Origin of the sequence: Pleomorphomonas koreensis DSM 23070 (assembly GCF_000425185.1) — a bacterium.
GTDB classification, from domain to species: domain Bacteria; phylum Pseudomonadota; class Alphaproteobacteria; order Rhizobiales; family Pleomorphomonadaceae; genus Pleomorphomonas; species Pleomorphomonas koreensis.
The window spans coordinates 1-106,809 of sequence record NZ_AULH01000017.1 but is presented as its reverse complement, the minus strand read 5'-3'; the positions used below and the strand labels follow the sequence as shown (position 1 = coordinate 106,809).

Annotated in this window: 125 protein-coding genes, 2 tRNA genes and 1 pseudogene; 67 read left to right on the top strand and 61 right to left on the bottom strand. The window is 63.7% G+C overall.

Going from position 1 to position 106,809, the window contains the following annotated elements:
• The 6 genes and pseudogenes from H512_RS0115395 to H512_RS25895 all read right to left on the bottom strand — a co-directional run.
• A pseudogene (locus tag H512_RS0115395) lies at positions 1 to 2,595 on the bottom strand (hypothetical protein); the annotation flags it as partial.
• Between the two features lie 36 nt (positions 2,596 to 2,631).
• Positions 2,632 to 4,704 (bottom strand): phage tail protein, encoded by a 2,073-nt coding sequence (locus H512_RS0115390; RefSeq protein WP_026784205.1) that lies wholly within the window; start codon positions 4,702 to 4,704, stop codon positions 2,632 to 2,634.
• A 1-nt stretch (position 4,705) separates the two neighbouring features.
• Complete coding sequence (locus H512_RS0115385; protein WP_026784204.1) at positions 4,706 to 5,095, bottom strand: DUF6950 family protein; 390 nt, start codon at positions 5,093 to 5,095, stop codon at positions 4,706 to 4,708.
• Positions 5,096 to 5,099: 4 nt separating this feature from the next.
• The gene (locus H512_RS0115380; RefSeq protein ID WP_026784203.1) at positions 5,100 to 5,672 is read right to left on the bottom strand and encodes a hypothetical protein; all 573 of its coding nucleotides are present in this window, start codon (positions 5,670 to 5,672) and stop codon (positions 5,100 to 5,102) included.
• On the bottom strand, positions 5,672 to 6,388 hold the full coding sequence (locus H512_RS0115375) for a hypothetical protein (protein WP_026784202.1): 717 nt from the start codon (positions 6,386 to 6,388) through the stop codon (positions 5,672 to 5,674). The genes H512_RS0115380 and H512_RS0115375 overlap by 1 nt, the downstream gene beginning before the upstream one ends.
• Positions 6,381 to 8,993 (bottom strand): phage tail length tape measure family protein, encoded by a 2,613-nt coding sequence (locus H512_RS25895; RefSeq protein WP_026784201.1) that lies wholly within the window; start codon positions 8,991 to 8,993, stop codon positions 6,381 to 6,383. Before H512_RS25895 ends, H512_RS0115375 begins: the two co-directional genes overlap by 8 nt.
• Before the next feature lie 170 nt (positions 8,994 to 9,163).
• Here H512_RS25895 and H512_RS27030 point away from each other — a divergent pair, with 170 nt between their 5' ends.
• Entirely contained in the window at positions 9,164 to 9,481 is a 318-nt protein-coding gene (locus tag H512_RS27030; RefSeq protein WP_156899515.1) for a hypothetical protein, read from the top strand.
• A gap of 139 nt (positions 9,482 to 9,620) precedes the next feature.
• On the opposite strand, the gene H512_RS0115360 is transcribed toward H512_RS27030, so the two are convergent.
• The 30 genes from H512_RS0115360 to H512_RS0115220 form a co-directional block, all read right to left on the bottom strand.
• Positions 9,621 to 9,995, bottom strand: a complete 375-nt coding sequence (locus H512_RS0115360) for a gene transfer agent family protein (RefSeq protein WP_026784200.1) — start codon at positions 9,993 to 9,995, stop codon at positions 9,621 to 9,623.
• Positions 9,995 to 10,453, bottom strand: a complete 459-nt coding sequence (locus H512_RS25890; RefSeq protein ID WP_053239930.1) for a phage tail tube protein — start codon at positions 10,451 to 10,453, stop codon at positions 9,995 to 9,997. Before H512_RS25890 ends, H512_RS0115360 begins: the two co-directional genes overlap by 1 nt.
• A 10-nt stretch (positions 10,454 to 10,463) precedes the next feature.
• Positions 10,464 to 10,880, bottom strand: a complete 417-nt coding sequence (locus H512_RS0115350; protein ID WP_026784199.1) for a DUF3168 domain-containing protein — start codon at positions 10,878 to 10,880, stop codon at positions 10,464 to 10,466.
• Positions 10,877 to 11,344 (bottom strand): HK97-gp10 family putative phage morphogenesis protein, encoded by a 468-nt coding sequence (locus tag H512_RS0115345; protein ID WP_026784198.1) that lies wholly within the window; start codon positions 11,342 to 11,344, stop codon positions 10,877 to 10,879. Before H512_RS0115345 ends, H512_RS0115350 begins: the two co-directional genes overlap by 4 nt.
• Positions 11,322 to 11,492 (bottom strand): hypothetical protein, encoded by a 171-nt coding sequence (locus H512_RS27025; protein ID WP_156899514.1) that lies wholly within the window; start codon positions 11,490 to 11,492, stop codon positions 11,322 to 11,324. Before H512_RS27025 ends, H512_RS0115345 begins: the two co-directional genes overlap by 23 nt.
• Complete coding sequence (locus H512_RS0115335) at positions 11,492 to 11,836, bottom strand: head-tail adaptor protein (protein ID WP_036792021.1); 345 nt, start codon at positions 11,834 to 11,836, stop codon at positions 11,492 to 11,494. Before H512_RS0115335 ends, H512_RS27025 begins: the two co-directional genes overlap by 1 nt.
• A complete protein-coding gene (locus H512_RS25885; RefSeq protein ID WP_026784196.1) occupies positions 11,833 to 12,417 on the bottom strand; it encodes a head-tail connector protein in 585 nt (194 codons plus the stop codon). Before H512_RS25885 ends, H512_RS0115335 begins: the two co-directional genes overlap by 4 nt.
• A 6-nt stretch (positions 12,418 to 12,423) precedes the next feature.
• Positions 12,424 to 12,792 carry a hypothetical protein gene (locus H512_RS0115325; RefSeq protein ID WP_026784195.1) on the bottom strand — a complete coding sequence of 123 codons (369 nt, stop codon included), beginning with the start codon at positions 12,790 to 12,792 and terminating at the stop codon, positions 12,424 to 12,426.
• Positions 12,793 to 12,859: 67 nt separating this feature from the next.
• Positions 12,860 to 13,084, bottom strand: a complete 225-nt coding sequence (locus tag H512_RS0115320; RefSeq protein WP_026784194.1) for a hypothetical protein — start codon at positions 13,082 to 13,084, stop codon at positions 12,860 to 12,862.
• A 59-nt stretch (positions 13,085 to 13,143) separates the two neighbouring features.
• Positions 13,144 to 14,460, bottom strand: a complete 1,317-nt coding sequence (locus H512_RS24305) for a phage major capsid protein (protein WP_084798525.1) — start codon at positions 14,458 to 14,460, stop codon at positions 13,144 to 13,146.
• Positions 14,461 to 14,477: 17 nt separating this feature from the next.
• A complete protein-coding gene (locus H512_RS0115310; protein WP_026784193.1) occupies positions 14,478 to 15,209 on the bottom strand; it encodes an HK97 family phage prohead protease in 732 nt (243 codons plus the stop codon).
• Positions 15,206 to 16,486: a phage portal protein gene (locus H512_RS24300; protein WP_156899513.1), complete on the bottom strand. Its 1,281-nt coding sequence runs from the start codon at positions 16,484 to 16,486 to the stop codon at positions 15,206 to 15,208. Before H512_RS24300 ends, H512_RS0115310 begins: the two co-directional genes overlap by 4 nt.
• A 6-nt stretch (positions 16,487 to 16,492) precedes the next feature.
• Positions 16,493 to 18,199, bottom strand: coding sequence for a terminase large subunit (locus H512_RS25880; protein ID WP_084798523.1), 1,707 nt, complete (start codon positions 18,197 to 18,199; stop codon positions 16,493 to 16,495).
• A complete protein-coding gene (locus H512_RS0115295; protein WP_026784192.1) occupies positions 18,138 to 18,710 on the bottom strand; it encodes a phage terminase small subunit P27 family in 573 nt (190 codons plus the stop codon). Before H512_RS0115295 ends, H512_RS25880 begins: the two co-directional genes overlap by 62 nt.
• A 178-nt stretch (positions 18,711 to 18,888) precedes the next feature.
• Positions 18,889 to 19,248: an HNH endonuclease gene (locus H512_RS24290; RefSeq protein ID WP_245585427.1), complete on the bottom strand. Its 360-nt coding sequence runs from the start codon at positions 19,246 to 19,248 to the stop codon at positions 18,889 to 18,891.
• A 169-nt stretch (positions 19,249 to 19,417) separates the two neighbouring features.
• Entirely contained in the window at positions 19,418 to 20,017 is a 600-nt protein-coding gene (nusG, locus tag H512_RS0115285) for a transcription termination/antitermination protein NusG (RefSeq protein WP_026784190.1), read from the bottom strand.
• On the bottom strand, positions 20,014 to 21,123 hold the full coding sequence (locus tag H512_RS0115280) for a helix-turn-helix domain-containing protein (protein WP_026784189.1): 1,110 nt from the start codon (positions 21,121 to 21,123) through the stop codon (positions 20,014 to 20,016). The genes nusG and H512_RS0115280 overlap by 4 nt, the downstream gene beginning before the upstream one ends.
• Positions 21,120 to 21,422 (bottom strand): hypothetical protein, encoded by a 303-nt coding sequence (locus H512_RS0115275; RefSeq protein WP_156899512.1) that lies wholly within the window; start codon positions 21,420 to 21,422, stop codon positions 21,120 to 21,122. Before H512_RS0115275 ends, H512_RS0115280 begins: the two co-directional genes overlap by 4 nt.
• Complete coding sequence (locus tag H512_RS27020; RefSeq protein ID WP_156899511.1) at positions 21,415 to 21,609, bottom strand: hypothetical protein; 195 nt, start codon at positions 21,607 to 21,609, stop codon at positions 21,415 to 21,417. Before H512_RS27020 ends, H512_RS0115275 begins: the two co-directional genes overlap by 8 nt.
• Positions 21,606 to 22,490, bottom strand: a complete 885-nt coding sequence (locus tag H512_RS0115270; RefSeq protein WP_026784187.1) for a DNA adenine methylase — start codon at positions 22,488 to 22,490, stop codon at positions 21,606 to 21,608. Before H512_RS0115270 ends, H512_RS27020 begins: the two co-directional genes overlap by 4 nt.
• Positions 22,487 to 24,601 carry a DNA cytosine methyltransferase gene (locus H512_RS0115265; protein WP_026784186.1) on the bottom strand — a complete coding sequence of 705 codons (2,115 nt, stop codon included), beginning with the start codon at positions 24,599 to 24,601 and terminating at the stop codon, positions 22,487 to 22,489. Before H512_RS0115265 ends, H512_RS0115270 begins: the two co-directional genes overlap by 4 nt.
• Positions 24,598 to 24,849: a hypothetical protein gene (locus tag H512_RS26430; protein WP_084798521.1), complete on the bottom strand. Its 252-nt coding sequence runs from the start codon at positions 24,847 to 24,849 to the stop codon at positions 24,598 to 24,600. The genes H512_RS0115265 and H512_RS26430 overlap by 4 nt, the downstream gene beginning before the upstream one ends.
• Entirely contained in the window at positions 24,846 to 26,612 is a 1,767-nt protein-coding gene (locus H512_RS25875) for an MT-A70 family methyltransferase (protein WP_053239927.1), read from the bottom strand. Before H512_RS25875 ends, H512_RS26430 begins: the two co-directional genes overlap by 4 nt.
• The gene (locus H512_RS0115255; RefSeq protein ID WP_026784185.1) at positions 26,605 to 27,150 is read right to left on the bottom strand and encodes a hypothetical protein; all 546 of its coding nucleotides are present in this window, start codon (positions 27,148 to 27,150) and stop codon (positions 26,605 to 26,607) included. Before H512_RS0115255 ends, H512_RS25875 begins: the two co-directional genes overlap by 8 nt.
• A complete protein-coding gene (locus H512_RS0115250; protein ID WP_026784184.1) occupies positions 27,147 to 27,602 on the bottom strand; it encodes a hypothetical protein in 456 nt (151 codons plus the stop codon). Before H512_RS0115250 ends, H512_RS0115255 begins: the two co-directional genes overlap by 4 nt.
• Positions 27,599 to 27,886: a hypothetical protein gene (locus H512_RS0115245; RefSeq protein ID WP_026784183.1), complete on the bottom strand. Its 288-nt coding sequence runs from the start codon at positions 27,884 to 27,886 to the stop codon at positions 27,599 to 27,601. Before H512_RS0115245 ends, H512_RS0115250 begins: the two co-directional genes overlap by 4 nt.
• A complete protein-coding gene (locus tag H512_RS0115240; protein ID WP_026784182.1) occupies positions 27,883 to 28,356 on the bottom strand; it encodes a phage regulatory CII family protein in 474 nt (157 codons plus the stop codon). The genes H512_RS0115245 and H512_RS0115240 overlap by 4 nt, the downstream gene beginning before the upstream one ends.
• A gap of 135 nt (positions 28,357 to 28,491) precedes the next feature.
• Positions 28,492 to 28,788, bottom strand: coding sequence for a hypothetical protein (locus H512_RS0115235; protein ID WP_026784181.1), 297 nt, complete (start codon positions 28,786 to 28,788; stop codon positions 28,492 to 28,494).
• A 135-nt stretch (positions 28,789 to 28,923) separates the two neighbouring features.
• Entirely contained in the window at positions 28,924 to 29,106 is a 183-nt protein-coding gene (locus H512_RS0115225; RefSeq protein ID WP_026784180.1) for a hypothetical protein, read from the bottom strand.
• The gene (locus H512_RS0115220) at positions 29,103 to 29,432 is read right to left on the bottom strand and encodes a hypothetical protein (RefSeq protein WP_026784179.1); all 330 of its coding nucleotides are present in this window, start codon (positions 29,430 to 29,432) and stop codon (positions 29,103 to 29,105) included. Before H512_RS0115220 ends, H512_RS0115225 begins: the two co-directional genes overlap by 4 nt.
• Positions 29,433 to 29,530: 98 nt before the next feature.
• On the opposite strand from H512_RS0115220, the gene H512_RS26425 reads away from it, so the two are divergent.
• Positions 29,531 to 30,217 carry an XRE family transcriptional regulator gene (locus H512_RS26425; protein WP_084798520.1) on the top strand — a complete coding sequence of 229 codons (687 nt, stop codon included), beginning with the start codon at positions 29,531 to 29,533 and terminating at the stop codon, positions 30,215 to 30,217.
• A gap of 32 nt (positions 30,218 to 30,249) precedes the next feature.
• Here the strand turns inward: H512_RS26425 and H512_RS27895 are convergent, their stop codons facing one another.
• Entirely contained in the window at positions 30,250 to 30,579 is a 330-nt protein-coding gene (locus H512_RS27895) for a superinfection immunity protein (RefSeq protein WP_036792018.1), read from the bottom strand.
• 242 nt (positions 30,580 to 30,821) lie between these two features.
• On the opposite strand from H512_RS27895, the gene H512_RS27015 reads away from it, so the two are divergent.
• From H512_RS27015 to H512_RS0115160, 12 genes are all read left to right on the top strand, one after another.
• On the top strand, positions 30,822 to 30,992 hold the full coding sequence (locus H512_RS27015) for a hypothetical protein (RefSeq protein ID WP_156899510.1): 171 nt from the start codon (positions 30,822 to 30,824) through the stop codon (positions 30,990 to 30,992).
• Positions 30,993 to 31,257: 265 nt separating this feature from the next.
• Positions 31,258 to 31,767, top strand: coding sequence for a hypothetical protein (locus H512_RS24275; protein ID WP_053239926.1), 510 nt, complete (start codon positions 31,258 to 31,260; stop codon positions 31,765 to 31,767).
• On the top strand, positions 31,764 to 31,916 hold the full coding sequence (locus tag H512_RS27010) for a hypothetical protein (protein WP_156899509.1): 153 nt from the start codon (positions 31,764 to 31,766) through the stop codon (positions 31,914 to 31,916). Before H512_RS24275 ends, H512_RS27010 begins: the two co-directional genes overlap by 4 nt.
• Before the next feature lie 8 nt (positions 31,917 to 31,924).
• Positions 31,925 to 33,043, top strand: a complete 1,119-nt coding sequence (gene dnaN, locus H512_RS0115195) for a DNA polymerase III subunit beta (protein ID WP_026784178.1) — start codon at positions 31,925 to 31,927, stop codon at positions 33,041 to 33,043.
• Positions 33,044 to 33,045: 2 nt separating this feature from the next.
• A complete protein-coding gene (locus tag H512_RS0115190) occupies positions 33,046 to 33,327 on the top strand; it encodes a hypothetical protein (RefSeq protein ID WP_026784177.1) in 282 nt (93 codons plus the stop codon).
• Positions 33,327 to 33,824, top strand: coding sequence for a hypothetical protein (locus tag H512_RS0115185; RefSeq protein WP_026784176.1), 498 nt, complete (start codon positions 33,327 to 33,329; stop codon positions 33,822 to 33,824). The genes H512_RS0115190 and H512_RS0115185 overlap by 1 nt, the downstream gene beginning before the upstream one ends.
• Complete coding sequence (locus H512_RS0115180) at positions 33,817 to 34,299, top strand: hypothetical protein (RefSeq protein ID WP_156899508.1); 483 nt, start codon at positions 33,817 to 33,819, stop codon at positions 34,297 to 34,299. Before H512_RS0115185 ends, H512_RS0115180 begins: the two co-directional genes overlap by 8 nt.
• Positions 34,296 to 34,697: a hypothetical protein gene (locus H512_RS0115175; RefSeq protein ID WP_026784174.1), complete on the top strand. Its 402-nt coding sequence runs from the start codon at positions 34,296 to 34,298 to the stop codon at positions 34,695 to 34,697. Before H512_RS0115180 ends, H512_RS0115175 begins: the two co-directional genes overlap by 4 nt.
• Before the next feature lie 8 nt (positions 34,698 to 34,705).
• A complete protein-coding gene (locus H512_RS26415) occupies positions 34,706 to 35,080 on the top strand; it encodes a hypothetical protein (RefSeq protein WP_084798519.1) in 375 nt (124 codons plus the stop codon).
• On the top strand, positions 35,073 to 35,432 hold the full coding sequence (locus tag H512_RS0115170; RefSeq protein WP_026784173.1) for a DUF4326 domain-containing protein: 360 nt from the start codon (positions 35,073 to 35,075) through the stop codon (positions 35,430 to 35,432). Before H512_RS26415 ends, H512_RS0115170 begins: the two co-directional genes overlap by 8 nt.
• A gap of 2 nt (positions 35,433 to 35,434) precedes the next feature.
• A complete protein-coding gene (locus tag H512_RS0115165; protein ID WP_026784172.1) occupies positions 35,435 to 35,635 on the top strand; it encodes a hypothetical protein in 201 nt (66 codons plus the stop codon).
• Complete coding sequence (locus H512_RS0115160) at positions 35,635 to 36,762, top strand: tyrosine-type recombinase/integrase (RefSeq protein ID WP_026784171.1); 1,128 nt, start codon at positions 35,635 to 35,637, stop codon at positions 36,760 to 36,762. The genes H512_RS0115165 and H512_RS0115160 overlap by 1 nt, the downstream gene beginning before the upstream one ends.
• A 35-nt stretch (positions 36,763 to 36,797) precedes the next feature.
• On the opposite strand, the gene H512_RS0115155 is transcribed toward H512_RS0115160, so the two are convergent.
• Positions 36,798 to 36,882: transfer RNA gene (locus H512_RS0115155), tRNA-Leu, on the bottom strand.
• 127 nt (positions 36,883 to 37,009) lie between these two features.
• Complete coding sequence (locus tag H512_RS24270) at positions 37,010 to 37,276, bottom strand: FliM/FliN family flagellar motor switch protein (RefSeq protein ID WP_053239925.1); 267 nt, start codon at positions 37,274 to 37,276, stop codon at positions 37,010 to 37,012.
• Between the two features lie 116 nt (positions 37,277 to 37,392).
• Here H512_RS24270 and lipB point away from each other — a divergent pair, with 116 nt between their 5' ends.
• The 5 genes from lipB to yjfF all read left to right on the top strand — a co-directional run bounded on the left by lipB (position 37,393) and on the right by yjfF (position 43,486).
• Positions 37,393 to 38,106, top strand: coding sequence for a lipoyl(octanoyl) transferase LipB (gene lipB, locus H512_RS24265; RefSeq protein WP_245585425.1), 714 nt, complete (start codon positions 37,393 to 37,395; stop codon positions 38,104 to 38,106).
• 712 nt (positions 38,107 to 38,818) lie between these two features.
• On the top strand, positions 38,819 to 39,775 hold the full coding sequence (gene ytfQ, locus H512_RS0115140) for a galactofuranose ABC transporter, galactofuranose-binding protein YtfQ (protein WP_156899507.1): 957 nt from the start codon (positions 38,819 to 38,821) through the stop codon (positions 39,773 to 39,775).
• Positions 39,776 to 39,930: 155 nt separating this feature from the next.
• On the top strand, positions 39,931 to 41,451 hold the full coding sequence (gene ytfR, locus H512_RS0115135; RefSeq protein ID WP_026784169.1) for a galactofuranose ABC transporter, ATP-binding protein YtfR: 1,521 nt from the start codon (positions 39,931 to 39,933) through the stop codon (positions 41,449 to 41,451).
• The gene (locus tag H512_RS0115130) at positions 41,448 to 42,485 is read left to right on the top strand and encodes an ABC transporter permease (protein ID WP_053239923.1); all 1,038 of its coding nucleotides are present in this window, start codon (positions 41,448 to 41,450) and stop codon (positions 42,483 to 42,485) included. Before ytfR ends, H512_RS0115130 begins: the two co-directional genes overlap by 4 nt.
• Positions 42,482 to 43,486, top strand: a complete 1,005-nt coding sequence (yjfF, locus tag H512_RS0115125; RefSeq protein ID WP_026784167.1) for a galactofuranose ABC transporter, permease protein YjfF — start codon at positions 42,482 to 42,484, stop codon at positions 43,484 to 43,486. Before H512_RS0115130 ends, yjfF begins: the two co-directional genes overlap by 4 nt.
• A 237-nt stretch (positions 43,487 to 43,723) precedes the next feature.
• On the opposite strand, the gene H512_RS0115120 is transcribed toward yjfF, so the two are convergent.
• The 3 genes from H512_RS0115120 to araC all read right to left on the bottom strand — a co-directional run bounded on the left by H512_RS0115120 (position 43,724) and on the right by araC (position 47,230).
• Positions 43,724 to 44,764, bottom strand: coding sequence for a UDP-glucose--hexose-1-phosphate uridylyltransferase (locus H512_RS0115120; RefSeq protein WP_026784166.1), 1,041 nt, complete (start codon positions 44,762 to 44,764; stop codon positions 43,724 to 43,726).
• A 112-nt stretch (positions 44,765 to 44,876) separates the two neighbouring features.
• Entirely contained in the window at positions 44,877 to 46,034 is a 1,158-nt protein-coding gene (gene galK / locus H512_RS0115115) for a galactokinase (protein WP_026784165.1), read from the bottom strand.
• 239 nt (positions 46,035 to 46,273) lie between these two features.
• A complete protein-coding gene (gene araC, locus H512_RS24260) occupies positions 46,274 to 47,230 on the bottom strand; it encodes an arabinose operon transcriptional regulator AraC (protein WP_084798518.1) in 957 nt (318 codons plus the stop codon).
• Between the two features lie 571 nt (positions 47,231 to 47,801).
• Between araC and araD the strand changes: the two genes are divergently transcribed.
• From araD to H512_RS0115080, 4 genes are all read left to right on the top strand, one after another.
• The gene (gene araD, locus H512_RS0115095) at positions 47,802 to 48,503 is read left to right on the top strand and encodes an L-ribulose-5-phosphate 4-epimerase AraD (protein WP_026784164.1); all 702 of its coding nucleotides are present in this window, start codon (positions 47,802 to 47,804) and stop codon (positions 48,501 to 48,503) included.
• 66 nt (positions 48,504 to 48,569) lie between these two features.
• Entirely contained in the window at positions 48,570 to 49,976 is a 1,407-nt protein-coding gene (locus tag H512_RS0115090) for an L-fucose/L-arabinose isomerase family protein (protein WP_026784163.1), read from the top strand.
• 195 nt (positions 49,977 to 50,171) lie between these two features.
• A complete protein-coding gene (locus H512_RS0115085) occupies positions 50,172 to 51,158 on the top strand; it encodes an aldo/keto reductase (protein WP_026784162.1) in 987 nt (328 codons plus the stop codon).
• Positions 51,159 to 51,338: 180 nt separating this feature from the next.
• Positions 51,339 to 51,432, top strand: a tRNA-Ser gene (locus H512_RS0115080).
• A 379-nt stretch (positions 51,433 to 51,811) separates the two neighbouring features.
• Here H512_RS0115080 and H512_RS0115075 read toward each other — a convergent pair.
• The 5 genes from H512_RS0115075 to H512_RS0115055 all read right to left on the bottom strand — a co-directional run bounded on the left by H512_RS0115075 (position 51,812) and on the right by H512_RS0115055 (position 60,105).
• Entirely contained in the window at positions 51,812 to 54,616 is a 2,805-nt protein-coding gene (locus H512_RS0115075; RefSeq protein WP_036792014.1) for a BPTD_3080 family restriction endonuclease, read from the bottom strand.
• 5 nt (positions 54,617 to 54,621) lie between these two features.
• The gene (locus tag H512_RS0115070) at positions 54,622 to 57,834 is read right to left on the bottom strand and encodes a site-specific DNA-methyltransferase (protein ID WP_026784160.1); all 3,213 of its coding nucleotides are present in this window, start codon (positions 57,832 to 57,834) and stop codon (positions 54,622 to 54,624) included.
• A gap of 83 nt (positions 57,835 to 57,917) precedes the next feature.
• Entirely contained in the window at positions 57,918 to 58,322 is a 405-nt protein-coding gene (locus H512_RS0115065; protein WP_036792010.1) for a hypothetical protein, read from the bottom strand.
• Positions 58,323 to 58,324: 2 nt separating this feature from the next.
• A complete protein-coding gene (locus H512_RS0115060) occupies positions 58,325 to 59,656 on the bottom strand; it encodes a recombinase family protein (protein WP_026784158.1) in 1,332 nt (443 codons plus the stop codon).
• A complete protein-coding gene (locus H512_RS0115055) occupies positions 59,653 to 60,105 on the bottom strand; it encodes a DUF2924 domain-containing protein (RefSeq protein WP_026784157.1) in 453 nt (150 codons plus the stop codon). Before H512_RS0115055 ends, H512_RS0115060 begins: the two co-directional genes overlap by 4 nt.
• A 393-nt stretch (positions 60,106 to 60,498) precedes the next feature.
• Between H512_RS0115055 and H512_RS0115050 the strand changes: the two genes are divergently transcribed.
• The 19 genes from H512_RS0115050 to H512_RS0114965 all read left to right on the top strand — a co-directional run bounded on the left by H512_RS0115050 (position 60,499) and on the right by H512_RS0114965 (position 76,008).
• Complete coding sequence (locus H512_RS0115050) at positions 60,499 to 62,748, top strand: hypothetical protein (protein ID WP_156899506.1); 2,250 nt, start codon at positions 60,499 to 60,501, stop codon at positions 62,746 to 62,748.
• A gap of 78 nt (positions 62,749 to 62,826) precedes the next feature.
• The gene (locus tag H512_RS27005; RefSeq protein ID WP_156899505.1) at positions 62,827 to 63,072 is read left to right on the top strand and encodes a hypothetical protein; all 246 of its coding nucleotides are present in this window, start codon (positions 62,827 to 62,829) and stop codon (positions 63,070 to 63,072) included.
• Between the two features lie 98 nt (positions 63,073 to 63,170).
• A complete protein-coding gene (locus tag H512_RS0115040; protein ID WP_026784155.1) occupies positions 63,171 to 63,893 on the top strand; it encodes an RNA polymerase sigma factor in 723 nt (240 codons plus the stop codon).
• A gap of 84 nt (positions 63,894 to 63,977) precedes the next feature.
• Entirely contained in the window at positions 63,978 to 64,172 is a 195-nt protein-coding gene (locus H512_RS24255) for a hypothetical protein (protein WP_036792006.1), read from the top strand.
• Positions 64,172 to 64,507 carry a hypothetical protein gene (locus H512_RS0115030; RefSeq protein ID WP_053239921.1) on the top strand — a complete coding sequence of 112 codons (336 nt, stop codon included), beginning with the start codon at positions 64,172 to 64,174 and terminating at the stop codon, positions 64,505 to 64,507. The genes H512_RS24255 and H512_RS0115030 overlap by 1 nt, the downstream gene beginning before the upstream one ends.
• Positions 64,453 to 65,382 (top strand): ATP-binding protein, encoded by a 930-nt coding sequence (locus tag H512_RS0115025; RefSeq protein ID WP_245585424.1) that lies wholly within the window; start codon positions 64,453 to 64,455, stop codon positions 65,380 to 65,382. Before H512_RS0115030 ends, H512_RS0115025 begins: the two co-directional genes overlap by 55 nt.
• 104 nt (positions 65,383 to 65,486) lie before the next feature.
• Complete coding sequence (locus H512_RS0115020) at positions 65,487 to 66,110, top strand: hypothetical protein (RefSeq protein WP_026784152.1); 624 nt, start codon at positions 65,487 to 65,489, stop codon at positions 66,108 to 66,110.
• 13 nt (positions 66,111 to 66,123) lie between these two features.
• A complete protein-coding gene (locus H512_RS0115015) occupies positions 66,124 to 67,827 on the top strand; it encodes a DEAD/DEAH box helicase (protein ID WP_026784151.1) in 1,704 nt (567 codons plus the stop codon).
• Between the two features lie 207 nt (positions 67,828 to 68,034).
• Positions 68,035 to 68,241, top strand: a complete 207-nt coding sequence (locus tag H512_RS0115010) for a DUF6511 domain-containing protein (protein ID WP_026784150.1) — start codon at positions 68,035 to 68,037, stop codon at positions 68,239 to 68,241.
• Positions 68,241 to 69,008: a hypothetical protein gene (locus tag H512_RS0115005; protein ID WP_026784149.1), complete on the top strand. Its 768-nt coding sequence runs from the start codon at positions 68,241 to 68,243 to the stop codon at positions 69,006 to 69,008. Before H512_RS0115010 ends, H512_RS0115005 begins: the two co-directional genes overlap by 1 nt.
• Positions 69,005 to 71,326 (top strand): AAA family ATPase, encoded by a 2,322-nt coding sequence (locus H512_RS0115000; RefSeq protein WP_210162705.1) that lies wholly within the window; start codon positions 69,005 to 69,007, stop codon positions 71,324 to 71,326. The genes H512_RS0115005 and H512_RS0115000 overlap by 4 nt, the downstream gene beginning before the upstream one ends.
• A gap of 338 nt (positions 71,327 to 71,664) precedes the next feature.
• Entirely contained in the window at positions 71,665 to 72,201 is a 537-nt protein-coding gene (locus tag H512_RS0114995) for a crossover junction endodeoxyribonuclease RuvC (RefSeq protein WP_026784147.1), read from the top strand.
• Positions 72,198 to 72,530 (top strand): TSCPD domain-containing protein, encoded by a 333-nt coding sequence (locus tag H512_RS24250; protein WP_053239920.1) that lies wholly within the window; start codon positions 72,198 to 72,200, stop codon positions 72,528 to 72,530. The genes H512_RS0114995 and H512_RS24250 overlap by 4 nt, the downstream gene beginning before the upstream one ends.
• A complete protein-coding gene (locus tag H512_RS0114985; protein WP_425414181.1) occupies positions 72,527 to 72,733 on the top strand; it encodes a hypothetical protein in 207 nt (68 codons plus the stop codon). Before H512_RS24250 ends, H512_RS0114985 begins: the two co-directional genes overlap by 4 nt.
• The gene (locus H512_RS26405; protein ID WP_210162704.1) at positions 72,730 to 73,248 is read left to right on the top strand and encodes a DUF6362 family protein; all 519 of its coding nucleotides are present in this window, start codon (positions 72,730 to 72,732) and stop codon (positions 73,246 to 73,248) included. Before H512_RS0114985 ends, H512_RS26405 begins: the two co-directional genes overlap by 4 nt.
• On the top strand, positions 73,245 to 73,454 hold the full coding sequence (locus tag H512_RS0114980) for a hypervirulence associated TUDOR domain-containing protein (protein WP_026784145.1): 210 nt from the start codon (positions 73,245 to 73,247) through the stop codon (positions 73,452 to 73,454). The genes H512_RS26405 and H512_RS0114980 overlap by 4 nt, the downstream gene beginning before the upstream one ends.
• The gene (locus H512_RS0114975; RefSeq protein WP_342663967.1) at positions 73,451 to 73,993 is read left to right on the top strand and encodes a DUF488 domain-containing protein; all 543 of its coding nucleotides are present in this window, start codon (positions 73,451 to 73,453) and stop codon (positions 73,991 to 73,993) included. Before H512_RS0114980 ends, H512_RS0114975 begins: the two co-directional genes overlap by 4 nt.
• Positions 73,994 to 74,386: 393 nt before the next feature.
• A complete protein-coding gene (locus tag H512_RS0114970) occupies positions 74,387 to 75,754 on the top strand; it encodes a site-specific DNA-methyltransferase (protein ID WP_026784143.1) in 1,368 nt (455 codons plus the stop codon).
• Positions 75,751 to 76,008 carry a DUF7220 family protein gene (locus tag H512_RS0114965; RefSeq protein ID WP_026784142.1) on the top strand — a complete coding sequence of 86 codons (258 nt, stop codon included), beginning with the start codon at positions 75,751 to 75,753 and terminating at the stop codon, positions 76,006 to 76,008. Before H512_RS0114970 ends, H512_RS0114965 begins: the two co-directional genes overlap by 4 nt.
• A gap of 19 nt (positions 76,009 to 76,027) precedes the next feature.
• Here the strand turns inward: H512_RS0114965 and H512_RS0114960 are convergent, their stop codons facing one another.
• Positions 76,028 to 76,657 (bottom strand): DUF3489 domain-containing protein, encoded by a 630-nt coding sequence (locus H512_RS0114960; protein WP_026784141.1) that lies wholly within the window; start codon positions 76,655 to 76,657, stop codon positions 76,028 to 76,030.
• Between the two features lie 88 nt (positions 76,658 to 76,745).
• A complete protein-coding gene (locus tag H512_RS0114955) occupies positions 76,746 to 76,958 on the bottom strand; it encodes a hypothetical protein (protein ID WP_026784140.1) in 213 nt (70 codons plus the stop codon).
• 120 nt (positions 76,959 to 77,078) lie between these two features.
• On the opposite strand from H512_RS0114955, the gene H512_RS0114950 reads away from it, so the two are divergent.
• The 8 genes from H512_RS0114950 (at position 77,079) to H512_RS0114915 (ending at position 84,837) form a co-directional block, all read left to right on the top strand.
• A complete protein-coding gene (locus H512_RS0114950) occupies positions 77,079 to 77,633 on the top strand; it encodes a hypothetical protein (protein WP_026784139.1) in 555 nt (184 codons plus the stop codon).
• Entirely contained in the window at positions 77,581 to 79,596 is a 2,016-nt protein-coding gene (locus H512_RS0114945) for a phage terminase large subunit family protein (protein ID WP_026784138.1), read from the top strand. Before H512_RS0114950 ends, H512_RS0114945 begins: the two co-directional genes overlap by 53 nt.
• A 2-nt stretch (positions 79,597 to 79,598) precedes the next feature.
• The gene (locus H512_RS0114940) at positions 79,599 to 79,808 is read left to right on the top strand and encodes a phage head-tail joining protein (RefSeq protein WP_245585423.1); all 210 of its coding nucleotides are present in this window, start codon (positions 79,599 to 79,601) and stop codon (positions 79,806 to 79,808) included.
• 55 nt (positions 79,809 to 79,863) lie between these two features.
• On the top strand, positions 79,864 to 81,369 hold the full coding sequence (locus H512_RS0114935) for a phage portal protein (protein WP_026784136.1): 1,506 nt from the start codon (positions 79,864 to 79,866) through the stop codon (positions 81,367 to 81,369).
• 10 nt (positions 81,370 to 81,379) lie between these two features.
• Positions 81,380 to 83,461, top strand: a complete 2,082-nt coding sequence (locus tag H512_RS0114930; protein WP_210162703.1) for a prohead protease/major capsid protein fusion protein — start codon at positions 81,380 to 81,382, stop codon at positions 83,459 to 83,461.
• A gap of 82 nt (positions 83,462 to 83,543) precedes the next feature.
• Positions 83,544 to 83,879, top strand: a complete 336-nt coding sequence (locus tag H512_RS0114925) for a DUF2190 family protein (protein WP_026784134.1) — start codon at positions 83,544 to 83,546, stop codon at positions 83,877 to 83,879.
• Complete coding sequence (locus H512_RS0114920; RefSeq protein WP_026784133.1) at positions 83,879 to 84,190, top strand: head-tail joining protein; 312 nt, start codon at positions 83,879 to 83,881, stop codon at positions 84,188 to 84,190. The genes H512_RS0114925 and H512_RS0114920 overlap by 1 nt, the downstream gene beginning before the upstream one ends.
• Entirely contained in the window at positions 84,187 to 84,837 is a 651-nt protein-coding gene (locus tag H512_RS0114915; RefSeq protein ID WP_026784132.1) for a DUF6441 family protein, read from the top strand. Before H512_RS0114920 ends, H512_RS0114915 begins: the two co-directional genes overlap by 4 nt.
• A gap of 3 nt (positions 84,838 to 84,840) precedes the next feature.
• Here the strand turns inward: H512_RS0114915 and H512_RS24245 are convergent, their stop codons facing one another.
• Entirely contained in the window at positions 84,841 to 85,215 is a 375-nt protein-coding gene (locus H512_RS24245; RefSeq protein WP_053239931.1) for a helix-turn-helix domain-containing protein, read from the bottom strand.
• 5 nt (positions 85,216 to 85,220) lie between these two features.
• Complete coding sequence (locus H512_RS0114905) at positions 85,221 to 85,574, bottom strand: type II toxin-antitoxin system RelE/ParE family toxin (RefSeq protein ID WP_026784131.1); 354 nt, start codon at positions 85,572 to 85,574, stop codon at positions 85,221 to 85,223.
• Positions 85,575 to 85,647: 73 nt separating this feature from the next.
• On the opposite strand from H512_RS0114905, the gene H512_RS0114900 reads away from it, so the two are divergent.
• The 4 genes from H512_RS0114900 to H512_RS26400 all read left to right on the top strand — a co-directional run bounded on the left by H512_RS0114900 (position 85,648) and on the right by H512_RS26400 (position 87,716).
• Positions 85,648 to 86,067, top strand: a complete 420-nt coding sequence (locus tag H512_RS0114900) for a hypothetical protein (RefSeq protein WP_026784130.1) — start codon at positions 85,648 to 85,650, stop codon at positions 86,065 to 86,067.
• Positions 86,068 to 86,092: 25 nt separating this feature from the next.
• Complete coding sequence (locus tag H512_RS0114895; RefSeq protein ID WP_026784129.1) at positions 86,093 to 87,037, top strand: phage tail tube protein; 945 nt, start codon at positions 86,093 to 86,095, stop codon at positions 87,035 to 87,037.
• 2 nt (positions 87,038 to 87,039) lie between these two features.
• Positions 87,040 to 87,477: a hypothetical protein gene (locus tag H512_RS0114890; RefSeq protein WP_026784128.1), complete on the top strand. Its 438-nt coding sequence runs from the start codon at positions 87,040 to 87,042 to the stop codon at positions 87,475 to 87,477.
• A gap of 80 nt (positions 87,478 to 87,557) precedes the next feature.
• A complete protein-coding gene (locus H512_RS26400) occupies positions 87,558 to 87,716 on the top strand; it encodes a DUF7697 family protein (RefSeq protein WP_169507165.1) in 159 nt (52 codons plus the stop codon).
• Positions 87,717 to 87,759: 43 nt separating this feature from the next.
• Here the strand turns inward: H512_RS26400 and H512_RS24240 are convergent, their stop codons facing one another.
• On the bottom strand, positions 87,760 to 87,960 hold the full coding sequence (locus tag H512_RS24240; protein ID WP_053239919.1) for a hypothetical protein: 201 nt from the start codon (positions 87,958 to 87,960) through the stop codon (positions 87,760 to 87,762).
• A gap of 72 nt (positions 87,961 to 88,032) precedes the next feature.
• Positions 88,033 to 88,245 (bottom strand): hypothetical protein, encoded by a 213-nt coding sequence (locus H512_RS0114875; protein ID WP_026784127.1) that lies wholly within the window; start codon positions 88,243 to 88,245, stop codon positions 88,033 to 88,035.
• A gap of 67 nt (positions 88,246 to 88,312) precedes the next feature.
• Here H512_RS0114875 and H512_RS0114870 point away from each other — a divergent pair, with 67 nt between their 5' ends.
• The 13 genes from H512_RS0114870 (at position 88,313) to H512_RS0114810 (ending at position 100,782) form a co-directional block, all read left to right on the top strand.
• A complete protein-coding gene (locus tag H512_RS0114870) occupies positions 88,313 to 90,487 on the top strand; it encodes a tape measure protein (RefSeq protein ID WP_026784126.1) in 2,175 nt (724 codons plus the stop codon).
• Between the two features lie 9 nt (positions 90,488 to 90,496).
• On the top strand, positions 90,497 to 91,123 hold the full coding sequence (locus tag H512_RS0114865) for a DUF2460 domain-containing protein (protein ID WP_026784125.1): 627 nt from the start codon (positions 90,497 to 90,499) through the stop codon (positions 91,121 to 91,123).
• Positions 91,120 to 91,467: a hypothetical protein gene (locus H512_RS0114860; protein ID WP_026784124.1), complete on the top strand. Its 348-nt coding sequence runs from the start codon at positions 91,120 to 91,122 to the stop codon at positions 91,465 to 91,467. The genes H512_RS0114865 and H512_RS0114860 overlap by 4 nt, the downstream gene beginning before the upstream one ends.
• A complete protein-coding gene (locus tag H512_RS27770; RefSeq protein ID WP_281170354.1) occupies positions 91,460 to 91,591 on the top strand; it encodes a hypothetical protein in 132 nt (43 codons plus the stop codon). The genes H512_RS0114860 and H512_RS27770 overlap by 8 nt, the downstream gene beginning before the upstream one ends.
• Before the next feature lie 4 nt (positions 91,592 to 91,595).
• Complete coding sequence (locus H512_RS0114850; protein ID WP_026784123.1) at positions 91,596 to 92,345, top strand: glycoside hydrolase family 108 protein; 750 nt, start codon at positions 91,596 to 91,598, stop codon at positions 92,343 to 92,345.
• On the top strand, positions 92,342 to 92,866 hold the full coding sequence (locus tag H512_RS0114845; RefSeq protein ID WP_026784122.1) for a 3TM-type holin: 525 nt from the start codon (positions 92,342 to 92,344) through the stop codon (positions 92,864 to 92,866). The genes H512_RS0114850 and H512_RS0114845 overlap by 4 nt, the downstream gene beginning before the upstream one ends.
• A 16-nt stretch (positions 92,867 to 92,882) precedes the next feature.
• The gene (locus tag H512_RS0114840; protein WP_026784121.1) at positions 92,883 to 93,767 is read left to right on the top strand and encodes a DUF2163 domain-containing protein; all 885 of its coding nucleotides are present in this window, start codon (positions 92,883 to 92,885) and stop codon (positions 93,765 to 93,767) included.
• Entirely contained in the window at positions 93,764 to 94,240 is a 477-nt protein-coding gene (locus H512_RS24235; RefSeq protein ID WP_053239918.1) for an NlpC/P60 family protein, read from the top strand. The genes H512_RS0114840 and H512_RS24235 overlap by 4 nt, the downstream gene beginning before the upstream one ends.
• 3 nt (positions 94,241 to 94,243) lie before the next feature.
• Entirely contained in the window at positions 94,244 to 98,221 is a 3,978-nt protein-coding gene (locus H512_RS0114830) for a baseplate multidomain protein megatron (protein WP_026784120.1), read from the top strand.
• Between the two features lie 15 nt (positions 98,222 to 98,236).
• On the top strand, positions 98,237 to 99,313 hold the full coding sequence (locus H512_RS0114825) for a DUF2793 domain-containing protein (protein WP_026784119.1): 1,077 nt from the start codon (positions 98,237 to 98,239) through the stop codon (positions 99,311 to 99,313).
• A 19-nt stretch (positions 99,314 to 99,332) separates the two neighbouring features.
• On the top strand, positions 99,333 to 99,620 hold the full coding sequence (locus tag H512_RS0114820; protein WP_026784118.1) for a DUF6127 family protein: 288 nt from the start codon (positions 99,333 to 99,335) through the stop codon (positions 99,618 to 99,620).
• A 73-nt stretch (positions 99,621 to 99,693) separates the two neighbouring features.
• Complete coding sequence (locus tag H512_RS0114815; protein ID WP_026784117.1) at positions 99,694 to 100,368, top strand: YcbK family protein; 675 nt, start codon at positions 99,694 to 99,696, stop codon at positions 100,366 to 100,368.
• 162 nt (positions 100,369 to 100,530) lie between these two features.
• A complete protein-coding gene (locus H512_RS0114810) occupies positions 100,531 to 100,782 on the top strand; it encodes a hypothetical protein (RefSeq protein WP_026784116.1) in 252 nt (83 codons plus the stop codon).
• A gap of 34 nt (positions 100,783 to 100,816) precedes the next feature.
• Here H512_RS0114810 and H512_RS0114805 read toward each other — a convergent pair whose 3' ends face one another.
• From H512_RS0114805 to H512_RS0114770, 8 genes are all read right to left on the bottom strand, one after another.
• Positions 100,817 to 101,965 carry a cation:proton antiporter domain-containing protein gene (locus H512_RS0114805; protein WP_026784115.1) on the bottom strand — a complete coding sequence of 383 codons (1,149 nt, stop codon included), beginning with the start codon at positions 101,963 to 101,965 and terminating at the stop codon, positions 100,817 to 100,819.
• A gap of 48 nt (positions 101,966 to 102,013) precedes the next feature.
• Positions 102,014 to 102,436, bottom strand: coding sequence for a thioredoxin TrxC (trxC, locus tag H512_RS0114800; protein WP_026784114.1), 423 nt, complete (start codon positions 102,434 to 102,436; stop codon positions 102,014 to 102,016).
• A 52-nt stretch (positions 102,437 to 102,488) separates the two neighbouring features.
• Complete coding sequence (locus tag H512_RS0114795; protein ID WP_026784113.1) at positions 102,489 to 103,331, bottom strand: SDH family Clp fold serine proteinase; 843 nt, start codon at positions 103,329 to 103,331, stop codon at positions 102,489 to 102,491.
• A complete protein-coding gene (locus H512_RS0114790; protein ID WP_026784112.1) occupies positions 103,322 to 104,074 on the bottom strand; it encodes a rhomboid family intramembrane serine protease in 753 nt (250 codons plus the stop codon). Before H512_RS0114790 ends, H512_RS0114795 begins: the two co-directional genes overlap by 10 nt.
• Positions 104,075 to 104,110: 36 nt before the next feature.
• On the bottom strand, positions 104,111 to 104,686 hold the full coding sequence (locus tag H512_RS0114785) for an NADH dehydrogenase ubiquinone Fe-S protein 4 (protein ID WP_026784111.1): 576 nt from the start codon (positions 104,684 to 104,686) through the stop codon (positions 104,111 to 104,113).
• The gene (locus tag H512_RS24230; protein WP_036791994.1) at positions 104,670 to 105,308 is read right to left on the bottom strand and encodes a hypothetical protein; all 639 of its coding nucleotides are present in this window, start codon (positions 105,306 to 105,308) and stop codon (positions 104,670 to 104,672) included. The genes H512_RS0114785 and H512_RS24230 overlap by 17 nt, the downstream gene beginning before the upstream one ends.
• Before the next feature lie 208 nt (positions 105,309 to 105,516).
• Positions 105,517 to 106,164, bottom strand: coding sequence for an HdeD family acid-resistance protein (locus H512_RS0114775; protein ID WP_026784110.1), 648 nt, complete (start codon positions 106,162 to 106,164; stop codon positions 105,517 to 105,519).
• A gap of 27 nt (positions 106,165 to 106,191) precedes the next feature.
• Positions 106,192 to 106,809: RNA polymerase sigma factor (locus tag H512_RS0114770; protein ID WP_026784109.1), on the bottom strand; the 618-nt coding region annotated here is incomplete at its 5' end.

Here is a 106,809-nt window from a genome sequence, read left to right as displayed (position 1 = left end):
TCTGAACAGCTGCGTATCAAGGTCAGATGCGCCGCTGCCAAACAGAAGCCTAACGCTGTCGGATAGAACTTCGAAAAGGAAAGACCGGAAGTTATTCGTGTCCCGCTTGAAGGATATGGGACACACAACAGGGAATGTCGCCGGGCTAATATACTCATCGACGTAGTGATTGCCCGATGCCTTCGGATAGATTTTGACCGAACGCCCCTGGTAAACGTTGTCCTTCATGGTGCTCTTTGGGTCCAGAATCGGAAGGGCGTCTGTCCCACCGTTACCCACCAACATTCTGCTCGTCGACTTTATGCTCTGGTTCGTTACCGAGGGCATTATGAGAATACCGACGGCGCCCGACCCCCCCGAGGAGATCGACCCTTCCAAGAAGGAAACGAAGCTCGCGGATTTCGTTGCACCGCCATCTCCGATCAATACAACGATCGAAGAGTTAGCGTCGCTCGCTCGCAATTGTGTCCCATAGAACGCCACGGCAAAAGCATAACCGATCTCGAGAACTCGGCGCATCGGTGTTGTTTCAGCGCCGGCTAGATCCGCTGGATACGAGGAGGCTCCCTGTACAATGTCATGTATGTGGCCGCCATGGACCGAAAGCGGGCCGAATGCAGGACCGGACTTGTTGCTGTCGACCCGCATCAAGCACATGTTTGCGCAGTCCCGTATCACCGGCGTGTAGATATGGTTGCCGTTCGATCGGTCCGCATTGTCCTGAACGCTGTCGACGATCTCCAACGCCGCCTCATCTTGATAGACCTTTTTCCAGTATCTGTTGCCGGAGATCGAGCTGTTGGTGTTGTAAGTAAAGGGATTCTTCCCGGTCCCAGAGATAACGCACTCGTAGTCCTCGAATGGGATTGGTTGCCAACTGGCAAAATCGCTCCCAGGCGCTTGGTTGGTCGACGCTTTTCGAGATATATACCGCCCGCCACCATACTCGACGATGTCTCCTTGGGGGTATGCTGTAGCGCTGTCCCAGGCAGCGTTCACAGCTCTGACGCGATCTCCAACGGCATATGTGGTACCCGCCAGCCATTGGGCGGGATTGGAAAAGCGCTGCCGTGCCTTGGCTTCGATTATCGTTGGAGAGTAGATCGTACTCTCTCGCATTCGGTCGATATAAATTGCGTTTCCGAACGCCCTTTCAACTCGAGCGCTGTCAAGCGTTTGATGATCGAGCTTATATTGGTAAAGCCCCCGTGTCTTATAGGCGCAGTCCAAGTTGAGCATATCTACGAGGATAGGGGCACGGTACCATGTGCTCTCTGAGCGGTCGGCTGAAGTGTCATTCGACCACATATAGGGATCGGTGAACGAGGCCGAGGCCTTCAATTTTCCGAAACAAGCGATGCGAACATAACCGATGTTCACGCTTACCATATGACCGATGACGAACGGCATTCCCAAATCGGGAATGATCAGCACACTGCCATGCGACAGCTTAGAGATTGCCTTTGTGAACGCCAGGTCGTTGGCCACCGCGTGTGCGTCATCGTCGCCCGGCACCGCTCCGCAGTCCATAATGCTAACCACATCAGAGAAGCGGTCTTTCAGGCTACGTCCCGTATAGCGATTGGTAGCGATAGCCGGGAGCTCAGCCAAAGCCTGCCCGATGATGTCTTCACCAGTTTCTGCGATTTTCTCGATGAGTTTGTCCCAGGTTTCATCGAGACGTAGCTTGAAAACCAGCGATCCGCTTTGCTTACGATAGCGGGTTCGCCCCCCGCCGGAAGTCTCGTCAATGAGGACTTCAACGACCTCCTGGTCGGCGATCGTGGAGATGGCCGCCGTTGCCGCAGCTTTCGTATCGAAGATGCGCGCCTGACCGCCGGCTTCAGCAGACGCGATGACGGTGGCGAGGGTAGTAGCCGCCGCGCCTGCGTATGTAGCGGCGTCTGTAGCCGACTGGCCTGCATTGCCAGCGGCATTTTGCGCATCCGTTTTTGCCGTTAGCGCGTCCGATTTGGCCTGAGTTGTCGCCGCCAGACGCTCCTGCATCACCGCATCATAGCTGGCGTCGGAGAGCATCCGGAACGTGTCGCCGGCAACCTTTCCCAGAACGCCCATGTCGGGCGTCAGCGCGCCTGCCGGTATGTCGCCGCCCGTCGCGGTCTTGATCGTCAGCGGGTCGCCGCCATTGAAGCTCACCGTCACCGGCGAACCGGTATTGACGCGATAGACGTCGAGCAACACCAGCGCCGTCTCTGTAACCGCGCTCGGCGTTGTCGCCTGGATTGCATTGGCCGTACCGGCGCCGACGTCGCTCGCCGGCAAAAGGCCATGCGGCAGATCGGCCACCCTCGCCCACGCACCGGCACCAGACGCCCCAACCTTCTGATAGATGCCGTTTTTCGCCGGATCGGGATCTTGCACCACCCACGCCATGCTTTTCGCATCGTGCGCAAGATCGGCATAGAGATCCGCCCGCGTCAGATAAACGAGCCCGCCCGACGAGGTGAATGTGTTGATGATTGTCTCATAGCTGGTGAGCAGCGTGCGGATATCGCTTTTCTTGGGCGTGTGCCTGCCGCTCGACGGCACGCCGTCCGTCGAGAAATCGCGATAGACAGTCCTCGCGGTCGCCATGGCTACCTCGTCAAAAGGGTGGGAATGGTCGGAAAGTTATTCGGGGTTGGTGACTGTGATCGGCCCCGTGGGGACGGCCGTTGCCGGCCGGCCGGAAACGTTGATGGCCTGCACCCAGCCGTACCAGGTACCGGCCTCGATGCCGCTCATGGTCCGGCTGTCGGCCGTGCCAGCCGGGCCATATTCGGTGGCTACCAGCGAGGCGAATGTGAAGCTCTCATCAGTGCCGAGGTAGAGCCGCGCCGCCAGATAGTTGGCACTGTTCGGCGAGGTCCAGTCGAAGGTGATCGAGTGCACGCCGCCGCTCGCCGAAACGTCCGTCGCCACGCCCGGCGGCACCACGTCGGCTATGGCCGTGAAATACTCCCAATCCGTCCAGTCGGATTTTGAGCCGACCGACCATGTCCGCAACCTTGCCTTATAGGCTTGGCCGTCGGCCAGATAGCCGGTGCGAACGCTGGTTGCGCCAGGAGCCGACATCACGCTTTGCAACGCGTCGCTGCCGTCCGCCCGCTGCCATTGCAGCTCATAGGTCAGCGTCGACGCGACGTGCGTCCAGCTACCTGTCGCAAACGCCGCCGTCTGCCCGCCGGAGACCACCTCGGCATCGACGGCCACACCGAAGCCAGTCGGCACTGGTACGCCGGAATAGACGACGTCAACGATCGGGTTGGACGGATCACCCTCGTCGGTCGCCGCGTTGAAGGCGAGATAGTTTTCGCTCCAGACGATGCCAGAGAATTCGACCGTCAGGTTGCGCAGTGAGAGCTTGACGGCGCTGGTGATCTCGATCACCGCCTCGTCGAGCTGCGGCGGGTAATGCACCCGAACGAAACGCCGAGAGCGAACACCACGAGCCGGCTCATAGTGAGCTTTCACGGTAACGCGCGGTGACCGCGAGCGTTTGAACGCCACCGTTTGCAGACGCTGCATGTGGTTGTGACTTTGCACCACCTGATTATCAACGGTCTTCGATCGCTCGGTGTCATCGCTGGAAATGTAGGGGTCGCCAACGATCGCCGCATCTTGCGTGTTGTAGACATCGGCCGGCGAGGTGTAGCGCCCTCGCATCGCCAGTACCTGCGATGATTCCGAGGCATTGGCGTCGTAGCTGACCGAAACGAGATCGGCCCCCGTCAAGCGAATATCCGGCTCGACGTAACGGCCGGGGTGAACGCCCACCAACCCATCCGGCCGCTCGTAAATGACGAGTTCGCCGGCCTGCTCGATGAGCCGACCAATCTCGACAGGATCGTTATTGGCGCGAAACCAGAGGCCGCCATGATAACGCTTCTCGGCGGTCCCACTGCGGTTGATCACCGTCTCGTCGCAGACATTGGCCGCCTCGATCCAATCCGGCATGTACATGTCGGCAAAGCTCAGCTTGCCGCCGACCGGGTGGCAAAGGTGCCAAAGCCGTTCCAAGGCGATGTTGGTCGAAAACGCCCACGTACCATCGTCATCAGGATCTTGGTTGGTGCGTGGATCGTAGAGAAGAGCGCCGTCGAGCACGCATGAGTGGATCGGCATCTGGTTTGGGTAGACGTCGAGATAATCCTGTGACGAGACGCCGCCGCAGATCATGCGAATGGTTGCCAGACCGTCGCCGCGATGCGCCGTCGTCCAGATGGTTGGAAATGCCGAGACGACATCGCCATAGGCAGTCGATGCCTTGTCGCCGATACGCGTCTGGATATTGACCGTGCTCTTGAAGTGCGCCGGTGCCACCACGTTTCCCGAACCGTCGAGGGTCACCGCCTCATCATGCAGGTAGTGCTGCACGAAGCCTTGGATGCGGTGTCCCGCTTCGACGATGACGTGATAGGCCGTGCCCGATTGCGCCTCGAGCATGGCGTAATCGCCGCCTTTCTTGGCGCGCCCCAACACGAAAGGCAGGCTCATCGCCGATTGCTTCATGTTGTAGCTGCCGTCGTCCGGCTTGGGTACCGATGGCGCGTTCTGGCTTTGCATCAGGAGGCTCGACGCCAGATAGAGCGCGCCGGCGACCGCGACATAGCCAATTCCGAGCGCAACAGCACTGGCCACGGCCGCCGACAGGCCTGCCGAAACAAGTAGAGGCGCGATCAGCCCGGCAAGGAATTGCGGCACGTCAGATCTCCCACATGGCGATGACGGGCGCCGTCACGGTGATGACGCCTGAGGTGTCGCGGACCCGCCAGCCGGTGCCGTCCCAGATCGCGCCCCATTGGCGCCGGGCAACGGCGGCGCTGCCGATCACGGCCACCACGCCAGGCGCCGGCTTGTTGATGCGGCGGCCGCCGACCACGGCCACGCAATCACCGACGACGGGGAACAGGCCACCGGCCGCGTCGATCAGCTCCCAGAAGCCGGCCTCGGTGTCGTAGGTGCCGCGAAGGTGCGCAGCGGGATCATCGAGACCTTTGGCGAGCGCCCAATCGGCCAGCATCAGACAACAGTCCGTCGTCCCCGGAGCCCATTCACGGGCGCCGTAGGCAGCAAGAAATTCTTCCAAGGTCATGTGATCACCAGTCCGGCCAGCGCACTGTTTTGTTGATGAGGCCCGCCACGCGGTCGAGGAAACGATCGGCCGGAGCACCCGGGTTGAGCACGGCCGATCGTGCCTTCTGATCGATGTCGGACAGCACGGAACCCGACGTCATGCGGCGCAATGCGAAGCGATTGACGACGGTGATCTGTAGCGTCGAGATGATCGCGGCATCCGTGGCATGATTATCCCAAACCAGATTGTCGATTTTCCCGGTAAACTGCACTTCCGGGTCGCCGTCCGGCGCCTGATCCTCGTCGAGTGCTTGCGTCAGGATCTGCATTTTCGAACCGACGATCTCGCCAGCCTGATAATCGGCCCAAGCCAGATCCATCGTCGTTTTGTCGCATCCCGAGATAACCAGCGTCAGCGAGGCGGACTCGCCGTTGATCGCCATCTCGATTTCGTCGAGCGCCTGATCGGTTAGAGACGCCGCCCGCCAGACATCGCCATTATCGTCGATATATGGCCCACTGGAACCATCCCAGAAGCGGAGCGTCAGGCTGGGGCATTCGAGCCGCACAAGGATGCGCAGGTCTTTGATGGCCATCAGACATCCGCCCCGATCGCCAGGTCGTTCCAATATTCCGTCGCCTCTACGAAGGAGACGGAAAGCTCGTCGTTGCCTTTCCAGATGGTCCCGCGCGCCAAGGCCGTATCTGTCGCCAGCCGGCACAGGCAGGTCGGCCGGTCGAACTCCAGATCGGAACCGGTTGGAATGGCGGCCCGCAACGGCGGCTCGATCGCCACGGTCCAATCTTCGCCGTCGAGATCGATAAGCCGCCCCGTCCGATAAAGCGCGTGATTGTGGGAAAACCGCACGCCCACCAGATCTTCGGCCGCCTTGACGGAATGCAGCGTCAATCGCGTGTCGCCAATGGCGACGGTGGCCGCGAGCGTGACGGCGATCGCCGATTGCAGATAGCCGGTACCGTCCGAAAAGCCGGTGCCATCGTCATGGTCGACGATGACAGGAGGTTCAAACCGGCCCGAGGCGTAAGGCGCCGTGTCGAAGCTCCACGCCGGCACCACCACATAGCCGGTGCGGCCGCCGCAATGAGCGGCGATAGCGTCGAGCGTCCGCGCCGCCGCCGTTCCACGCACCGGCACGCCGTCAAGCGTGATTTCCCAATGGCCGGCATCGGTGCGTGTCACCCGTTCGACGCCGCCGAGCGATGGGCCACCGGAACGCGTGAAGGGAACCAGCGTCGGACGGCAGGCGCGCGGGCTGAGCAGGCCGACTGGCCACTCGATGATGTCAGCCATTGCGATAATCTCCGCCGGCTTTTTGGGCTTGGTGCATGGCCAGTGTCGGCACCACGCGGGAACCGGCCATCTTCACGGAGGTGGAGACGATCCCCGGCGCCGCCGCCCTCACCTGCGCACCCGACTCCCGCTTGACGTAAGCCTGAATACGTCCGTCATCATCGACGCTGACCACGACAGGAACCGGCTGTTGCCTGGCAAGGGCGACACTGGACAGCGAAGGTGCCGTGGTCGACACATAGCCGCCATTGGCATAGCCTTTCAGACCCCGCCGCAGCGCATCGAGGGCGCGCGGGCCGCCGGCCGCACGAACCGATTGCTGGTCGAACACATACTCGCCGGCATGGACTACGCCGGCAGGCTTGTTCTTGCCGCCGGGGCCGGTGTAGCCGCCGGTATCGAAGCCCGAGAACAGCCAGCCGAGGAAGCCGCCACTCCCCTGCCCATTGGCTGAGCCGGTTAGCAGGTAATTGAGGCCGATATTCATCATGGTGTCGCCCACCTTGCCGAGGGCATCCGAAAGAGCCTCCGAAGCGTCGCGGCCCTTGATGAGATCCGAGATGAACCCCTTCATGGCATCGCGTGTGGAGTCCTTGACGTCCCGTTCCGCTTGATGGAGGTCCCCTTGCGCCTCTCGCATCCGCGCCGTTGCTGTTTCAGCCTCTGCCATCCGAGCCGCAAGCTCGGCAATCGCTTGTGCCTGTTGAGGCGTAACCTGCACGCCAAGCGCCAGGATGCGGTTGAGCATCTCCTGCTCGTAGGCGAGCGCACGCGACTTTTCTGAGGCCAGCCCGGTCACTTCCGACGTCTGCCCGAGCGCTGCTGCCTCGCGCTGTTGTTCGGCAATGAACAGCTCACCCGACTTCACCAAGTCGTCGTAAGTCTTCAGGCGCTGCTCCATCGCCTGATCGCGGCCCGGCATCGTCTGCGCCGTGTTGCTGTAAGCCGTCGATATGATGGAGCTGTCGACATTGTTGAGGCCTTGCCACCGGCCGCGCAGCTTTCCCACGTCGCCGCCCGTCTGGCGAATAAGCTCCTGAGCCAGACGATCCTGCAGTTCCGGCGAGAAGAAGTCGGTTCCCTTCAAGCCGAGCTGCTCGCGCAGGCCGCGCAGGGTCTGCCGCGTCATCTGGTATTGCCCGAGCGCCGACGCCCCCTTGCCATTGCCGTAAAGCGCCCGATTGGCCGGGTTTGCCAGCATCTGGGTTTGCAACGCGTCGATCTGGTCGAGCGTCATCAGCACGAGATTGCGGTTGCCGCCGGTCCAGCGCCCATAATCGAGCGTCTCGTTGTAACCTCGGCGGTTCGCCGTGCCTTCGGCTTGGCCGATGAGGTTGAGCAGCCCGCCAGCCGGCGAATAGGTCTCACCACCGAGGCCGGCATTCCGGCGGCCATAATAGTCGTTCAGCGCCTCATAGCCTGCGCCGCGATCGGCCAGCCGTTCGGCCGCGAAGCGATTTGCCTCCTCGTTGAGCGATTTCTGACTTGCTGCCGCTGCCTGCAGGGCCTGCCCGAGCGTTTGGGCATGCTGCGCCGCCTCGTTGTAGAGCCCCTGCGACAGCAGATCATTAAACCGCTTGGTCTCGCTGACCATCACCCGGGTGGTATCGGAAAGCTGTGTTTCGGCTTGGTTGAGCACCTGAAGCGCCCGCGCCGCGTCGCCTGCTTCCTTGGTGGAGGCCAACAGCTCTCGCGCCATGGACCGTACGGTATCGGCGGCGCCGGTATCATTGGCGATCTGCGACACCGCGTCGCGAAACGCCAATATGGCCGCGTCATCCTTGACGGAGGCTTTCAGATTGTCGGCCGCCTGCTTAAGCGCATCAAGCCCAGCCGGACCGGCCGCGCCGGGGCCGGTGAACGCCGCTGTCAGCGAGGCGATACCGGAAAGGGCGTCGCTCTGGTTGAACGCTTCGCCGATGGAGTCGACCGCGTCGTTTGCCGCCTTCGAGATGCCTTCCCGATAGATCCGGGCCTGCTCGGCCGTCATCGCGCGGACTACGTTGCGGCTTTCGCTGTCGTATTCACCGACGCTCCTGGCCGCATCGCCCCACGCTTCCTTGATCGCCTTGATGATCTCCGGCTGTTTCTTCAGCGCCTCGGTCAGCGTGTCGGTATCCTTGCCGGCAAGGAAATACTTCACCGCCGCACCGCCGGCCGCGATCAACCCGATGGTGATCAGGTTGACTGGCGAGATCATCGATACAAAGGCCGCGCCAACTCCCTTGACGGCAGCGCCAAGCCCACCGGCACCCGTGAAGATGGCGCCGAGTTGAGTTCCCTGTTGCAGCGCAATGGTGAATGGCGATCCGCCACCCTGAAGTTGGACCGCAATATCCTGAAACTGGGCCGCAATGTTGCCGGTTTGCCCGGAAAGGCTGCTTATTCCCCGCGCTGCATCAGTGGCGCCCTTGGATACCCTCGGCAGCGCCGAAGCCGCGCCGGCACCGATACCCTTCAGGTTGTCGTTGAGCTGCTTAGTGCGCCCTTCGAGCCACGCCGCATCCTTTCCGTAGGTTGTGCGCGCCTTGGCCATGTCCTTTTCAAGCTTGGTCGCACTCGCCTCGAGACGAAGCAATAGGGCCTCTACTTCGGTAGCTGGCATGCTGTATGAATCTCCAGATCGGCTTTCTAGCCAGTCAGCGATGGGGGAACGCTATGAGAGCTATTTGCGTGGCCATGGCCGCTGTACTTACGACCGGATGTGCCTCAGATTTCGAGGTCAGATCATCCGCACCGGAAGCAAGCTTTGTTGCTAGTAGAGGGGCCGATGACATGGTTTCCTGTCTGATCGGCTCATTGCAGCAGCATTACCGGGCAATATCGCCTCAGCGCTTCGTCGCTCAAACCATCGCACCTGGCGCCGAATACGACATCGTGCCAACTGACGGCTTTGTAAATGGCCACTGGATTTACACGGTCAGCGTCAAATCCAGAACCGGTGGCTCCGAGGTACGGCTGTACAAGGGTCAGATCATCCTATCCAGCATCACTGAAAGCATGATTGCCGGCATCACAGCATGCGGCGCTTCTCAAGTCGTCACATCCGGCGCCGCGTCGAGCGCAGCCGCAGCCCGCTCGAATTCGTCCTGAGTAAGGCCGCCATCAGCCTTTGCGCCGTTAGCCTCTGCCCAACCGACTGAAGCAGCCTGGAACTGCCAAAGGCTCATGGCCTCCACCTCTTGCGGGGTGAATCCCATGGCCGCGCCGGTACGATAGAATTGACCGATCTTCAGTCGGTCGTCGGGGGAGCCGTCGGCGCCGTCGTCTCCCCCTGCGATTTTCCCGGCTCTTCGTCCGGAACACCCATCAACCCAGCCTGAAGAATGGCTACCGCCGTCGGCAGGGTTTCCGCCGGCGGACGCTCATCGCAATAGGTCCGGACGAGATGCAGCGCCTCCGATGGCTTCATGCCGCCGCCGATCAGGCCGAGGCGTATTACCTCGCGCCGGTCGTCCGCCATGGGCTCGTATGCCAGCATACGGGCCAACACCCTGAAGGACGACACACCGGTCTTTTCCTCGAGCTCGCGAAGCTGGCCGATAGCGAACCGGAACTCGTGTTCTCCATCGCCGAAGTCAAGGCTGATCGACGCGTTGCGGCTCATCAGGCGGCCGCCACGTTCGATTTCACAAGCTCGCCATCGCCTTCGCCGGAAACGTTGATTTTGTACTTTTCGCCAAACCGCCCATTGAGCGTGTGTTTGACGTGCGCTGCTCCAGCATAACGGCGGATCGGAGTACCGGAGCCAGTGCCGGCGCCATCAAGATCAAAACGAATGTTCGTCGATTCGCCGCCAAAGCTGGCGCCTTCGATGAGGTCCAGCGATCCGACGGCCATGACGCCGGCAAAGGAAAATGACCACGAAAGAGAGACGACATCTCGCTCGGTCCATGCAGGCGCATCCGGATTGTCGCAATCCGGGACTGTCGTGTCGTTGGTCGACTTGTCGAGCGCCAGCTCGACCTCCGTAAAGCCGCAAACCTTTGTGAAAACCTCCGGGGTGGCGCCATCGCCGATGTAAAATGTGCCGGCCCCGAACTTCTGGGTAGTTGGCTTAGCCATGATGAACTCCTTAAGAGGCCGGGTCTATCAACGCCCGGAGTGTGATGACGCCGTGGCTGGTTTTGCCATCGACATCGGCGAAAACCTCGGAGCTGCGCACCTGCAACTCCACTAAACTCCACGCGGCGCCGAGATCTAGCTCGGCACCCTCAAGCGCGGCGACAACGGCCGCCACAAGCCGCTGGCATTCCACCTTGCCGACGGCACGCGACCAGACGTGCAAGGTCACGTAGACCTCGCATGCCTCTTCCATGCAGCCGGCGCCGTCGTCGATTTCTTGAATGGTGCCGATGGCCGTATAGGGAAAATCGACACTGTCCGGCACGGCGTCATAAATACGCATGCCCTGAATGGCCGCAGCCTGGGGGCTACCCTTCACCGCCGCCGCAATCGCGCCCTGCAACGCAAGCCCTGCCGGATCGCTCATTTGTTCACCGCTGCTTTCACGGCCTTGCCGATGGCCCGCGAAACTGCCGATTTCGCGCGCTTCTTGTTGGCGCGGAACGGGCCGTAGAAGAAGGGCTGTGCTGCTGTTCCGGGATGCTGCGTGCCGGCAAATGCGCCGCCGTTTTCATGCGGCGCGGTGCCGAACTCCACGAAGCGGGCATAAAAGGCCTTCCGGTCGCCTGCGATAATGGTGGCGGTCAGGTCGGGATCGCCCTGCCCAGCTTTCCCGCTGGCAAGGTTGGCGGAACTATCGAGTTCCACGTTGCCCATCTGGTAGCGGATGCTGTCCCGAAGGTCGCCGCTCTGCTCGGCCACCAGCCGCTTCTGGCTCTCGACGATGCCGCCGGCTTGCTTCTCTATCTCGGCACGCACCGCCTTCCTGATCTCTTTCGGGATGGCGGCGAGGATCTTCAGCGTCCGCTCACGGCTTCCGCGTCTTGCCATCTCGCTGCACCTCCTGAAACACGCCCTCGGGCGCCGCCTTCCAAGCCGCTTCGGTGGCAAGAACCTTCTGCCCGGCCTTGAACGCGACGATCACGCCCAGCTTGGCGCGAAAGTCCCAGTCGCGCAGCACTTCGACGCGGTGCGCCATCAGGTTGCCACCCCGATTTCGATGGTCATTTCGATGACGTCGACCAGCGGAATGATGGCGCGGATCGCCGCGACCGCGTCCTTGTTCGGCCCGGCCATGAACACGATCCGGTCGGCCGGGGTCACGCCCGCCGTGCCGCTGTCGCGCCGCACCGTCACCGTGCCGGCCCGCGTCGACTGCAATCGCCCGGCGGCCACGGCCTCGCGCCCGAACTCCGGCCGATATCCGGCCCACCGTTCGATCAGCGGCGCCCACGCCTGAATGGTGTTGCCATACCCATCGTCGCCGGCATTGCCATAGCGCTCGAAGCGGACGCGGGTATCGAGGCGACCGGCGGCAGTCACAGCCAAACCCGATAGGGCGTGAGCAGCGCCTCGACCGTGGTCGACATGGGGATCTCGCTCGCCGCGGCGCCCATCGACGCCGTCTCTCGATTTGCATAGAGATCGCCGACCATCAGCAGGATGGCGGCGCGGATCGGCGCCGGCACATCTTCGGCCGACGGATAGCCGGCACGGTAGCGCACGCGAACCACTTCATGATCGGCGCGGATCGCCGGCCAGCCCTTGCCGAAGGCCGGCCAAAGGCGCCAGCAAGCCCCGGCGCCGGTCAACCTGTAATCCTCCGGCGCCATCTCCTGTGGCAAGCCATTGGCGTCGTCGTAGGCCAGGCCCTCGATCTCGATCACCGGCGGATATGGAAGGGCGATGCCATATCGATAAGGCCAGCAATCCAGCCGCAACTCCAGCGTCTGCGCCATCAGCGACCGTCCAAGCCAGCCTTCCGGCCCGTCGACATGTTGCGTGGCCGCCGCGATCATGCCCTCGACGCTCGTCTGCTCGTCATCACTATCGATGCGAAGGTGCTGCTTTGCCTCTTCCCATGTGATAAGCGGCAACGGCTTCTCGATGATCGCGACGGCCATGGTCGATCAGTCCTCATCCACGAGGACGTGGAAGGTGCCGCTCTTGGCGTTGCCGCCCTGGGCAATGGCGATCTTGACGCGATCGTTCGCCACGGCCACCCGCTCCTGCACGGCGGTACCGCCGGCAGCGAACAGCGCCGCCACGCCGGCCTGCGAATGCGTCGGGGCGCGGGGATAGCGCACGGCCGAAGCGTTGACGTTGGATTCCGTCCAGATGTTTTCGCCGGTCGCCTCGGCGGTCACCGTGAAGTCGACGCCGTCGGCGAAGTCGGTCTTGACGTAGTGGACGGAATGGATCTTGCCAGACACGCGCGGCGTATAGACCGTGACCGTGCCATCGGCCGCCGTGGTGGCCGTTACCTTGTAGCGCCTCATGATGATGTCCTCTTGAGGGTGCGGCGCCGCAGCGCCTGGGGCGGGGCCTTGGCCCCTCGGTCCGCCGTCAGGCGGATTTGTTTGTCGGCTTGGGCGCGGCCTTGTTCTTCGGCGCCTTTTCGGCCTTCTCGGCAATGCCGCCAAGGTCTTCAAGCGCGCCGGGGTGCTTCTTGAGCAGCTCGGCGCCGAGGCTGTCGGATACCTCGAACTCTTCGTTGGGCCGCAGGCTGTCAGCCTTCACGGCGCTGATATGGATCTGGTCGAGCGCTTTGAGTTTCATGATCGTCTCCATTGTCTCGGCTCATGAATGGGGCGGATTGCTCCGCCCCACATGATCAGCCGAGCCGGCGGTCAGGCCGCCAGCGCGTCCGAGAAGTCGCCCTTGACGAAGGCTTCCGGTCGATAGACGGCCAGGGCCGCGCGCTCCTCGGCACGGATCGTCACCAGGTTCTTTCGGAAGTTGTCGCTATCCTCGGTCGAGATTTCGACGTTGGCGTCTTCGCGGTCGAAGATCTGCGCGCCGAGCTGGAAGGCACCGACCAGGAATTTGTCGACCGTCATGGCGGGGGTTTCCACTACAGGCAGACGCCACAGGCGCGGCTCCGAACCGCCCTGCGGATTGGCGAACAGGTACGCGCCGTCGTCGGTTTTGGTCAGCTCGATGTCCGCCCAGTCGGCCGGATGCATGGCGATGCCGTTGGCGGGATATTCGGCGAGGAACGCCTGCAGGATGGCAAGTCGGATCACGTCGATCTTGGTCATATTCCCCGCTGCCGAAGGAACGATTGGCGCCGAGTAGGCCGAGGCCTGCGTGTAGATGCCGTTGAGATCGGTACCGGTGCCGCTGCCATTGAGAAGCTGGTTCTCCTCGACGTACATCAGGCCGTAGCGCAGGCGACCGTCGATGTAGCTCTGCAACTGCGGCACGTCGTCGAGGATCTGCTTGGTCGCCAACACCCAATGGGCGATGGTGGTCACCGCCGTCGTGACGATGTCGAACTTGATATCGCTCTGCGGCTTGCTGGCACCCAACGTTTCCGACACGGTGGCGGCATTGTTGGTGAAGCCCGTTTCCTTGACGTACTGCAAGGCGTTCGAAGCAGTCCGCCCGGGCGTCAGCAGATCGCGGATCGTCATGCGGCGGGGCGGCGGGGCGATGATGCCGGGCAGCCGTTGAGGCACGATCAGATCGCCGGCAGAGCCGTCGGCGTCGGTGGTCAGCGCCGAGATGATCGCTTTCACCGGAATGCTGATGCGACCCTTGCCGCCGGCCTTGACCATGGCCTTGTAATCCTCGTGCTCGGTGACCTGCTGGCCGATCGTCTTCGCCTTGCCCGGTTCCTCGCCGCGCCGAACCAGCTTCTGTTCGATCTCGGTCAGGCGGGCCGAAATCTCGTTGTGCTTGATCAGCGCTTCGTCGGCGGTCTTCTTGGTTTCATCGGTGACCTTGCCGAGACGCTTCATCTCGGTCTCGGTGGTCTCGGCCGACTTCTTGACGTCGTCGGCGGCCTTTTTCAGCTCTAGGGCGAGCTTGGTCAACTCGGCTTCGCCGCCGCTCTTGCCTTCCGGCTCGAAGACGATGCGGCCCGAACGCAGGCCGGGAATGCCGCAGGCAAGAAAGGCCACGGAGCCGGCGGCAGCCGCCAGCCCATGATAGGAGGTTTTCATTTTGGGGTTTCCTTGGGTTAGCTTTGGAAGCTGGCAAGCGCCTCGCGCAACGCGCGGATGCCTTCGTCAGCCTGTTCGTTCGCCTTGCCCTCGGACTCGCTCCGAATGGCTTTTGCGTAGCCGACAGAGGCGATCTGAACGGCCATCGCTTTCGGAACACCTGCCTCGCGCAGGATGTCCTCGAATTCTTTGACGGGAAGTGGCTCGCCATCGCGCAGGCGCCGCGCAAACTCTTCGAGCCGACCGCTGAAGGCCGTTTTCACGCCCTCGATCCCCGCCCGGCTGTTGGCCGCGAAATTGACGGGGCTCACTTCCCACAGGTCGATTTCGTCCAGATGCGTCACGCCGCGGCGCTTTTCATCCGGGTGACTTTTGATCGTCTCGTAGCCGATCGACAGCCCGCGCAGCCGTTTTGCCTTGGCGCTGCGATAGGCTCTGAGGCCGGCTGGGTCTTCGAGATCCAACTGCCCACGAACGAACAGCCCCTTGCGGTCCTCCGCCATGTCGGTCCAGTCACCGATGGCGAAATCATCATGGCGATGGCCGAAGAACATTAGCGGCATCGTGCCGGCGGCCTTGTGCCTAGCCAGCGACGCGGCGAAAGCGCCGCGCGTGATGATGTCGCCATAAGAGTCTGGTTCGCCGCCGAACGTGCTGCCATAGCCTTCGATGACGCCTTCGGCCGAAATGTCCTTCACCTCTAGGGCGAAGCCCTTGGTGGCGAACGCGCTGGGTGCCTTGATCTTCATGGTGCGCCATCCTGATTGTCGTCGAGCGGCAGCCCGCCGTTTTGGCTGGTCGTGGTTTGCTGCCCGATCGGCACGTTTTGGGCCTGTACTGTCAGCGCATCGCCACCCGGCAGCGGCGGCATGTTTTCGAAGGCGCGCACCTCGTTTCGGGTGTAGATGCCGTTAGAAACCATGATCTGATAGAACGTGGCGCGCGCTGCGCTGTCGGTGCGCAGCAGTCCTTCGACACTGAATTCCGCAAAGATGCCTCCGCGCTCGGCAGGCGGAATAAGCGAGCGGCTGATCGCCTGCTCGACACGCTTGAGGTATGGGCGCAGCGAGAAGGTCAAAAAACCGATCATCTGCTGCTCGAGGCCGGTGCCCCAGCTGGTCGACTTCTGGGTATGGCCGATCATGAACGGCGGCACCCGGAACCAGCGGCACAGTTCTTCGACGTGGAACTGACGCGTTTCAAGGAACTGCGCGTCATCGGGGTTCATGCCAACCGGCACCGGATCCATGCCGGCTTCGGCCAGGAACACGCCGCCGGCGTTCATGCTGCCCGACAGCGGTTCGATGATGTTCTCGCGCAAATCCTTGCGCTGCGGCGCGGTAAGGATCTGCGACATCTTCAAGATGAGCGACGGACGGAACCCGTTCGCGAACATCTTGCCGGCGTGCTCCTCGGCCGCCGTCGCCGTGCCCATCGACTGCCGGGCGAACGATATCGGAGACAGCCCCACGAGCCCTCCGGTACCAAAACCGCGCACGTGAAACACTTCGTTTTCGCGCAGCACTCGCTGACCACGGGGGTCAGAGTAACGGTAGATGCGCTCGCCGTCACGGTTCCGCTCGACGTTCATCAAATCACAGCGCAGGGGCGTCAAAGCCACCAGGCGCTTGCCGATAAATTCTTTCTCGGCGTAGGCGTTGCCCCAAAGGCCGAGGCAGACCAGCACGAATTCCCAGAATTCGACGGCCGTATAATCAGCGCTCGGCGAGTCGTGCAGCAGCGCATAGAGCGGATGGTCGGTCGCCGCCGACCTGGCATTGTTCGCCCCGCGCCGGTAGGTGATGAGCGGCAACGTGGCCGCTGTCTCGGCAATTAGGCGAATACACGCCCACACCGTCGACAGCTGCATGGCCGAATCCGGCGTCACTGACTTGCCCGACGCCGTTTGATATGCCGCAGCCATCATCTTCGACAGGTTAGGGTCGGCGATATTGATGCCTCGCGTCGCCTGTATCACCTGCTTGATGCGGACACGCCACGGCAGGCGCTGGTTCAAGTCGCTCACGTCGCCTCACGCCATGATCGGGTTGCGCAGGAAGTCGTCCAAAGAGCCACCTTCACCCCCTGCTTTTGCCAGCCCCGTCGCCATGATCAGCGAAACGACAGGGTCGATTTTCTCGGCCGACTTGCGCTTGCTCGGCTTGATGTTGCCGGCGTCGTCCTGCGCATAGCGCACGTTGCCGACCGCCCAGCGCATCACCGGATGCCCGCCCGCGTCGTAGAGTCCCGAAAGCGCCATCGCCTCGAAGTCCTTCGACGGCTGAGACATCGAGTAGTAGCCCTGCCCGAAGAACTGCACCGGCAGTCCCGCATCGAGAAGAATCACGCCTGTTTCATGCCCCTGAAACAGCCGGTCGACGGCGAGGCCCTGAATGTCGTAGACCTCGGCGTCGGCGATCACCTGAGCGCGGATCGTCGGGTAGTCGATGGTGTTTCCGTCCGTCTGCATGATCGCGCCGACGGTAACCCATCGGTCGTAGGGCACCCTGTCGTCGCGCGACCGTTTCTCGATTGACGCCGCCGGCACCCATAGGCGCGGTAGGATCGTCCACCGCGTCTCGTCGCCTTCGGGTGGGAAGAGCAACACCCACGCGGTTAGATCGCTGGTCGACGACAAGTCGAGCGCGCCGAAACATTTCCGGCCGCGCATTTCCTCGGCGATGCGCAGCCACCGTTTCTTGTCCGGCGCACCGGAGTCCCATTTGTCGAGCGGTATCCAGTGCGCGGCGACGCCGACCCACTGGTTGAGGTAGTAGCGCCGGAAGTCCGCCTCGAGGCGCGGGTTTCCCCGGCTCTTGGTCCAGAGATCGCGGACGAAACGCAGCGTCGGCGATACGCCGAGGTTCGGGCTCGCCTTTCGCCAGGTTGTTTCACTTGCCGGATCGTCGTCCGGCCCCGCCGCGAACACGACAACCAGTTCGTCGGTCGCCGATATTTCGCCCGCCTGTTTGCGCAGGCACTCCCCAAACAGTTCCTCGCCGAAGTTGCCCTTCAGGCCTGCAGTCGACGCCAGAAGTGTCATCGGCTGATCGCGGCCCGACATGGAGCCGGTCAGCGTCGAGAACAGCGCACCGTCGCGCCATTCATGCACCTCGTCACCGCACAGCACCGAGGCGTTAAGGCCGTGCTTTCCTTCGGCCTTGCCGGTCAGCGGCAGGAACTTGGCGAGCAGCTCGGCGCAGAACAACGAGCCGGCCAGCGTTTGCACCTTGCGGCGCAGCACCTTCGACATCTGCACCATGCGCGTCATCTTCTCAAAAACGATGCGCGCCTGGTCTTCACTCGATGCGAAGGCATAACCCTCGCCGCCGAATTCCCCGTCGATCAACCAGAACAGGATGGCCAGAGCCGCTAGGAACTCAGTCTTGCCGTTCTTTCTGGCGATCCACAGCCAGAGCGTCCGGTAAAGCCGCGTTCCGTCCTGGAGCTTCCATCCGACGAGCAGGCGAACAGTTGCCGCCTGCCATATTGAAAGCGCGAACGGCTTGCCGCCCCAGCGGCCGACCGTGAAGACGAACCATTTCGGCCACATGCCGATGATGCGCTCGGCGAGTGCCGCATCGAACCAGGCACCTTCGACCGCCACCGACTTGTCCCACTCAAAGCCAACGAAATCGAAGCCGGCCGCGACCGCATCGATCACCCATTGCGGGCGATCAGTTGGGCAGTCCCGTTCCTCCTGCCGATCGACCGAAGCCGATGATATCGTCGTCGTCATCGATCTCCGTAGGCGCCACCGGCTCGGCCGGTTCGGCTGTCTGGTCCGGTTTGTCGGGCTTGTCCGTTCGATCGAAAAGGCCGCCGAAGCTCGGCAGCGCGTTCATGTCGCGCATGATCGCCATGCGGTAGCGCGGGTTGAGGCCGAAGCGGTCTTCGAGATCGATCATCCGCTTTTCAGCGAGCTCACGGGCTTTCACGGCCGGGTGCATGCGCACCATTTCGTCGCCGGATGTCGTCTTCACCGTTTGGGTTCGACCCTCGCGCTTGATCGTCTTCGACAGCTCGGCCCAGTCGGCGACGTGAACGCAGTAGCGGCCGAAGGCCTCGAAGTCGGTCGGCGCCATGATGTTCGATCGGATCAGATCCGGCGCGATCCGCTCCCACACCTTGCGGGCGTCCGTGAACTCCCGGCCTTTGAGCACATACGGCACGCCGGCATCTTGCACCTTTGGCGCCCGCTTCGGCGAGGCAGTCGGCGCGGTTGCTTTGCGGCGACCGGGATTGCCCATCGCCTCCTGCAATCCAGCCGGTTGTTTCCGCCGCCCCATCGCTCACCACCCAACAAAAAAATCCTGAGAATTTTGCGCCCAAAAACTCGTGACTGACCCACCGGTCCGGACGGCAAGGGGGGCGGACTTTTGATACCCCCCCCCTGCCTGCCCGCTCATGTCGCGTGAAACACATGTTTCACATGACCGGGCGGCCGAGGCGCTTGGCGAGGGCATCGAGGGCGGGCTTGCCTTCGTGCTCGGCCCGCTGCTTCGGCCCATCGTGGCAGGGCTTGCAGCAGGGAACCCACCAGTCCGTTTCCCAGAAGGTGGCGGGATAGGTCTGTTGCGGATAGAGATGATCGACGAGCGTGGCCGGCGTCACCCTGCCCTCTGCCTCGCAGTAGCCGCACAGCGGATGGGCCAGCAGGTAGCCCTTGCGTGCCTTGTCCCACCTGGTGGTGTAGCCGCGCTCGCGCGCCGAACCGCGCCGCTGATCTGCCTCACGATCCCGCTCTGCCTTGGTTCGCGAGCCGGACGGACGGAACAGCGGCGGCATGGTCGGCAAGCGCTACTCCAACGAAAAGGCGCCCACCGTTTCCGGAGAGCGCCGCCATAGAAAACCATTATGCCGAAAACGGAAGTCCCGTCGGCTGGAGTTGGGCCAGGAGTCGAAATCCGAAGATAACACTCGACCGGATCACCCAACGTGTCCTGGGAAGCAGGAACTATGCCAACCTGCGTATCATGTCAATCGGGACCACCGTTGGCGTCGCCTTGCCAAGCAGATCTACCTCGACAGTGACCCGCTTCGTTTCCTCGCTCTTGCCCTCGACGCGCTTCACCGTAGCCTTATAGCCATCGAACCATCCATGCGTCAGCATCACACGGTCACCCACCATAACCTGTTGAGCATCCACGGCAAAGTCGAAGCACCCCATATCCTCCGCTGCCATCAGGTCGGCGATCTCGTGGGATGATATCCGTACCGGCGTATCGTCCATGCAGACGATACCGGCCACGCCATCACAGCGGTGGATAAGCTCCCAATCCATCGCCTTCATCCCGACGAACAGGTAGCGAGGGAATGCCGGACGGTGCACGCGAGCGCGCTTGGAGCACTTCCCCTTCCGCTTGCGAATCGTCTTCCACACGACTTCTTGCGGCGCATAGACCATGAAGCCCCTGGCCCGCAGCCCACTGGCCGCCCTATCCTCACAGCGGGGGTTGGTGTGGATCACATACCAGTCGTAGTCGTAAACGTCGGACTGGCACGCCCTGAGAAGGGTTTCGGTGTTCACCGGGATAATCGCTGCCGCCGACTTCATCGCCCGTCTCCTTCCGTCCGCTCGCTCTCCGCAACAACGCCTTCAGGCGGCAAAACCGAAGGCATCCAGATCCGGTCCGCCCTCGATGGGGTTGGAAGGCGCATGCGCCGCGCGGCGAACCACTCCCGCCACGCGACGAACTCCGGCGAGGCGACGAGCACATAGACGAAGCTCGCCGAAGCGGTTTCCAGCGCTTGCGCCTCGGCTAGTGGTACGGCCACGCCCTGCCCTCGCTCGGCCTGTTGCGCCATGAAGCGGGCCTTGCTGGCGGATGGGCTTTGCCCTCCTGCCTTGGCATGCTCGTAGAACCGGCACCACCAGGCGCGGCCGAATGGCGATAGCGGCACCAACTCGGTCGGAGTGGTCGCCGAGGTCGAAGCATCCACCCTCTCGAAAGCCTTATCCCTCAGGTACGTCGCGGCGTTCATCAGCGTCGTGCGCTTCGCCCGTCGCTGACCGGCAACCACGGCGTCGATGGTGGCGGGTACGGCGGCGGTTTTCCTCTCAGAAGCCGAAAGCCCCTTCCATGCCGAGAATGCCCGGCTTCGGATGTCGAACCTCAGCTTTGGGTCGGCGGCAATCCACATGGCGAAGAACCGTCCGAAGCCTTCTTCGTCGTCATCGCTCGCGCGCGTCTCTCTCACCCCCTTGGGGGTTAGGGGGGAAGGTTCCTCTTCCGGTTTATTCTTCCGGTTAATAGGGGTGACTCCAGTGTCACCCCCGAGGGTGACTCCAGTGTCACCCCCGAGGGTGACAGATTGACACCCTCCCGAGGGTGACAGACTGACACCCTCCCCTTCGTCGGCATCTCCGGAATCCTTCGCTTTCGTGATGCGAACTTCCATGTTGATCCGATAGAGATTGGAGGTCTGCCGTCCGCCTTCGGCATGGCGAAACTCTTTCACCAGCAAGCCAAGTTCCTCCAACGCTGCAATGTGCCTCTGCACGCTGCGGCGGCTCTGGCAGGCCATGCCGGCAATTGTGTCGAGTGCCGGAAAACTGGCGTCCGTAGTGTGGTTGACGCAATCCGCGATGGCGACCAGCACCATCTTTTGGTAGGGATCGAGCCATTGGCTGAGCGCCCAAGCCATCGTGGCGTTGCTCATGCCGCGTCCCTCCCCGCATCGTCACTGGCCTGTGCAGCCGCGATTTTCGCCTCGCGTTCGCGCTCGAAAGTCCGTTGGGCCTCGATGTAGGCGCGGAAGCCGTCGGCATATTTCCGCACGAAGGCGAGCGTGGTGCGGGTTGCCGACTGTACGTCGAGCTGACGTTGCGCCGTCTCCGGCCGCAGTTGTCCGCGCGATACCCGGAATTCGATCCGGTTGGCTTCCGCGTCGGCCAACTGGCAATAGGCCGCGATCTGATCGTCGATCGATGGCTTGTACTTGGTGGGCGCCTCAGCCATGGTCAGCCCCTCCATCCGATAGAGCGCGATTGCCGTCGTCATCACCGGGCACGCGCTGACGAAGGGAGCGGACGGCGTCGATAAGCTCGGCATCGGTGGATTGCGGCGGCATGCCGAGCGCGTCCCAGATGGCCGCTCGGAGGGCGTGATAGCGAAGCGCCGGACGGCAGGTGAGATCGTCGGTCATTCGCCCGCCCTCCCAAATATTTCGAGCTGCTGGCGTTCGGCATCGAGGGCGCACCAACACGCCGCATTGAGCCAAAGGACTTCGGTCCTTGGCCGCGCTCCGTCGGCATAAGTTTCGAGCTCGAGGCGGTGCCAGTTCGCTAGCGCGTCGTCATAGAGTGGATGCGCGTAACCGGAGAGCACCACCATACCGGTGAGGCTGCAAAGGGTGTCCAGAAGCGCCACATGATCGGCGTCGGCCATCTCGTGGGCGTACATCCGCCAGCCGAGATCATATTTGTTGCCTTGGGCGCGGGTGGAATGGATGTAGGGCGGATCGACGTAATGCAGCGTTTCCACGCCGTCGTGCTGGCGCATGACCTCAACCGCAGGCCTGCACTCGATCACGACCGCCGCCAGACGCTCTATGAGGGCATCCATGGCCGCCGGGTAGTTTGCCCAATCTTGGGCCGGCGTCGTTCCGAAGCGGTTGCTGTTGGCGCGGAAACCGGTCGAGCGGTGCCCCTTGGCCTGGCTTGCATGGGCATTCGAGCCGAACCCCATGAAGGATCGCACAACCAGCCGCCGCGCCCGTTCCACCAGATCATCGGTAGGCTCATAGGCTTCGCGAAACTCCTGCCGGGCGAAAGGCGTCAGTCGCAGCAACTCCTGCAGTCGTCGCGCCGACGGCTCATCCCTCAGCACGCGGAACAGGCCAACAACCTCCCCATCGAGATCATTGTAGATCTCGCCATAGGCACGTGACTTGCGCACCAGCACTGAGGCCGCACCGCCGAACGGTTCGACATAGATCCGATGCGCCGGAAAATGGCCGATGATCCATGGCGCCATGCGCCACTTGCCACCATGCCAGCGGAGAACGGGACGGGATGGCGCGTTCACTCTGCCGCCTCCATGAAAAGAGGCATATCGGCCGCTTCGTAGCTCGCAGGCGCCATTACTTCGCGCGGGCGGTAGTTTGCCGCCACCAGCGCTGCCGCCTCTGTCGGGCAGACGCTGTTGCCGCACATGTAGCCTTGCTGCTCTAGCGTGAACCGGACGATGCGGCCGTGCTCGTCAATGCCGTGGTCGATGACATAGTCACGCCGGAAGCCTTGCGCGTTGAACCTCTCGCGCGGCGTCAACATGCGCATACCAATGTCTATGAGGACAAATGTCAGCCCGTCGACCTCGATCGTGACGAACTCGCCGCCATCCCAGCAACCATGCGAACGCAGAAACTCGGCAACCTGCCGCGCCCTGGCGTAATACTCCGGCCCGAATGGAGGGGCTGAGGCCAGTACCTCGGCAAGCCCGAAGCGCGGCTTGGCCGTCTCGGTGCGGCTTGGCTCGTCGACCGACGCGCCGTCGTCATCGGTGCCGTAGTAGACCGTCATCAGCGGCAGGCTGACGAGGGCATTGTGGTTGCCGCCAGCCGATATCGTGCGGGACGGTTCATCGGCACCGGCTTCGCGGCGAGAAGATCCGCGAAGCGTCAGCATGCTCGCCGCAATCAGCGTTTCGGCTGCACCATCAGCGACGAGCGTCCGCCCCGACTGGTCTGCCGGCGAATCCGGCAGGCCTGAGTTGCGCATGGTCGCCATGGCCGCTGCGATAACGGTCTGTTGCGAGCCCTTGGTTGTGACCGTAGACAAAGGCTCGTCGGCACCTCGCGCCATCGCACCCTGGCGCGGCCCGTCGTTTTGCTGGGCCATATAGGCGGCAACGAGTTGAGATTTGCCGTCCCCACCAGCGACGAGCGTCCCGCTCGGTGCATCCGCGTCGTTTGAAATCGAGTTGCCGAACTGACGAGCAATGATTGCCGAGACCAGATGCCCCGGCAGGCTGTCGCTTGCCGGAATAGTGGCCGCTGGCAGGTCAACCGACCTCGATCTAGGCTCGTCTCCGGCCTTCTCCTGCAACCGTGGGGCTAGGAAAGCGCTGACGACCTGGTTCTGATCCTTCGGGCTCGCCGTGATCGTCTGCCCCGGAAGGGTCGCCGGACGGTGGTTGCCGCCATGCTGGGCATAGGCTACGTGCGGCGCCACGATCGCATCGTCACGCACGCCCGTCATGGCCGAAAGCGGCGCATCTGATGGCCGGTCGCGGGCATCGTCACGCGCCGCAGAGGAGTGGTTGACCTTCACCATGAACGGCCTCGGCGCATCGAGCACGCGCCGTTTCACGCCTTTCGCCACGCGACCGAGGGTGTTGCGGGCAAGCGGACGTTTGGCCCGGATGCCGAATTTGGTTTTGATCTCCTCAGCCGTAGCGAAGATCGACGGACATGGCAGATTGAAGTCGATTCCCTCGGCGACGGTCACCCACGGTTTGAGCTTGCCGGCGGCGATGCGGGCAGCGTCGGCTGCATCGTTTGGGTTGCCGTGCGTCGGCTCCGGCCAGACGATTGGCTCGTCGTCGCGCCGCATGATCATGTAGAGCCGGTTGCGGATGGTGCCGGCGCCGCTTTTCCATGCGCGTCGCTGCCGCCACTCGATCTTTTTGTAGCCCAGCGCCCGCCACGCCCCGACGAACTGGTTGAAGATCTCGCCCTTGCGCGCCGGGTCTCGCTTGCCGTTCGGCAGCAACGGTCCCCAATGCTCGTATTCCTCGACATTTTCGAGGAACACCACGCGCGGGCGCTGCCACATGGGCAGGGCCTTCACCCAACCGACGATCGCCCAGCCGATGCCGCGCGTCGTCCGGTCGGCATCGCGCAGCGGCGCCGAGCCCTTGGCCTTGGAATGGTCGGTACAGTCGGGTGACATCCACAGCATGCCGATCGGCAGACCGTCGCAGAGGCCGACGGCATCGACCACGGCGACATCCTGCACTAGGTGGTGCGTGCCGGGGTGGTTGATCCGGTGCATGGCGAGCGCCATGTCGTCGTGGTTCACGGCGATATCGGGGTCACAACCAAGCGCGATGCGGATGCCCTCGGACGCCCCGCCGCCGCCGGCAAAGCTGTCAATCTTGAGTTCGCGCAGCATGCGCGGGCGAAGGGGCGCGTTCATGCTGCACCTCGAAGCAATGCACGGCGAATGTGGCCGGTCAGAACCGATACGACTTTCCAATAGAAGGCCATTGGCGCCTTGTGGGTGCGCCAGCACTTCTCTGCACGCCCACGAGCATCCATGGCGAGGTCCTGAAGAATATCGCCAAGCACTTGGCGGGTTTCGACGGGCAACGACTGAAGGCGCTTGAATGCCGGAAGGGCTAAGATCGGGTTACGGACCTCAGGGAGGTTGCTGCGATCGATCATTGCTTCGCCCTCCACGCTACGTCGTCAGGCACCCTTTCCAGCTTCTTTGCGAGATCCGGATCAGCCTCGATCTCGGCGGCAGCAGTCGCCCGCTTTTGCGCGCCGGCCTGCTTGGTCCCGCCGAGCACGACGGCGATACGTGGGAATGAGATCCCGAACACATCGAAGGCGATGCGGACCACGTGACGGCGGAGTTTCCGCTCGTCGAGCGTTTGGTAACGGCTGTCGCCGGACTTGAGTTCGGCATCGACGCCGAGGGCATCGGCGACGGCCTTGCCGAGGAGGTCGATTATCCTTCGATCGGAATCCCCAGCATTAAGGCGCGCAGGCTCGTCGCTTGCGAGACCGCCACATCCCGTCTGCGACACGACAGGCTCGCCACCGGCAGGCACATCACCCATTGGCGAGAGCGAAACCGCGTCGTCTGAGGAAGCTTCACCGATGTCAGCCGTTTCACCTTCGCGGCGATCCATTTGCGCCGAGCCTTCCGAACTTTCTGGATTTTCATCCTCACCTCCATCCGCCTCGTTGCCCCAGGCATCCCAGCCCGGCCGGCGGCGTCGGGCATTGAGTTCGATCTTGGTGAAAGTCGGGAAGTAGGCTTCGGCTATGACGTGCACATTGTCCGGTTTCACCGAGTGCTCACCGACGGGCGCAATGAAATAGCTCGGAAACTGAGTGCCCGGCGTCGGTGCCGGCGGGTTGCCTCGCTTGGCGACCAACACGATTTCATGCTCGCCGGAGAACCAATAGGCGGTCCCCCTCGCCTCGCCGACCCTTTGCTTGATCCAGACGAGATGGGTCACATACTGGAAGCCGTGGGCTTCCAATAGCTCCATGGCGAGCTTCAGGAACGGCGCGGGCACCCATCCGAAGAACATGCTGTCATCGGCGGCGAGCGACCCAACGTCACGCGCTTTCAAGGCCTCTATGTCGGAACATGGATAGTGGTTGTCCGGCGAACGATCCCGTCCGGTTTCCTCGCTATAGACCTCATATTTCCACTCGAAATCCGCGAGGATCACGCCGTATTTCTTCTTGGGCAACTCACGCTGTTTTGCGCCAAGGGTCCGTTCCTTTTCCTGCCGCTTCTCTGCCTTGGCCGCCTGCTTCTCGGCGCGCTCCTCCTTGATCACCTTCGCCAACGCTTTCGGGTTGGCATGCTCTCGGATGATCCTGGCTTGTTCGTCGGTCGGCATGGCGGCGAGAGCGCGGGCAGCAATGGCCGCCTCTGACACCCGCATCTCGCCCCGCTCGACGGCTTCCTGAAGCCCTCCGGCTTGGAGCGCCTTCACGGCGCGAGCATCGCGCACCGATCGCTCAGACACCGAAAGTCGCTCCGCCGCATCCGATTGACGGAAAACCGGCAAATTTGCCGCATTGTCAGAAGACGGCCGCCCCGGCTTCAGGTTCGCCAGATTGGCGGCCACCATCGCCCGTTGGGACTCGTTGAGGTGACGACGGTGGAGGTTCTTCGACAGCACATATTCGAGGGCTTCCGCCTCGGTGCCGGTGAACCAGGTGAAGAACTCAAACTCACCCTGCTCGATGTCGGCCGCCGTGAATGCCTGCCCGCGATATGGCAAGCCCAGCTTGGCGATATCGACGAGCGCACCGTAGCGGTTTCGGCCGTCGAGGATCTCATCGTGGTAGAGCACGACCTTTTCGCGGAGGCCGTGCGCCGAGATGTCGGCGCGCAGCGCGGCGCCGTCGTCGGCATCCAGCATGGGGAAGATGGCGGCGAAGGGATGGGGCTTAAGCATGGTCGCCCCCCATCCACGCGGCGCGACTTTCCGCGCTCAGCACATAGCCGTCGCCGTCGATGTCGAAGGTGATGACGAAGCCCAGCCGCCGCAGTTCCAGCACCGCGACCTGCACCGACTTCCGCTCGCCGCGATAGCCCAGCGCTTCCAGCCGATCGCAGATCTCGACAACTGGAACACAAGTGCAAACCGGCACTTCGGCCAGCGATCGAGCGACGATGAAATGACGGTCCGACAGCCGGCGCCCGTTCCAATAGCGCGCCGGCAGCGTGTCGCGCGACAGCTCGGCATCGGCGATCGGCTCTTCCACGAACTCCGGCGCATCCGGCAGCATGACTTCCGGCCAGGAGAAGGCGCGCCCTCCCCGGATGTCGTCGGCCGGCAATTCGCCGATGTCGCCATTCTTGAGGAGTTCCAGCGCGGCGGCTTTCACATCGTGCCGATTGAGCTTCAGGCCGCGCGCCTGCACGCCAAGCGGCACCCGCTCGCGGCATAGGCCAAGCACGGCCGATTGCTGGAGGGGAGAGAGCGGGCTCATCTCTGCACCCGCCTCTGCGGCTCACCCGCCTTGGCCAGAAGCACACTCGGCAAGGTGATGATCAGTGCTTTCATGGCCCCAACCGGTTCCAGCCGATAGCGGGCCGACACCTGTGGTACCCTGGTGGCCACCAATTCATCGGATATCGGCAACAGTAGCGTAAACCGTCCGTTCGGCCGCTTGTCCGGACTATCCTTGACAGTCATGGGCTTCAGGTTGAATGGCCCCTCACCGTCGGCGATGAGCCTCAGGCTCCCGGCATTCTCGCCGTAGCCCATGCTCACCTTCACCCGACAGCCCAGCGCGCCAATGGAGGAAACAACATCACGCGAAAGGTTGATGCGGCAGCGAGGACGAGGAGATTTTGCGACCACCATGGAAAGCATCACCGGACTGCTGCCCTTGCCGTTACCCGACGGCGGCTTGAGTTCGGTCCACTCGTTGGAAATCATGCTGCCCTCCCCTGGTCGGTTTCCTCGGCGAGCACTTCGGCGTTGCAGTCCCTGCAAAGCCAGATGCCGGCCTTTCGCGGATCGCGGCTGTCCATCGCCGCGCCGATATGGCAGCGGTAGCCGTAGGGCGCGCGCACATCGCCGCACTTGGCGCAGTGGTGGACGAACAGCGACGCCTTGCCGTGCTTTTCGAAGCTGCCGGACGGTTGCAGCGCATCGAGCCCCGTCGCAGGCATCGGCGCCGGGCGGGCGGCCTCGGACGCGTAATGAAACAGGTCGGTCACGGTTCGCGCCCTCCGACCACCTTGAGGACGGCCACACGCTGCCGGACCGCCCGCAACTTCTGCTCGGACTTTGCCGCCTTGCGGTCGATCACTTCCGCTTCACCCGGCGTTACATGCCCATCCTCCAACGCCCGCTGGATCTCCATGCCGGTCTCGCTCATGGCGAGATCCGCTTCGGCGTGCAGGCGTTGAAGATTGGCCGGCACTGCGCCGCCGCCCGAGGGATCGCCGAGGCGGCAACCGTTTGCCTCCGCCATGGCCGACGTCACCCACGGCACGCCGCATTCCGCCTCGAGGGCGAGCGCGGCCATGATGGTGATCACGTCGCCATTGCCCGGCGTCTGCCAGCGGCTCACCGTCGTATCGGACACCGAGGCGATGCGGCCGGCGCGCATCACGCCGCCGCAATCGCGTACCAGATCGCGCGTGGCGGATTTGATGGTGAGAAAGGTGACATCTGAAATCGCCATGTCGAACCCTCGGGAAATCCCCCATCGGGGAAACTGACAATGGTTCCCCGTGGCGGGAAACCGCGTGAAATGATGATGGTGTGGGCGAGCCGGACGGGCCGGCGAGTGATCAGAGCTAGAGGCGTTGCCGCCGTGTCAGTCGTCGAACCTCCTCAGAAGCGCGTCGAGGCGTCGTTCGGATTCCGGTTCGATCGGGAAGGACGCGCCGGCCTCGGTAAGGCTCACTTCGGATCGTCCGTAGGCGCCGTCCGGGAAGGACTGGAGATCCACCAGTTGACGGCGAGCAAGCCCATTGAAGGCCGCCAGCAGCACGGGGCACACCGAGCGATCCGCAACGACGTAGCCCCGCGCATCAGTCCCAGCGTGGCCGCCCACCTTGCGCAGCCACAGCAGCGCCGCGCCCTGGTCGACGGTGAGAGCTGCAGCGCTCATGACGGCGCCCCGGCGAACAACACGACAACGGAGGCGACCGCCACGCCGAGCGACACGACGAGCGCCAGCCCCGGCCGTTTGATCGGTAGTGAGACGGCGCGAACAAGCAGTTCCATGCTCCCCCTCCTCTCGCCCCTAAAAGGCGATCTCTTTCGAACCAACGCGCCACGCCCGCCTGGCGAACAGCACGACGCCGAAGCCGGCGCCGGCGACGCCGGCCGAAATGGACTGAAAAATCCCCCAGAACACGCCGCCGAAGCCGGCAACGATCAGCGCCAGAATGCCAAGCCGAACGGCCCACACTTTCAGGCGTGTCATTGCGCCGCCTCCATGAACGGCTGTTCGTCCCCCGCCGGCGCCATGTCGCCAGCGCCGGCGGGGTCGCCGTCCGGGGAGAAGTCGGACGGCTCGCCGGTGGGAGTGGCCGGCGGAATGAAGGGTTCACCAGCGGCGATCCGCGCCAGCAGATCGAGCGTCACCTCAGGGTGCCCCGCCACGGCGGCAAACCGGACGACCGGTAGCCAAGCATCCCCGGGAATGGAGCTGCGAGCCTTCCATGCGGAAACGGCCTTGGCGCTGCGGCCAATGCCGTCGGCCAAAACCGAGACTCCGAACAGCGACACGATTTCCTGATGAGAAACCATTGCACCTCTCTCTCGGTGTCGATGACTACATTTTGTAGCCATTCGCGTCAAGAGACTTTGGCCACCTTTTGTAGTGCTGCAAAATGTAGAATGGCATCATGAATAGCACCCCAGACCTCATATCGTTCGGCGAAAGACTAAGGCAGGCGCGCGAGCGGCGGTTCGGCAAAGACCGCCCTGCCGCAGATGCGGCACGGTCTCTCGGCATCAACGAGAAAACTTACGCCGCGTACGAGCGGGGTGAGCGCAGGCCTAAGCCGGAAGCCATGTGGGACATTGCCCAACGGCTGAGGGTTTCATATGGATGGCTGGCTTTCGCTAAGGGGCCGGAATCGTTCAATGCCCCAGCGGGCTCGACTGCCGTCAACGTAGAGGGTGTGGTACAGGCGGGCGCTTGGACGAAAACATTCATTTGGCCCGACAGTGAGCAATATGAAGTGTTTGTGCCCGATCATCTGGTCAAGTCCGCCTACCCGACCTATGCAGCGGAAGTGCGCGGTGAATCCATGAACAAGGCATTCCCGCATGGCAGCATCGTCATACTTGAGCGGTGTCTTGACCACATTTCGGACCTAAGTGAAAACGCGCGTTATCATGTGGAAATCTCCGGTCCTGACGGTACGGTGGAATCTACGCTAAAGACCGTCAAGCGCTCAAGCAGCGGGAAGCTTTGGCTTATTCCAGAGACGGACGACCCTTCCTTTGAGGCTGTCAGCATCGACGGAATTGCCCAACAAATCAGTTTTACCGGTAAAGTTATCTGTTCAATACGAAGTGAACGCTAAAGCGGGCTTACTCGAATACTCAGTTGCAGAAATTAATCGTCGCTTTTCCACCTGTAGTTCGTTTCTAGCGGAGACTTCTTGCGCTGACGTGTAGGTGCAGCCGGCGGCGTTCTGTTCATGGCCCTTGGCGCAAGCGAGACGGGGCCAACAGCTGAATCATAGTCACTGGAAATGGGCCGGCTTCCGGCTTGGTTTACAGCCGTCAATGCCCAGACTAGCGATAGTGCCCAACCTAGAAAAGTCCATCCAAGCAATAGGTTGAGCATAAAAATCGCCGCCAAGTTATGATGCTGACGGTGACCAGCCACAAAGGTTGGTATGAAATAAACGGCTAGGCCGATCAGGATCAGGACGAGCCCCATTTTCAAACCTCATTGCGCCAAATGCGGTCTCGGCTCGCACCATATGACCGCACCGAACCCGATTGAAGACATTGGGCGAATCTTCTGAACATTAAATATACCATAGGTAGCAATACGGGCCGATTATCGCCTGTTTTTCATCACGCACCGCCTTGAGTTGCCGCAAAGGCTACAAAATGTAGTTGACATGAAAGGCTACTATTTGTAGCGTCGCGACCGATCCTAATTGGAAAGGCAGCGCGATGAACGCGAAAACGACCCACCTAACCCGCCCCACCCTCGCCCCGCTTCGCCGCGCCCTACTCTGCTCGACGGCGATCGATGCCGTCGCCATCGGCGCCGGTATGATCGATCTCGCGAAGGCCCCCGTCTTCATCTCCAACCTATCCGGCGAAACCGCCAAGGCGGCCTAAGTCTCCTCCCAGGCGCCGCCCCCTTGAACCCATGGCGCCCAACTCGCCCGGCGGCACGATTTCGACGAGTGCCAGCAACGGCCGCCGGGCACTTTCTTCTCCCAAAAGCCTTCCGACCAGCCGCGACAGCCTCTCGGCTGATCCGAACGCTTTTGCCTAAGCGAACCCCATCCGCGCATGCCGCGCGGTTCCCGGTGGCGGCCCCACCGAACTCTGTCAGCGCCGCCGGGCCCCTTTCTCAGGTCCACGTCATTTGGAGATGGCAATGACCTCATACCCACGCGAAATGCTGAAAGCCGGCGCCGCCGTCATCTGCCGTTGCGAAGGCCCGCACGGCATCGCCATGACGCACGCCGAGATCGTCGCCGCCGTACTCGACGCCACGCTAGGCCTCAGCCAGGCCGAACTCGACGTCATCGCCGAACGGCGCAGGCAGATCGAGGTCGAGGGATGGACGGCCGAAAGTGACGATCATCATCCCAACGGTTCGTTGGAGAAAGCCGCCGCTTGCTACGCTTGGGCAGCGTCCCTTTCGGAAAGACACCGGGCTGAGTACGCAAAGCAAAGCAACCTTAAGGGCGACGAAAACGACAATCGCGTCTGGTTCAACACCGACGGATTGCGACTGCTCTGGATGTGGGCAAGACGCTGGTGGAAACCCACTACACGGCGACAAGATTTGGTCAAGTCATGCGCCTTGGGTCTGGCCGCCCTTGATCGGATCGACCGCAAGGCGGCAAAGGAAGCAAGCCCCGCACCGGAGCCGACACCATGACGCCGGCCCGCACCCTCACCGTCCGCCCCGGCTTCGTCGCCAACTTCGCCCGCCAATGGATCGCTGACGCCGCCCGCTGCGAGATGGCGTTGTGCACGCTCATCGCCTTTTGGCTCGGCTTCATCCTCACCCTCATCGCCTGTCACTGAGGCCACCCATGAAGGTCACCATTCCGCGCGATGCCGCGCACGCCGCCTTTGCCAAGGCAAGCCGTTCCATGGGCAAGAAAGCCGACGTGCCGATCCTCGGCGACGTGCTGCTATCGGCTCATAACGACACGATGACGGTGACCGCTACCGATGGCGATCGCCGCATCACCGTTGCCATGCTCGCCGAGGTACTTGACCCCGGCGAGATCTGCGTATCCGGCCGCACGATGGTCGATGCCCTGAAGAAGTGGCCGGAGGGCGAAAAGGTCACCATCGACCACCCTGTTGATGCCAACGACAGCCGGTGCGTCGTGGCCTGCGGCCGCAGCCGCATCCGCGTCAGCACCCTCCCCGCGTCAGACTTTCCGGATCTCGAATTCGGATCGACCGATATTGCTTTCGCCATGCCCGGCGCCGAACTCGCCGAGGCGCTGCAGCTCTGCATTCCGCACGTCGAGACCGACGACACCCGCTATTACCTTCGCGGCGTCGCCATCGGCGAGGACGCGCAAGGCGACCTGGTGTTCGTCGCCACCGATGGCCACACGCTGGCGCGCAAGACGACCGAGATGCCCGAAGATGGTGGCGGCTTGACGTTGCGCATCGTTCCAGTTGCCGCCGCCGAGGAGATCGCCCGCGTCGCGACCGACCGCAAGGAAGAGCCGGTCGAGATCTCGTTTTCAGAACGCGCGGTGCACGTCGACGCCGGCGACACGAACTATCTGTCGCTGCTCATCGACGGCACATTCCCGAACTATGAGGCGGTCATACCCAGGGACTTCGCCCGCTCGGCGACGGTCGCCGCCAAGGATCTGATCAAGGCGGCAGATCGCGCCGCCGTCGTGCTTCGCAGCGAAGCCAAGGGCATCCGCCTGACGATGAAGACGACGGAAATCGCCGTCACCGCCCGGCTGGCCGACGCCGAGGCGGAGAGCGCGGCCGATGCCGCATTCGATGGGCCGGAAATCACCGTCGGCGTCAACGTCGACTATCTCCGCGACTGCCTTGCCCCCTTCGTCGGCGGCCAAGCCCTCCTGTCATTTCAGGAAGTGGAGATGAGCCCGATCGTCATCACGTCGGGCGCCGACGATGGCGTGACTGTCGTCATCATGCCGCTGAAGGTGTGACCATGCAGTACGCGCTCGATCTCGCCGCCCTGCCGATCGGCGCCGTCGTCATCGCCGTCGATTGTTGGGGCGAAAGCCCGACAGCTTTCCGCGTCGTCGAGCGCGAAACCCATCACATCGTCGGCGTGACCAGCGCCGGCAAACGCGTGTTTCTCGGCGGCCCGTTGGTGACACGCATGGCGCGCCCGGATGAGGCCGCCGCTTTTGCTCCCGAAGCTCACTCGACGTCAGCAGCGCCGGCCGCATCGAAGGCGCCGGCGCCGATTCAGATGGAGATGTTTTGATGCCTAGCCAGGACCGTCTCAAGAAGGCTGCGATCATTGCCGAAACGCGCCGGCGCGAAACCGCTGAAATCGTCCGGCTGTTCGAAAGCGGCCAGAACCGGATGCAGATCTCGCGGCAGCTCGACTTGGCGCCGAGCACGGTTTCCGATCGCTTGGCGCAAGCCGGCTTTGCCAAGGGCAAGCCCGGCGTGCCATGGACCGACGCGGAAAACGCCGTGCTCGCCGAAGCGGCCGAGGATACGACCATTTTCGGCAAGGCGATCGTTGACCGTCTCCCCGGCAGAAGCGAGGCCGTCATCAACGAAAAGCTACGCGCCATGCGCTTGGCCGCAGGGCTGGTGACGGCCCGCCGCCACACCCCGCCCAAACCGATCATCCCCACCGATGCCGAGGAAGACGACTCGGCGAATTGGCCATTGCCACCCGGCGCCATGCGAGGCCTGCACGGCATCACGCTACCGCGCGTTTCCATTCTGATGGAGGCCCACCATGGGTGACCAACCGACCTCGGAAAAGTGGCTGCCGTCCAATTGGATGGACGAAATGATTCCGGCTCCGCAGCAAGATCCCAGCGCCTTCATACGCGGCCCGATCGGCGATCTCTGGCTGATCGCTCCGGTTGAAGATGAGGATGTGACCGACGAAGACGAATTTTGGCGCATGAAGCTCGCACCGGGCGACGTCATCCAATTCGATCTATGCAGGATATGGCCCTCGATCGAGGTGACCATCGGCAACGACGGAAAGATCGAGAAGCACGACCCGATCCCCGATGGTGCGACGCTGTTCTGGTACGGATGCGACTCCGACACAATTAACTACAGCCTTGAGGAACTGGTCTCGAACGTTGATTTTGAAAGACCCGATACGATCGAGGTCGACTGCTACGATTGGTCCATCAGCGCCAGTTTCCGCCTCGTCGTCGACGCCGCCGGCGCCCGCTTCGAAAAGGTCGAGGAGGCGTCGGCATGAAGACCACCATCAAGCGCACTGGCCGGCGCGCCACCATAACGATCAAGGCGGGTAAGGGCGAGGATGTACGTGGCGTCGCCGAAGCCCTCACCGGCATTCGAATTGACACCCTTCCGGCAAAGGCAGAAGACGGCGAACAGGACGATGACGGCGCCCATTGCCTGTTTTGCGACAAACAGATCAAGCCGGGCGACCTATGCCACCGCGGCGGCGGCTCGTCTGCCGGCGAGATTTCCTGCAAGGCTTGCGCCCCGACATGGGCCGATATCCGCGAACCCGGCTTTTGGTGCGACCACGAAACCGGTGAGCCCGTTCCGCCGGAGAAGGTCGAAGCCGACATCGCCGCCCATTTGGCCGCCGGCGGCAAACTCACCGACAAAATAGCAGAACCTTACTGAGGTGGATCATGGCCAAGAGAGAAGGCTTTAGCACTCACGATTTTCGCACCGAGCTGTTGAAGGTCATGCCGGGATACGCATGGATCGTTCATCGGCAGGCCTCTGATTTCAAGATGGTGGCGACCGGCACGCAGTCGAGCGGTTTCAATCGGTTGTCCACGCTAGAAGTCACGAGGTCGACAAAACGCGGATTGATCACCTACGAGGTCAAGTCGTCTGGTCCAGGGCTGCGCGCGCCGTGGTTGGGATGCGTTACTGACTCTACCCTGGCAAAGGCTTTACGTGTGCTGCAGCAGTTCTACAGGGCAGAAGCTGCACGATTTAGTCGTCACCATGAGGCATTGGAGCGAGGCCGAGAGCCAATCGGGACCAGCCATGCCTAAGCGCATCCAACGCTCCCGCGCCAAAGGCTGGCGGATGCCGGAGGGCGCCGTCTATGTCGGACGGCCTACGAGGTGGGGCAATCCATTCACGAGGCAATTGGCGATCGAGAGCGGTTATGCAGCCGAGACAAACTGGCGCCCCTTCGTCGTCGAGTGCTTTAGCGATTGGCTCGGACCCTCGCAAAGCGGGCGAGACTGGTGGCAAGGCCAACAGTCCGACAAAACCAAAGCCGCTATTCTGGACAACCTCGGTGAACTGCGAGGCAAAGACCTCGTCTGTTGGTGTCGGCTTGACCAGCCATGCCACGCCGACGTGCTCCTGAAGCTCGCCAACGAGCCGGAAAGCGTTTGACGATGTCCCGAGGCGCCGCCAACTTCCGCCAGTCCGACGTTGCCCGTTGCGTCCGCGCCGCGAAACAGGCCGGTGCTGCGGCGGTCGAGGTGCGGCCGGATGGTCATATTCTCATCGTACTGCAGCCACCACCTGGTGGATTTAAGTTCATGAGCGAAGCGCCTAAGGTCGCCGATGGCGAAGACGAGGATATCGTGCTTTGATGGACGGTATGCCGCGCCCTCACCTTCCCTACCTTCAACGCCAGACAGCCAGAGGTAAAATCGTCTGGTACGTTCGCAAGGGCGACGGGCCGCGCACACGCATCCGTGGCGAATATGGCTCGGAAGGGTTCATGGCGGCATATCGCGCGGCCGTTGCCGGGATTGAGGCGCCAGCCCCAGCCAAGCCGTCCACTTCGTCTCTGAAATGGCTGATCGGTCAGTACAAGAACAGCACCGCATGGGCGTCACTTGCTCCGGCGACTCGGCGCCAGCGGGAAAACATCTTCCTGCACGTGGAGAAGTCGGCCGGCGACAAGCCCTACAAGGCGATCTCCCGAAAGACCATCGTCGACGGTCGAGAACGCCGCAAGGATACGCCAGCGCAAGCCCGCAATTTCCTCGACGCCATGCGCGGCCTGTTTCGCTGGGCTCGCGATGCCGAGCACGTGGAGAACGACCCAACCGTTGGCGTGAAGAACCCGCCTAAGCCAAAGGGCGAAGGATTCGCGGCGTGGAATGAGACGGACGTTGCCAAGTACCGTAAGGCATGGCCGCTCGGCACCCGCGAACGCGTGTGGATGGAAGAGCTGCTCAACACCGGCCTTCGCCGAGGCGATGCCGTTCAGCTTGGTCGCCAGCACCTTCGGCGCATCCGCGTGGCACGGGAGAACGGCGATATCATCGAGGTGCGCGCTTTCGTGGTGAAGACCGAGAAATCGCAGTACGAGACCGAAGTGGTGATTCCCTTGTCGCCGGCTTTTGAGCAGGCGATCGAAGCCGGCCCATGCGGCGATCTTGTCTATATCGTCGGCGAACAGGGCAAACCTCTCACGAAGGAAAGCTTCGGCAACATGTTCCGCGAGGCATGCAACACGGCCGGCGTGAAGAAATCGGCGCATGGATTGCGCAAGCTCGCCGCCACTCGGCTGGCCAACGCCGGCTCAACTGTCGCCGAATTGGAAAGCGCCCTTGGCTGGCATGGCGGCGCCATGGCCAGCCACTACACCAAGACGGCCGATCGAGCGCGGCTTGCCATCTCAGCCCACGCGAAGCTGAGGGGAACGGGCGACGAACATCCTATCCCCTCACATCGTAAGGCGCGTCCCCTCACATCCAAAAAGACATAAAAAAGCCGGGCACTTGAATGCCCGGCTTTTTTAGATGGTGCGGTCGAGAAGACTCGAACTTCCACGTCTTGCGACACAGCGACCTCAACGCTGCGCGTCTACCAATTCCGCCACGACCGCATCGTGGTAGATGCCACCCCTTCCGGGCCGGCGCCGGGTATCTAGCAAGAGATTCTCCAGGGCACAAGAGGCCCAAAGGAAGAATTTTGCCAGCACTGGAAAAGCCCCGGAAATCCGGAAGATTCCGTCAGATCTTCGTCACGTCGTCGAGGCGGCGGTAGGAGGCCGGCCGGGTCAGCACCTCGGTGATCGACACGGTGACGCGGTCACCCTTCAGCACCACCTGTCCCTTGGCCACCGGCAGGTTGTTGGCGAGGATGTCGACATCCTCGTCGGCCGAATGGTCGAGTTCGATCACCGCGCCGCGTCCCATGCGCAAGAGCTGATGGATCGGCATGGTCTGCCCGCCGAGCACGACGGAGATCTCGACCTTGATCTTCTCCAGAGTGGCCATCGGTGCTGATCGGTCCTATCTTCCTGCCGCCGGCGAAGCGCTTCGTTGTCGCTTGCCGAGTGTTCGCGGCATAAGGTTACCGAATGGTTAACGAACGATCCGAAATCAGGACGGACATGCACGCCATCCCCGGCTCGCCGCCGGCCGAATGGCGCGTCGAGTCCGGCCTCGTCGACTACGAGCGCGCCGTCGTCTTCATGGAGGAACGTGTCGCCGCCATTTCGGAGGGCCGGGCAGCCGAGCTGGTCTGGCTGGTCGAGCACCCTCCCCTTTATACCGCGGGCACCAGTGCCGACGCCCGCGACCTCGTCGAGCCCGGCCGCTTCCCGGTCTACGCCAGCGGCCGCGGCGGGCAGTACACCTACCACGGGCCGGGCCAGCGGGTGGCCTACGTGATGCTCGACCTCGAACGCCGCCACAAGGACATCCGTGCCTTCGTGGCGGCGCTGGAACGCTGGATCATCGGCGCGCTGGCCGCCTTCAACGTGCGCGGCGAGCGCCGCGAGGACCGCGTCGGCGTCTGGGTGCGCCGGCCGGACAAGGGCGACGGCGCCGAGGACAAGATCGCCGCCATCGGCATCCGCGTCCGCCGCTGGGTGACGTTCCACGGCTTCAGCCTCAACGTCGAGCCGGATCTCGGCCATTTCGCCGGCATCGTGCCCTGCGGCATCCGGGGGCACGGCGTCACCAGCCTCGTCGACCTCGGGCTGCCGGTCGGCCTGGACGAGGCGGACGCCGCCCTGCGGGCGAGCTTCGTCGAGGTGTTCGGCCCCTGCATCAACGCCGCCGACGGCAAAGAGGACAAGACACCGGCATCCGCTGCCGGGTGACGCTCCACGGCGTCGGTCTCGACGTTGAACCGTATCCCGGCCTTTTTGCCGTCGCCGCGCCTCGTGGTGTCCGCGGCGAAACGTCACGCGCCGCATCAACCTGGAGATGTCGGCCGGCATCGGCCAGCCACCCCCGCCCCGCTGACCGGCTTCGTCGAGACGTGTCCTTGCGTCAACGCCCGCTGATGGCGAAGACGTCGGCATACCGTCTCGGGGTGATATGGACGGAAGGCGCGGCAAGTCCGGGCGGCAGTGTGGGAACGGGAACCTAATCCATCGAAAAATTCACGGTATTCCCGTGCGGTGCCAATGAAGACGCCGCCAGGTCTCCCAAGGCCGCTGCCAGGGAAAATGCACCGAACATGTTCCGGGAACACATCGCCGAACCCCGGAATAAATAGTACATTTCAAGGTTTTTCACAAGACGGAACGTTTCGAACAAACGTAGATCGATAAACACCAAATCCCGCCGCGCCGAGGCTTTTTGATGAGAATAAATCGCACAATTTTCCCCATCCACCGGGATATTATACTTTAGTATAAGAGCTTGACCCCGTCCATTCAGCAGAATCTTCTATGAAGAAGACCAATTTGTCTCTTTCGCAAAAAACCCGCCTGAGCTAAGTTTCCCTCGCCGGTGTGGAGGCCGGCTACCGGGGAGAAGAAGCCTGCCAGGCCGGTTGCTTCCGGGTACATTAATGTGGAGGAGAGCATGCGCACCTTTAAACTGCTCGCCGCGACGGCGTTCGCGACGGCCCTCACTGTTTCGTCCGCTTTTGCCCTGACCGTCGGCTTCTCGCAGATCGGTTCGGAGTCCGGCTGGCGCGCTGCCGAGACCAGCGTCACCAAGATGGAAGCGCAGAAGCGCGGCATCGACCTGAAGTTCGCCGACGCCCAGCAGAAGCAGGAAAACCAGATCAAGGCCGTTCGTTCGTTCATCGCCCAGGGCGTTGACGCGATCCTGATCGCCCCGGTGGTCGCCACCGGCTGGGATGCCGTCCTCAAGGAAGCCAAGGAAGCCAACATTCCGGTGATCCTGCTCGACCGCCAGATCGATGCGCCGGATGACCTCTACCTCACCGCCGTCACGTCCGATCAGGTCCACGAGGGCAAGGTCGCCGGCGACTGGCTGGTGAAGACGGTTGGCGACAAGCCGTGCAACATCGTCGAGCTGCAGGGCACGACCGGCTCTTCGCCGGCCATCAACCGCAAGAAGGGCTTCGAGGAAGCCATTGCCGGCCACGATAACCTGAAGATCATCCGCAGCCAGACCGGCGACTTCACCCGCACCAAGGGCAAGGAAGTGGCGGAATCGTTCCTGAAGGCCGAGAACGGCGGCAAGAACATCTGCGCCCTCTACGCCCATAACGACGACATGGCCGTCGGCGCCATCCAGGCGATCAAGGAAGCCGGCCTGCAGCCGGGCAAGGACATCCTGGTCGTCTCCATCGACGCCGTGCCGGACATCTTCCAGGCGTTCGTCGCCGGCGAAGCCAACGCCACCGTCGAGCTGACCCCCAACATGGCCGGCCCGGCCTTCGACGCCCTTGACGCCTATCTCAAGGACAAGAAGGAGCCCGCCAAGTGGATCCAGACCGAGTCCAAGCTCTACACGCCGGCTGACGATCCGCAGAAGGTCTACGACGAGAAGAAGGGCCTCGGTTACTGATACCGACCCGGAACGCCGCTTCAACCACGGGAGCGGCGTTCTCCTTCATTGCCGGGCCGCTTTTTCCGGCTGCCGGCGGGCTTGTCCCTCGGGGTGAGGCCGCCGCATCGGAGGGCGGCCCGTTTTTTTGATCTGCAATAGTTGGATCGGTCACCATGGCGAACGCTCAGCCGCTGCTATCGGTACGCGGAGTCAGCAAGGCCTTTCTCGGCGTGTCCGCGCTCGAGAACGTCGATTTCACCCTGAAGGCCGGCGAAGTGCACGCCCTTCTGGGCGAGAACGGCGCCGGCAAATCGACGCTCATCAAGATCATCACCGGTGCCTACCGCCGCGACGAGGGTGAAGTCCTGCTCGAAGGGACGCCCATTTTCCCGCGCGACGTGGTCGACGCCCAGAAGCTGGGCATCGGCACGGTCTATCAGGAGGTCAACCTCCTCACCAACCTCACCGTCGCCGAGAACCTGTTCCTGGGCCGCCAGCCCAAGCGCTTCGGCCTCACCGACGTCCGCGAGATGAACCGCCGTTCGCGCGCCATCCTCGACACCTACGGTCTCGGCATCGACGTCACCGCGCCGCTCGCCAACTTCTCGGTCGCCATCCAGCAGGTGGTCGCCATCGCCCGCGCCGTCGACATCTCCGGCAAGGTGCTGGTGCTCGACGAACCGACGGCCAGTCTCGACGCCCACGAGGTCGAGATGCTGTTCTCCGTGGTCCGGCAGCTCCGCGCCCGCGGCATGGGCATCATCTTCATCAGCCATTTCCTCGACCAGGTTTACCAGATCGCCGACACCATCACCGTGCTGCGCAACGGCCGCCTGATCGACACCGTGCCGGTGGCCGGCCTCGAACGGCTGAAGCTCGTCTCGATGATGCTCGGCCGCCAGCTCGAATCCGGCATCAAGCGCACCATCGATCCCAGCACGGCCAAGACCGAGCCGCTGGTGTCGCTGCGCCAGCTCGGCAAGCGCGGCACCGTCGATCCGATCGATCTCGACATCCGCCAGGGCGAAGTGGTCGGCGTCGCCGGCCTGCTCGGCTCCGGCCGCACCGAGATGGCGCAGCTGGTGTTCGGCATCGAGCGCGCCGACAGCGGCACCATCTCCGTCGCCGGCGCGCCGGTGGGCATGACCTCGCCGCGCAAGGCGATCGCCGAGGGCTTCGCCTTCTGTCCGGAAGACCGCAAGACCGACGGCATCGTCGGCGACCTCTCCGTGCGCGAGAACATCATCTTCGCCCTTCAGGCCCAGCGCGGCTGGATGCGTCCGCTGTCCCGCGGCGAGCAGGAGGCACTGGCCGACCGCTACATCGCCGCGCTCGACATCCGCACCTCCGACCGCGAGAAGCCGATCAAGTTCCTGTCGGGCGGCAACCAGCAGAAGGTGCTGCTCGCCCGCTGGCTGGCCACCAATCCGCGCTTCCTGATCCTCGACGAGCCGACGCGCGGCATCGACGTCGGCGCCCACGCCGAAATCATCCGCCTGATCATCGATCTCTGCGAACACGGCATGGCGCTGCTCGTCATCTCCTCCGAGCTTGGCGAACTCGTCGGCTACTCCTCGCGCATCATCGTGCTTCGCGACCGCAAGATGATCGACGAGCTGACCGGCGACCGGATTTCCACCGACCACATCATGAAAGCCATCGCTTCGCATGGCGCGACCGGGGAGGCTGCATGATGGCTGTGCCCACCATCCTTCGTGAACGGACACCCCAGCTGATCGTCCTGGCGGTGATCCTTGCGCTCAATGCGATCATCTCGCCCGGCTTCTTCTCGATCGAGATCCAGAACGGCCGGCTCTACGGCTCGCTGATCGACGTGCTCAACCGCGGCGCGCCGGTGACGCTGCTGGCCATCGGCATGACGCTGGTGATCGCCACCAAGGGCATCGACCTCTCGGTCGGCGCCGTGATGGCCATCGTCGGCGCCGTGGCGGCCTCGCTGATCACTTCCGGCTACTCGCTGCCCGCGACGCTGGCCGGCGCGCTGTTCGTCGGCCTGATCTGCGGCCTGTGGAACGGAGCGCTGGTCGCCCTGCTCGACATCCAGCCGATCATCGCCACGCTGATCCTGATGGTGGCCGGCCGCGGCATCGCCCAGCTGATCACCGCCGGCGTCATCCTGACGTTCAACGACAAGCCCGAGCTGATCTTCGTCGGCTCCGGCTCGTTCCTGACGCTGCCGATGCCGGTGATCATCTGGATCGTCATCGCCATCCTGGCCATCCTGGTGGTGCGGCGCTCGGCCCTCGGCCTGCTGATCGAGGCCATCGGCGTCAACCGCCGCGCCTCGACGCTGTCGGGCGTCAACTCGCGCGTCATCCTGCTCGCCGTCTACGCGGTGTCGGGCCTCTGCGCCGCCGTCGCCGGCGTCATCGCCGCCGCCGACATCAAGGGCGCCGACGCCAACAACGCCGGCCTGTGGCTGGAGATGGACGCCATCCTGGCGGTGGTCATCGGCGGCACATCGCTGCTTGGCGGCCGCTTCTCGCTGGTCGGTTCGCTGATGGGCGCCATGATCATCCAGTCGCTCAACACCGGCATCCTCCTGGCGGGCTTCCCGCCGGAATTCAACCTCATCATCAAGGCGGCGATCATCCTGATCATTCTGGTCGTCCAGTCGCCGGCCAGCCAGACCGCCATGGCCAACTTCCGTGCCAGCCGGCACGCCGTGGCGGTCAAGACCGAAAGCAGGGAGCACGCGGCGCGATGAAAAATTCCAAGTACCTGCCGCTGATAGCCACTTTCGTGGTCTTCGTGCTGGCCTACGTCATCTGCATCTCGGTGTTCCCGAACATGCTGTCGACGCGCGTCGCCGGTAACCTCCTGACCGACAACGCCTTCCTCGGCATCACGGCGGTCGGCATGACCTTCGTGATCCTGTCGGGCGGCATCGACCTGTCGGTCGGCTCGGTGATCGCCTTCACCGGCGTGTTCCTGTCGGTGATCCTGCGGGATACCAGCATTCATCCGCTGGTCGCCTTCGTCATGGTGCTCTGCCTCACCACCGCCTTCGGCGCGGCGATGGGCGCCACCATCTTCTTCCTCGACATGCCGCCCTTCATCGTGACGCTGGCCGGCATGTTCCTCGCCCGCGGCATCTCCTACCTGCTGACCACGGATTCGGTGCCCATCACCCATCCATTCTATTCGACCCTGCAGGAGATCTACTTCGTGATGCCCGGCGGCGGGCGGCTGACGCTGATCGCCATCGTCATGCTGGTGGTGTTCGCCGTCGGCATCGTGCTGGCCCAGCGCACCCGCTTCGGCACCTACGTCTACGCGCTCGGCGGCAACCTCACCTCCGCCCAGCTGATGGGCGTGCCGGTGGCCAAGACGACGGTCGGCATCTACGCCCTGTCGGGCTTCCTGGCCGGCCTCAGCGGCATCGTCTTCTCGCTCTACACCTCGGCCGGCTACTCACTGGCGGCCGTCGGCGTCGAGCTGGACGCCATCGCCGCCGTGGTGATCGGCGGCACGCTGTTGACGGGCGGCTACGGCTTCGTCGCCGGCACCTTCCTCGGCATCTGCATCCAGGGGCTGATCCAGACCTACATCGTGTTCGACGGTACGCTGTCGAGCTGGTGGACCAAGATCGTCATCGGCCTGTTGCTGTTCGGCTTCATCGCCCTGCAACGCGGCCTGATGTGGATGTCCGAGCGCAGCGCCCGCAACATGCGCCATGCCTCGGCCGTCCAGGCAAGCAGCGCCTGAAGCAGTTCCTCCCGGCCGGGTGGGTCATCCGGCCGGAGGCAATGCTCCGGAGTGGAGTTCTCGGGCAGATCAGGACAGGGGAAGACACGTTCCCGCCCGGAATAGCGTGAAACGACAGGGCGCTGCGGCTGTTCCACGGAACGCGGCAACGTCCTGGCCGGTGCCCTCTCCTCCCTGAATGCGGAACCGCCGCCGGATCGCTCCGGCGGCGGTTCTCGTTTTCGGGGATTTGCCCGCTCAGCGGTCGAGATAGTGCACGGTCGAGAGGTCGCGCAGCCGCTGGGCCGCCGTTTCGGGCGTCAGGTCGCGCTGCGGCGAGCCGAGCATCTCGAAGCCGACCATGAACTTCTTCACCGTCGCCGAACGCAGCAGCGGCGGATAGAAATGGGCGTGGAACTGCCATTCCTCATGCGCCTCGCCGTCGGTCGGCTTCTGATGGAAGCCCATCGAATAGGGGAAGGACGTCTCGAACAGGTTGTCGTAGCGGATGGCGATGTTGGAGAGCGCATCGGCCAGCGAGGCGCGCTCGCCGGCGGCGAACTCGTCGAAGCCGCCGATGCGGCGCTTGGGCAGCACCATGGTCTCGAACGGCCAGATCGCCCAATAAGGCACCAGCACCACGAAGTGGTCGTTCTGGTGGATGATGCGCTCGCCGAGCTTCAGCTCCTTCTCGACATAGTCGACCAGCATCGCCCGTCCCTTGTCCTTGAAGTAGGCGAGCTGACGTTCGGTCTCCTTGGCGGTCTCGTTGGGCATGTGCCGGCTCGACCAGATCTGGCCGTGCGGATGCGGTTGCGAGCAGCCCATCACCTCGCCGCGGTTCTCGAAGATCAGCACCGAGCCGATATCCGGCCGGGAGCCGAGGTCGACATACTGCTCGATCCAGGCGTCGACGACGTAGGTGATCTCCTCGACCGACATGCGCGCCAGCGTCTGGTCATGCCGCGGCGAGAAGCACAACACCCGGCAGAGGCCGGATTCACCCTCGGCGATCATCAGCCCGTCGTCGTCGCGATAGTCGGACGGCGCGTCGGGCGTCAGCGCCGCGAAGTCGTTGTCGAAGACGAAGGTGTGCTTGTAGTCCGGGTTGCGCTCGCCGTTCATGCGCAGGTTGCCGGTGCAGAGATTGCACCGCGGATCGTGCGCGACGCCGGCGACCGGCGGCAGCTTTTCCACCTGCCCCTGCCACGGCCGCTTGGCCCGGTGCGGCGACACCAGCACCCACTCCCCGGTGAGCGGGTTGAACCGGCGGTGGGGATGATCGGCGAATGTGTTCATGATTGCTCCGTCCTGGCCGGTTGGCCGGCCGCGCGGCGACCGGCCGGAACGCCCTGCGTCCCGGAAAACAAGAGGCGGAGCGGCGGCAGCGCGCGGCCGTTCCGCCGGTCGATCAGCCTTCGAGCGGCCCGACGCCCTGCTGCGGCGAGCAGGCGAAGATAGTCGATTTCAGGCCGGTGGCCGTCTCGTAGGCGACCCTGACAGCTTCCATGAAGGCGTCGGCCGCGCCGGCCTCGACCAGGCTGACCGTGCAGCCGCCAAAGCCGCCGCCGGTCATGCGCGAGCCGAACACGCCCGGCAGCTTCTGGGCGATGTCGACCAGCACGTCGACCTCCTCGCAGGAAATCTCGTAGTCATCGCGCATCGAGGCGTGCGAGGCGTTCATCAGCGCGCCACAGCGGGCGAGATCGCCGCCGGCCAGCGCGTCGGCCGCCTCCAGCACCCGCTCGTTCTCGCTGACGATGTGGCGGGCGCGGCGGTAGGTGACGTCGGAAAGCAGCGCCTTGTTGGCTTCGAGAGCGGCCGGCGTCACGTCGCGCAGCGCCCTGATCGGCCCGAGCACCGGCGCGAGCAGCCGCACGGCCTCCTCGCAGGAGGCGCGGCGCTTGTTGTACTCGCCCGAGGCCAGCTCGTGATGGACCATCGAATTGGCGATGACCAGCCGCGCGCGCGGATCGATCGGCACCGGTCGCTTGTCGAGGCTGCGGCAGTCGATCATCAGCGCGTGGTCGTGCTGGCCGTTGCAGGAAATGAACTGGTCCATGATGCCGCAGCGCATGCCGACGAACTCGTTCTCGGCCTTCTGGCAGAGCTTGGCCAACTCGACGAGATCGATGGGAAGGCCGGCGGCGGCGAGCAGACCGTAACCGATCGACACTTCCAGCGCCGCCGACGACGACAGACCCGAGCCGACCGGCACCGAGGAGGCGACCAGAATGTCGGCCCCGGTGAGTCGTTTGCCGGCTCCGGCGAGCGCTACGGCCACGCCGAACACATAATCTGTCCAGTCGCGCCTGGGCTGGGGAGCAGGATCGTCCAGATCGAACTCGGCCGTCTCGCCGATCTTGGCCGAATGGACGCGCAGGATTCTGTCGGTACGCGGCGCCACGGCGGCGCGCGTCTCGTATTCCAGCGCCGCCGGCATGATGAAGCCGTCGTTGTAATCGGTGTGCTCGCCGATCAGGTTGACGCGGCCCGGCGCCCTGACCAGAAACGGCTCGCGCCCGTAGAGTTCCCTGAATTTCGCCTTGAGCTCGTCGACGCTGAACATGCTGGCCTTCCGCCCCCTGGGGGTAATGTCCGGCCCCTCGCGAACGGCTGCCGGCTTGGATCTGTCCGCTGATGGAAACGCGCCAACCCGGCCTCCTGCCGCCGGGCGCACCATCCCCTTATAGACAGCATAAAACAGCCCGGCAAGCGCGCCCTGCTTGCGCGCCTTTGCGTATGACGGCGGCGTTCCGCCTGCTGCTCCGCGGCACAAGACGATCCGCCAGGTTTACCGGAAGTTGTCTACGGCATCCCCTGCGTCCGGCCGTGCTCGGCGCGGAAAGCCTTCGGGCTGCAGCCGGTGTAGCGGCGGAAGACGCGGCTGAAGTAGAGCGGATCCTCGTAGCCGACCTGGGCGGCGATCTGCTTCACCGGGCTCGGCGTCACCAGGAGCAGATGGCAGGCGAACTGGATCACCTGCTCCTCGCGCCATTTCAAGATCGAGCGGCCGAGCGTCTGGGTGAAGAGGTGGGCGAGCCGCGACGGCGACAAGCAAACCGCCTGGGCGATTTCCGCCACGGAAAGCGGCCGGTGCAGGTTGTCGGTGACGAACTTGCAGGCCATCAGCAGGCGCTGGTCGAAGTGCCCCGGCGGGGCGGTGGCGCGATCGTTCTTGGCACAGAGCAGGATGACCCGCTCAAGGAGGTTCATCGCCAGTTCCATGGAAAGGAGATCGGTGTTGGCCGACCAGCTGGCCACCTCGCCGAACAGCGCCTCGAGGGTCGAGAGAAGCATCTTGTCCTCGACCCGCTGCACGAAAAAGGACCCATGCACCCCGCGCCAGGACAGCCAGCCGCTCCAGAAGGCGCGCGGCTGGAAGTAGATCCAGCGGTGCCACCATTCGGAGGCTCCCGGTGCGCGCCCGTAGTCGTGGATAGCCCCCGGCGGGAACAGCACAAGATCACCCGGCTCCACCGTGAAGCGGTTCTCGCCGTCGAAGACCTCGCCGCTGCCCTTGACCGTCAGGTTGATGATCCAGCCGCGCATTCCGTCTGGCCGCTCGATGCGGAAGTCGAGCGGACCGCCGCGTTCGATCGGCGTGATGCCGGCGACAAGGCGCGTGTCGAAGTGGAAACCGGGGAACAGGGGCGCGACAAAGGGATCAGCCGTCGTCTCCCCGTCGGCCTGCAACAGCGACAAACGGCGAATGACGCTTTCGACCTGGGCCGGAGCGGAAAGAGGGGCGGCAGTATCGTCCATGTAAAAAGCTGGATTAGCCCTTTGGGGAGTGGATGGAACGCACTATAATCCCCCTGATCAAAATGAGCAATAACAGCGACTTGGATTCGATCGCCGACAAGGAGGATGACGCTGGACCTTTCGCCGGGAGGGTGAAATTCGTCCGCATCGCGGTTAACGTCTAAGTGAAACCACGTGGCGTCCTTCTCAGCGGTCTCTCGCAACGGACCCGTGTTTTCCGAACCGGAACGAGGCGATAGGATCGAAAGCCGACCAAAGCAGGCGGCCGGACGACAGCGACGCGGCGGCCGGAGAAGCCAAAGAAGAAAGCGTTCCCTGGGAGGGGTTGGTGACCAACTGCGACAAGCATGCGATCGGTCCTGATACCGATTTCGGCGGCGGCAAGGCCGGCCCGCTCGCCGGCTGCAAGCCCGTTGCGCGGGTGACCGCCCTCCCCCATCGGATGCACGGACGCCGCCCGCGGTCCGGTGCATATGCCGAGACGGACGCTCCTCGTTGAGGTATCTAGCGCTGCCGGCCGCGTCGCGACGCGCGGCCGGTGCACCGAATTCATGCTGAAGGCAGTCATCCCATGAAACTCAAGGAACTCCGCGAACAGGTCTGCGAGGCCAATCTCGAACTCGATCGCCGCAAGATCGTCGTCCACACCTGGGGCAACGTGTCCGGCATCGACCGCGAGAAGGGCTATATCGTCATCAAGCCGTCGGGCGTCTCCTATGACAAGCTGACGCCGGACAAGCTGGTGGTGGTCAACCTCGCCGACGGCAAGGTGATCGAGGGCGACCTCAATCCGTCGACCGACACCAAGACGCATCTGGTGCTCTACCGCGCCTTCCCGACCATCGGCGGCGTCACCCACACGCACTCGGCCTATGCCGTGGCCTGGGCGCAGGCGCGCAAGGAAATCCCCTGCTTCGGCACCACCCACGCCGACTACTGCCACGGCGCCGTGCCGCTGACCGCGCCGCTCACCGCCGAGGAAGTGACGGCGGACTACGAGGGCAACACCGGCGAGGCCATCGTCCGCCGCCTCGGCAACGATGACCCGCTCTCGAGGCCGATGGTGCTGGTGGCCGGCCACGGTCCGTTCACCTGGGGCAAGAACGCTCCCGACTCGGTGCTCAACGCCGTGTTCCTCGAGGAGATCGCCCGCATCGCCACCACCACGGTGATGCTGGCGCCGGGCGCCGCCCCGGTCGAGGAATACGTCTCCGAATACCACTACCAGCGCAAGCACGGCCCCGGTGCGTGGTACGGCCAGAAGAAGGCCTGACGCCCCTCCCCGGGCTTCAGGCGCAGGAAAGCAGCAAGGACAACAATTTTTCCAGGAGGCAAGGAAATGTCGCTCAAGGATATCACGCGGAAGCCGAAGATCGGTTTCCTCGGCATCATGCAGGAACTCTACGACAACACGCTGCCGAACATCACCAAGCGGCAGGAGGGCTATGCCCGCGAGGTGTCCGCCCGTCTGGCCGGCGTCGCCGACGTGCTCTTCCCCAAGGCCGCCCGCTGCCGCGAGGACATCGAGGAAGTTCTGGCCATCTTCGCCCGTGAAGCGGTCGACGGCATCATGATCGTCAACCTGACCTACGGGCCGGGCCTCCGCCTCGTCAACGCCTTCCGCGACGTGTCGGCGCCGCTGTTCCTGGCCAACATCCAGCCGGAGCCGCGCGTCACCAAGGCGTGGAACATGGATGACCTGACCTACAATCAGGGCGTCCACGGCGCGCAGGACACCGCCAACTCGCTGATCCACCTCGGCAAGCAGTTCTCGGTCTGGTCGGGCGACTGGAAGGACGACGCCTTCGTCGCCGCCTTCGAGGTGTTCGCCGCCGCCTCCCACGCCGTGGCGGTGATGAAGAAGACCAAGGTCGCCGTGTTCGGCCGCATGCCCGGCATGGGCGACATCCTGACCGACCCGCACACCTTCATGCGCGTCATCGGCCCGCAGGTCGACCACATCGGCATGGGCTCGGTGGCCGCCGAGATGGACAAGGTCAACACCCAGGACATCCAGGCCGTCATCTCCTATTGCAAGGCCAACTTCGACCTCGATCCCAAGCTGACCGAGCCGCAGCTCAACGAGGCCGCCAAGATCCAGGTCGCCATCACCAAGGTGCTGGAAGCCGGCGGCTACGACGCCTTCTCGCTCTACTTCAACGAGATCGGCCTCGACGGTCGCTTCAAGCAGACCCACATGATGGCCGCCTCCAACCTGATGGCCGACGGCTACGGCTACGCCGCCGAGGGCGACACCAACTGCGCCTCGCTGATGGTCGCCGCCCGCGCGTTGCAGGCCGACCCGCAGTTCACCGAAATGTACGCGATGGACTTCGAGCTGGACGCCGCGCTTCAGAGCCACATGGGCGAAGGCAACTGGAAGATCGCCCGCAAGGACAAGAAGCCCAAGCTGATCGACCGCTTCCTCGGCATCGGCGGCCTCGACAACCCGCCGACCGTGCTGTTCCAGGGCGAGCCTGGCCCGGCAACGCTGGTCAGCCTCGTCTCGCTCGGCGCCGACAAGTATCGCCTCGTCGTGTCGCAGGGCGAAATCCTCGACACCGAGGAGCTGCCCACCGTCGAGATGCCCTACTTCTTCTTCAAGCCGGACACCGGCGTGAAGGAATGCCTCAACGGCTGGCTGAAGAACGGCGGCACGCACCATCAGGTCCTGCACCTCGGCGACACCCGCGCCAAGTGGAAGGCCTATTGCGACCTCGTCGGCATCCAGTACGTCGAAGTCTGATCCCGCTCCTCCCAAGCGAGCGAACTGGGCCGGCGAAAGCCGGCCCTTTTGTTTTGGCGACCCCGGCGGCACGGCCGGTCATCTCCGCCGGCGATGCCCGCCATCACAAGAATCCATTTGCGCCGGCGCGGACGAACGGCATTAATCTTTCCACCGCATCAAAGCCTCACGGCTGATTTTCTAGGGAGAAGAATCATGCACTATCGTCCATTCGGTCGCCTGCCGGTCGAGGTATCGGACATCGGCTTCGGCGCCTGGCAGATCGGCGGCGCCTGGGGCGAGGTGACGGAAGCCGACGGCCGCGCCGCCCTCGAAGCGGCGCTCGAAGCCGGCGTCACCTTCATCGACACCGCCGACGTCTACGGCGACGGCCGCTCCGAGCGGATCATCGCCTCGGTGCTGAAGGAATGGAAAGGCAAGCGGCCCTTCGTCGCCACCAAGGCCGGCCGCCGCCTCAATCCGCACGTCGCCGCCGGCTATACGCCGGAAAACATCGAGGCGTTCATCGACCGCAGCCTCAAGAATCTCGACGTCGGCACGCTCGACCTCGTGCAACTCCACTGCCCGCCGACCGAGGTGCTCTACAATCCCGCCCTGTTCGACGGCCTCGAGGCGATCAAAGCCAAGGGCAAGATCAAGGACTACGGCGTGTCGGTGGAGAAGGTCGAGGAGGCGCTGAAGGCGATCGAGTTCCCCGGCGTCGTCTCCATCCAGATCATCTACAACATCTTCCGCCAGCGGCCGGCGCACCTGTTCTTCGAGGAAGCCAGGAAGCGCGGCGTCGGCATCATCGTGCGCGTGCCGCTCGCCTCGGGCCTGTTGTCGGGCAAGATCACGGCGGAGACGAAGTTCGCGTCCGACGACCACCGCCTGTTCAACCGCCACGGCGAAGCCTTCGACGTCGGCGAAACCTTCGGCGGCGTGCCCTTCGAGGTGGGATTGCAGGCGGTGGAGGAAATCCGCAAGCTGGTGCCGGCCGGCCAGAGTGTGGCCGCCTTCGCCCTGCGCTGGATCCTGATGTCCGAGGCGGTCAGCGTCGTCATCCCCGGCGCCCGCAACGCCGAGCAGGCGCGCGGCAACGCCGCCGCCTCGGACCTGCCGGCCATCTCCGCCGACGTCATGGCCGCGACGCGCGACATCTACAACCGCCTCGTGGCGCCGCACGTCCACCAGCGCTGGTGAAACGGGCGTGTAGCGCCCTGGCCCGCGGCGGAAATCCGAGCGATTTCCGCCGTTCGCGTCCGTACCGACGATTCTCTCTCGGCCCCGTGCCGGCGCCCAACCGTTCCGCGCGCGACATCTCCGAAAGCCTGTCTCACGGCTCTTGACCCAGTGCCGCAGAATCTCTAGACAACTCGCAACGGAGCTGTGGCCGAGAGGCTGAAGGCACTGGTTTGCTAAACCGGCGTACGGGCTTAAACCTGTACCGAGGGTTCGAATCCCTCCGGCTCCGCCAGTCATACCTGCTCCAATATTCTCCGTTGCCGATATTAGCGTCCGAAACGGCGCGGAATTGCGGATTTTGGAGCCGACGCTGTTGACTGTACCGTTTGTCCAAAACGCGGAATTCATTCTCTCTGGGCCGATATTCTCCAAACCTCCTGACTGCGGGAATTTGGTACGGAGTCACTACCGATTGATTTCATTGGATGATTTCGGTCGCCTTAGTCGTACTTTCCGAACGGCGACCGCATACCGAGCGAGCCTCAAATCCAAATAATTATGTCGGTGATCCCGGCACAGCTGCAAATACTTGGTTCGAAAACACCCGCATTTCAGCTGACATTGATATCGGAGAAATCAGTCCAGATATGTTTAACCGACACAGTGCGGCGTTATTGAACTACCAGTTCAGCTCCGGTGGCGCTTGTGTGCCTGGTGACAATGTCCTGCACATCGCTTGGGTTGAACGCGACATCCCAAGCCCACTGTCCGAATCCTCCGGTGCTGTTGATCGCCTTGACCCACTCATCCAGCGCGTCGCGCTTGGCCTTGTTCTGCGGGGTATCGGTTCCCTTGATCTCGAGGGCAAGCATCTTGCCGCCGGACAGCCGGACAAGGAAGTCCGGCACGTAACGGCGGCGTGACCCTGCCCACATGTACTGAATCTGGAAGCCCAGATGATCGTTCTTCACATAGGCGACAACGTTATCCCGCCCCTCGAACACATTCGCGGCGTGCCCCTCCCACGAGGAGTCGCCGACGAGGTGGCTGATGTGTGATTTGATCGCTGGGAAGCTGGGCTTGGTCGTATACCAGGTCCGCATCTGACCGGTGGTACCGATCGGATTTTCTTCATCAAAGACAGGGGTGAGGCGTTCCGTGTTCTGCTCACTCACGTGACGCATGACATGCTGAACGACGAGATCGATATTCAGCGCGATCAGGATCCGGCGACGCAGAGGATCGGCGTGGAATAGCGACGGTATCTCTAGAAGCTTGGAATTCAGAAAGCTCTCGACAATGCGCACCAAATGTGCGGCGAGGTATTCCTCGGTTCCAGAAAAGCTCTGGCGTAATTCGGCAAACCCCTTGCGGGCAGCCTGAAAGACAAGCCGTTGCAGGCGGAAGCCGTCTGGAAGGCGTTCCAGATCGATCGCGGTGACATTACCCATATCTGTTGCGCCACCCAAGGCAGGCGCCAGTTCGGCGCTGATGGGCGTTGAGGCTGGGTCAAGCACCAGTGCAGGTATCTTGTCCCACGCTATGGTCAGCTGCGGCTTCACCACGGTTTCGACGCGCAGCACGTTCGGCCACTTGATCTCGAGGTGTGCCCGATCCGGGATGACCTCAATCTGGGTGGTCGGTCTCGGAGGCGGAGGAGGATCGCCACCTTCGCCGGTTTCCGAGATGGACAGCGGAACGCCAAAAACGTTCACATACTCCGGCAGGAACAGTCCGTTCTCATCCGTATCGTAAGAAACTCTCCGGAGACCGCGGCCCACCACCTGCTCGCACAAAAGCTGTGAAGTGAACGCACGCAAACCCATGATGTGGGTGACATTCTTGGCGTCCCAGCCTTCGGACAACATCGCGACGGAGATGACGTTCTGCAGATCCTGGCCCGCCGCGTCGCGCTTGCCGACATTGTCGACGATCTCGCGCAGCAGCTCTTCCTTTTTCATACCCAGTAGCTGCTGTTTTCGCGTTTCCGGCAAGTTTGCGGCTTCGATGATGCCTTTCAGCCTGTTCTCGTAATCCTTATCAGGCGTGGCAGTTTCGCCGATTTCCGCCTTTTCCAGCACCTTGGAGTCGACACGCAAAGTCCGGTTTGGGGCGTACAGCTCCGGCCAGTGCGCATCGCCCTTATTGAAATAATTTTCGACACGGGCTGCGGTCTCCGTGCGGTTGCAGACCGTCAACATTACTGGGGGCGAACGGTGCCCGGCCTCTCGCCACTTCTTCTGAGTCTCCCGCCAGTCGGCACCGAGCAGCGTGTAGGCGTCCTGCACTAGTTTCGGCAGCGCCTCGTGCGGCTCGGCCTTCGCCCGGTTCAAATCCTCGGAGACCGATGGATCGCGGTAGATGTGATAGAGCTTTGACCGCAGCGTCCTTGCATCGGGCAAGGCATCGTCCCGCACCACGACGCGCGGCGTCTTGACCAGCCCGGCTTCAATAGCGTCGTTGAGCCCGAAATCAGAGATGATCCAGTCGAAAAGTGCCGTGTCCGTACTTTTCTTGCCGGTAGGCGCGAAGGGGGTAGCGGAAAGGTCGAAGCAGCGCTGGATGCGGCGCGTATTGTGGATGCGGTCCAGCCCCTCGATCCACCGGGTCGCCTCGTCAAGGTCGATGCCCTGTTCGGCAGCCAGCTTCTTGCTGATCTTCACCTCGGGCGGTTTGCGATAGGCGTGGTGCGCCTCGTCATTGATGACGATGATGTCCTTGTGGGCGGCGAGTTTGCCCAGCACGCGTCGGGCGAACGCCTCGTCTGACTCTCGACCCTTCTTCACGACCGAGCGTTCCTGCTCCTTCAGCGGCATCAGTGTGTGCCAGTTCTCGATCAGCACTTCGGCCTGGTTCAGCTTCCGGCGCAATGCCTCGGATGGGCAGAGGTTGAACTCGTCGTAGTAGCTGCCCTCGCTAGGCAGCAGCACCTGCAAACGTTCTTTTACCGTGAGGCCAGGCGCCACGACGAACACCGCGCGGCTGAAATCCTTGTTCCGCTTCGGATAGGTTAGCGCGTTCAGTACCTGCCAAGTGATGATCATCGCCATCACCGTTGTCTTGCCGGTGCCGGTGGCCATCTTGTTGCAGAGCCGCTCCCATGCGCCGCCATCGCCGGGGATTGCGATGCCCTGTTGGTAGGCTTCCGCTCCCTCAACCCACCATATCAGGGTCTCGATCGCTTCAAGCTGGCAGAAGTAGAACGGGTGCTGACGGGCTTGCGTGTCGTGCCAGTGTTCCAGCAGCTTGCGGGTGACGATGGTCACGCCGGGCCAGCCCGCATCGCGCCAGGCGTTGACGCGGGTGCGGATGGTGTTGACCAGATCCAGCGCCTCGGTTCGCTTGGTGTTGTTGCGCGCGTCGAATACCTCATAGCTCGCCGGGCGGCGCTCGGGTTTGATCTCAAGCTTGCCGCCCTTGCCCTCAACCCAGTGTTGAGCCGGACATTCCCATGGCTTATTGATGATCAGTGACATGGAGCTCAGTCTTCGAGCGGTATGATCTTGAGGGATTCAATCCCACGATCATCGACGATCTTCACCGCGATCCGCTTGTTGTCTCCCGCCTCGAAGGGAAGCGAGACAGTGCCGTGGAACTGCTCCAGTAAATCTTCGTCCAACTCTGACCGCACCGCCGTCTTCAATCGGTTCCAGCCACCCTTTGCATCCACCATGGGAAAGAACACCTGATGCGGCATCAGCGAACGCTGGTCGTAGTCGATGTCTAGCGACCACATGGCGATTTGCTGTTTGCCGCCCGACACCAGATCGCCCGCACGGGGATCGAAATAGTCGAAGCCGTTGACCTCAACCTCCCACATCTCGTCCTTGCGTTTACGCAGATCGACATCGGGCTGCCCCATAAGCCAGAAGGACTGGTTCGATGAGCGTGCCTTTTTTAGATCCTCCGTCAGAAGGTCGGTGTTCATCTGCGCCTTCAGCAGCGTGACGCCGGGCCAGTTCACTTCGTCGATGTCCTTGGCGGCCTCGGGGTCGAAAGTGAAGGCGCAGAACAGGACGAACTTCGGCGCCGGGCGCAGAGTTTCGGCCTCGGACAGCGCCAGCTCTACCTGCCGCTGCTCGAGGGCGGCATGTTCGGGGCCGAAGCTGACCACGACGCGCTCGCCCGTCTCGGCCAGCGATCCGCTGGCGTGCAGATAGCGCAGGCCGGGCAGCGTCTCGAACTCGGCAAAACGCAGGATCGCCCCGCCCTTGGCCCGGACGCCGGTTTTCAGAAGCTCCTCGCGCCAGAGCGCCTGGCGCGAGGTCTCGCCCGTGCGAGCGATGCTGTCGTCGGCCTCGACCGGCGGCAGGCTGTCATCGAGCGACAGAACGGTGGGCGCTGGCACCGCCTCGACCGAGAAGGGGCCGGTAATGCGCAGCTTGGATTTGTCGATGCGAGGCTTGTCATAAAGCGTTTCCTGCTCGGCGTGATCGGCGATGGACTGGTCCATGCGGCGCTGCATCGCCTGCCTTGCCTTGTGAAAAGCTTCGAAAGCACCGCGCGCGACTTTTGGCCAATCCTCTGGCCAATCAAAAGGGACCTCCCATTCATGCAGCGTCTCGCCCTTGGCGAAATTCACCAGCTTGCCCTTGCGAGTACCCTGCACGGGCTTGAGCGGCTTCGGCGGGGCGGCGGCCAGCGCAGCGTTCAGATCATTCAGCGCCGCTACAATCTTCGGGTGGTCCTCGTCGTAGATCGTGTCGATGTCGGGGTTGTTGGCAATGCTTTTCAGCGTGATGTGCGGCACGGTTTCATAGTCGAATCCGCCCTTTAGCCCTTCATGTGGATAGCGCAGCGCGTAATAGTCGAAGCTGGCAGTCATCAGCCTCTGCTTGGCCAGCGTGATGGCCACGCGGGAGGTATCGCAGGTGATCCAGCGTCGCCCCCATTTCTCGGCGACGAAGGCGGTAGTGCCCGAGCCACAGGTTGGATCGAGCACGAGATCACCGGGATCGGTGGTCATGAGGAGGCAGCGTTCGATAACGAGAGCTAGCGTCTGGACAACGTAAGTCCGCGGGTCATTGAACCCGCTGATCTGCGTGTCGAGCCAAATATTTGTGATCGGCGTGACCGGATAGTCTGCATGATAATTGACCATTCGTATGGTCTTGCCCTGCGCCATCAAGCGCCCAGTCTTCTTTAGTCTCGAAAGGCCAAGTGTCGTAGTCTTCCAGTGTGAGTTCGCAGATGGATTGAACATAGCTCCGCGCCACTCAAGTGGCTCATCGCCCGGAGACGGGCCTTCAGAGAACATCGGATAGGCTTGGAAGACACGCTGGCTGTTGGAAAGGATCTCAAGCTCGCCTTTAGCAAGCTTCCGGCGATAGCCGTTTGGCTCCTCAACCCACGAATAGTTGGTTGCGCCTTCGTTCCCTGGCACCTTCACCTGATACAGTGGCTTGTATTTTGCCTGCGTCGCATCGCGCCAATACCAGATTAAATAATCGTTTACCGTCGCAAGCGCCGCGGAACTCTGACCGCCAGTTTTCTTGAAGGGAATAAGCGCGCAAAAATTACCGACTCCAAAGACGTCATCAATAACGTTGCGCACGAGATGCACATTCTCATCCGAAATCTGCACGAACACGGACCCGCTTTCGTGCAGCAGGTCCTTGGCCAGCACCAGCCGGTCGCGCAGGTAGGTCAGGTAGGAGTGGATGCCCAGTTCCCAGGTGTCGCGGAACGCCTTGATCATCTCGGGTTCCTGCGTCAGATCGTCGTCTGACCGATCCTTGACGTCACGCTTGCCCACGAATGGCTGAAAATTCGACCCGTATTTGATCCCGTACGGCGGGTCGATGTAGATCATCTGCACTTTGCCGCCCATGCTTTCCCTGGTCAGTAGCGAGTTCATGACCAGCAGGCTGTCACCCGCGATTAGTCGGTTAGACCACCCCTTTTCGTGGTGATAGAAATCGAGCGCTTGGCGCAGCGGCAGGTTCTCGAACGGGGCGACGAACAGATCGGGCTGTCGCCATTGCGCGCCCGCATCCTTGCCCTTCAGCCGCCGCGCTGCATTGGCCAGGATCGTCGCCGGATCCACCCGTTCATGGACATGCAGGCTAACGGTATCCACCTCGAACGACGTCCGCTCGGCCTTGCCCGTCCAGTTGAGGTAGGGCGCTTGCAGTCGCTTGAGTTCGATCAGCGCGTCCTTCATCGCCTGCGGATCGTCGCTGGCCAGCGCATCGTCGATCAGCTTTTCTACCCCGGCGCGGGCGCTGTCAAAGTTCAGCACCGGGTCCAGATGCGGGTCATAGGCCCAAGTGGTGCGCGCGCCGTCCGGGTCCGTGCCTGCATGGACCATCCCGACTTCGGGGTTGTTCACTCGCGTCTCGCCGTGACGATAGGACAGTACCCGCACCGGCTCGCCGGATCTCCGGGGCGTCGCCTTCTTCTTCGCTGCTCCTCGACGTTGCGGTGGTGCAGATTCTTCGGTAGGTGCCAGCTCGAAATCGTCGTCCTGATCCTCGTTGTCATCAGCTTCGATGACGAGAAATACAGACCCGCCGCGTCCGCGTCCCTTACCAAGGACGCCCTCATCGACCAATCCATCCCGTGCTGTCTGGTAATCCTCGTCCGTGAGGTCGGGCAGTGCTTCGCGTAGCCGTGCAATCAGAGCCAGATTGCTCACGGAGGCGCCGTCTTCGGGGACATGGGTTAGGATAAGATCGCGGGGGGAATTGGACATGGAAGGTTCGGGAGTCTCTGGCGTCAACGGTGGACGCCGTAAGACTATTGTCAGTACCCCGGGTTGTCAGCCGCAAATTCATCTCACACCTCGCCAAGCAGCGATCTTTGCGCCGCCCACTCCACCGGAAACGGCTTCATCAGCGCCGCCAGCGTCATCTCCGGCCCCTGCCGGCCGTCGAGGATGGCCTCGACGATGGCGGGTGCGAGCAGCGTGAGGCGCAGCACGCGGCTGACGTAGGATTCGTTGATCTTCTCCGCGGTCGCGATCTCGCGAATGGTCGCGTATTGTTCACTCTCCAGCATATCGCGCCAGCGGAATGCTCGGGCGACGGCCTTGACCATGGCGTTGTCGATATGGGCGCGGGCCGGCATCCAGGCAGGTGCGCCGCAAGGAACGACGATCTGCTTGCGGCCGCCGCGCCGGCGGAAGGTCAGCGGCACATGCACGGTAATGGTATCGTCATCGCGTGTGACGGCGGTGTTCATAATCACGCGGCCTTCCTGCTGACTGCGCTTTTCCGATCCTGGCCGATAGCACCCAGATCAGCAACAAGACTGGCCAACCCAAGCGTGCGCAACCGGATGGCAAGGCCGTCGGCGGCAAGATCAACCCGCTCGACTAGAAGCTGGACGATGCGGGCCTGCTCGCCTGGAAACAATTCGTCCCAGATCGGATCGAGCCGCTCCACCGCCTCGCGAACGTCCGCTTCCCGCAGCCCGTCGATTTCGGGCCGGGCGGCGCGCCAGGTGCCGACGATGATTTCCGGAGCACGCAGTAACCCGCGCAGCTGGTCGATTACCGCCATTTCCACCTCGGCGGCCGGCACGCGAGCGATGGGACAGGCGTCCGCCCCGCGCTTCAGCACCGACTGGCTGACATAATAGCGATAGAGTTTGCCGCCCTTCTTTGTATGGGTGGGCGAGAATGCGGCCCCATCCGGGCCGAACAGCAGCCCCTTCAGCAGCGCGGGCGTGTCGGCGCGAGTGCGGGCGGCCCGCTTGCGCGGACTCTCGGTCAGGATGGCGTGGACCTTGTCCCACAGCGCGCGACCGATGATCGGCTGATGCTCGCCGGGATAGCTTTTGCCCTTGTGCACCGCCTCGCCAATATAGACCCGGTTGTTCAGAAGCTTGTAGAGATAACCCTTGTCGATCAGCTTGCTCCGGCGGGTGCGCACGTCCTCTGCCGCAAGGGTTTTTGCCAGCACGGTGGCTGAACCGATGGCGACGAAGCGCTCGAAGATCATGCGCACGGTGGCGGCCTCGGTTTCCTCGATCACCAGCTTGCGCTTCTCGACCCGGTAGCCGAGCGGCACGATGCCGCCCATCCACATGCCCTTCTGCCGCGACGCCCGGATCTTGTCGCGAATGCGCTCGGCCGTCACCTCGCGCTCGAACTGGGCAAACGACAACAGGATGTTCAGCGTCAACCTGCCCATCGACGTCGTGGTGTTGAAGCTCTGCGTCACGGAGACAAAGGTGACGTCATTCCGATCAAATATCTCGACCAGTTTCGAGAAATCCATCAGCGAGCGCGACAGCCGGTCGATCTTGTAGACCACCACCACATCTATAAGCCCATCCTCGATGTCGGCGAGCAACTGTTTGAGCGCCGGCCGCTCCAGCGTGCCGCCCGAGATGCCGCCGTCGTCATACTGATCGCGAATCAGCACCCAGCCCACAGATCGCTGGCTGGCGATATAGGATTCGCAGGCCTCGCGCTGGGCATGCAGGCTGTTGAATTCCTGCTCGAGCCCTTCCTCGGAGGATTTCCGGGTATAGACGGCGCAGCGGAGTTTTCGGGCGATGGGTTTTGTCATGCCCGGCTCCGATGATTTTTGAGGCCAAAGAAGGTCCAGCCGTTCCAGCGCGTGCCGGTGATGGCGCGGGCAACCGAGGACAGGCTCTTGTAGGGCCGACCCTGCCATTCATAGCCGTCGTTCAGCACGGTGACGGTGTGCTCGACGCCCTGCCATTCCCGGATCAGCCTGGTGCCGGCGATCGGCCGGTCATCAGCGCGGTTGCGGCGCACCACCATGTTGCCGCCATCAAGCTGCTCGCCCAGCGCTTCGAGGCGTTCGACGGTCGCCGGTTTCAAACCACGATAGGCCAATTCCTGGATGCGGTAGGCGAGTCGACTCTCCAGGTAACGCCGGTTGAAAGCCGGTGGCTCGGTTTCAAACAACTCGCGCCACTGCTTCTTCAATTCCGGCGTCGTGGCCGCCTTCAGCGCCACCAGGCGCGCGGGGATGGGGTCATGCGTCGTCATGGGGTCTCCGATGAGTCGGAGTTGCATGACGGCATCGGTCAGGCGGAGAGTGTAGGCAAATTTCTCCAATATCGTCAGATACTTCGTCGCTCACCCGCATCTGCAACCGAAGCAGTCCGAGCGCCAGCAGGCCGCACAGCTCAGTGCGGCGTTCGGCCGGTGTCATCAGCTCGGGGGGCAGAGGATTGGGGCGTTTCATGTCGTGGGGCGGCCGTGATCGGTGGTGTCGTTACCGATCAAAAGCCACCCGGCGAACCGCGATGGGACACGCAAAACGGAGGAAGAACGGGAAATTGAACGGATAGGGAACACCATGCCTTGCCCATCCTGGTTTCCTCCGTGATTATCGTGGGTTGAATCAGTCAAGAACAGATGGTCGTGGGGGATGAGTTCATGGCGCGCAAAACAAATTCGATCGGCCCCCATGTCTTGGCGTTGATCGAGGATGCGCGGATCGATCTCGCACGAGCAGCTCTTGCCGTCCGGGAGGGTGACAACGAGCCCGACTTCGAGTTGCGTGACGACGTTCCTGATCACACCGATGAAGATGCGGTCGAGGCATTTCGCCAAGAGCTCATTCAGACGCTGTCAGGTTTCGATCAGGACGAGCTGCGACCGGCAGAGCAGCGATGCCGCAGGATCCGTGCCCTCGCCGATGGAAAGGGTGTGACCTCCCTGACGACGATCGTCGAGCAGCGGCTCGACGACGAGCAATTGGAAGAATTCGAACGCCAGCCCGATCGGCTATGCAGAAGCATATGGGTCTATCTCAACGCACGCGAGACGTTCGAGGATGCGGAGAGTTTCCATTTCGCACGGCAATTCCGCGATCATGGCAAACTCTATGACGCCTTCGAGGTCGAACTCGAGAATCATGTCGATCTCGATGCTGCGGCAATCGACGAAGCGGCGCTGGCCACCGAGATCAAGGCAATGCTTGATCTGAAGCCCGAGATTTCCTGCACAGTGAAGGCGCTCGATCTGCCTGCCACGGACGTGCACCCTGCGTCCATCATGCTGATCGTCCGGCATGGCGGGCCGCTGTCGAGCGTCCACGATCATCGACAGGATGGACGACGAGGAACCATCTACTATCGTCCGCCGAACGAGGCGACGCTGATCTATACGCCATCGCTGCGTCAGATCGAGGTTTGCGCGGACAGCCCGGTGGTGCGCCAGACAGTCAGCGACTCGTTCGCCGAAGTCGCTCTCGGCCACGACATCTCCCAGAAGCCGCTGACCTGGAAGCGATACAACCTCTCGCGGTTTCGTACTTCGCTTCTTCTGCAGCCCCCCGAGATCGGAGGCTACGCGTTCGAGTTTGCCCGCGTCGTGGAAGCCGAGATCCGACTCGGTATCTGGCGCCGCAAGCTGCAGCTCAAGGTCACCGTCGATGATGACATCGTGGAAGTGGCAGACCAGTATCTCGGAGCCAGAAATATCTTCCGGCGTGCCGAGGCTTTCAGCCGCATCGCCATCGCGGTCGCCTACAACCGGATCGGCGATGAGAAGGAGCGGACGCTCAACATCACGATCGCTGGCACGAAGAGCTGCAACCTGCAGAGCAAGACGGATCCGGAAGAGCGCAGCCTCGGCTTCGCGCTCCTCAAGGAATGGGGAATCCTGAGTGCCTTTCGGCAGATCGCACCCGACGATTTGCGCGCGATCTTTCCCGAGCTGGTTCAACTTCACGATCGGATCGAGGACGAGGTCAGCGGTGGATATCTGCTGGAACTGGGGCTCGACGCCAGCCGACTGATCGAAGGTGGTCTGCTCGAGCGCCGCGACCGGCAGGATGTGGTCCTTGTCGAGGACGACGACATCGAAGGGGAAGGCACCATCAGGCCGTCGGCGACGGAAGGCATGGTCCGCACTATCGGCCCGTTCGACGAGGACGCTGGCAGGCGACCGCTGTCGGATATCGAGATGTACGCCATCAACGCTCAGTGGCTTCACGAGACGCTCATGCGCCTGATGAACCCGCTGCTGAGCAAGCGGGCGGCCCAGATCCTGGACCCGGACCTGACCCTGGTCGGGGCGATGCAGATCGATGGCGTAGAGGTGCCCGTCTATTTCGCTCGGCGTCTCAATGACCCGAAGACCGCACAGAGGCTAGATCTGATGCTGCGCGCGCGGAACACCCCTGGCGTGGGGATCGTCTTCGCCGCGAGCCAGGACATGCCGTCACACCTCGGACCGAACGTCGTCATGCCGCTCTTATCCCATCTCGCATCGGGGGACGACGAAATGCTGTTCGCGCGCGATGGCATCGAACTCGCGTATCGTGACAGTCACGCGCTCGCGCGCGGCGGCGAGTCGCCGTGCGTCGCGCGCAGCGGCACACAATCGGGCACGCTCTATATCCCCGGCCGCGAGCCGCTGTACCTCGCCGGAAACGATCAACTTACGATCTTCGAGCGCCTTGTCGCCGCGTATGCAACGGGCACCGCGGACGTTTATGTCGGCGACCTGATGGAGGGGTTCTCGGCCAAAAGTCCCCAGCAGGCGTTCCGCAAGGAGATGTGGAAGGACATGGTGGATGTCTACATCGCCAAGGGAGCGAAGCGCGGCTATTGGCGCCTGATCGTCGCGCCGCGGCCGGCAACCGAGGCGGTCGTGGCACCCGTCGAGGCTGTCGTCTAAAGAACGTCTAAAGTACATCGGGGGACGGTCTAACAAACCGCTGATTACTGGAAGAGCTCCACCTAGAGGAGCACTTCCATGCCGACTCCCTTCCCCTCGTGCCAGGCAGCCCCGACGAGCTGGTCCGGCGCCGCGACGACCAAGCCCACCACCTCCAACTCGGAATGGCGCTGCACGCGCTGTGACAAGCTTCTCGGCGTCTGCCGGGACGGCCGCATGCACCTGCGCTTCGCGCGGGGGCACGAGTATTTAGTGGGCTTTCCGGTCCAGGCCACCTGCCGTGGCTGCGGCACGCTGAATCACGCGACCACCCCCGCGCGCTGACGCGCGCAGCCCCCCACCCCCCGAAATCGCAGAGACGCACGACGTCCTGACCTGGCCACGAGAAGGCGCCGGACGCCTGGCCGCAAGGCAGGCGTCCAATGTCCTTCGCGTGGCACGAGATCCGTGATCACCTGATGCATTCATCTTCCACCCTTCACTTCCAACGCAGTTTCGACGTCGTCCGGCGCGCGCATGATCCCCTCATAGCTTTCCGGGACCCGGCCGCCCTGCTGGACGGGCTGCATCGCGGCACGGCCGATCCGGAAGACAAGAACCTGATCCTCTCGGCGCTGATCGAGGCGGCGCAGGGCGACGGGCCCACGTCCGACTGCGCTCTCACCATGCTGATGCTGGCGCTCTGGCCCGGCCTCGACGCCATCCGGCGCCGGTCGATCTGGCGCAGGATCGGCTCTGCCGATGATGTCGCGTCCGATTTGCTGGCGCGCACCACCGAGGCGGTCCGCGGGGTCGACCTGGGACGCGTCAACCGGATCGCGGCCACGATCATGCGGAACGTCGAGCGCGACATGATCCGTGCGCGCCAGCGCGACGCGGCGCGCGAACATCTCGCCAGCGGTGCCGATCCTGACGAGGTCATGGACAACGGTGACAGCGGGATCGGCGGGACCGGGTATGAGCGCCTTAACGGCGCCGTGCGGGAGCTGCTCGGCGACGACGCCCTGCTTGTGATCCGCGTGGCGATCGAGGGCTTTTCCCAAGCCGAGGCGGGAGCCGAACTGGGCCTGACCGAGGCCGCCGCCCGCAAGCGCTACCAGCGCGCCATGCGCCGGCTGCACGACGCCCTCGAAGAAAACCCCTGAGCCGATGTCCCGATCCGATCCCGCCGGTGGCTTTTCTTGATTGAGCGCCCCGAGCGCCTTCCCTCCAACCGAAAGCAGACACGCATGAACCGCACTGCCGATCTGTCGCTCGAGGATTTCAGGCGTCTTCCGGGGCTTTATCGCCGCTGGGAGCTGACCGATGTCTGCGAGCCCAACCGCAACTATCAGATCGAGGACGCCGGCGCCCATGCCGACGGGACGCCGCTGCTGGCGATCTACGTCGCCGAGCCCGCGACCGACGTCCGCGAGGCCGCCTGATGCGCCTCCTCGATCACCTCATCTCGCGGAGAACCGCCATGCCGGACCAGCCGGACGACATCACCCGTCTTCGCAAGGCGAGCTACGCCCTTGAAGACCTCCCCGAAACCATCGCCTTCCCGCAGCGCGCCGGAGACGAGCCGCGCGAGCCGCTGCCGGTCGTCGAGGCGACCGTGGACGAGATCGCCTTCGCGATCGTCGAGGCAGAGCGGGAGAGCTCGGCCGCCTATCGCCGCGCCGCCGCGCTCCAGCGCCTCTACAAGCTCGCCCGTGAGGCCGGGTGCATCGGCGCAGATCGCGCCGCCACGGCGGTGATGAAGAAGGAGGCCCAGTGATGGCCCTTCCCATCATCGGCGCCGACGAGCGCCTTGCGCAACGCAAGGGCATCAAGGGCGTCATCTTTGGCCGGTCCGGCATTGGCAAGACGTCGCTGCTCTGGACGCTGAACGCCTCGACCACGCTCTTCCTCGATCTCGAGGCCGGCGATCTAGCGGTCGAGGGGCTGGAGATCGACACGCTCCGGCCCCGCACCTGGAAGGAATGCCGCGATTTCGCGGTGTTCATCGGCGGGCCGAATCCGGCGCTGCGCGAGGACCAGCCTTACAGCCAGGCGCATTTCGACGAGGTCTGCGGCCGCTACGGCGATCCGGCGGTGATCGGCAAGTACGAAACCGTCTTTATTGACTCGATTACGGTCGCCGGGCGGCTCTGCTTCCAGTGGTGCCGCGGCCAGCCGGAGGCCTTCTCCGACAAGACCGGCAAGCCTGACATCCGCGGCGCCTACGGGCTCCATGGCCGCGAGATGATCGCCTGGCTGACGCATCTGCAGCACGCGCGCGGCAAGCACGTTTGGTTCGTCGGCATCCTCGACGAGAAGCTCGACGACTTCAATCGTAAGGTCTTTCAGCCGCAGATCGACGGGGCGAAGACCGGGCTCGAACTGCCGGGCATCGTCGATCAGGTCATCACCATGGCCGATATCGCCGATGCAAACGGCCAGCCCCAGCGCGCCTTCGTTTGCCAGACGCTTAACTCCTGGGGCTATCCGGCCAAGGACCGCTCGGGCCGCCTCGATATGGTCGAGGCCCCCCATCTCGGCCGGCTGATGGAAAAGATCCAGCGCCCCGCGGCGCCTGCCGCCGAACGTCTGTCCTGGCCGCCAGTGATCCCGGCCGAACCTGCCGCCACGACCGAGTCCGGCCATGGCTGAGCACATCACGCCATTCCTGGTGTCCCGATCCGGTCGCCAGCATGGCTTTCCCCTGTCGACGCCGCTGCGCGTCCCACCCTCTAACAGATAAGGAGCCGCGGCCCATGTCCGGCATCTGGAACGACTTCAACTCCGCCCAATCCAACACCAACGTCATTCCGAAGGGCACGCTCGCCAAGGTGCGCCTGACGCTCCGCCCCGGCGGCTTCGACGACCCCTCGCAAGGCTGGACCGGCGGCTGGGCGCGCCGCGCCGCCACCGGCGCCGTCTATCTCGACGCCGAATACACGGTGCTCGAAGGGCCCTACGCCCGCCGCAAGATCTGGTCGCTGATCGGCCTCTACAGCCCCAAGGGCCCGGACTGGGCCAATATGGGGCGCGGCCTGATCCGCGGCATCCTCAACTCGGCGCGCGGCGTGTCCGACAAGGACAACTCGCCCGAGGCGCAGGGCCGCAGGCGTATCAACGGCTTCGGCGATCTCGACGGTATCGAGTTCGTGGCCCGCATCGACATCGGCACCGACACCAACGGCGAGGACAAGAACGAGATCCGCGCCGCGGTCACCCCGGATCACCGCGACTATGCCGCGCTGATGGGCACGGTCGCGCCGCAGTTCACCGCCACCCCGGCGCAGGGCCACGCCCCGCAGCAGCCCGCCACGGCCACCCAGCCCAGCCAGCCCGTGTCCGCCCCCGGCAACGCCGGTCGGCCGAGCTGGGCGCAGTAAGGGGAGACCGGCCATGCGCCTGCGCCCCCGGCAGAAGACCTTCGTCGAGCGCAGCGTGGCTGCGCTCGCTTCCCGCGGCAACACGCTCGGCGTGGCGCCCACCGGCGCGGGCAAGACCATCATGCTCTCGGCGGTCACCGGCGAGTTGATCGGTGCCATTTCAAAGAATACGGGGGCCAAGGCCTGCGTGCTGGCTCATCGCGACGAGTTGACGGCGCAGAACCGCGCCAAGTTCCAGCGCGTGGTGCCGGGTGTCGCCACATCGGTGATCGATGCCACCGAGAAGTCCTGGGGCGGCCAGGTCGTCTTCGCCATGGTGCCGACGCTGGCGCGGGCCTCGAACCTTGCCGACATGCCGCGCCTCGATCTGCTGGTCGTCGACGAGGCGCACCATGCCGTCGCCGACAGTTATCGCCGGATCATCGACCGGGTGCGCGAGGCCAATCCGGATGCCCGAATTTTCGGTGTCACGGCGACGCCGAACCGCGGCGACCGCAAGGGGCTGCGCGAGGTTTTCGACAATGTCGCCGACCAGGTGCGGCTGGGTGAGCTGATCGCCTCGGGCCATCTGGTGCCGCCGCGCACTTTCGTCATCGATGTCGGCGTGCAGGACGAGTTGCGTGCGGTGCGCAAGACCATGTCGGATTTCGACATGGCGGAAGTGGCGGAGATCATGGACTGCGCTCCGGTCACCGACGAAGTGATCCGTCACTGGAAGGAGAAAGCAGGCGACCGCCAGACCGTGGTGTTCTGCTCCACCGTCGCGCATGCTGAACACGTCACCGAGGCGTTCAGGGCGGCAGGCGTTTCCGCCGCGCTGATCCATGGCGATCTGGCGGCCGAGGCGCGCAAGGCGATCCTCGCCAGCTACGCGGCGGGCGACATCCGCGTGATCGTCAACGTCGCGGTGCTGACCGAAGGATGGGACCACCCGCCCACCTCCTGCGTCGTGCTGTTGCGGCCGAGCTCCTACAAATCGACCATGATCCAGATGGTTGGGCGCGGATTGCGCACCGTCGATCCCGAGGAACATCCCGGCGTCGTCAAGACCGACTGCGTCGTCCTCGACTTCGGCACCTCGAGCCTGATCCACGGCACGCTGGAGCAGGATGTCGATCTTAATGGCAAGGCCGAGACTGGCGATGCGCCGACCAAGGCTTGCCCCAACTGCGGCGCCGACATTCCGCTCGCCGCCACCGAATGCCCGCTCTGCGGCGAGGCATTCCCGCGTGAGGACGAAGGTGCTGGCGACGGCGGCGGCACTGTCCCGCTGTCGGGTTTCATGATGACCGAGATCGACCTGTTGAAGCGGTCCAGCTTCGCATGGGTCGACCTCTTCGGCACCGACGATGCGATGATGGCCACCGGCTTCACCGCCTGGGGCGGCATCTTCTGGCTCGACGGGGTCTGGTACGCCATCGGCGGGGCCAAGGGCGACCGCCCGCATCTGCTGGGCGTGGGCGAACGGACGGTCTGCCTCGCGCAGGCCGACGACTGGCTGAACACCCACGAGACCGACGAGAGCGCCTTCAAGACCCGCTCCTGGCTGCGCCAGCCGCCAACCGAAAAGCAGCTGCAGTATCTGCCGCCCGAGTGTCGACATGACTTCGGCCTGACGCGCTACCGCGCCTCGGCACTGATGACCTTCGGCTTCAACAAACGGGCCATCCTGCAGCTGATCGACGCGGCTGCCGCTCCCGAACGGAGGGCAGCATGATCCATGACCTCCTCCATCCCCATCACGGCCGAGGACCGGCGGCGGCTCTGGCATCCGCGTGGAGCGCTCTGTGCTGTCTGCCGGCAACCCACCCGTGGTTTTGGCTGGTCCGATCCGTTCCGGTCGAAGCGACCCCGGCCCTCGGTCTGGTTCTGCTCGATGCCCTGCCAGTCCTTCTGGACGCGCTTGGCGCGGAGGCGTTCCGCCATGGTTGACCTGACCGAGGAGGAACGCGTCGCCGTCACCGCCACCATGAAGCGCGTGGCGCTGCTGATGGACGAGATCGGCTGGGCCACCCCGCTCGCCGATCTGACCGAGGCGCAAATGCGCGCCCTGATCGAGGAAGCTGTCGAGGGCTTCCGCGAGGCGATGTCCGACATCGCCCGGGCGCAGACGCCGGAGGTGCCGTTCTGATGCTGGATTTCAACCGCCGCCCGAGCTTCGCCGACCGCGTCAATGCCGCCGTCGATCAGGCCCTGACCGCCGATCAGGCAACGCGGCCGCCGCGCGACTATCTGGGCGGTTCGCGCCTTGGACAGCCTTGCGAGCGCGCCCTGCAGTTCGAGTTCACGGCCACGCCGAAGGACGAGGGCCAGGATTTCAGCGGCCAGACCCTGCGTATCTTCGCCATCGGCCACGCGCTCGAGGATCTGGCCGTGGCGTGGCTGCGCGGCGCGGGCTTTGACCTCTACACCCGCAAAGGCAACCGTTCAGATGGCGGCCAGTTCGGGTTCGAAGTCGCGGGCGGGCGCATCCGCGGTCATGTCGACGGCATCATCGCGTCAGGGCCTGAGGGCTTCGGGCTCGCCGTTCCCGCACTCTGGGAATGCAAGACGATGAATGCCAAGAACTGGCGCGCCTGCGTCAAGGATGGCGTGACCAAATCGAAGCCGGTCTACGCCGCCCAGATCGCGCTCTATCAGGCCTACATGGAAGGAAGCGTGCCCGGCATCAGCGCGGCGCCCGCGCTCTTCACCGCGATCAACAAGGACACCGCCGAGCTTCACCATGAGCAGGTGCCCTTCGACGCCGATCTCGCGCAGCGCATGTCCGACCGTGGCGTGCGTATCCTGCAGGCGACCGACGCGGGCGAGCTCTTGCCGCGCATCGCCACCGCGCCGGACTTCTTCGAATGCCGTTTCTGCCCGTGGGCCGAGCGCTGCTGGGGGCTGCCGGCATGAGTGACGACAGCATCCTGCACTTCAACCCGTGGATGGACTTCAACGACGGGCCGCCGTCCGAGAACCCCTTCGGTTGCGATCCCGACCCCAAGCAGATCGCCACCTTCCTCGACACGGTCTTCAGCTGGTGCGAGGGACTGATTCCGCTGCGCGGGCTCTATGACAAGGGTCAGGGCCGGGACGGTAAGCCGCACAACATCTGGATCCCGGCCGACGATACTGCGCCCGAGAAGCTCGCGACCTTCGCGGCATGGGCCAACCGCGAGGGTGCCGCGGTCTATGTCATCCCCGGCACGGTCGCAGAACAGGGGCAGGCCCGCGCCGCCGATGTGCTGCAGATGCAGGCCATCGTCGTCGATCTCGACGCGGGCGACATTCCGGCCAAGCTCGACCACCTCACCCTCCACATCGGCACGCCCACGCTGATCATCGAAAGTGGCGGCCGCACGCCCGAGGGCGCGACCAAGCTTCATGTCTGGTGGAAGCTGACCGAACCCGCCGAGGGAGAGGATCTCGCCACCCTCTGCCGCCTGCGCGGCGAGATCGCCGTGAAGGTCGGCGGCGACACGCATTTCCGTTCGGCGCACCAGCCGATCCGGGTGCCCGGCACAGTCTATCACAAGCATGGCCATCAGCGGCTCGTGCAGATCCGTGAACATCGCGCCGTCGAGGTGGACCTTGCGGATTTCGCCGAGCGGGTCGCCGATATGCCGCCGCTGCCGGGCGTCGGCTTCGCCAGCGACCTCTCGGCCCCAACGGCCAAACCCACCATCGACGCCGTTCTCACCACGCCGGTGCGCGAGGGCGCGGTCGATGACTGGTCGCGTTTCCAGGGGGCCAGCGCCGCCATCGGTCATTACATCCGCCTGGTGCATGAGGGCCGGCTCGATCCCTTCGCGGGCTGGGAAGCGATCTGCGGCTACAACGCCGCCATGCTGCGCCCGTCCTGGCCGCTCGATCGGCTGCTGGCCGAGGCCGAACGGCTCTGGGCGCTGCATGTGACCCGCAACGGCCCGCCGCTGCTGCGCGCGGCAGGCACCGACGCTCCGGCCAGCCCGCTCCCGACCTTCAGTCTCGGCGCGCTGCTCGACGACATGAGCCCGATGCCCGCGGACATCATCGCACCGCGCGTGCTGACGCTGGGCGGCCTTCTGGTGCTGGGCGGCGCGGCCAAGGTCGGCAAGAGCGACTTCCTGATCTCATGGCTCGTCCACATGGCGGCGGGCGTGCCATTCCTCGGCTTCACGCCGCCCCGGCCGCTGCGCGTGTTCTATCTGCAAGCCGAGATCCAGTATCACTACCTGCGCGAACGGATGCAGCAGATCGCGCTGCCCACCGTCGTGATCGCTGCCGCGCGCGATACCTTCGTGGCCACGCCGAAGCTGAAGCTGTTGCTCGACGCGGAGGGCGTCGCCCGCGTGGCCGAGGCTATCCGCGCCGCGTTCCCAGATGCGCCGCCCGACATCATCGTCATCGACCCGATCCGCAACCTCTTCGATGGCGGCCCCGAAGGCGGCGGCGAGAACGACAACACCGCCATGATGTTCTTCCTCAAGGACCGGGTGGAGCTTCTCCGCGAGGCGGTCAATCCGGACGCGGGGGTCATCCTCGCCCACCACACCCGCAAGGCCAGCAAGCACCAGGTCAAGGACGATCCCTTCCTCGCGCTCTCCGGCGCCAGCGCGCTACGCGGCTTCTACACGTCGGGGCTGCTCATGCACCGGCCCGACGAGGACAGCACTGTTCGCAGGCTGGAGATCGAACTGCGCAACGGTCCCGCGCTGGCGGGCAAGCTGATCGACAAGGTGAAAGGCGAATGGGTCGAACTGAACCCGATGAACGAGCGCCTGGTGCGCAAGGAGGTCGGAGCGAAGTTCGATGCCGAGCGACTGCGTAAGCACGATGTCATCCTCGGCATGCTGCTGGACGAGGCGATCAGCGAGCGCCTCTACACCGCGATGCAATTCGCAGAGACTTTCGAGAACCAGAGCGGTCTGGGCAGCAAGCACACCATCCGCGAGCGGCTCAGCGTGCTGGCGACCAAGGGCTTCGTGAAATTCCTGCGCGACCCCTCTGGCTTCGGCTTCCCCGTCACCCGGTCGCGCTTCGGCTATCTCTGCGTCGAGGGCATGCAGTTCGGCGCACCCGTCGAGCATGTCGATCCGGCTACCGGCGAGGTCACCACAACCGCCCGTCCGGTCCTGCCCAGCCACTTCAAATGCCCCCAATCCGGGCTCTGTCTGCAGGTCGAAAACCCCGTTGTCTGGGTCTACCCGGAGGGGCTCGAAGACGACCTAACTCATATGAGTGAGGCCTGACTCATATGACAGCGCCAACTGTGCACTCAACAAAATCAGCGGGTTACGAGCAAATAAGAGTTAGGCCCCTAACTCATGCCCGAAGACTTCATGAAGTCTTATTCCGAAATGAATTCAGTCACTTGCTCTCCCCGGAACAGTTAGGTGTCAAACCCCCATACTACGTATGGGATGGCCACCCCGCAGGGTGGGCCACTCATCCCATGCGTAAGGGCCTCGCGCGCGGGCCGCCCTGACGGGTCTCCCATCTCCCAATCCGACGACGGCGGTCCCGTACCGCCAAGCACATGACCGCCGTCGTCTCCCACCCGAGCAGCCAACCACGAAGGAGACCACTCATGGCTGACCCGACTCTGCGCATCACGAGCCGTGACGCAATCCCAGCGTCGTCTGTCACGACACCGCATCATCGCTGCATCGTCGCGCTCGACCTCGGCACCACGACGGGTTGGGCACTGCGCAATGCCGATGGTCTGATCACCAGCGGAACGGTGTCGCTGCGTCACAGTCGCTTCGATGGTGGCGGTATGCGCTATCTGCGCTTTGCCAACTGGCTTGCCGAGACCGACCGGCTGTCCGGCCCGATTGCCGCCATCTGGTTCGAGGAGGTCCGTCGCCATGCCGGTACCGATGCCGCGCATGTCTATGGCGGGTTGATGGCCACGCTGACGGCGTGGTGCGAGCACCACGGTATCGCCTATCAGGGTGTCCCGGTCGGCACCATCAAGCGGCACGCGACGACCAAAGGCAATGCCGACAAGGCCGCGATGATCACCGCTATTCGTGACCGCGGCTTTGCACCCGCCGATGACAACGAGGCCGACGCCATCGCGCTCCTGCTGTGGGCGATCGAGACCAGCGGAGGTGTGCGATGACGCGCTTTCGTCTTCCCGATCGCCGCGCCGCCGAGACGATTGCGCTCGAGCATGGCGGTGCGCGCTTCATGGTCACGATCGGGTTCTATCCCGACGGCCGGCCTGGCGAGGTGTTCATTCATGGCGCTCGCAGCGGGTCGAGCATGGATGCACTGCTGGCGGATGCCTGCGTCGTGGTGTCCTGCTTGATCCAGCATGGCGTGGTGCCGAACGATCTGGCCGCCAGCATGGGACGCTTCGGCAATGCCGCGCCGGCCTCGGTTATCGGCGCTGTCGTCGATCTGGTTGCCGCTGCAGGGACCGCGCTGATGCCGGAGGTGCAGCCGTGAGAACCATGCGCTTCATGCCACCCGGCTATGGCGGTCACCGCCGCGATCCCGATCAGATCAAGCGCGACGGTTGGCGCGATCAGGGACTGCTTGCCGTGTCGCTCGACGATCACCGGCTCACCTGGCCGGAACGCGAACTGGTCCGGCAGCTCGGCGACCGGCTTTACGGTGCGCGTCCCTTGCAGAACGAGGTGCGGAAATGACCCAGTGGACACCAAGCCTCGTCGAAGCGCGACTCTCCGAAGCCGCATCGGTGTTGAAACGCCTTCCAGAGCGGCGCCGGCAAGACTACTTTAATACCTGGCCGGAATATCTGCTCGAGTTCGCCGACCTGGTCGGACAGGAACCAAAACCGATGCGCGTGCTGCCGTCGCCTGCCGCCATCAGCCGGATGGAGGAGACACTCGGCTGGACGATTGGTCTCGATCCGATCGATGGCAAGATCGTCTGGTTGCGTGCGCACGGCGAGCGCTGGAAAGCCATCTGCTGGACGGTCGGGTTGCAGCGCTCCGCCGCCAACGAACGCTGGCTTTATGCGCTCTGCGTCATCGCCTGCCGCTTGAACCAGAAACCAGTCCCGCAAGGCCGGTCGCGGCGACGTGTCATCGACAGCGTGCGAGACGTAGGCGCGCGCGACGCAACGCACAGCGGGCCAGATGGGCGTTCGAGGAACAATGCTGTCACTGAAACATTTTCAAAACAATGGAGGACGATATGAGCAAATTTTCTGTTGGTGATCACGTCAGCTGGAATTCCGAAGCTGGCCGGGTCAGCGGCAAGATCGTCAAGGTTCATCACGCTGATTTCGACTACAAGGGGCATACGCATCGCGCGTCGAAAGATGATCCGCAATATGAAATCAAAAGCGACAAGACCGATCACATCGCCGCGCACAAGGAAGGCGCATTGACGAAGACCAAATGATGGTGGCGCAATTTACCACCATCGGACATTCCAGCCGCAGCCTCGATGAGTTTCTCGACATGCTGCGCGAGGCGCAAGTCAAGCTGCTGATCGACGTTCGCTCGTTTCCACGATCGCGCACCAATCCCGTGTTCAACATCGACAGCTTGCCGGACGATCTCGCGGATATACAAATCGGCTATCGCCACTGCGCGGCATTGGGTGGGCGGCGATCGAAGCAGCCTGGTATCGACGAAACCACCAACGCCATGTGGCGGGTGCGGAGTTTTCACAACTACGCCGATTACGCGCTGGGTGATGAGTTCGCTGGCGCATTCAATGAACTGCTCCGCCTCGGTCGCAATCAGCGCGTGGCGCTGATGTGTTCGGAAGCGGTCTGGTGGCGATGCCATCGCCGTATCATCACCGACTACCTGCTACTGAACGGTCACGCCGTCGATCATCTGATGGCGCCCGGCCACGTCGATCACGCTACGCCAACGCCCGGAGCGCAGAAAACAACGCAGGGAAAGGTCGTCTATCCGGCTGCCAGCATGTAATCGTGGTCTCTCGAAGAAGAGAGAATAGTGTCCGGCGGACACTTTTCGAACGGACAAAAACGGCGGATCGGGCTAGGTTTCGGACTATCCTCGGGAGCGGCGCGCGTATCGCAACTCGCTCTCGCCTCCAGACGAATTCAGGGTCCTTCCTGGCGAAAATCGTATGCTGGCGGGCGAGGCGCGGCGCATCGCCAGCGACAGGGCCGGATTTTTGGGAAGCCACCCCGTCCGGAAGTCACCCCGATAGCTCGAAATTACCGCGCAATAACAAACCCTTCCTTGGTGAATTCGGGGTGGATTTCCTGGACTCCGAAATCCAGTCGGAAGCCGGTGGAAACCGCCAGTCGGGATCCACCGCGCGGAAGTCCCCCAATATAATCGACAGGATTGTTCATGACCCTCGCCTTCGCTCCCGAGCGGATCGAGCAGTGGCCGCTTGCGCGCCTGCAGCCTTACGCGAAGAACGCAAAGGTGCATGGCGCCGATCAGGTGGCGAAGATCGCAGCCAGCATGGCCGAATTCGGCTGGACCGTGCCGTGCCTGGTGGCCGACGACGGCGAATTGATCGCGGGCCATGGCCGGGTGTTGGCGGCGGCGCAGCTCGGGCTGCTTGAGGCGCCGGTGATCGTGCTCGGGCATCTGACCGAGGCGCAGCGCCGCGCCTATCGTCTGGCCGACAATAAATTGACCGAACTCGGAACATGGGACGAGGCGCTGCTCGCAGCCGAATTGAACGAACTGTTGGCGGAAGATTTCGATCTGTCGCTGGTCGGGTTCTCCGATGGTGAGCTGGACAAGCTGCTGGCCTATGTGCCCGAGGGTGATGATGGTGACGACGCCAGCGTGCCGCCGATCACTATCCCCGAGCCTCCGCGCAATCCGGCCTCGCGCACCCATGATCTGTGGATCCTCGGCGACCATCGGCTGTTATGCGGCGACAGCACAAACCATACTGATGTGCGCCGCCTGATGAACGGCGAGCGCGCGATCCTGTTCGCGACCGATCCGCCTTACCTTGTCGATTACGATGGCACCAATCATCCGACGCAGAACAAGGATTGGTCGCCGTCCTACGGCACCACCTGGGATGACTCATCGCAGGGCGCCGAGCTTTACGACAATTTCATCGCCGCTGCCGTTGCCGAGGCGATCGCGGAAGATGCCGCATGGTATTGCTGGCACGCGTCGCGCCGCCAGGCGATGCTGGAGGATTGTTGGGAAAAGGCCGGCGCGTTCGTGCATCAGCAGATCATCTGGGTGAAGGATCGCGGCGTCCTGACGCGATCTCACTACCTCTGGAAACACGAGCCGTGCTTCATGGGCTGGATCAAGGGCAAGCGCCCGCCCAAGGTGGCGGAAGCAACGCTGCCCTCGACCTGGCTGCTGCCGAGTTTTGCCAAGGATGAGCGGCCGGATCATCCGACGCCGAAGCCGCTCGACGCCTTCGGCATTCCGATGCGCCAGCATGTTACGCGCGGCGGGCTGTGCTACGAGCCATTTTCGGGCTCCGGCTCACAGATCATGGCCGGCGAAGCCAATGGCCGTCGCGTCTACGCCATGGAGATCAGCCCGGCCTATGTCGATGTTGCGATCGAACGCTGGCAGACCGCAACCGGCAAGGATGCAATTCTTGATGGCGACGGGAGAACATTTGCTACGGTGAGAACGGAGCGGCTGGGCGGCGACACTGACAGTGATGTCGCCAGTCATGAGACCTGTGAGGCGACCAGCGTCAAGCGCAGGAAACGCAAGGCGGCATGAAACAATCGCGCACCATGTCGCTGGTGGAATCGCTCACCAACGTCGTTGTCGGTTACGGCATTGCCGTGGTGACGCAGGTGCTGGTGTTACCGCTGTTCGAGCTTACCGTCACGTTAACCGAGAACATGGTGATCGGCGTGATCTTCACCGCGGTATCGATCGCGCGCAGCTTTACGTTGCGGCGGGTGTTCGAGGTCATCCGGATGCGGAGCGCCAACGAGGCAACCGCCGCCCCATCGGGGCGACGGCTGTGACAGGATGAGAGCTGCGGCATCAGGCTGCGGGCAGCCGGTAGACGCGCCCGCGACCTTCAATCTTCTCGCTAGTGACGACCAGCCCGAGCTTCTTCTTGAGCGCGCCCGCCATGGCACCTCGCACGGTGTGCGGTTGCCATTCGGTGGCGGCGACGATCTCGGCAATGGTTGCGCCATCTTCTGCGCGCAGCATCGCGATCAGTGTCGCCTGCTTGGTCCCTTCGCGCAGCGTGCGCTGTGCACGCGACGTTGCGCCAGCGGGCGCGGTGGGCGCGACTTCGGTCACGGTGGTGCCATGGCCCGCCTCGTCGGCCGTAGCGTCCGTGTCGGCGCCTGTGGCGGAACCGGGCGCGTCCGGTTCACGTGTCTCGTCGAGCACGATGCCGATGGCGGCAAGTCCAGCATCTGTGGCGACCAGCGTCATGCCGAGACCGTCGCCGGTCTCGCGCCAGATTGGGTCGCTCAGATGCGGCTGCAAAGCGATACGCCGCGCCTCGACCTCTTCAATAAGGCCCTTGGCAATCATGGTGCTGACCACCTTGGTGGCTGCACCACCTTTCAAATTGGCCGGCAGCGGCAGGGCGATGCGGTCGTCGCGCTGGGCGGCGGCGCTGAGAATGATGAGTTGGGTGTCGGAAAGTTGAGCCATCGTGGCCTCCGTATTCGGGCGTGCGGGATGCAAACTCTTCTACGAGGCCAAGCCCGCCAGTCGGCGGGCGGACCCGGAATTGTTGGTGCTATTGGGCGTACTCGCCTTCGTGGAAAGCGCTGTCGCAGATCTCGCGCAGCCTCCCGCGGTAGTGGTCCAGCGTGCCGACATCGGCCCAGTTGATTGCGTCGGGGTCGGTATTGAAGTGCTCGTCGCTCAGCGACTTGAGGCGCTCGAGCATGTCGTCGATTTCGAGCTTGGCGGCAATGAAGGCGTCGATGGCTGTTCTGGCGTTCGTCATGGCGTGGTCCTTTCTGTTCGTGCTCACAGTGATGCTCTGAACGACAGGATCATCAACTGAATAAGACGATCATTTCATTGCTATTTCCGAGCCATTGCCGAGCTGGATAGGGGGCGTGCGATGGAGGGCGTGAGTGAGCGCCAGTACGCCGCGCATGCCGGGCTGTCGCGCGGTGCCATCCAGAAAGCGAAGACGGCCGGGCGGATGGTGCTTCATCCCGACGGCAGCATCGACGCACAAGCCAGCGACACTCGTCGCGCGGAGACGACCGACCCGTCGAAGACCAGGAGGCCGCCAAAACTGAAGCCGGTGTCAGAAGCGGCCGTAACGGCCGTCGGCGACACGCTGCGCGAACAGGGTCTTGCCGCGCCGATGGTTGGCGGCGGCACAACCTTTCTGCAGGCCAAGACCGCCAACGAGGTGTTGAAGGCGCAGGAGCGGCGGCTGAAGCTCCTCAAGCTCAAGGGAGAATTGATCGACCGCAGCCGGGCCACCTTGCTGGTGTTCCGGCTGGCACGCGAGGAGCGTGACGCATGGGTGAACTGGCCGGCACGGGTGGCAGCACTGATGGCGGCTGAGCTCGGCATGGAGCCGGCCGCGATGCAGAGGGTCCTTACGAGTCATGTACGCGCCCACCTCGACGAACTCGCCGAGGTCCGGCCCGATTTCCGGTGAGGATCGCGGTGGTGATGATGACCTGACCGCATTTGATGGTGCGACGGACATCCAGCGCACCTGGAGCGCTGGTCTCACACCCGACCCCGACCTGACCGTTTCGCAATGGGCGGACCGGCATCGCCGATTGTCGTCGCGCGCTTCAGCCGAACCGGGACGCTATCGCACCATGCGCACGCCTTACATGCGCGAGATCATGGATCGGTTGTCGCCAAGTGATCCGACGCAACGTGTCGTGTTCATGAAAGCCGCACAGGTCGGCGCCACCGAAGCGGGAAACAACTGGATCGGTTTCGTGGTCCATCAGGCGCCGGGGCCGATGCTGGCAGTCCAGCCGACGGTGGAGCTCGCCAAGCGCAATTCGCGCCAGCGCATCGATCCGCTGATCGACGAGAGCCCCGAGCTGCGGGATCGGGTCAAGCCGCCACGCTCGCGCGACTCCGGCAACACCATGCTGTCGAAGGAATTCGCCGGCGGCATCCTGATCATGACGGGCGCCAATTCCGCCGTCGGCCTGCGCTCGACGCCGGCACGCTACATCTTTCTTGACGAGGTCGATGCCTATCCGGCCTCGGCCGACGAGGAAGGCGACCCGGTAACGCTCGCCGAAGCAAGGTCGCTGACCTTCGCGCATCGGCGCAAGGTGTTGCTGGTTTCGACGCCGACGATCCGCAGTCTCTCGCGCATCGAGCGGGAATATGAGGCCAGCGATCAGCGCAGGTTCTTCGTGCCGTGTCCGCATTGCAGTCAGATGCAGTGGCTGAAGTTCGAACGCCTGCGTTGGGACAAGGGTAAGCCAGAGACGGCAAAATATCATTGCGAGGGCTGCGACGCTGCGATCGCCGAACACCACAAGACTTTGATGCTCGAGGCGGGCGAATGGCGGGCAACCGCCACCTCAAGCGATCCACGGACGGTCGGCTATCACCTCTCGGCGCTCTATTCGCCGGTAGGCTGGATGAGCTGGATGCAGATCGCGAGAAGCTGGGAAGCTGCTCGAGGAGCCGACGAGGCGATCAAGGCGTTCCGTAACACCATTCTCGGCGAGACCTGGGTTGAGACCGGCGAGGCACCCGACTGGCAACGGCTCTACGACCGTCGCGAGCGCTGGAAATCGGGCACGGTGCCTATGGGCGGGTTGTTCCTGTCGGCGGGCGCCGACGTTCAGAAGGACCGCATCGAGGTCGATGTCTGGGCCTGGGGCCGCGGGCTGGAGAGCTGGCTCGTCGACCACATCGTCATCGAGGGCGGACCGGATCGCCATGACGCGTGGTCGGATCTGGCCGCGCTGCTCGATCGCTCATGGCCCCATGAACGCGGCGCGCATTTGCGGATTGCGCGGCTTGCCATCGACACCGGCTTCGAGGCGCCCGCGGTCTATGCCTGGTCGCGCCGGCAAGGTTTTGCGCAGGTCGCACCGGTGAAGGGTGTCGAGGGCTTCAACCGCTCGAGCCCGGTCTCGGGTCCGACCTTTGTCGATGCGACCGAAGGCGGCAAACGGTTGCGCCGCGGCGCGCGGCTGTGGACAGTGGCGGTGTCGACCTTCAAGGCCGAGACCTATCGCTTCCTGCGGCTCGCGCGGCCGACGGAGGAAGAGCGCGCGCAAGGTGCCACATTCCAACCGGGCACGGTGCATCTGCCGCACTGGGTCGACAATGAATGGTTGAAGCAGTTCGTCGCCGAGCAGCTGGTAACCGTGCGCACAAAACGCGGCTTCGCTCGGCTCGAATGGCAGAAACTGCGCGAGCGCAACGAGGCACTGGATTGCCGGACTTACGCCCGCGCTGCGGCCTGGATCGTCGGTGCGGATCGCTGGGATGAGTCGAGGTGGCGCGACCTCGAGGATCAGCTTGGGGCGGCCGCCACCGACAGCGATCCTGCGGGGCAGATCAACAGGCCCGCGCTGACACCGCAGACGAAACGACGCTCCGATTGGCTCAGCCGGCGCGAAGGATGGTTTTGACCGTGACTGATTGGACCGCGAGCGAGCTGTCGGCGCTGCGGCGCGCCTATGCCAGCGGCACCACGCGGGTGAGCTATGACGGGAAATCCGTCGACTACGGCACAGCCGAGGATCTGCTCGCGCGCATCCGCACCATCGAGCGTGCCGTCGTCGGCACGGACAGGCCGCTGCCGGTCGCCGGACTCGCTGGCTTCGTGCGCGGGGACAAATAATGATGGGCATGACCTTATCCAAAAACCGGTTCCCACTTTTTGGGGCCATGCCGTGATGCCGGCCAACTGGTTCGACCGCGCCATTGCCACAGTGGCGCCGCGTGCCGCAGCCCGCCGCGTGCTCGCCCGTCAGGCCTTCGAGACGCTGACGCGCGGTTACGATGGCGCGACCAAGGGTCGGCGTACCGATGGCTGGCGTGCACCGGGTTCGTCGGCCGACACCGAGATCGGCGTGGCTGGCGCGCTGCTGCGCGACCGGATGCGCGATCTGGTGCGCAACAATCCACATGCCGCGAAAGCGGTGGCGGTGCTGGTCAACAACATCGTCGGCGCCGGCATCATGCCGCGCGCCGCCAGCGGCGACGAGGCGCTCGACCGCAAGGTCGATACTCTCTTCGAACGCTGGACGGCGGATTGCGATGCCGACGGTCAGCTCGATTTCTATGGACTGCAAACCCTGATCTGCCGCGAGATGATCGAGGCCGGTGAAGTGCTGGTGCGCCGCAGGTTACGCCGCGCCGCCGATGGTCTGCCGGTGCCGCTGCAGTTGCAGGTGCTGGAGGCCGACTTCCTCGACGCCATCAAATCCGGCGTCATTGGCGCGGGCCGCCTGGTGCAGGGCATCGAGCTTGATGCTCTCGGCAAGCGTCGGGCCTATTGGCTGCATACCGAGCATCCGGGTGATGCGTATGGTACATTGCAGAACGGCGCGCAGAGTCGCCCGGTATCTGCCAGCGAGATCGCTCACATCTACGAGAAACAGCGCACACAGGTGCGCGGCGTGCCTTGGGGCGCGCCGGTCATCCGCAGCTTGCGTGATCTCGACGACTACGAGGTGGCCGAGATCGTGCGCAAGAAGACCGAAGCCTGCGTCACGGCCATCGTCTTCGGCGATGATGAAGCACAGCAGGGCATTGCACCTGCCGTCGTCGATGCCGACGGCAATCGGGTCGAACAGTTCGAGCCGGGGCTGATTGCCTATGCCCGCGGCGGCAAGGACATTCGCTTCAATCAGCCCGCTGCCACCGGCGGCTATGGCGAATACAAGCGCGCCAGCCTGCACACCATCTCGGCCGGCTTCCGTGTGCCCTATGAGTTACTGACCGGCGACCTCAGCCAGGTGAACTATTCCTCGATCCGGGCCGGCCTGGTCGAATTTCGCCGCATGATCGATGCCGTGCAGTGGCAGCTGTTCATCCCGATGCTGTGTGTGCCGGTGTGGCGCTGGTTCATCGAGGCGGCATGGGCCGCGGGCCAAATCCCGACGTCCGATGTTCCGGTTGAATGGTCGCCGCCGAAGTTCGAGGCGGTCGATCCCTACAAGGACGCGATGGCGAACCTGCTGTCGATCCGCTCCGGCACCATGACGCTGGCCGAAGTGATCGCCCAGCAGGGCCGTAATCCCGATCAGGTGCTGACCGAGATCGCCGCCACCAACGCCAAGCTCGATGCGCTGGGGCTCATTCTCGACAGCGATCCGCGTCGCGTCACCAAGACCGGCATCGCGCAGCGGGATGATCCGGCGGCGCCTGAGCCGGCGCGCGCCGAATCCGATCAATAGGAGAAGGGCCATGCCCGACAAGATCGTGACCGTGCCTGCATCTTTGCCGATGCAGACGCGGCGAGAACCCATTGCGCCGTCAACGGTCGATACCGAGGCGCGCTCGGTCGATGTCGTCTTCACCACCGGCGCAGCCGTACGCCGCCGGCGCTGGACCGGCTGGGACAGCTCCGTTCCTTTCGACGAAATCCTCGAAGTCAGCAATGCAGCGGTTGATCTGTCGCGCCTCAATGCCGGAGCGCCGGCGCTCGACAGCCATTCCATCTGGTCGTCGTTCTCGCAGGTCGGCGTGGTCGAGCGCGCCTGGATCGACGGCAAGGAAGGCAAGGCCACCATCCGCTTTCCGCGCGAAGGCATCGACCAGGCCGCCGACCGGATGTTCGGCCTGATCAGCGACGGCATCATCCGCAATGTGTCGGTCGGCTATTCGATCGACCGGGCGAAGGTCATTGAGGCCGAGAAGAAGGGCGACGTCGAGAAGCGCATCGTCGAGCGCTGGACGCCGCTCGAGGTCAGCTTCGTCACCGTTCCCGCCGACCCGCGCGCCCAGGTGCGTGCCGCAGACCAGACCAGCTATCCGATCGAAATCGTTGAAACCCGCTCGAACAAGGAGGCCATCATGCCCGAGAGCACGACTGTCGTAGCGGGAGATGACCCCGCAATCATTGAAACTCGTACCCAACCGGTCCCGCCTTCCGCTGCCGGACAGCAGGCTTCGCCTGCGCCAGCGACGCCGGCTGCATCTGAGATGCGTGCGCAGCCGAAAGCATCGAGCCCGGAAATGGCCGCCGCTTCCGATACGGAAGCCATCGCCACCCGAGCCCGCGAAGCGGAGCGCGAGCGCGTATCGACCATCTACGATCTGGCGGGGCGTCTCAACCTCGAGCGCAATTTTGCCGAGGATCTGGTCAAGCGTGGTGTCAGCATCGACGAATCCCGCCGCCTGATTCTCGATCAGGTCGCCGCCAAGTCGGAAGAGACCCGAACCTTCAGCCAGATCTCCATCCCGCTCGGCGGACAGGACGAGCGCACCACCCGCCGCGACGCGGTGGCCAACGCGCTGCTGCATCGCTACAGCCCGACGCTGTTTCAGTTGGAGGACGCCGCCCGGCAATATCGCGGCATGACGCTGCTGGAGCTCGCCCGTGAAAGCCTCGCCGATGTTGGCGTCAATACGCGCGGCCTGTCGCGTGATGAGGTGGCGACGCGGGCGCTGCATTCGACCTCGGACTTTCCCGAGATCCTCTCGGCCGTCACCAACAAGACGCTGCGCCAGGCCTATGACACTTATCCGCGCACCTTCACGCTGTTCTGCCGTCAGGTACTGGCGACCGATTTCAAGGCCATGCACCGTGTCCAGCTCGGCGAGGCGCCGCAGCTGCTGGAAGTCGGCGAGAGCGGTGAGTTCAAGCGCGGCACGCTTGGGGAGTCGAAGGAAAGCTACCGCGTCAAGACCTATGGCCGGGTCGTTGCGATCACAAGGCAGGTGCTGATCAACGATGATCTCGACGCCTTCACCCGCATTCCGGCGATGTATGGCAACTCGATCGCCCAGCTGGAAAGCGACGTGGTCTGGGGCATCGTTACCGCGAACCCCGCCATGGCTGACGGCACAGCGCTGTTCCATGCCAGCCACAAGAACCTCGCTGGCTCTGGCGCGGCGCTCGATGTCACCAGTGTTGGCGCGGCGCGCGCGGCGATGGCCAAACAGACCGGGCTCGACAAGAAGACGGTGCTCAACATTCGCCCGGCCTTCCTGATCGTGCCCGCCGCGCTCGAGCTCAAGGCCGAGCAGCTGGTGGCGCAGAATCTGGTGCCGGCGGCAATCAGCAACGTCGTGCCGCAGTCGATCCGCACGCTCAGCCCGATCAGCGAGCCGCGCCTCGACGCGGCAGATGATAAGACCTGGTATCTGGCGGCAAGCCCGAACCAGATCGACACCATCGAGTACGCGTATCTGGAAGGTCAGCAGGGTGCCTATATCGAAACCCGCAACGGCTTTGATGTCGACGGCGTCGAGATCAAGTGCCGCCTCGACTTCGGCGCCAAGGCCATCGACTGGCGCGGCCTCTACAAGAACCCCGGCGCCTAGCGGCCGGCACTTCATCTATGAACCCGAACATGCGGGCGGCCCTGACGGGCCGCCCTTTCTCTTTCCGAAAGGGCCTTCCCTCATGAAAAATTACATCCAGCCCGGCAATACCATCACGCTGACCGCCCCCTATGTCGTCACCTCCGGCGATGGCCTGCTCGTCGGCTCCATCTTTGGTATCGCATCCGCCGACGCTGCCAGCGGCGAAACCGTGGAGGCCACACTCGTCGGTGTGTTCGATCTCAAGAAGGTCGCAAGCCAGGCGTGGACCGCCGGCGACAAGATCTATTGGGACAATACCAACAAGGAGGTGACCAAGACTGCAACCTCGAATACGCTGATTGGCGTCGCGGTTGTAGCGGTCGCCGGCGGTGCAAGCGATACACTCGGCCAGGTACGCCTCAACGGCGCGTTCTGATGAACGCCTTTGCCGCTGTCGTCGATCTGCTGTTTGCCGATCCGAATATCGGCAGAGATGCGGTCTATACGCCCGATGGCGGATCGACCGTGCCCGTGCGCATCATTGCCCGACGTGCGGACGAGATCACTGGCTTCGGCGAGGCGCGGCTCTGGTCGGAAACCACCCGCGTCGATCTTCGCCTCGCCGAGGTCCCGAACCCGCGTGCTGGCGACCGGATCGAGATCGATGGCGACACCTTCATCATTCAGGGCGAGCCGGTGCGTGATCGCGAGCGGCTCGTCTGGACCGTGGACCTTCGCCCGGCATGAAACTCGGCATCAGTATTGTCGGCGACATCGCCCGGATCATGGAGGCGGAAACCCGCGCCGGCCAAAAGGCGGTCACCATCGCCATGCGGGAAGCCGGCACCGGTCTCAAGTCCGCCTGGCGAGGGCAGATCACCGGTGCGGGGCTAGGGAGCCGGCTCGCCCGCACCATTCGGTCCGAGCAGTATCCAAAAGGTCGGCCGAGTCTCAACGCGGCAGCGCTGGTCTGGTCGAAAGCACCGGTGATTGTTGGTGCGCACGACAGCGGCCCCCTGATCCGCTCCAAGAACGGCTTTTGGCTGGCGATCCCGATGCCGACCGCTGGAAAATCCTCACGAGGTGGCAGGATCACGCCCGGCGCGTGGGAGCGTCGCACCGGCCTGCGCCTGCGCTTTGTCTATCGGCGCACCGGTCCGAGCCTGCTGGTCGCCGATAATATCCGCGTCAGCAAGACGGGACGCGTCCGCGAAAACATCACCCGGCACAAGGATGGTCGCGTCTCGAGTCGGCTGCAAGGTCGCGCCACCGCCGTGATCTTCTTGTTGGTACCGCAGGTGAAACTGCCGAAGCGCCTCGATCTGGCGCGGGATGCGCGTGCGGTTGAGAACGCACTGCCCAGGATGATCGTGGCGAACTGGGGCGAGACGTGATGCTCAACGATGGGCGGCAACGGGATGTTTAGCCTGTGTCGTGCGACGTCGGCGGCGTGGCTCTTCGGTCTCACCCAAGCCTTCGAGTGCGACCGGCGCCTTGCCGGGAAATTCGACCGTCAGCTTCAGCGAGCCACCCATCGCGCCGACATAGCTACGGAGTGTCGAAAGCAGGAGGTCGCTTTGGCGTTCGTATTTGGCTACCGTGGCCTGTTGAATGCCAAGCGTCTCGGCCAGCTGAACCTGCGTCAGCTCCTTGGCTCTACGCAGTTCCTGCAGCGTCAGATATTCGGTGTGCAAGCGATCTGCTTCTGCCTCGATCCGCGCGCGACGGGCCGGGTCGAGCGTGGCGAGCTTGTCCTTAAGGCTGCGAGCCATGGTCGTCATCCTTTCCGTTTGGCCAGATGGCTGTCGAACCGCTCATCGGCCCGTGCGATCAGTTGCTTGTAGAAGCGCTTCTCGCTGCCACCCGATTTGTCCCCGCCAACAAGCAGGATTGCCTGTCGGTCGGGGTCAAATGCGAAGGCGATTCGCCAAACGCCGTCGGCAGCGTTGCAGCGTAACTCCTTCATGTTCGCGTGCTTCGATCCGGTCAGGGTGTCGGCATGCGGTCGTCCGAGCGAGGGTCCCTCGCGTTCGAGCAGCAGCACCCGCGCGAGGATCGCGTCCTGAACTTCCGCATCGAGTTCATCGAATTCCGGCTCGAACTCATCGGCGAAGGAAACTGTCCAGGGCATTTGGTTCTCATGTCTTGGAATCTATATAGCCTCAAAGCACTAATTTTACAAGAATGGCATTGATGAAACTCAGATGCCCACCACTCGCGAAACCATCCTCGCCGCGCTGCACGCGCGGCTTTCGGGGTTGCCCGCCACTGTCCTGCGCGGCGACGTGCTGTCCGAACGCGTGCCTGCGGCGGGATTGCTGATCCTGCGGGATGGCGACCCGGGTGAGCCCGAGATGACACTGTCGCCCTTGCGCTATCACTACCAGCACCGGGCCGAGATCGAGGCCGTCGTGCAGGGCGCGGGCCGCGATGCGGCGTTTGATGCGCTGTGCGCCAGCATTGGTGCGGCGATTGCCGACGATCGCACGCTTGGGGGACTGTGCGACTGGATCGAGGCGGAAGCGCCGCAGCCGGTCGATCTGCCCGTCGAGGGCGCGGCCGCCCTGAAAGCCGCCATGATCCCGGTGGTGCTGCACTATTCGACGGCCGACCCGCTCGGTTGATCCCGACAATCCGAGGAGAAACACCATGGCACGAGCCCAAGGGGCGCGGGCGCGAATGGCGCTCGCGTTCGAGACGATTTATGGCACCCCGCCGGCGAGCGGTTTCAGCCGCATGCCATTCGCCAGCACGACGCTCGGAGCGGAACAGCCGCTGCTCAATTCCGAGCTCTTGGGCTATGGCCGCGATCCGCTGGTGCCGGTCAAGGATGCGGTGACCGCCGATGGCGACGTCGTGGTGCCGATCGATGCGCAAGCCTTCGGCTTCTGGCTGAAGGCGGCGTTTGGTGCGCCGACAACCACCGGAACGGCGCCGGGGCCCTTCACCCACACTTTCCAATCCGGATCCTGGACCCTGCCGTCGATGGCAATCGAGACCGGAATGCCTGAGGTGCCGCGATACGCACTCTATTCCGGCGTGGTGCTCGATCAACTGACCTGGCAAATGCAGCGCTCTGGCTTGCTGACCGCAACGGCGCGGCTGGTGGCACAGGGCGAGACGATCAACACCACGTCACAGGCCGGCACGCCCGCGGAGCTTGACCTCATTCGCTTCGGACACTTCAACGGCGCCATCAAGCGCGACGGCACCGCGCTCGGCAATGTCATCTCGACCGAGATCACCTATGCCAACAATCTCGACCGCATCGAGACCATCCGTGCCGACGGCATGATCGATGGCGCCGATCCATCGATTGCCGCACTCACTGGCCGCACGGAGGTTCGCTTTGCCGACTCGACCCTCGTCACACAGGCGATCAACGGCACGCCGTGCGAGCTGGAATTTTCATACACACTCATCTCTGGTGAAAGCCTGACCTTCACGGCGCACGCGGTCTATCTGCCGCGACCGCGCCTCGAGATTTCCGGGCCGCAGGGCGTGCAGGCCTCGTTCGATTGGCAGGCGGCGCGCGACGCCACGCTCGGACGCATGTGCACCGCCGTGCTCATCAATGACGTGGAGGACTACTGACCATGATCCGTCTCGACCTTTCCACTGAGCCGAAATGGCTCGACCTTGGATCTGGCCTGCGCCTCCTTGTTCTGCCGGTGACCACCGCCACCATGGTCGCGGCCCGCAACGATCCGACAGTCGAATCTTTGCCCAAGGACGCCAGCCAGGAGCAGATGGCGGTGGTCATGGCGAAGGCGGTTGCGCGCCGCATAGTGACCGATTGGGAGGGCGTCGGCGATCAGAGCGGCATGCCGATGTCGGTCACACCGGAAGGGATCGACGCGCTGCTCGACATCTGGCCAGTGTTCGAGGCCTTCCAGACCCGCTGCCTCGCGCCGCATCTGATGCTGGATGCGGAAAAAAACGCCTCATCGCCCTTGCCGAATGGCACTTCGGCGGGGGCGACGCCTACTGCGCGGCCTGCGAAGGCGCGTGCCCCGACTGCCCCGCGCGGCTGAACCATCCGGAAACACCGGAAGGTTGGCAGGTCTGGGATCTCGTCCAGCGCCTGACTGGACAATTGCGTGTGGTTGGCGGCATGGGCGCCACGGTCGTCATCGGCTGGGACATGAACGCTGCCTTAGCCATGGCGCGCGCACTCGGTGTCAGTCCGCTGATTGCCGCCGAATGTCTGTCCGAGATCGAGGCGGTGATGGTGCGCAAGCTCAACGAACAGATGGCGGCCGAGCGCGCCTGATCAGATACGACTGTTGCACGCCGGCCTGTCAGGACTTGCGGCATTACCCCCGGTTCAGGCGCCTGCTCTTCTTCCTGCCAATGCTGCCGTCAGACGCGGATTGCGACTGACCGGTATCAGCCCGGATCGCCTGGACGTCCGGTTCCGACAGTTCGATTTCGTGGACCGTGGCCATCCGCTCACCACGCACATGCGCCAGCGCCTCCTTCAGGCCCTGTTCGATACTCTTGAAAGCTTCGCTCATGTCATCTTCCCCCAGGTTGCCAGACGCATATGTCAATGACGCACAGGCAAAGCCTTGTTGGGAATTTGGCGGTCAGAACCGATCCGACCGATCCCGGCAATCGGTCGCTTCAGCACCCTTTGCGATCCCGGCAAGTGAACTCTGTTCCGGCACCGGTATCAGCAGAATGTCAGTTCCCTTTGGCATGAGTGCGAAGACCTGACCGACCTTCCAGCCCCGCGCAGCGCGGAGGGCCTCGGGGATCTGGATCTCAAATTTGGCGGACAAGGTGACGATCTCGGACATGACTCAAGTTTCCGCGGATCGGCACCGTCACGCAAGGCGTGTCTCCGTCTGACAGGAAGATTGACCCATGGCCGAAAAACGCGTCTCCGTCCGGCTCGTTGCCGAGGGCGGCCGGCTGGTCCGCTCCGAATTCGAGGGCGTTGGCGAGGTTGGCGAAGCCAGCTTCAAGCGGATCGAGAAGCAGGCCGACGTCACCGGCAAGGTGGTTCGCCGGGTGATGGGCGTGCTTGGCGCTGCGGTCAGCGTTCAGCAGCTCGTCATCTACGCCAATACCTGGACCGACCTGCGCTCGCGGGTCGATCTCGCCACCGGCTCGCAGGAACGCGGTGCCGCGGTCATGGGACGGCTGGCATCCATGGCGCGGCGGACCTATTCGAGCATTACGCAGACCACGGAATCCTGGCTCGCCAACGCCACGGCGCTGCGGGAGCTTGGTCTCTCTACCAGGGAGAGCCTGGATTTCACCGAGGCGCTCAACAACGCCATGGTGGTGTCGGGCGCCAAGGCGGACCGCGCGGCTTCCGTGCAGAACGCGCTGTCGAAGGCGATGGCGCTCGGCAAGCTGTCCGGTGAGAACCTCAACACCGTGATCGCCAGCGGCGGCCGGATCGCCGAACTGTTGGCGGCGGAGCTCAAGGTCAACGTCAATCAGCTGCGCACTCTCGGCGCGGAAGGCGACATCACCGGCGATGTGATCCGGCGTGCGCTGCTCGGCAATCTCGAGCGCCTGCGCCAGGAAGCCGACGCGATGCCGGCCACCATTGGTGATGCCTTTACGCTTCTGGGGAATGCGGCGCTGCAGCTGGTGGGACGCTGGGACAAGATGGCGGGAACGTCCGCCACTGTTGCGGCTGCGATCATCATGCTCGCCGACAATCTGGAGCACCTTGCCGCCATCGGCATCGCTTTTGCCGGCTTCATCGCCGGGCGCTGGGTCGCGGCCTTCGTTGCAGCGAGGATTGCCACCTTCAGCCTGTCGGGTGCGCTGGCGTTGCTGCGCGGCGCCATCATCCGCACCGGCATCGGCGCGCTGATCGTCGGCGCCGGCGAGCTCATCTACTGGTTCGGGCAGTTGGTGAAAGGCGCCGGCGGTTTTGGCGCCGCGCTCGAGCTGATGGGCAATCTGGCAAGGGCCGTCTGGGACGGCATCAAGGCCGTTGCCTCTTCCTTCGTCGACGACTTCCGCGCGATCGCGGCCAGCGTCGAGCAGCTCTGGCTCAAGCTGATGGCGTTCCTGTCCAACAAGTGGGCCGACTTTCTCGGCACCATCGGCCCGACCTTCAACAAGGTGGCCGAGACGCTCGGCGCCGACACCCGGATCGACTGGTTCGGGGTGCAATCTTACGCCTCGATGCTCGATCATGCCGCCAGCAATGCCGGCGTGACGGCGGAGCGCTATCGTGAGCGTGCGACGGACACGCGCGCGCATGCCTTCGATGGTGTCGGCCCCGCTGCGCAGGCGCTGGGCGATGCGGTACGCAAGGCGGACAGTGCGGCTGCACTTGATGATGCCGCCAATGCGGCAGGCCGTGTCACCATTGCACTCGATGCGTCGGCGAATGCTGCGAAGAAAGCCGGCAAGGCGCACAAGAAAAGCGCGGAAGAAGCTGTCACCGGCTGGGCGGCAGTGGTCAAGAGCCTGGCCGATTACGCTGAAAAGGCCCGCGAGATCGGCGCCGATGTCGGCAAGACGCTGGTCGGTGCGTTCAAGAGTGCGGAGGATGCCGTCGGCGAATTCGTCAAGACCGGAAAGCTGAAGTTCGGCGACCTCGTCACCTCGCTGATTGCCGATCTGGCGAAACTCGCGGCACGCCGCTTCATTCTCGGTCCGATCGCCAACGCTCTCTCGGGTGCGCTGGGCAATCTCGGCAGCAGCCTCTTTGGCGCGCCCGGCCCCGTCGCGGCAGCGGCAAAGCTGTTTGGATCTCCGATCTATCATTCCGGCGGCCTCGTCGGTGCGCCCGCTCCAAGCCGCATGGTGCCGGCCATGGCTTTTGCTGGTGCGCCGCGCCTGCATGCCGGCGGCTGGGCAGGCCTGCGGCCAGACGAAGTGCCGGCCATCTTGCAACGAGGTGAACGGGTGCTGTCGAAGCGCGAGGCATCAGCCTCGGCACGCAGCGCATCCGCTCCAAGCGTCAACGTCACCATCATGGCGCGCGATGCGGAAAGTTTTCGGCAATCGCGCACACAGGTCGCTGCCGATATCGCCCGCGCCGTGTCACTCGGCCGGCGTGGGCTCTGAGACCCTAACATGGCGTTCCACGAGGTCCGGTTTCCGGACGACATTTCGCGTGGTGCGCGCGGCGGGCCGCAGCGGCGAACGCAAGTCGTCGAGCTGGCTTCCGGCGACGAGGAGCGCAACGCCAGCTGGGCCAACTCTCGCCGCCGTTATGATGTCGCCTACGGTATCCGTCGCGCCGATGACCTTGCAGCCGTCGTCGCCTTCTTTGAGGCGCGCAATGGCCGGCTGCATGGCTTCCGCTTCAAGGATTGGGCGGATTACAAGTCCTGCCTGCCGTCGCAGATCCCTGCTGCCACTGATCAGGCGATCGGCACCGGTAATGGCAGCACCAAAACATTCCAGCTGACGAAGCGCTACGCCTCCGGCGCGCAGGCATGGGTACGCATCATTACCAAGCCTGTTGCCGGCAGCGTAGCGATCGCGCTGAACGGCACGCCAACGTCCTTCGGCTGGTCGGTCGATGCGGCCACCGGTCTCGTCACCTTCGTATCCGCACCTGCTTCCGGCGTCGCTATCACCGCCGGCTTCGAATTCGACGTGCCGGTTCGCTTCGACACCGACACGCTCGACGTGACGCTCGATCTCGAGCGGCTCGGCTCGATCACCTCCATTCCCCTCGTGGAGATCCGACGATGAATGATGAGCCCGGCTTCATCACTGCGGTGTTGCGCGACCTTGCGGCGTCGACGGCGGCGATCCTCGCCGTCTGGGGTGCGCTTGGTGGCGCCACCAATGCGCTGACCACCAAGATGCATCTGCGCGATGCGCTGCGCCACATCCTGCTCGGCGGCATCATCGCCGCTGGCATGGGCAGCCTGTCAATGGCGCTGGTCACGCGGTGGCTCGGCCTGCCGTCGGAAGCGATTCCGGCCGGAGGTGCGGCAGGGTCCGCCGCCTATCTCGTCGGCGTCTTCGGACCTGCCTTCATCGAGGTGACGCTGGCGCGCCTTCGCAACAAGGGAGGCGATCACGATGCGTGAGCTTCTGCGCCTTGCCCGCCAGCTTCGTTGCGACAGCCCCGATCCGCGCGAGGCGTTCGCCCATCGCATGCGCGTCGGCGTCATCGTCGCCCTCCTCATCCTGATCGCTTACCTGCTGAGGTAACTCCATGGACGCAAACTTCTCGAACTGCCTGGCGGTCACGCTGGGCTATGAGGGCGGCTGGTCGGATCATCCCTCCGATCCCGGCGGCGCCACCATGAAGGGCATCACGCTTGCCACCTATCGCCGCTTCAAACCGGGTGCGACGAAAACCGACCTGCGCAACATCTCGAACGAGACTGTCGCGAAGATCTACCGCACCGACTACTGGGACAAGGTCGGCGGTGATCGGCTCGCCGCCGGTGTCGATCTCGCCACCTTCGATGCCGGCGTGAACTCCGGTCCTGGGCGTGCCAGGCAATGGCTGATGGCCGCGATCGGTGGTCCCGACCACTACACGGTCAAACGCGTCTGCGCCAAACGTCTCGGCTTCATGCGCTCGCTCGCCATCTGGAATACGTTTGGCAACGGCTGGTCGCGTCGTGTCGCCGGTATCGAAGCCAAGGGCGTCGCCTGGGCGCTGGCGCAATCCACCGATCCTGCCAGAGCCCGCGCGCAGCTGACGAAGGAAGCAAACGCTGCCAGTGCTACCTCCAAAAAACAAACCGCAGGCGCCAGCGCGGCCGGCACCGCGACCACAGCCGGCGGCAGCGACGCGCTCTTCAACCCGGATCATGTCGACCAGATCGCCGGCTGGGTGCTGGGCGGACTGCTGAGCGCCGGTGCGTTGGTGGCGGCGGTGCTGATCGTTCGCGCCATCATCCATCGCCAGCGCGCCGCCGCCTATGCCGCCGAGGCAGAGAGGATCATGTCATGAGCGCCATTCTCGCGTCGATGCTGATCGATGTTGCGGCAAAGGTCGGCGCGCCGATCGTCAAGAGCCTGCTCGAAAAACATGTCGGCGGCCCAATCGGTGATATCGGCGGCATGGTCATCGATGCCATTGCCGGGCGTGCCGGTGTGCCACCAGACGATCTCCGCTCAGTCCCGATCAAGGATCTGGAAGCGGCCGTGGCCTCCACGGAAATGGATGCGCCGCAGCTCGTTGCGGCATGGGTCGAACAGCAGCGTGAAACCAACAGGCTGATGCTGGCCGAGATGAGCAAGGGGCGACCCTGGTGGACCTGGGGGTGGCGACCGGCGTGGATGTGGTTCCTCGGCTTTCTGTTCCTGTTCCGTCTGGTGCTGGTGCCGTTGGCCGACGCCATCCTTGGCTCCAGCATCGCGGGCGGTGTCGACCTTTCCACCATGATGACGCTGACCGCCTGGTTCATGGGCCTCTATATGGGTGGCCACACGGTCAAGGACGCGCTCGCCAAGTGGGCGGAGCGGTCATGATTGCCGGTGATCGACCATGAAATCTCTTTCCCCTCAACTGCAGGCCCATCTCGACGCGGGCACGACGACGCTCAGTTGGTGCTGGAGGATCACCCGTGCCGATGGTGGCGTGTTCGGCTTCACCGATCATGATCGCACGCTTTATCTCATTGGTACCGAATTCGAGCCGGAAAGCGGGCTGACGGCATCGGAGGTCCGTTCAGGCTCGGACCTGTCGGTTGATGCGCAGGACGCGCAAGGCGTGCTGACCTCCGATCGCATCACCGAGACCGACATTCTCGACGGCCGCTGGGACAATGCCGAGGTCGAGCTCTGGCGGGTCAACTGGGCCGACACCTCGCAGCGTGTGCTGATGCGCCGCGGCGTCATCGGTCAGATCCGGCGCGGCCGGCTCGCTTTTGTTGCCGAGATGCGCAGCCAGGCGCATGTGCTGGGTCAGACCGTCGGCCGCATGTTCCAGGCGACCTGCGACGCTACGCTCGGCGATGCCCGTTGCCGCGTCAATCTCGATGCGCCCTCCTTCAAGGGAACAGGTTCTGTGATCGACATGCTGCGCGACCGTGCCTTCACGGCATCGGGGCTCGGTGGCTTTGCCGCGGGCTGGTTTGCCTTCGGCACGGTGACATGGACCAGCGGTGTCAATGCAGGGCGGCAGGCCGAAGTGCTGTCGCATGATCTCGTTGACGGCATCGCCATCCTGACGCTGCTCGAGGCGCCGGTGCGGCCGATTGGCGAGGGCGATGCCTTCATCATCCGCGCCGGCTGCGACAAGCGCATCGCGACCTGCCATGCGAAGTTCGCCAATGTCGCCAATTTCCGCGGCTTCCCCCACATCCCCGGCCAGGATGCGGTGCTGCGCTATGCAACGCGCGATGGCGGCCACAATGGAGCGGTGCTGTGAAGTCGGCTGCCCCCAAAAAGGTCATTGCCGTCGCGCGCGCCTGGCTCGGCACACCGTATCACGACCAGGCAAGCCTCAAGGGTGTCGGTTGCGACTGCCTCGGCCTCGCTCGCGGCGTCTGGCGTGAGGTGGTGGGTGACGAGCCCTTCATCATCCCGCCCTATAGCCGCGACTGGGGCGAAACCGGCCCGCGCGAGGTGCTGGCCGAGGGCGCCCGCGGCGCCATGATCGAGATTGCACCAGAACATGCTGGTGCCGGCGCGCTGCTGCTGTTCCGCATGGCGCCGCGCGCCATTGCCAAACATGTTGGCATTCTGACCAGCGCCGACAGCTTCCTTCATGCCTATGAGCGGCTCGGCGTGATCGAGCAACCTCTCACCTTGCCCTGGCGACGGCGCATCGCCTTCGCCTTTCTGTTTCCACGGCCGGCCCTTGTCCTGTGCAAGAAGGCCCGGCGCAAGACAAAGCCCTGATCCATGGCCGCTCTCGTTCTCGGCGTCGCCGGTGCCGCCATTGGCGGTAGCATCGGCGGCACCATCCTCGGCATCAGTGCCGCCACCATCGGCGGCTTTGTCGGCGCCGCCGCAGGCTCGATGGTCGACAGCTGGATCGTGTCGTCGCTCACCCCTGCCCAGCGGATCGAAGGTGCGCGTCTCGACAGCCTGCGCCTGACCTCGTCGACCGAAGGCGCCGTCATTCCCCGGCTCTATGGCCGCATGCGCATCGGCGGCAACATCATCTGGGCCACGGATTTTCGTGAGGAGAGCAGAACCACCACGCAAGGCGGCGGCAAGGGGTTTTCGATGGGCGGCGGTGGCGCCAAGGTGCAGACCACCGAATATCTCTATTACGCGAGCTTTGCGGTCGCGCTCTGCGAAGGTCCGATCACCGGGATCGGCCGTATCTGGGCCGATGGCAAGCTGCTCGATACCGCCGGCATTGCCTGGCGCTGGTATCCCGGCGACGAGAACCAGACCGCAGACCCCTTCATTGCCGCCAGGATGGGCGCGGCCGATACGCCGTCCTATCGTGGCACGGCTTACGTTGTGTTCGAGGAATTGCCGCTCGCCAATTACGGCAACCGCCTGCCGCAGCTGTCCTTCGAGGTGTTTCGGCCGCTCGCCGATGCCGACACCGCCGAAGGGCTGGTTCGCGCCGTCACCATGATTCCGGCTTCGGGCGAATTCACTTATGCGACGCAAGGCATCCGCCATGGCAGCGCCTGGACACAGATCCCGGCCAATCTCAACGCGCTGTCCGACACCGCCGACATGGTGGTGGCGCTCGATCATCTGCAGGCGACGATGCCTGCAATTGAAAGCGTCAGTCTCGTCGTCGCCTGGTTCGGCAACGATCTGCGCGCCGGCCATTGCCAGATCAGGCCTGGCGTGGAATTGGCGTCGAAGCTGACCTTCCCGAAGACCTGGACTGTCAACGGCGTATCGCGCGCCAATGCCCATCTCGTCAGTCGCGACGCCGAGAACCGCCCGGTCTATGGCGGCACACCTGCCGACTTTGCCGTGGTGCAGGCAATCCGCGAGATGAAAGCGCGTGGACTGCGCGTCACCTTTTATCCCTTCATCCTGATGGACGTGCCGCCGGGCAACTCACTGCCGAATCCGTATTCCGACAACGCCAGCGAGGCTGGTCAGCCGGCGTTTCCATGGCGTGGCCGCATTACCTGTTCGCCGGCAGCCGATTACGCGGGAAGCGTCGATAAAACCGCTACCGCCACATCGCAGGTGGCAGCCTTCTTCGGCGCAGCGACCGCGGCACAGTTTGTGGCGTTCGGAGACACCGTGCTCTGGACCGGCCCCACCGGCGATTGGGGTCTGCGCCGTATGGTGCTGCATTACGCGCAGCTTGCCAAACTGGCCGGCGGCGTCGATGCCTTCATCATCGGCTCGGAGATGCGCGAGCTGACCACTATTCGTGATGGCGCCGGCAGCTATCCCGCCGTGCAGGCGTTGCGCGACCTGGCAGCGGCTGTGCGCTCGATCCTCGGGCCTGGTGTGAGGATCAGCTATGCCGCCGACTGGAGCGAGTATTTCGGGCATCAGCCAGCGGATGGCCCGGGCGACGTCTTCTTCCACCTCGATCCGCTGTGGGCCGATAGCAACATCGACTTCATCGGCATCGACAATTACATGCCGCTCTCCGATTGGCGCGACGGGGTCGATCATTTCGATGCGCAGGCCGGCTGGCCTGCAATTCATGATCGCGCCTATCTGCAATCCAACATCAGAGGCGGCGAAGGTTTCGACTGGTACTACGCCTCGGAGGTCGATCGGGCGAACCAGATTCGCACGGCGATCACCGATGGTGCCGCCGCCAAACCGTGGGTGTTCCGCAGCAAGGACCTGCGCTCATGGTGGTCGAACAGGCATTACGACCGTCCTGGCGGCGTGGAGAGTCCGACACCGACGGCGTGGGTGCCGCAATCCAAGCCGATCCGCTTCACCGAGCTCGGTTGCCCGGCCATCGACCGCGGTACCAACCAGCCCAACGTTTTCGTCGATCCGAAGTCGGCGGAAAGCGAGGTGCCACACTTCTCGCGCGGCTGGCGCGACGATGCCATCCAGCGCGCCTATCTGGAAGCAACGTATCTGTGGTGGAGCGATCCGGCCAACAATCCAATCTCGTCCATCTCAGGCAGCCGCATGGTGCATGTGCCCGAATGCGCTGCCTGGACCTGGGATGCGCGACCCTATCCGTTCTTTCCCGAGCTGACCGATGTCTGGACCGACGGAGAGAACTGGCGGCTCGGCCACTGGCTGACCGGCCGTCTCGGTGCGGTCTCGCTCGCCGCCCTTGTGCGGCATCTGTGTCGGCGCGCCGGTATGCGAGATGAGCAGATCGATGTCTCAGGGCTCTGGGGCGCCGTCGAGGGCTATGTCATCGGCGCACTGGAAAGCCCGCGGGCGTCGATCGCGAACCTTGCCCGTCACTTCGGCTTCGATGCCGTCGAAAGTGAAGGCAGGATTCGCTTTGTCATGCGCGGCCGGGCGGCCGTCGCCAGCATTCCGACTGAGGCCATGGTGGCGGCCGATCAGAACGAGGTTCTGGAGCTGACCCGCAGCCAGGAGACCGAACTGCCCCAGGCGCTCAAATGGCAGGTGGCGCGCGCCAACGAGGATTACGATGCGGCGATCGTCGAAGCCCGCCGCATCACCGTTGAAGCATCTCGCATCTCCTCCGAGACCTTTCCGTTTGCGGTGCCGCTAGAGGAGGCCGAACGCCGTTGCCGCCGTGCGCTGATGGAAGCCTGGACCGGGCGTGAGAGCGCCGTCTTCCGGCTGCCGCCATCGCGGTTGGCGCTCGATCCGGCCGACGTGATCCGGCTCGACCATGATGGCCGCGAGATCGATTTCCGCCTCGTCTCGGTCGCGGATGCCGAATCCCGTTCCATTGAGGCGATCCGCCAGGATCGGCAGGATTACGACCTGCCGCCTGGTGCGGCACGGCCGTCGGCACTCTCAAAAACTGTCGTCTTCGGTGCACCCGAGGTGGTGATCCTCGACCTGCCGCAACTGACGGAAGCGCATATCCCGCACCATCCGCTGATCGCCGCGCAGGCACAGCCATGGCCGGGGCAGCTGGCGGTGTTCCGCAGCCCCGGCAATGACGGCTACGAGCTGGTCACTGCCGTCAGCACCCGTGCCCGCATCGGCGCACTGACGAATGATCTGTGGTCCGGGCCGGTCTCGCGCTTCGACCATGGCAACGTCATGATCGTCGATCTCGTCTCCGGCACGCTCGAAAGCGTCACCGATATTGCGCTCCTCGGCGGCGCCAATGCGCTTGCAGTGGAAAGCGCACCAGGTATCTGGGAGGTCTTGCAAGCAGGATCGGCCGAACTGATCGCGCCGGGCCGCTACCGGCTGACGCGGCTGTTGCGCGGTCAGCGCGGCACCGAAGGCGCGATGGCCGATCCGGTGCCGGCGGGTGCGCGCGTGGTGGTGCTCGACAGCATGCTCGCCGACCTGCCGGTCACCGAGGCCGATCTCGGCATGGCGATGAACTGGCGCATCGGCCCGGCCTCAAAACCTGTCAGCGACGAGACCTATGTGGCACAGACCTTCACGCCCGAGGGTGTTGGGCTCCGGCCCTTCGCGCCGGTCCATGTCGAACAACCATGGCGCAAGGCGCGCGTGCCTGGTGATCTCACCATTCGCTGGGTGCGTCGGGATCGCTCGCTCGCCGCAGACAGTTGGAATGCCGTTGAAATCCCGATGAGCGAGGCCAGCGAATCCTGGCAGGTCGAGATTCTCGACGGCGCAACCGTCAAGCGGTCCTTGACCACTGCCACCACCAGCGTGGTCTACAGCGCAGCCGACCAGAGCGCCGACTGGGGCGCACCGCTCGGACTGGGTTTCTCCCTTGACGTCCGCATTGCCCAGATCGGGCAGACGTTTGGCGCTGGTGCTGCGCTCACTACTACCCTCTGGTTCTGATCATCGGAGACACCCATGTCCGACACAACAGTGCATCTGGCGCTGCCCTTCATCATGGCCGCGCAGGCCCAGAAGCATGTCACCCACAACGAGGCGCTGCGGATCCTCGACGGGCTCGTGCAGCTTTCCGTCCACGACCGCGACCTGACCGCACCGCCTGGCAGTCCCTCCGATGGCGACCGCTACATCGTCGCTTCGGGCGCCACCGGAGCTTGGGCGGGTTGGGATCTGAACGTCGCGCTCTGGACCGACGGGGCCTGGCTGCGGCTTGCGCCACGCGCGGGTTGGCGGTCATGGGTCGAGGACGAGGGGCTGCTGTTGGTCTACGACGGCTTCGTCTGGATCGGCACGACGCCCGCCGAGCTGCAGAACATGGCGCTGCTCGGCATCGGAACCAACGCCGACGCCGCCAATCCATTCTCGGCCAAGCTCAATGCCGCGCTCTGGACCGCCAAGAGCATCGCAGAAGGTGGCACCGGCGATCTGTTCTACACTATGAACAAAGAGGCAGCAGGCCGAGATCTCGGTTATGTCTTCCAGACCAACTATGTCACCAAGGCGCTGATGGGCCTGTTCGGTTCGGACAGGTTCCGGCTGGCCGTCTCGGCCGATGGCAGCAGCTTCTTCGACGGGCTGATCGTCGATAACGCCACCGGCATCGTCGACCAGCCCCGGCTGCCGCGCTTCAAGGGCTACACCAACTACGACAACTATGTCGGCCTCGACAGCTGGACGAAGATCGGCATCAACAACACCGATTATAACGATCAGGGCGCCTTCGACGCCGGCAACAACCGCTTCGTCGCGCCCGTCGCCGGCACTTACCTCTTCGGCGCGACGCTGCTCTACAAGGTCAACGCCAGCACGACCGCGCGCATGCGGGGGCGGCTGGTGCTGAACGGAACCACGGAAATCCGTGGCTCTCTCGGCGAAATCTCCGCTACCCACGTCTCGCTCGCCACCGCGATCTGGCTGCAGACCATGGTGCCGCTGACCGCGGGCGATACCGTCGAGCTGCAGGGGTATTTCCGGGTCGCGGACGGCTACTTCGCGGCCGACCACACGTCCTTCTGGGGCTGCAAGATCGGCTGAACGGCGGAAGGAGGCTCCGATGACACCACCCCGATCCGAGGGCTTCGTGCGCATCCCCGACGCCGAGTTCGAGGCAATCCTGACCCGGGCAGCGGAGGAAGGCGCGAAGCGCGCGCTCGCCGATGTGGGCCTCGACGGGGACGAGGCCGCGCTCGACATCCGCGATCTGCGCTCCCTGGTGGACTGCATCCGGCTGGTGCGCCGCACCGCCATGCAGACCGCCGTCCGGATGATCACCACCGGCGTCATGCTGGCGCTGCTCGCGGGTATCGCGATCAAGCTCAAGATCTTCGGCGGCGGCCCGTAGCCGCTCACCATCCCGTCCATCAGCCTAACCGCACCCGCCCTCGAGGCGGGTTTTTCGTTTTCGGAGGACCCCCATGACGACGACCTTCCACCGCCATTGGCGCGATGTGCCCGCGGGCACCTGGCGCTGGCCCAACTTCTCGCCCACAGAAATCGCCTGCCGGGGCACCGGCAAGCTGCTGATCAACGAACCGGCGCTCGACAAGCTGCAGGCGCTGCGCGACCGGCTGGGCAAGCCGCTGATTGTCCGCTCGGCCTATCGTAGCCCCGAGCACAATCGCGCCGTGGGCGGCGCGCTTCGCTCCAAGCACCTCGACGGCGCCGCCTTCGACATCGCCATGGCGAACCACGACCCGGTGGCTTTCGAGGCCGCGGCGCGCGAGGTCGGGTTCCTTGGGTTCGGCTTCTACCCGCGATCGGGCTTCATCCATGTCGACCTCGGCCCCGCACGCCAGTGGGGCAAGCGGTTCCCGGTCCGGGCGACTGCATTTGCAGCCGAGACTCCGCCCGTACGCGAAGTGCTGGCCGACAGCCGCACCATGAAGGGCAGTGGCGCGGCCGGAGTTGCGACACTGGGCGCCGCGGGTGTCGAAGTGGCGCAGAGCGTCCTGGCGGAGACCCAGTCCGCAATACTGCCGCTGGTGCCGTATCTCGATACGCTCCGCTGGGTGTTCATCGCCGTGGCGCTCGTTGGCATCGCGGTTACGATCTACTCCCGCCTCGACGACTGGCACCGGGGGCGGCGGTGATCGGCGCACTCCTCACCGGGATCGCAGCCAGCCCTTGGGGGCGGGCGGCGCTGCGCTACGGCGCCATCGTCCTCGCCGTGCTCCTGTTCCTGCTGTCGCTTCGGCGGTTCGGCCAGCGAGCGGGACGCCTCGCCGAACGCCTTGAGACCACGGAGAAGGCAAATGATGTCCATCGCCGGATGCTGGAAGCGGCGGCTCGCCGTCCTCGCGATCGCAACGAGCTTGCTGAGCGGCTGCGCGACGGTCGGTTCTGACGGTGGCGGGCTGGGGACCTGTCCGCCGGTCGTCGAGTACACCGGCCAGATCCAGGCGCGCGCCGCCGACGAGCTCGATCTGCTGCCGGATGGGTCGGCAATCGTTGAAATGCTCGCCGACTACAGCGTCATGCGGGATCAGGCTCGGGCGTGCACTTAGTAAACTGAGAAATATAGTTATCTTGATGTTGACCCTACTGAACCTTTAGCCCTGCCCATCTGACCATGACACTCCCGGCCAGCATGCTCGCTCCAATCGCAAGAAGGAGGGGGCCGGCGAACTCGTTGGCGACAATGCCCGATGCCGAAGAAACCGACAGCAGCATCAGGCTGAATTCTCCTCCGTGGGCCAGGATGATCCCAGTGCGCAATGAGGTCTGAAGCGACTCGCCGAATAGTCGGGCGACGACCAGAACAATCAGCGTCTTGCCCACGAGAAGAACGACAAGCCAGATCAGCACGACAGGCCATGCAGAAGGAATGATCCAAAGTGGCAATTGCGTTCCGATGCCGATAAAGAAAATCCCGACAAACAAATCGCGGAAGGGCCTAATCTCGTTCTCGACAGCATGGCGCGCGTCGCCTTCGCCGATGATCATGCCGGCCGCGAATGCGGCGAGTGCCGGAGAAAGGCCGGCGGTGGCCGCGACAATCGCAGACCCGAGCGCAATGGTGAGCGCGAGGAGTTGGGCAAGTTCCGGATCGCCACGCGACGCTACCCAACGGGCAAGCAACTGCAACGGGAAACGGGCAATGAACAGAGCTGCAACCAATGCCGTAGCACCGGCGACGACCGTTATCACGCCATACCCTCCGGCGGCACCACTCATCGCATCATGCAGAAGCAGAAACGCGACAGCTGCCAGGTCCTGAAACAGAAGCACTGCAATGGCGAGGCGCCCTTGGGCCGATCCTAGAGCGTTCACGCTTGCGAGCACCTTGAGGCACATGGCCGTGGACGACATGGCAACGGCCCCGCCGATGAGGATTGCGGGGAGGGGCGCGAGATCAAAGATCAGGCTCGCTACCAACGACACCGTTATCGTCGTGACTGCAACCTGCACGGCTCCAAGACCGAAGACATGCTTCTTGAGCGTTACGAGCTTCTCGAACGAGAATTCCAGGCCAAGCGCGAACAGCAGGAGTATCACGCCAATCTCGCCAATGCTGCTCAGGGCAGCGCTTTCGGCAATCAGGCCGAGGCCGGCGGGTCCGATGACTATACCGGCAAGAATGTAACCGACGATGCCGGGCACGCCGATCCGTGAACATATTGTCACGAACACGAACGCGGCACCGACCAACAAGGCCGCACTTTCGATAAATCCGGTCACGCCATGCATCTTCTTCTCCTGATGGCATGGCGCAGGAAAGGCCATTACCCGCAATTTCTAGACGTGAGAGCGCGCCCATTGCGCGATCTGGGCGGCAGACATCGCGCCGCTCGTTCTCGCAATTTCCTTCCCGCTACTGAACAGGATCATGGTGGGAATGCCGCGGATCCCGTGGCGGCCGGCGATCTTCTGTTCGGCTTCCGTATCGAGCTTACCGAGGCGGAAATTTGGTTCGAGCGACTGCGCCGCCGCCTCGAATTGGGGCGCCATCATCTTGCATGGCCCGCACCACTCGGCCCAGAAATCGACCAGCAAGGGCAGTTCGGCATTCGCATGACGGTCAAAATTAGCCGCTGTAAGCGTGACGGGCCTGCCTTGAAAGAGAGGCGCGCCGCAGCGTCCGCAATTGGGATTGTCGGTCAGGCGCTCTTGCGGCACTCTGTTGGTGGAATTGCACTGCGGGCAAGCGACCGTGGGCATCCTGTATCCTCTCGTTGACGAGCCGGTCTTGGCGGCCGGCTGATGCAAGCATTCAGCGCGTGGACATGGCGCGGCGCGCCTCTCGCTGCCGCGGCTCGGGCAGGTATTCCACGCCGCCGCCCTGGCGACGAACCGGCTGCGGATAGAGCGTCATCAGCTCCAGTATTTCCTTGGGCATGTCCGTTCCAACGGGCAGGCCCATGTCGCGGGCCTCATCGGCAGAAATGGGATAGTCGTGGGTCCAGGTGCCCGTCGCCAGCTTCGCCGCCACGGACGCCGCGCGGTTCTCGTCCATCTTGTCCGACAGCAGACGCTTCGCGAATGCCTCGATCTGCGCAATGGCCTTGCGACCGACATCGGCCATGATCAGGGTCTGGTCGTCGATCTCGGCGATGGGTTTCTCCTCGACGACCTTGATGAGCGAGGCAGCAGGCAACTGGCCAAGTTGCGGATCTACGGGTCCCAGCACGGAATGTTCACACATCACGATCTCGTCGGCAGCGAGTGCGATCAGCGTGCCACCGGACATCGCGTAATGTGGCACGAACACTGTGACCTTGCCCTTGTGTCCCTGAATGGCGCGGGCGATCTGTGTTGCCGCCAGCACAAGGCCACCCGGTGTGTGCAGCACAATGTCGAGCGGCACTTCGTCGTCGGTCATCTGGATCGCGCGCAGCACTTCCTCCGAGTCATTGACGTCGATGTAGCGCATCAGGGGGAAACCCAGCAGGTTCATGGTCTCCTGCCGATGAATCAGCAGAATGACGCGACTGGCGCGCTTCTTCTCGATGTTGGCGATCTTGCGTGTGCGCATCGCCTCAAGATAGCGGCGCTGGAGAACCGGCTGCAGCGCCGAAATGATGAAGAACAGCCAGAAAAGCTGCATTATGTCCATGGACCTTGTCCCCCTTCCCGTCGGCCATCCGGCAGAAAGCCATAGATGCCCTCGTCGCGATAATAATGGCGATAGGTGGCTGCCCGCCTTCGCAGGAGTGGCGTGACAATCCAACCGGCGAGAAACCCGCCGATATGCGCCCACCAGGCGATCCCGCCCGTGGCCTGATCGCCGCCGAGCGACAGAAAGCCGGGAATGACCTGCATGAAGAACCAGATCATTGCGAAAATGAACGCGCGCACTTCGAAGAACAGCGGAATGAACAGAATCGGCACGATCACCACCAGCCGAGCCGCCGGAAACATGCGTGCGTAGCAACCGATCACGCCCGCGATCGCCCCCGATGCGCCAAGCGCGGGAACGACCGAGTCGGGGTTCGCCAGGGCATGAGCCAGTCCGGCCGCCACACCACAGAACAGATAGAACAGCGTGAATCGACCCGGTCCGAGCCGATCTTCGACGGCGGGGCCGAAGATCCAGAGCGTCCACATGTTCAGGATGAGGTGCAGCCAGCCCCCGTGCAGGAAGATATTGGTCAGGAATGGGGTCCAGTCGGACGGGGCGACGAGGCTTAGCTGTCCGAAGAAGCGCGAGGGCACCAGCGCGAACTCGAACAGGAACCGGTCCAGCACGCGCGGAGGCAGGCTGATCTGATAGAGGAACGCGAGGACGTTCATGCCGATGACCGCCCATACGATGACGGGCGGGTAGCGGCGCGCGACGCTGTCAAGGTAGGGAAACAAGCGGCAGATCCTCGCTCGCGCTGGCCATTCCGTTCATTATTTTTTCCCGGCGATCGTCACGCCCGTCCAGGCTGGGGGATCGGAGGCCGGGCAGGATTCAAGACTGGCTTCGATAACTGGATCGAATTCCGCCTGTTCTTGCGACGACAGGTCCACCGAGCCTTCCTTATCGACCGCGCGCCGGAGTCGGTGGTCCGTGCGACCCCGATCCAGGCGGGACGGTATGCGAAAGGCGTTCGGGGCGTCGGCTCCCTTGTAGAGGCGATGCCGCTCCTCTCCCCGCCAGTGGTGCGGCGCACGTCGGTGAGTCGTGTCCTCGCGCACGAGGTAGCGCCAGTCCTGCCGCTCCGCGAATGCCACAGCGCTTTCGCGGTCGGGGAATTTCAGCCGGATCGGACGATAGGGATCGTTGCTGGAGGTATATCCCATCAGCGGCTCGATTTGGGGTGGACGCGACGGCTCGAATTCCAGTATCCAGTAGTTGGGCCGCGGCGCCGATGTCATCGCGGAACGTGCCGGCCGGTAAATGATCGCGGTCGGAACGTCCCATGATCTCATGTTGGTCCCGGGAATCTTCGGCGGAAAGGGTGGGCGGTTATGGCCGCGCATCATGATCTTCCTCCTTCTTAATCGTAGCGACCTCCGCTTCAAAATTGAGATCGTCAAGTCGCTCCATTCGTCTAGAATTGCGACGAATTGTTTCCGCCGTGTTTTTAGAAGTCGGCGCCGTGCTCTGGACGACATCAGATCGCATTGCCGAGGTCAGATCGGCGACGGACTGCATCACCTTCTCGCCGTCAGCTTCGACAAGCGCGCCATCCGTGAGGCCGGCCAACAAGGTGTCGAGAACGGCCTCGAAGCAGGTCAGAACTTCTTCGCTGGCAACCACTGCAAGCTTGTGGTTCAGAACCCTCAAATCGTCGATCAGTCTCTCATCATGTTCTGATTTCTCGACAATTTCCGCCACCTTTTCTATGCACGACATGTAAATGTCGCATTGTTGCTGAAGGATGATCACTCTTCCTTCTTTTCGAAGTTCGAGTTCTGTCTGACGGTTGAGGAGAGCCGCGGTCAGCGCGATCGTGACGACGGCGCCCAGAAAGACCAGTGTCATCTCTTGGGCGAACGGCAGAGGCTCTTCCACCAAATACATGGCGCGGAACATGAAATAGACGCCGATCCCCAACGAGGCGGCGACAACCATATAGGCAAGGTCGCGCAGTCCGAAATTCATTGGCGATCGTCCTCTTCGCAATCTGACTCCAGCCAAGCATCAGGCTTCTCGCAGCTTTGTTTTTGGTCTGCCTGTCGAAGAAAGACCGGTGTCGGTCCGCTGCCGAAGGGATTGAAGCCGGCCCTCAGGCAGCGCTCGAAGATCGTCTCGTCCCAATGGGTGAGATCGTCGTCATCGCCGACGGGCCGCCCGGCTTTCCCCAAGCGCGTCATTTGCCAGCGGACAGGTTGACGCCGGGAGTTTTGTCGTGCCCTGCCTGATTCGCGCGCCGCAGCCGCAGGCCCAGCAGGATCATCATTGCTCCGAAAAGGGCGGCGTAGAAGCCGAGCAGCCAGCCGAGGGCCAGGAAGCTTTCGAGCGGACGCGTCAGCAGCATCCAGGTCACGATTACACCCAGCGCGACCGAGATGAGGCCGCTCAGGATGAGCCAGACCTCTCCCTTGATTTCCTTGCGCAGGCGGATCGCCGCCGCGATTTCTAGGACGCCGGAAAACACCGACCAGAACGCGATGCTGGCCCAGAGGAATGTCGCGAGGACCAGCGTTGCGACGAAGGGCGAGACGACCACGACCACGCCCGTGGCGATCCCCAGGAGACCGCTGAACATCAGCCAGCCCCAGCGTTCGCCCTTGCGGATGTTGCGTATCGCGGCGACCAGACCGAACAATCCGTCGGCGAAAGAGAAGGCGCCGAACACCAGCGTCAGGGCCAGAAGCGACGCGGCCGGCATGATGAAGGCGAGCACTGCGATAACCAGCGAGAGCACACCGCGCAGCACGAAGGCCCACCAGTTCCGGGACAGGGTGCACAGCACGGTCTGCATCGTGCTCGAAGATGTTTCAGAGGTTGTCGTCATCGGTCTATCTCCTTGTCAGGTATCGAGTCAGGTGCGGGAGCCGGCCCCTTCACCGGCCAGCGCGGCGGCCAGGCGGCGGCGGTCGTCGATCGGCTGGGGCAGGCGCGTTGCGTGGGCGATTTCCCGTTCGACACGCGCGACCTCCGTCGCCTCGGAGATCAGCCCGGTTTCGACAAGCTTCGCGCGCAGTGTCTCGCCCGCCTTCTCTGCGATTTCTTTGACCTCTGCCTCGGAAAGGCCCAGGAGGTCCGCCGTCTCCGCAACCGTGGCGTCGTCTAGGTGGAGCCGATAGAGAACGCGGCGTTCGACCGGCGGAAGATCGGCGATTGCCCGGTGCAGCGCCATGGCAATCTCATGCCGATTCGCTTCGGTCTTAGGATCCGTGCCGCCGTCGTCGGCGATAAGCTCCTCGAGCAGCAGCACGTCGTCGGGCTGGTAGAACTCAAACATCTCCTCGTCCGACTCGGTGGGATGCTCGGCCGGAGTCTCGGGTTTCGCGTTGATCGAGGCGGCATCCTCCGGCACCGCGCGGCGCGCGGCATGCGCCTCGGCCTCGATGGTCTCGAAAGCCAGTTTCAGCAGCCAGTCGCCTATGGAAAACTCGGTGGGCCGCTGCTCGAACCTTTCCAGTCCCTTGAGGATCGT

Coding starts and splice junctions, on each gene's coding strand:
- H512_RS0115385 (WP_026784204.1), bottom strand. CDS start 5,095: ATGACCTTGGAAGAATTTCTTGCTGCCTACGGCGCCCGTGAATGGGCT.
- H512_RS0115380 (WP_026784203.1), bottom strand. CDS start 5,672: ATGGCCATCAAAGACCTGCGCATCCTTGTGCGGCTCGAATGCCCCAGC.
- H512_RS0115375 (WP_026784202.1), bottom strand. CDS start 6,388: ATGGCTGACATCATCGAGTGGCCAGTCGGCCTGCTCAGCCCGCGCGCC.
- H512_RS25895 (WP_026784201.1), bottom strand. CDS start 8,993: ATGCCAGCTACCGAAGTAGAGGCCCTATTGCTTCGTCTCGAGGCGAGT.
- H512_RS27030 (WP_156899515.1), top strand. CDS start 9,164: ATGGTTTCCTGTCTGATCGGCTCATTGCAGCAGCATTACCGGGCAATA.
- H512_RS0115360 (WP_026784200.1), bottom strand. CDS start 9,995: ATGAGCCGCAACGCGTCGATCAGCCTTGACTTCGGCGATGGAGAACAC.
- H512_RS25890 (WP_053239930.1), bottom strand. CDS start 10,453: ATGGCTAAGCCAACTACCCAGAAGTTCGGGGCCGGCACATTTTACATC.
- H512_RS0115350 (WP_026784199.1), bottom strand. CDS start 10,880: ATGAGCGATCCGGCAGGGCTTGCGTTGCAGGGCGCGATTGCGGCGGCG.
- H512_RS0115345 (WP_026784198.1), bottom strand. CDS start 11,344: ATGGCAAGACGCGGAAGCCGTGAGCGGACGCTGAAGATCCTCGCCGCC.
- H512_RS27025 (WP_156899514.1), bottom strand. CDS start 11,492: ATGGCGCACCGCGTCGAAGTGCTGCGCGACTGGGACTTTCGCGCCAAG.
- H512_RS25885 (WP_026784196.1), bottom strand. CDS start 12,417: ATGGCCGTCGCGATCATCGAGAAGCCGTTGCCGCTTATCACATGGGAA.
- H512_RS0115325 (WP_026784195.1), bottom strand. CDS start 12,792: ATGAGGCGCTACAAGGTAACGGCCACCACGGCGGCCGATGGCACGGTC.
- H512_RS0115320 (WP_026784194.1), bottom strand. CDS start 13,084: ATGGAGACGATCATGAAACTCAAAGCGCTCGACCAGATCCATATCAGC.
- H512_RS24305 (WP_084798525.1), bottom strand. CDS start 14,460: ATGAAAACCTCCTATCATGGGCTGGCGGCTGCCGCCGGCTCCGTGGCC.
- H512_RS0115310 (WP_026784193.1), bottom strand. CDS start 15,209: ATGAAGATCAAGGCACCCAGCGCGTTCGCCACCAAGGGCTTCGCCCTA.
- H512_RS25880 (WP_084798523.1), bottom strand. CDS start 18,199: ATGACGACGACGATATCATCGGCTTCGGTCGATCGGCAGGAGGAACGG.
- H512_RS0115295 (WP_026784192.1), bottom strand. CDS start 18,710: ATGGGCAATCCCGGTCGCCGCAAAGCAACCGCGCCGACTGCCTCGCCG.
- H512_RS24290 (WP_245585427.1), bottom strand. CDS start 19,248: ATGCCGCCGCTGTTCCGTCCGTCCGGCTCGCGAACCAAGGCAGAGCGG.
- nusG (WP_026784190.1), bottom strand. CDS start 20,017: ATGAAGTCGGCGGCAGCGATTATCCCGGTGAACACCGAAACCCTTCTC.
- H512_RS0115280 (WP_026784189.1), bottom strand. CDS start 21,123: ATGAGCAACGCCACGATGGCTTGGGCGCTCAGCCAATGGCTCGATCCC.
- H512_RS0115275 (WP_156899512.1), bottom strand. CDS start 21,422: ATGGCTGAGGCGCCCACCAAGTACAAGCCATCGATCGACGATCAGATC.
- H512_RS27020 (WP_156899511.1), bottom strand. CDS start 21,609: ATGACCGACGATCTCACCTGCCGTCCGGCGCTTCGCTATCACGCCCTC.
- H512_RS0115265 (WP_026784186.1), bottom strand. CDS start 24,601: ATGAACGCGCCCCTTCGCCCGCGCATGCTGCGCGAACTCAAGATTGAC.
- H512_RS26430 (WP_084798521.1), bottom strand. CDS start 24,849: ATGATCGATCGCAGCAACCTCCCTGAGGTCCGTAACCCGATCTTAGCC.
- H512_RS25875 (WP_053239927.1), bottom strand. CDS start 26,612: ATGCTTAAGCCCCATCCCTTCGCCGCCATCTTCCCCATGCTGGATGCC.
- H512_RS0115255 (WP_026784185.1), bottom strand. CDS start 27,150: ATGAGCCCGCTCTCTCCCCTCCAGCAATCGGCCGTGCTTGGCCTATGC.
- H512_RS0115250 (WP_026784184.1), bottom strand. CDS start 27,602: ATGATTTCCAACGAGTGGACCGAACTCAAGCCGCCGTCGGGTAACGGC.
- H512_RS0115240 (WP_026784182.1), bottom strand. CDS start 28,356: ATGGCGATTTCAGATGTCACCTTTCTCACCATCAAATCCGCCACGCGC.
- H512_RS0115235 (WP_026784181.1), bottom strand. CDS start 28,788: ATGAGCGCTGCAGCTCTCACCGTCGACCAGGGCGCGGCGCTGCTGTGG.
- H512_RS0115225 (WP_026784180.1), bottom strand. CDS start 29,106: ATGACACGCCTGAAAGTGTGGGCCGTTCGGCTTGGCATTCTGGCGCTG.
- H512_RS0115220 (WP_026784179.1), bottom strand. CDS start 29,432: ATGGTTTCTCATCAGGAAATCGTGTCGCTGTTCGGAGTCTCGGTTTTG.
- H512_RS26425 (WP_084798520.1), top strand. CDS start 29,531: ATGAATAGCACCCCAGACCTCATATCGTTCGGCGAAAGACTAAGGCAG.
- H512_RS27895 (WP_036792018.1), bottom strand. CDS start 30,579: ATGGGGCTCGTCCTGATCCTGATCGGCCTAGCCGTTTATTTCATACCA.
- H512_RS27015 (WP_156899510.1), top strand. CDS start 30,822: ATGAACGCGAAAACGACCCACCTAACCCGCCCCACCCTCGCCCCGCTT.
- H512_RS24275 (WP_053239926.1), top strand. CDS start 31,258: ATGACCTCATACCCACGCGAAATGCTGAAAGCCGGCGCCGCCGTCATC.
- H512_RS27010 (WP_156899509.1), top strand. CDS start 31,764: ATGACGCCGGCCCGCACCCTCACCGTCCGCCCCGGCTTCGTCGCCAAC.
- dnaN (WP_026784178.1), top strand. CDS start 31,925: ATGAAGGTCACCATTCCGCGCGATGCCGCGCACGCCGCCTTTGCCAAG.
- H512_RS0115190 (WP_026784177.1), top strand. CDS start 33,046: ATGCAGTACGCGCTCGATCTCGCCGCCCTGCCGATCGGCGCCGTCGTC.
- H512_RS0115185 (WP_026784176.1), top strand. CDS start 33,327: ATGCCTAGCCAGGACCGTCTCAAGAAGGCTGCGATCATTGCCGAAACG.
- H512_RS0115180 (WP_156899508.1), top strand. CDS start 33,817: ATGGGTGACCAACCGACCTCGGAAAAGTGGCTGCCGTCCAATTGGATG.
- H512_RS0115175 (WP_026784174.1), top strand. CDS start 34,296: ATGAAGACCACCATCAAGCGCACTGGCCGGCGCGCCACCATAACGATC.
- H512_RS26415 (WP_084798519.1), top strand. CDS start 34,706: ATGGCCAAGAGAGAAGGCTTTAGCACTCACGATTTTCGCACCGAGCTG.
- H512_RS0115170 (WP_026784173.1), top strand. CDS start 35,073: ATGCCTAAGCGCATCCAACGCTCCCGCGCCAAAGGCTGGCGGATGCCG.
- H512_RS0115165 (WP_026784172.1), top strand. CDS start 35,435: ATGTCCCGAGGCGCCGCCAACTTCCGCCAGTCCGACGTTGCCCGTTGC.
- H512_RS0115160 (WP_026784171.1), top strand. CDS start 35,635: ATGGACGGTATGCCGCGCCCTCACCTTCCCTACCTTCAACGCCAGACA.
- H512_RS24270 (WP_053239925.1), bottom strand. CDS start 37,276: ATGGCCACTCTGGAGAAGATCAAGGTCGAGATCTCCGTCGTGCTCGGC.
- lipB (WP_245585425.1), top strand. CDS start 37,393: ATGCACGCCATCCCCGGCTCGCCGCCGGCCGAATGGCGCGTCGAGTCC.
- ytfQ (WP_156899507.1), top strand. CDS start 38,819: ATGCGCACCTTTAAACTGCTCGCCGCGACGGCGTTCGCGACGGCCCTC.
- ytfR (WP_026784169.1), top strand. CDS start 39,931: ATGGCGAACGCTCAGCCGCTGCTATCGGTACGCGGAGTCAGCAAGGCC.
- H512_RS0115130 (WP_053239923.1), top strand. CDS start 41,448: ATGATGGCTGTGCCCACCATCCTTCGTGAACGGACACCCCAGCTGATC.
- yjfF (WP_026784167.1), top strand. CDS start 42,482: ATGAAAAATTCCAAGTACCTGCCGCTGATAGCCACTTTCGTGGTCTTC.
- H512_RS0115120 (WP_026784166.1), bottom strand. CDS start 44,764: ATGAACACATTCGCCGATCATCCCCACCGCCGGTTCAACCCGCTCACC.
- galK (WP_026784165.1), bottom strand. CDS start 46,034: ATGTTCAGCGTCGACGAGCTCAAGGCGAAATTCAGGGAACTCTACGGG.
- araC (WP_084798518.1), bottom strand. CDS start 47,230: ATGGACGATACTGCCGCCCCTCTTTCCGCTCCGGCCCAGGTCGAAAGC.
- araD (WP_026784164.1), top strand. CDS start 47,802: ATGAAACTCAAGGAACTCCGCGAACAGGTCTGCGAGGCCAATCTCGAA.
- H512_RS0115090 (WP_026784163.1), top strand. CDS start 48,570: ATGTCGCTCAAGGATATCACGCGGAAGCCGAAGATCGGTTTCCTCGGC.
- H512_RS0115085 (WP_026784162.1), top strand. CDS start 50,172: ATGCACTATCGTCCATTCGGTCGCCTGCCGGTCGAGGTATCGGACATC.
- H512_RS0115075 (WP_036792014.1), bottom strand. CDS start 54,616: ATGTCACTGATCATCAATAAGCCATGGGAATGTCCGGCTCAACACTGG.
- H512_RS0115070 (WP_026784160.1), bottom strand. CDS start 57,834: ATGTCCAATTCCCCCCGCGATCTTATCCTAACCCATGTCCCCGAAGAC.
- H512_RS0115065 (WP_036792010.1), bottom strand. CDS start 58,322: ATGAACACCGCCGTCACACGCGATGACGATACCATTACCGTGCATGTG.
- H512_RS0115060 (WP_026784158.1), bottom strand. CDS start 59,656: ATGACAAAACCCATCGCCCGAAAACTCCGCTGCGCCGTCTATACCCGG.
- H512_RS0115055 (WP_026784157.1), bottom strand. CDS start 60,105: ATGACGACGCATGACCCCATCCCCGCGCGCCTGGTGGCGCTGAAGGCG.
- H512_RS0115050 (WP_156899506.1), top strand. CDS start 60,499: ATGGCGCGCAAAACAAATTCGATCGGCCCCCATGTCTTGGCGTTGATC.
- H512_RS27005 (WP_156899505.1), top strand. CDS start 62,827: ATGCCGACTCCCTTCCCCTCGTGCCAGGCAGCCCCGACGAGCTGGTCC.
- H512_RS0115040 (WP_026784155.1), top strand. CDS start 63,171: ATGTCCTTCGCGTGGCACGAGATCCGTGATCACCTGATGCATTCATCT.
- H512_RS24255 (WP_036792006.1), top strand. CDS start 63,978: ATGAACCGCACTGCCGATCTGTCGCTCGAGGATTTCAGGCGTCTTCCG.
- H512_RS0115030 (WP_053239921.1), top strand. CDS start 64,172: ATGCGCCTCCTCGATCACCTCATCTCGCGGAGAACCGCCATGCCGGAC.
- H512_RS0115020 (WP_026784152.1), top strand. CDS start 65,487: ATGTCCGGCATCTGGAACGACTTCAACTCCGCCCAATCCAACACCAAC.
- H512_RS0115015 (WP_026784151.1), top strand. CDS start 66,124: ATGCGCCTGCGCCCCCGGCAGAAGACCTTCGTCGAGCGCAGCGTGGCT.
- H512_RS0115010 (WP_026784150.1), top strand. CDS start 68,035: ATGGTTGACCTGACCGAGGAGGAACGCGTCGCCGTCACCGCCACCATG.
- H512_RS0115005 (WP_026784149.1), top strand. CDS start 68,241: ATGCTGGATTTCAACCGCCGCCCGAGCTTCGCCGACCGCGTCAATGCC.
- H512_RS0115000 (WP_210162705.1), top strand. CDS start 69,005: ATGAGTGACGACAGCATCCTGCACTTCAACCCGTGGATGGACTTCAAC.
- H512_RS0114995 (WP_026784147.1), top strand. CDS start 71,665: ATGGCTGACCCGACTCTGCGCATCACGAGCCGTGACGCAATCCCAGCG.
- H512_RS24250 (WP_053239920.1), top strand. CDS start 72,198: ATGACGCGCTTTCGTCTTCCCGATCGCCGCGCCGCCGAGACGATTGCG.
- H512_RS26405 (WP_210162704.1), top strand. CDS start 72,730: ATGACCCAGTGGACACCAAGCCTCGTCGAAGCGCGACTCTCCGAAGCC.
- H512_RS0114980 (WP_026784145.1), top strand. CDS start 73,245: ATGAGCAAATTTTCTGTTGGTGATCACGTCAGCTGGAATTCCGAAGCT.
- H512_RS0114975 (WP_342663967.1), top strand. CDS start 73,451: ATGATGGTGGCGCAATTTACCACCATCGGACATTCCAGCCGCAGCCTC.
- H512_RS0114970 (WP_026784143.1), top strand. CDS start 74,387: ATGACCCTCGCCTTCGCTCCCGAGCGGATCGAGCAGTGGCCGCTTGCG.
- H512_RS0114965 (WP_026784142.1), top strand. CDS start 75,751: ATGAAACAATCGCGCACCATGTCGCTGGTGGAATCGCTCACCAACGTC.
- H512_RS0114960 (WP_026784141.1), bottom strand. CDS start 76,657: ATGGCTCAACTTTCCGACACCCAACTCATCATTCTCAGCGCCGCCGCC.
- H512_RS0114955 (WP_026784140.1), bottom strand. CDS start 76,958: ATGACGAACGCCAGAACAGCCATCGACGCCTTCATTGCCGCCAAGCTC.
- H512_RS0114950 (WP_026784139.1), top strand. CDS start 77,079: ATGGAGGGCGTGAGTGAGCGCCAGTACGCCGCGCATGCCGGGCTGTCG.
- H512_RS0114945 (WP_026784138.1), top strand. CDS start 77,581: ATGTACGCGCCCACCTCGACGAACTCGCCGAGGTCCGGCCCGATTTCC.
- H512_RS0114935 (WP_026784136.1), top strand. CDS start 79,864: ATGCCGGCCAACTGGTTCGACCGCGCCATTGCCACAGTGGCGCCGCGT.
- H512_RS0114930 (WP_210162703.1), top strand. CDS start 81,380: ATGCCCGACAAGATCGTGACCGTGCCTGCATCTTTGCCGATGCAGACG.
- H512_RS0114925 (WP_026784134.1), top strand. CDS start 83,544: ATGAAAAATTACATCCAGCCCGGCAATACCATCACGCTGACCGCCCCC.
- H512_RS0114920 (WP_026784133.1), top strand. CDS start 83,879: ATGAACGCCTTTGCCGCTGTCGTCGATCTGCTGTTTGCCGATCCGAAT.
- H512_RS0114915 (WP_026784132.1), top strand. CDS start 84,187: ATGAAACTCGGCATCAGTATTGTCGGCGACATCGCCCGGATCATGGAG.
- H512_RS24245 (WP_053239931.1), bottom strand. CDS start 85,215: ATGGCTCGCAGCCTTAAGGACAAGCTCGCCACGCTCGACCCGGCCCGT.
- H512_RS0114905 (WP_026784131.1), bottom strand. CDS start 85,574: ATGCCCTGGACAGTTTCCTTCGCCGATGAGTTCGAGCCGGAATTCGAT.
- H512_RS0114900 (WP_026784130.1), top strand. CDS start 85,648: ATGCCCACCACTCGCGAAACCATCCTCGCCGCGCTGCACGCGCGGCTT.
- H512_RS0114895 (WP_026784129.1), top strand. CDS start 86,093: ATGGCACGAGCCCAAGGGGCGCGGGCGCGAATGGCGCTCGCGTTCGAG.
- H512_RS0114890 (WP_026784128.1), top strand. CDS start 87,040: ATGATCCGTCTCGACCTTTCCACTGAGCCGAAATGGCTCGACCTTGGA.
- H512_RS26400 (WP_169507165.1), top strand. CDS start 87,558: ATGGGCGCCACGGTCGTCATCGGCTGGGACATGAACGCTGCCTTAGCC.
- H512_RS24240 (WP_053239919.1), bottom strand. CDS start 87,960: ATGAGCGAAGCTTTCAAGAGTATCGAACAGGGCCTGAAGGAGGCGCTG.
- H512_RS0114875 (WP_026784127.1), bottom strand. CDS start 88,245: ATGTCCGAGATCGTCACCTTGTCCGCCAAATTTGAGATCCAGATCCCC.
- H512_RS0114870 (WP_026784126.1), top strand. CDS start 88,313: ATGGCCGAAAAACGCGTCTCCGTCCGGCTCGTTGCCGAGGGCGGCCGG.
- H512_RS0114865 (WP_026784125.1), top strand. CDS start 90,497: ATGGCGTTCCACGAGGTCCGGTTTCCGGACGACATTTCGCGTGGTGCG.
- H512_RS0114860 (WP_026784124.1), top strand. CDS start 91,120: ATGAATGATGAGCCCGGCTTCATCACTGCGGTGTTGCGCGACCTTGCG.
- H512_RS27770 (WP_281170354.1), top strand. CDS start 91,460: ATGCGTGAGCTTCTGCGCCTTGCCCGCCAGCTTCGTTGCGACAGCCCC.
- H512_RS0114850 (WP_026784123.1), top strand. CDS start 91,596: ATGGACGCAAACTTCTCGAACTGCCTGGCGGTCACGCTGGGCTATGAG.
- H512_RS0114845 (WP_026784122.1), top strand. CDS start 92,342: ATGAGCGCCATTCTCGCGTCGATGCTGATCGATGTTGCGGCAAAGGTC.
- H512_RS0114840 (WP_026784121.1), top strand. CDS start 92,883: ATGAAATCTCTTTCCCCTCAACTGCAGGCCCATCTCGACGCGGGCACG.
- H512_RS0114830 (WP_026784120.1), top strand. CDS start 94,244: ATGGCCGCTCTCGTTCTCGGCGTCGCCGGTGCCGCCATTGGCGGTAGC.
- H512_RS0114825 (WP_026784119.1), top strand. CDS start 98,237: ATGTCCGACACAACAGTGCATCTGGCGCTGCCCTTCATCATGGCCGCG.
- H512_RS0114820 (WP_026784118.1), top strand. CDS start 99,333: ATGACACCACCCCGATCCGAGGGCTTCGTGCGCATCCCCGACGCCGAG.
- H512_RS0114815 (WP_026784117.1), top strand. CDS start 99,694: ATGACGACGACCTTCCACCGCCATTGGCGCGATGTGCCCGCGGGCACC.
- H512_RS0114810 (WP_026784116.1), top strand. CDS start 100,531: ATGATGTCCATCGCCGGATGCTGGAAGCGGCGGCTCGCCGTCCTCGCG.
- H512_RS0114805 (WP_026784115.1), bottom strand. CDS start 101,965: ATGCATGGCGTGACCGGATTTATCGAAAGTGCGGCCTTGTTGGTCGGT.
- trxC (WP_026784114.1), bottom strand. CDS start 102,436: ATGCCCACGGTCGCTTGCCCGCAGTGCAATTCCACCAACAGAGTGCCG.
- H512_RS0114795 (WP_026784113.1), bottom strand. CDS start 103,331: ATGGACATAATGCAGCTTTTCTGGCTGTTCTTCATCATTTCGGCGCTG.
- H512_RS0114785 (WP_026784111.1), bottom strand. CDS start 104,686: ATGATGCGCGGCCATAACCGCCCACCCTTTCCGCCGAAGATTCCCGGG.
- H512_RS24230 (WP_036791994.1), bottom strand. CDS start 105,308: ATGAATTTCGGACTGCGCGACCTTGCCTATATGGTTGTCGCCGCCTCG.
- H512_RS0114775 (WP_026784110.1), bottom strand. CDS start 106,164: ATGACGACAACCTCTGAAACATCTTCGAGCACGATGCAGACCGTGCTG.